A 112441-nucleotide genomic window follows, 5' to 3' on the forward strand; every position below is an offset into this window, starting at 1 on the left:
GCATCGGGATTGCTTCGCACGACCCCGGATCGGGCGCGCCGCGCCGGCTCCGGCCCATCACAAGAAAGGACAGGAGACAACATGGCAACATCGACGCAGTCGCTGCCGGGCGCGTCCGGCGCATTCGAGGAAGCAACCTACCGCAAGGTGTCGTGGCGGCTCACGCCGCTCCTGCTGCTGTGCTACGTGGTCGCCTATCTCGACCGCGTGAACGTCGGCTTCGCGAAGCTGCAGATGGTGAGCGACCTGAACCTCAGCGATGCCGTCTACGGGCTCGGCGCCGGGATCTTCTTCTTCGGCTATTTTCTGTTCGAAGTCCCGAGCAACATCATCCTGCACAAGGTCGGCGCGCGCGTATGGATCGCGCGCATCATGGCGACCTGGGGCGTGATCTCGATCCTGACGATGTTCGTCACGACGCCCGCGATGTTCTACGTGATGCGCTTCCTGCTCGGTGTTGCCGAAGCCGGCTTCTTCCCCGGCGTGATCCTGTACCTCACCTACTGGTATCCCGCGCACCGGCGCGGCCGGATGACGACGTTCTTCATGACCGCCGTCGCGCTGTCCGGCGTGATCGGCGGGCCGATCTCGGGCTTCATCCTGAAGGCGTTCAACGGCGTGAGCGGCTGGCACGGCTGGCAATGGCTGTTCCTGCTCGAAGGGATCCCGTCCGTGCTGGCCGGCGTGCTCGTGTTCTTCGCGCTCGACGACCGGATCTCGAAGGCGAAATGGCTGACCGACGACGAAAAGGCACTGCTCGCGCGCAACGTCGACGCGGAGGAAGCAACCAAGGAGGACCTGCCGCTCGGCGCGGTGCTGGCGAGCCCGCGCGTGTGGCTGATGGCGCTGATCTACTTCTCGTTCGTGATGGGGCTGTACGGTGTCGGCTTCTGGCTCCCGACGATCATCAAGGCGACCGGCGTGGTCGACACCTTCATGATCGGCCTGCTGTCGGCGATTCCGTATGCGGCGGCCGTGGTCGCGATGATCCTGATCGCGCGCAGCGCGGACAAGCGCCGCGAACGGCGCTGGCACCTCGCGATTCCGGCCGCGTTCGGCGCGCTCGGGCTCGTGCTGTCGGTGATCTGGGCGCACCAGACGGGGCTCGCGATGCTCGGCCTCACGCTCGCGACGATGGGCATCCTGACGACGCTGCCGCTGTTCTGGAGCCTGCCGACCGCGTTCCTCGGCGGCGCGGCGGCCGCGGCCGGCATCGCGATGATCAACTCGATCGGCAACCTCGCGGGCTTCCTGAGCCCGTACATGATGGGCTGGCTCAAGCAGGCGACGGGCACCAACGACGCGGGCATGGTCGTGCTCGCCGCGTTCCTCGTGCTCGGCGCGCTGCTCGCGCTGTCGGTGCCGAAGCGGCTCGTCGACAAGTAATGCGCAACGCGTGACCGCGGGCCGGCCGCCTGGCGGTCCGGCAACGAGCAAAAAAATGCCCCGAAGGCCATGCGGCGTTCGGGGCATTTTCACGCGCGGCGGGCAGCCGCCGCGTCAGACCACGGTGATCGCGAGTGCGCTTTCGCGGTAGTGCTTCGCCGCCTTGTCGGTTTCGCCGAGATGCTCGAACAGGCGCGCAAGCGCACGGTGCGCGCGCACCTTCAGCGCCTCGTTGTCGGCCTGCTTCAGCGCGGCCTCGAGGAACGACTGCGCCTTGCCCCACAGCTGCTGCTGCTGGCACAGACGACCGAGCGCGAACAGCAGGTCCGCATCGTCCGGATGATCCGTCTTCCACCCTTCGGCCTTCTGGATCAGCGGCAACGCATCGCCGCCGGCCGTATCCGGATAGCGGCGCAGCAGGCGTGCATCCCAGTTGTGCGCGAGCGCGTCCTCGACGATGCGGCGCGCTTCGGTGCGGCGCTCGAGCGGCACCAGCAGGTCGGCCGCGAGATCGGCGAGGCGCGGCGACTGGCGCTCGAGCGGCGACAGCGACTGCCACACTTCGAGCAGCGCGTCCGGATCGTGCCGGCGTTCGCGCAGCAGATTCTCCGCCGCCTGCTGGCGCAGCCGCACGGCCGCGGCCGGATGCAGCGCCTCGCGCTTCTCGAGCGCCTTCGCGAGCTTCAGCACCTCGGCCCAGTTCTTCAACTGCTGCTGCGCGCGCAACGCGACCTGCTGCGCATGGATGCGCTTGCCGCCCGCCTGCAGGTCGGCCAGCGCGGCGAGCGCGCCGTCGGCATCGCGTGCATCGGCGCGCATGTCGGCCGCGGCGAGCAGCCGCGCGTCCTGCCATTCGGGCGCGTCGACCTTCGACAGCCAGTCGTCGCGGCGCGTGTACTCGTGCATCCGGTGCGCGGCCGTGGCCGCGACGAGACTCGCGGCGCCCTGGTTCGCATCGACCGCGAGCGCATCGCGCGCGGCCTTCTCGGCGCGCGAGAAGCGGCCCGCGTACAGGTTCGCGATCGCATCGCGCAGCGACGACGCCGCCTTCTCGTTGCGCGAACGCGCACGATACGCGGCGACCCGCTGCGGCATGCGCCAGATGTTGCGCACGATGCGCAGCAGCGCGTACACGACGATGAACAGCACGACGATGGCGATCACGAACAGGTTCAGCGACACGTCGATCCGGTACGGCGGATAGACGAGCAGCACCTGCCCCGCGTCGAAACGGCCGACGGTGGCGAGTGCCGCGGCGATCGCGAACAGGACCGCGAGCCAGACGATTCCTCGAAGCGTCATGGTTACCCCCGGCTCTTGAACTGCTGAACGGCGTTCAGGCTCGTGTTCAGGTTCGGCACCGCGACCGTCAGCGATGCGCTGTCGACCTGCTTGAGCAGATCCTCGACGGATTGCGTGTCCTTCGATGCCGGGTCGAAATACTTGCCGAGCGACGCCTGCGCGGCGTGCAGGTCGGCCTTCATCGCGCCGTCGTTGCGCGCGAGCAGCGACAGCCGCGCGGTGAGCAGGCGCAGCTTCACGTTCTCGCGCACGAAGTAGCCCTGGTCGGGCGACGCGAGCATCGCGTCGGCATTGTCGATCCGGCGCACCTGCACGAGGCCCTTCAACTGCTGGCCGAGGCCGGCCGAGAAGTCATGCCACCACACCTTCCAGCGCGGCTCGCCGGCCGTGGCTGCAACCGCCGACGCGGCGTCGGCCGGCTCGGCCTTCGGCGCCGCATGCGGGACGATCGCCTCGCCCGCCAGCGGCAGCGCGTCGATCTTCGCGATCGCGTCGTCGAGCTTGATCGCGAGGCCGGTGAGATCGGCCGACGGGGCGGCCTTCAGCTTCTCGATGTCCTGCGCGAGCGCCTTGCGCACCGTGACGGCCTGCGCGCTCTGCGACGTCGCGAGGCGCGCGTCGGCGTTCTGCAGCGCGATCAGCGCGAGCTGCGTGTTGCCGGTGAGCTGCAGTTGCTGGCTCGCGCTCGACAGCATCTGGTCGACTTCCTCGAGCATCCACGCGTCGCGGTTGCGCGACAGGTCCTGGTACTGCTGCTGCAGCGCCTGCTGCGCGCTCTGCGCGTCGGCGAGCTTGCCGTCGAGCTGCGCGAGCTGCGTGTCGACCTGGTGCGTGCCCGCGAGCGCCTGCTCGGTCTTCATGCGGGTCTCGGCCGCCTGCGCATCGAGCGCCTTCTGGCGCGCGACGAACGAGTCGTCAAGCCGGTCGACCTTGCGGTTCAGCGCATAGCCGCCGACGCCCGCCGCGCAGCCGAGCACGACGACGACGAACCACAGCGCCGCGCTGCTGCCGCGGCGCGCAGGCGGTTCGGACGCGGGATAAGGGGGCCTGGACGGCGGTGCGGATGCAGCGGCCGGCTGGGAAGCGACACTTTTGGAATCGTTGGTATCTGTCATGCGTTTAGTCACCGGTGCGGCTGTCGCCGGTTGGACGGCCTCGTCGGCCATCGTTCGAAACGCGCGGACGATGCGCTCATCGCCCGCGCCGGTCAGCGTAATCCTATCAAAACCCAGTGCGCGCGCGGTCTGCTCGATGCGCGGATGCGGCGTCACGAGCGGCGCATGCTTCAGCGCGTCGATCTCGGCGTCGTTCAGGTGCGTGCGCGCGAGTTCGTGCAGGTTGCGCACGCCCTCCGAGCTCGTGACGAGCCACCCGTGCGGTGCACCGGCGAGCAGCGCATGCACGCGCTCCCATGCGCCGACGCGCGGCTCGGGCACGACGCGCCGGTACGCGGCGACGAGCGTGACGTCCGCGCCGGCTTCGCGCAGCCGCTCGGCAAGCCATTCGCGCCCGCCGTCGCCGCGCACGATCAGCACGCGCTTGCCCGCCAGCGCCTGCGCGCCGCCGAACGCGGTCTCGATGCTCGCGAACAGGCTTTCGGAATCGTAATGCGGGACGCCGCCGTCGGCGGGCGCCTGCGGCGCGATCACGCGATGCGCGGGCGCCGCGATGCCGTGGCGCTCGAGCGCCGCGACGCTGCCGGGCCCGACCACGCCGACCGGCAGCGCATTCGGCCAGATCGCACCGTACTGCGCGAGCGCGCGGTCGATCGCGTTCGGCGACACGAAGATCACGAGCGCGTAGTCGGCGAGCGCCGCGAACGCGGCATCGAGCGGCGCCGGATCGTCGACCGGCGCGATGTCGATCAGCGGGAATTCGAGCACGTCGCAGCCGGCGCCGGCCAGTTGGGCCGCCAGCGCGGCCGACTGGCCGTCCGGGCGGGTCAGGACGGCGGTGAACGCACGCGCGCCGCCCGCCATCAGGCGTCGCCCTTGCCGGCCCGCGAACCGGCGAGCAGCGCGTTGACGATGTCGAGCGCGCCCTGCGCCTCGAGCTCGTCGGACACCGCGCGGCCGAGCGCGAGCGCATCCGCGACGGTCATGACGGCGCCGCACTCCTCGGCGGTCAGCACGCGCTGGCCGTCGGTCGTCGACACGCGGCCAGTCAGGTACAGCTCGCCCGCGCGCCACACCGCGTGCGCGGCGAGCGGCACCTCGCAGCTGCCGCCGAGCGCGCGCGACACCATCCGCTCGGCCTCGACCGCGAGCGCGGTCTGCGGGTCGTGCAGCGGCGCGAGCCAGCCGGCGACATCGGTGCGGTGCGCGGCGATTTCGATGCCGAGCGCGCCCTGGCCGGCGGCCGGCGGGCTGTCCTCGACGTCGATCAGTGCGCGGATCCGCGCTTCGAGGCCGAGGCGCTTCAGGCCCGCGGCCGCGAGGATGATCGCCGCGTAGTCGCCGCGATCGAGCTTCGACAGGCGCGTGTCGAGGTTGCCGCGCAGCGGCAGCACGTTCAGGTGCGGATAACGCGCGCGCAGCATCGCCTCGCGGCGCAGGCTCGACGTGCCGACGACGGCACCCGCCGGCAGCGCGTCGAGCGACGCGTAGTCGTTCGACACGAACGCGTCGCGCGAATCTTCCCGCGCCATGATCGCGGTGAGTGCGAAGCCGTCGGGCAGCGCCATCGGCACGTCCTTCAGCGAATGCACGGCCAGATCGGCGCGGCCGTCGGCGAGCGCATTCTCCAGCTCCTTGACGAACAGGCCCTTGCCGCCGACCTTCGACAGCGTGCGATCGAGAATCTGGTCGCCACGGGTTGTCATCCCGAGGATTTTCACGTCACAAGCTGGATATAATTTGCGCAGCGCATCACGCACATGTTCGGCTTGCCACATCGCCAGGCGGCTCTCCCGCGAAGCAATCGTCAGCGTCGCGGGGGCTTGTGCCGGAAAGGTCTCGGAATTCATTGCTGGAACATCGAAGGACGGGATGGAAGATCGAACAATGGTAGCACGCACACCCCTGCCCGCCCGGGCCCGGAGCCTGCGCCCGCCGCGCTTTTGCGCCGGCGGCGATACCGATGCGCGGATGTGCCGCACGTAGCTGGATGCTTGACCGCTGTTCCCGTAGTTTCCGCAGTCCCCGCAGTCCCTTTTTGACTCGTGCTTTCCCAAGGAAACCCATCGTGAAGTCTTCCGGATCGGCGCGTACGACGCGCCGCAATGCTGCCTTGCCCTCCTCCGACGCCCAGACGGGCACCCGCGCCGCCGCCGCGAACGGCCGTGCGAAAACGGCAACGAAACCGAAAGACCCGATACGTCAGACAAAACGCGTGATCCAACCCGCCGGCCCTGCTGCCCGCACGGCCGGCGCCGCGAAGGCCGGCGGCCGCACCCGCGAGGACAAGGACGGTCCGCTGTTCGAGGACATCCGCTTCCTCGGCCGCCTGCTCGGCGACGTGGTCCGCGAACAGGAAGGCGACACCGTGTTCGACGTCGTCGAAACGATTCGCCAGACGGCCGTGAAGTTCCGCCGCGAGGACGACAGCGAGGCCGCGCAAACGCTGGAGAAGAAGCTGCGCAAGCTGACGCCGGAGCAGACGGTGAGCGTCGTGCGCGCGTTCAGCTATTTCTCGCACCTCGCGAACATCGCGGAAGACCGCCACCACAACCGCCGCCGCCGCATCCACGCGCTGGCCGGCTCCGCGCCGCAGCCCGGCACCGTCGCGTACGCGCTCGAACAGCTGAAGACGACCGGCAACGCGTCGAAGCGCCTGCTGCAGCGCTTCTTCGACGATGCGCTGATCATGCCGGTGCTGACCGCGCACCCGACCGAAGTGCAGCGCAAGAGCATCCTCGACGCGCAGCACGACATCGCGCGCCTGCTGGCCGAGCGCGACCAGCCGCTGACGACGCGCGAACGCGCGTACAACGAATCGATGCTGCGCGCGCGCGTGACCGCGCTGTGGCAGACCCGCATGCTGCGCGACGCGCGCCTGACGGTCGGCGACGAGATCGAGAACGCGCTGTCGTACTACCGCGCGACGTTCCTCGACGAGCTGCCCGCGCTGTACGGCGACATCGAGGCCGCGCTCGCCGAGCACGGGCTGTCCGCGCGCGTGCCGGCGTTCTTCCAGATGGGCAGCTGGATCGGCGGGGATCGCGACGGCAACCCGAACGTGACCGCCCCGACGCTCGACGAAGCGATCAACCGCCAGGCCGCGGTGATCCTCGAGCACTACCTGGAACAGGTGCACAAGCTCGGCGCCGAGCTGTCGGTGTCGAACCTGCTGGTCGGCGCGAACGACGCCGCGAAGGCACTCGCCGCCGCGTCGCCCGACCAGTCGCCGCACCGCGTCGACGAGCCGTACCGCCGTGCGCTGATCGGCATCTACACGCGGCTGGCCGCGAGCGCGCGCGTGCGTCTCGGCGAAGGCACGGTGCCGGTGCGCAGCGCGGGCCGCGGCGCGGCACCGGTGCGCGCGATTCCGTATGCGGACTCCGAAGCATTCGTCGCCGACCTGAAGGTGCTGACCACGTCGCTCGACGAGCATCACGGCACGTCGCTCGCCGCGCCGCGCCTCGCGCCGCTCGTGCGCGCGGCCGAAGTGTTCGGCTTCCATCTCGCGAGCATCGACTTGCGCCAGAGCTCCGACATCCACGAGGCCGTGGTCGCCGAGCTGTTCGCGCGCGCCGGCGTCGAGGCCGACTACGCGGCGCTCGCCGAGGCAGACAAGCTGCGCGTGCTGCTCGCCGCACTCGCCGATCCGCGCCCGCTGCGCTCGCCGTACCTCGAATACTCGGCGCTCGCGCAGACCGAGCTCGGCGTGTTCGAGAAGGCCCGCGAGGTGCGTGCGCAATTCGGCGCGCGTGCGGTGCGCAACTACATCATCTCGCATACGGAAACCGTCAGCGACCTCGTCGAGGTGCTGCTGCTGCAGAAGGAAACGGGCCTGCTCGAAGGCGCGCTCGGCAGCCATGCGAAGAGCGGCCTGATGGTGATCCCGCTGTTCGAGACGATCCCCGACCTGCGCGACGCCGCGCGCATCATGCGCGAATACTTCGCGCTGCCGGGCATCGACGCGGTGATCGCGCACCAGGGCGCCGAGCAGGAAGTGATGCTCGGCTACTCGGACAGCAACAAGGACGGCGGCTTCCTGACGTCGAACTGGGAGCTGTACCGCGCGGAACTCGCGCTCGTCGACCTGTTCCGCGAACGCAAGATCACGCTGCGGCTGTTCCACGGGCGCGGCGGCACGGTCGGCCGCGGGGGCGGCCCGACCTACCAGGCGATCCTGTCGCAGCCGCCGGGCACCGTGAACGGCCAGATCCGCCTGACCGAACAGGGCGAGGTGATCGCCAGCAAGTTCGCGAACCCCGAGATCGGCCGGCGCAACCTCGAGACGGTGGTCGCAGCGACACTCGAGGCGTCGCTGCTGCCGCAGTCGAACGCCCCCGCGCAGCTGCCTGCGTTCGAAGCCGCGATGCAGACGCTGTCCGATGCCGCGATGGCGTCGTATCGCGCGCTCGTCTATGAAACGCCCGGCTTCACCGACTACTTTTTCTCGTCGACGCCGATCACCGAGATCGCCGAACTGAACATCGGCAGCCGCCCGGCCTCGCGCAAGCTGCAGGATCCGAAGAACCGCAAGATCGAGGATCTCCGCGCGATTCCGTGGGGCTTCTCGTGGGGCCAGTGCCGGCTGCTGCTGACGGGCTGGTATGGCTTCGGCAGCGCGGTGAGCGCGTATCTCGACGGCGCGCAGGATGCCGCCGAACGCACCAAGCGCGTGACGCTGCTCAAGAAAATGAACAAGACCTGGCCGTTCTTCGCGAACCTGCTGTCAAACATGGACATGGTGCTCGCGAAGACGGATCTCGCGGTCGCGTCGCGCTACGCGCAACTGGTCGCCGACCGCAAGCTGCGCAAGCACGTGTTCGAGCGGATCGTCGCGGAATGGGAGCGCACGTCGCAGGCGCTCGCGGAAATCACCGGGCACGAAGGCCGCCTCGCGACCAACCCGCTGCTCGCGCGCTCGATCAAGAACCGCTTCCCGTATCTCGATCCGCTGAACCACCTGCAGGTCGAGCTGATCAAGCGTCACCGCGCGGGCGACACGAACGCGCGACTGCGCCGCGGGATTCACCTGACCATCAACGGGATCGCGGCCGGCCTGCGCAACACGGGCTGATCCGCGCGCGGCGCGGGCCTGCCCCGCGCCACGCTCACCTCGCGACACGAAAGCCGCGCTACGCCGCCCCGCGTAGCGCGGCTTTTTTCATGTCGTCATGGAACCGCGCGACGGCCCAGGCCGCTGTGCCCCGCTGCTCAATGCGCTCATTGCACTCATTGCGCATCGATCAGCAACGCGTCGTGCTCGAACGAGCCATCCGCCTGCACCGCGTAGTAGCTGCGCACCTCGTCGGGCGCGTGCGCCCACAGCGCATGGATGCCCGCGACGCTGTCGGCCGGCGTGCGGATCCGCTCGACCCATGTATCGAAATCGATCGGCAGGCGCCAGCGGCGCTGCACGTGCGCATCGAACCCGGCGCCGCGGAACATCGCGAGCCATTCGTCGGCGCGGTAGTCGCGCACGTGCGACGCATCGCGCAGCACTTCCGCGGCCTGGAGATACGTATCGAGCAGCGGATGGTCGTTGCCTGCGATGTCGATCATCAGCACGCGGCCGCCCGGCTTCAGCACGCGGCGCACCTCCGCAAGCGCCGCGCGCACGTCGTGCCAGTGGTGCGCGCTCATCCGGCTGACCACCCGGTCGAAGGTACCCGCCTCGAACGGCAGCTGCTCGGCCGGCCCCTGCTGCGTACGGATGTTCGCGAAGCCGCGCTCGCGGGCGGCGACGTCGACGGTCGCGAGCATCGGCGCGGCAAGATCGTAGGCGACCACGTCGCGCACGTGCGGCGCGACCGCGAAGCTCGCGTGGCCCGCGCCGCAGCCGAGATCGAGCACCGCGGCGTCGGGCGTCGCACGCATGGCGTCGGCCAGCGCCTGCAGATCGGCACCCGTCGCGTGGACGGCGCTCGTCAGGTAGGCGGCGGCTGTCGTGCCGAATGCGTCGGCGACCTGGTCGTGGTGTTTCATCGTTCGCTCCTTCGTTGGGTGGGGCGCCCGCTGCCTGCCAGCGCGCGAATCGCTACAATAGGGCCGCGCTTGTACCGGTACAAGTCAAGCAGTTATTCTGGTATTTGTTACACCTGCCTGAGCTTCGCCGCGCCGCCAGCGCGTTGTTTCTCCATTTCAGCCGCTTCCGGGCGGCTCCACCCGCCTCAGCCGTTTCCGCATGAACCACCCGTCCTCCGCCCCCAACCCGCCGCTCGACGCCACGCCCGCCCGCGCGCTCGGCGAATTCATCCGCGCGCACCGCGAACGGCTGTCGCCGCAGGCCGTTGGCCTGCCGCCCGGCCCGCGCCGCCGCACGCCGGGGCTGCGGCGCGAGGAAGTCGCGCAGCTGTGCGGCGTCAGTCCGACCTGGTACACGTGGATCGAGCAGGGCCGCCCGGTGTCGGCGTCGGCCGACGCGCTCGCGCGGATCGCCGTCGCGCTGCAGCTGTCGAAGGCCGAACGCGCGTACCTGTTCGAGCTGGCCGCGCAGCGCGACCCCGCCGAGCCCGATGTCGCGGCCGGTGACCTGCCGCCGACGCTCGCGGCGACCGTCGCCGCGATCGCCACGCCGGCTTACGTGCTCGACCGCCAATGGAACGCACTCGCGTGGAATGCGCCGGCGGCCGCGCTGTTTACGGGCTGGCTCGACGGCGAGCACGACCGCAACCTGCTGCGCTTCACGTTCATGGCGCCGGCCGCGCGCACGCTGATCGTCGACTGGGAAACCCGCGCGCGGCGGCTCGCGGCCGAATTCCGCGCCGACTCGATCCGCCACCTCGCCGATGCGCCGACCCGCGCGCTGATCGACGCGCTGATGGCCGGCAGCGACGCGTTCGCGCAGTACTGGGCCTCGCAGGACGTGTTCGAGCGCGAAGGCGGCCTGCGCGAATTCGACCATCCGGCCGACGGTCGCGTCGTGTACCAGCAGATCACGCTGAAGCCCGCGCACCGCGAGGACCTGAAGCTGGTCGTGCTGGTGCGCGACTGACCGGACGGCCCGAGCCGGCGAAGGCCGGCCGCCCGCCCCGCGAATGTTAGAATCGCGGGATTCCCTCGGCGGCGCACGCCGCCCAACTCCCCTTCGAAGAATCGCCATGACGTCCCAACTGCACAAAAAGGGCGAGGCCTGGTCGGCCCGCTTCTCGGAACCGATGTCGGAGCTGGTCAAGCGCTACACGTCGTCGGTGTTTTTCGACAAGCGCCTCGCGCTCGTCGACATCGCCGGCTCGCTCGCGCACGCCAGCATGCTCGCGGCGCAGAAGATCATCAGCGCCGACGACCTGGCCGCGATCGAACGCGGGATGACGCAGATCAAGGGCGAGATCGAACGCGGCGAATTCGAATGGCAGCTGGATCTCGAGGACGTCCACCTGAACATCGAGGCGCGCCTGACCGCGCTGATCGGCGACGCCGGCAAGCGCCTGCACACGGGCCGCTCGCGCAACGACCAGGTCGCCACCGACATCCGTCTGTGGCTGCGCGGCGAAATCGACCGCATCGGCGGCCTGCTGACCGACCTGCGCGGCGCGCTGATCGACCTCGCGGAGAAGAACGCGGACACGATCATGCCGGGCTTCACGCACCTGCAGGTCGCGCAGCCGGTCACGTTCGGCCATCACCTGCTCGCGTACGTCGAGATGTTCACGCGCGACGCGGAACGCATGCGCGACTGCCGCACCCGCGTGAACCGCCTGCCGCTCGGCGCGGCCGCCCTCGCCGGCACCAGCTACCCGATCGATCGTCATGCGGTCGCGAAGACGCTCGGCTTCGACGGCATCTGCGCGAACTCGCTCGACGCGGTGTCGGATCGCGACTTCGCGATCGAATTCACGGCGGCGTCGGCACTCGTGATGACGCACGTGTCGCGTTTCTCCGAAGAACTCGTGCTGTGGATGAGCCCGCGCGTCGGCTTCATCGACATCGCCGACCGCTTCTGCACCGGCAGCTCGATCATGCCGCAGAAGAAGAACCCGGACGTGCCCGAGCTCGCGCGCGGCAAGACCGGCCGCGTGAACGGCCACCTGATGGCGCTCCTCACGCTGATGAAGGGCCAGCCGCTCGCGTACAACAAGGACAACCAGGAAGACAAGGAACCGCTGTTCGACACGGTCGACACCGTCGCCGACACGCTGCGGATCTTCGCCGAGATGGTCGCGGGCATCACCGTGAAGCCGGACGCGATGCGCGCGGCCGCGCTGCAGGGCTTCTCGACCGCCACCGACCTCGCCGACTACCTGGTGAAGCGCGGGCTGCCGTTCCGCGACGCGCACGAAGCCGTCGCGCACGCGGTGAAGATCTGCGACGATCGCGGGATCGATCTCGCCGACCTGACGCTCGACGAAATGAAGCAGGAACTGCCGAACGTCGCGCACCTGATCGGCGACGACGTGTTCGGCTACCTGACGCTCGAAGGTTCGGTCGCGAGCCGCAACCATCCGGGCGGCACCGCCCCCGACCAGGTGCGCGCGGCGGTCAAGGCTGCCCGCGCCGCGCTCGGCAAGTAAGCACGCCGTCACGAGCGGACGCCTTCGGCGTCCGTTTTTCATTCGGGCGGCCGGCGCGCCGCCCGTCGCCTTTCCCGCTTATTCGTTTTCCCGTTTCCGGACACCGCCGATGACCTTCTCCGCCGCGCTCTTCGACATGGACGGCCTGCTCGTCGATTCCGAGCGGACCATCATGAACACGTGGATCGACGTGTCGAGCGCACACGGCGTCGTGCTGACCGAGATCGACTATCTGCAGATCGTCGGCCGCTCGTTCGCCGAGGGCCAGGTGATCCTCGCGCGCCTGATCGGCAACCCCGACACGTTCGACGCCGTGCGCATCCGCGTGCGCGAGCAACTTGCCGCGCCCGAGCCGCATCCGAAGTTTCCGCTGAAGTCCGGCGCGCTTGCGCTGCTCGACGCGCTCGCGCAGGCCGGCATTCCGTGCGCGGTCGCGTCGTCGTCCGCGCGCGACGTGATCCGTGCACGGCTCGACGCGGTCGGCGTGCTGCCGTACTTCCGCGCGCTTGCGGGCGGCGACGAAGTCGCGCGCGGCAAGCCCGACCCGGCCGTGTACCGGCTCGCGGCCGAACGCCTAGGCGTGCCGGCGCACGCGTGCGTCGCGTTCGAGGACAGCGACTTCGGCGCGCAGTCGGCCGCCGGCGCAGGTGCCGCGGTCGTCACCGTGCCCGACCTGAAGGCGCCGACGCCCGAGATCGTCGCGCTGAGCCTGCACGTGCTCGCATCGCTCGACGATGCGGTCGCGCTCGTGCCGTCGTGGTTCGGCCGTCTGGACACGCAGCAACCGGCGTAAGCGGCGCGCTGCGTGCGTCAAATGCAAACGGGCACCCGAGGGTGCCCGTTTTGCGTTGCCGCATCGGAAGATCGACGTCGTAACGATCGTTACTTGTTGCCGGCCGTCTCCGACAGCCGCTTCATCGTCGCGATGCGCGCGCCGATCAGGTCGACGCGTCCGTCCTCGCCGACGAGCGGCGCCGTCGTATCGCGGAACGCGACCCAGGCGCGCTGCGCGCGCACGAGCGTCGCGGCCGAATGCGCGGGCATCTTGCGGCGCAGCTTCTGGTAATAGCGATTCAGGTCGAACACCGCGTGTTCGCACGCGGCATCCTGCACGCACGGCCGCACCCGGCCGATCGCCGGATCGCGCGGCGCGGCGTTCGCCGGCTTGCCGGCGGCTACCGCGGCGGCGCCCGACGCCGCACTCGCGCCGCCCTGAACCGCGCCCTGCGTGCCGCTCGTGGCCGCGACCGGCACGGCGGCGGGCGGCGGCGCATAACGGTCGGCCGCCGCGCGCAGCGCGAGCGCACGATCGCGCACCGGCTGCAACTGCATGTCCGCGCTCGCCATCGTGTACGCGGTGCCGCGCGTCGTGTCGTACACAGCCTTCAGCAGAAGAATTTCATCCTTGCGCCACGTGACCCAGTGACGCTGGCTGTCCTGCCAGCCGCGCTTCGCGTCGGCCGGCGCATCGCTCGACAGGCGCTGGTACGCGCCGTCCATCACCGCCTGCCACTGCTGCTGCGCCTCGCCCATGCACTGGATCTGGCCGGCCGGCGACGACCGGTCGCGCCGCGCGAGACACTGCCGCATCGCGACGTCGATCGGGTCGGCCGCCGCGACTTCCGCATGCGCGACATTCACCCCTGCCGGCCCGGCCGACCACGCGGCCCAGGCGGCGAGCGCCGCCAGCGCCGCACGCATCGTCCGGATTCGTCCCTGCGCCGCCATCAGTCGCGCACGCAGTCGACGAAGTACTCGACGCGACCGTTCACTTCTTCCGCGACGAGGCCGTGGATGTCGGTATGGAAGCCCGGGAAGCGTTCGTTGAAGTCGCGCGCGAACCGCAGGTAGTTCATGATCGTCTTGTTGAAGCGCTCGCCCGGAATCAGGAGTGGAATGCCCGGCGGGTACGGCGTGAGCAGGATGCTCGTCACGCGGCCTTCGAGCTCGTCGAGCGGCACGCGGTCGATCTTGCGGTGCGCGAGCTTCGCGAACGCATCCGACGGCTTCATCGCCGGCTCCATGTCCGACAGGTACATCTCCGTCGTCAGGCGCGCGATGTCGTTCGCACGGTACACGTCGTGGATCTGCGTGCACAGGTCGCGCAGGCCGACGCGCTCGTAGCGCGGATGCTGCGCGACGAATTCCGGCAGCACGCGCCACAGCGGCTGATTGTTGTCGTAGTCGTCCTTGAACTGCTGCAGCTCGGTCACCATCGAGTTCCAGCGGCCCTTCGTGATGCCGATCGTGAACATGATGAAGAACGAGTACAGGCCGGTCTTCTCGACGATGATCCCGTGCTCGGCCAGGTACTTCGTGACGATCGCGGCCGGAATGCCGGTCTCGCCGAACTCGCCGTCGACGTCGAGCCCCGGCGTGATGATCGTCGCCTTGATCGGGTCGAGCATGTTGAAGCCTTCCGCCAGCGGGCCGAAGCCGTGCCAGTGGTCGTTCGGCTTCAGCATCCAGTCGTCGCGCGAACCGATGCCCTCTTCGGACAGCTCGTCCGGACCCCACACGCTGAAGAACCAGTCGTCGCCGTATTCGGCGTCGACCTTGCGCATCGCGCGGCGGAAGTCGATCGCCTCGGCGATCGATTCCTCGACGAGCGCGGTGCCGCCCGGCGGCTCCATCATCGCGGCCGCGACGTCGCACGACGCGATGATCGCGTACTGCGGGCTCGTCGACGTGTGCATCAGGTACGCCTCGTTGAAGCGGTGCTTGTCGAACGTGCGGTTCTCCGAATCCTGCACGACGATCTGCGACGCCTGCGAGATGCCCGCGAGCAGCTTGTGCGTCGAGTGCGTCGCGAACACGAGCGCGCCCGTGCGCGGACGGCCGTCGCCGATCGCGTGCATGTCGCGGTAGAAGTCGTGGAACGTCGCGTGCGGCAGCCACGCTTCGTCGAAGTGCAGCGTGTCGACCAGGTCGCCGAGAAGATCCTTGATCATCTCGACGTTGTAGACGACGCCGTCGTACGTGCTCTGCGTGATCGTCAGGATCCGCGGCTTCATGTCCGGATTTTCGCGCAGCGCCTCGCGCGCGAACGGGTTCGCCTCGATCTTCTTGCGGATGTTTTCCGGCTTGAATTCTTCGCGCGGGATCGGCCCGATGATGCCGAAATGGTTGCGCGTCGGCGTGAGGAACACCGGAATCGCGCCCGTCATCGTGATCGCGTGCAGGATCGACTTGTGGCAGTTGCGGTCGACCAGCACGATGTCGCCGGGTGCGACCGTCGCGTGCCAGACGATCTTGTTCGACGTCGACGTGCCGTTGGTCACGAAGAACAGGTGGTCCGCGCTGAAGATGCGCGCCGCGTTACGCTCGGACGCCGCGACCGGGCCCGTGTGATCGAGCAGCTGGCCGAGTTCGTCGACGGCGTTGCAGACGTCCGCGCGCAGCATGTTTTCGCCGAAGAACTGGTGGAACATCTGGCCGAGCGGATTCTTCAGGAACGCAACGCCGCCCGAGTGGCCCGGGCAGTGCCACGAGTACGAGCCTTCGTCGGCGTACTTCACCAGTTCCTTGAAGAACGGCGGCGCGAGCGAGTCGAGATAGACCTTCGCCTCGCGGATGATGTGGCGCGCGACGAACTCCGGCGTGTCCTCGAACATGTGGATGAAGCCGTGCAGTTCGCGCAGGATGTCGTTCGGCAGGTGCCGCGACGTGCGCGTCTCGCCGTACAGGAAGATCGGGATGTCCGCGTTGCGGCGGCGCACTTCGGTGACGAACGCGCGCAGCTCGATGATCGCGGTCGCCAGCTCGGGCAGCTCGCCGTCCGGGCCCGTTTCGCCGAGCATGAGTTCGTCGTCGTCGATCGACAGGATGAAGCACGACGCGCGGCTCGATTGCTGCGCGAACGACGTCAGATCGCCGTAGCTCGTGAGGCCGAGGACTTCGACGCCCTCCTTCTCGATCGCTTCGGCCAACGCCCGGATGCCGGAGCCCGAGATGTTCTCGGAGCGGAAATCTTCGTCGATGATGACGACGGGGAAACGAAACTTCATGGGCGATTCTCCAAAAAGAACGACCGCGGCGCGTCACGCGCAGCGGTCACCCGGAAACTGGTGAGACGTTATGCAACCAGATCAGGTTTTCGGCAGCGTGACACCGCGCTGACCCTGATACTTGCCGCCGCGATCGGCGTACGACACGTCGCACACCTCGTCGCTCTCGAAGAACAGCACCTGCGCGACACCTTCGTTCGCGTAGATCTTCGCGGGCAGCGGCGTGGTATTCGAAAATTCCAGCGTGACGTAGCCTTCCCACTCGGGTTCGAACGGCGTCACGTTGACGATGATCCCGCAGCGGGCGTACGTCGACTTGCCGAGGCAGACGGTCAGCACGGTGCGCGGGATGCGGAAATATTCGACGGTGCGGGCCAGCGCGAACGAGTTCGGCGGGATGATGCACACGTCGCCCTTGAAATCGACAAACGAACCCTCGTCGAAGTTCTTCGGATCGACGATCGTCGAGTTGATGTTCGTGAAGATCTTGAATTCGTCCGCGCAGCGGATGTCGTAGCCGTAGCTCGACGTGCCGTAGCTGACGATCCTGCGACCGTCCTCGGACGCGCGAACCTGATCGGGCACGAACGGCTCGATCATCTTGTGTTCTTCGGCCATGCGCCGAATCCACTTGTCGGACTTGATGCTCATGCCAGCCTCCGCCGGGCCGTCCCAAGGTGGCTGGCCGTCCCCTCGGGGGACAGCGAACAAAGTGAGCGTTGGGGTCGTTTCATATTGGGGCGCCAGGAAACGCTGCGTGACGGTAAACGACGGCCGCCGGTTCAAGGCGGCGGCCGGGGAAGGCGCACATTTTACGCGATCATCGGCTCGCGCACGCGGCGGCCGTCAACGGATCACGCCGCACGCGAGCGCGGGCCCCGCACCATGCTGCGGAAACGCCGGATCGCTCGACTCGCGGTGGACCAGCGCCGCGCGGTTCAGCGCGGAACGCACGCCATCGAGGGCCAGATCGGGAGCGACGATGAAACCGGCCGCGACGCCGTTCGCATCCGCGTGGATGTTGCCGAGATCGCCGGCGACTCGCGCGCCCGCGCGCAGCCGGTCGGCCGCCGGCGCGAACACCTGGCCGGCGCTCGAGCCGTCGCCCGCATTGCAGTCGCCGCGCTCGTGCACCTGCAGCGCGTGATCGCTGTTCGGCGGCAGGCCGACCAGGTTGTACGTGACCTGAACGCCGTCCGGGCGTTCGACGAACGACACCGCGCCGCGCGTCTGCGAGCCGACGGTCGGCTGCAACTGCGCGTCGGCGCGCTTTTCATGCGACGAGGAAAAAACAGTACAGCCGGCCAGCAGGCCCAGCGCGGCAGCGGCCAGCAGCGCGCGCCGCGCGCGGCCGGCGAGCACGCCGTGATGTCGTTGGTTCATTCGATCCTCATGCCGGCTGGCGGCCGTTTGATACGGCACTAGGCCGGGCGGGTAAAGGGACCCGGGAAAAGTCGCCATGATACCGTGCCTTGCGGCGCCGTAAACAGCGTGAGGCCCCGCCCCGCAAGGGTTTTACGTATTTTGAACAACGATCGACGGGAACTTCGACGTCATGTCGCGCGCGCGCTCGGCAATCGCCAGCGCAACGCCGCGCGCGATGTCGCGGTAGCGCCGCGCCAGCGCGCCGTCCGGGTCGGCCGCAACCGTCGGCGTGCCGCTGTCGGCGCGCTCGCGGATCGCGATGTCGAGCGGCAGGCTGCCGAGCACGTTCACGCCGTAATCCTGCGCCATCCGCGCGGCCCCGCCCGCGCCGAAGACATGCTCTTCGTGGCCGCAGTTCGAGCAGACGTGGATGCTCATGTTCTCGACGATCCCGAGGATCGGAATCCCGACCTTCTCGAACATCTTCAAGCCCTTCTTCGCGTCGAGCAGCGCGATGTCCTGCGGCGTCGTCACGATCACGGCGCCCGTCACCGGCACGCGCTGCGCGAGCGTGAGCTGGATGTCGCCCGTGCCCGGCGGCATGTCGACGATCAGGTAGTCGAGCTCGCGCCAGTTGGTCTGGCGCAGCAGCTGCTCGAGCGCCGACGTCGCCATCGGGCCGCGCCACACCATCGGATTGTCTTCCTCGATCAGGAAGCCGATCGAGTTCGCCTGCAGCCCGTGGCCGACCAGCGGATTCATCGACTGGTTGTCCGGCGACTCGGGGCGCTGGCCGTGAATGCCGAGCATCGTCGGCAGCGACGGGCCGTAGATGTCGGCGTCGAGAATGCCGACCGACGCGCCTTCCGCCGCGAGCGCGAGCGCGAGGTTGACGGCCGTCGTGCTCTTGCCGACACCGCCCTTGCCCGACGCGACCGCGACGATGTTCTTCACGTTCGGCAGCAGCTTCACGCCGCGCTGCACCGTGTGCGCGACGATGTCCTGCGACACGGCGACGCGTGCGTCGCGCACGCCCGGCACGGCCTTCAGCGCATCGGCGATGCGCGCGCGCACGTCGTCGTGCTGGCTGCGCGCCGGATAGCCGAGCACCACGTCGAGCGTCACGGCATCGCCGTCGATCGCGACGTTGCGCACGCCCTTGTTCGCCGCGTACGGACGGCCGGTATTGGGGTCGACGACAGCCGCCAGCGCGGCGTCGACTTGTGCCCGGTCAATGCTCATCGAAACTCCGTGAAAACGTTTTTCTCTCGCGCAAACGTCAAGAAATATCAAATAACGCTGCGAAACGCGGGAAAAGTGAAAGAATCTGTTGCACGCCATTGCGCGAACGCGCGCGCTGGCGCAATCTTCGCGTGCGGCATGCTATGGGGCCAAATCGGCCACGAACCGCCTATATTGTAGAGGCTGACGCGCCACCCTGTCCGAACAGCCACGCTGGCGAACAGGGCATGCGACCGCCTCGGCGGCTGCCGCGGGCGCGGGCCGGCCCTCCTTTTTCGGGCAGCCCGTGTACGGAGCCGTAACTGTTGTTTGTCATTGTTGTCGACTCGTTCAAACCAAGAGAGGAATCCAAGATGAACATGAAAATCGCGACTCGCCTGTCCGTCTTCGCACTCGCCGGCGCACTGCTGGCAGGCTGCGCCACGCAGCAAGGCAACAACGCGGCCGTCGGCACCGGCACGGGTGCGGCGCTGGGCGCGGGCATCGGCGCACTGGCTGGTGGCGGCAAGGGCGCGGCGATCGGCGCGGGCGTCGGCGCACTGGTCGGCGGCGTGACGGGTTACAACTGGCAAGCGATCAAGAACAAGCTCGCGCCGTCGGCAGCCAAGACGGGCACGCAAGTGACCGAGCAGCCGGACGGCTCGCTCAAGCTGAACGTGCCGAGCTCGGTGACGTTCGCGACCAACCAGTACGCGATCACGCCGGCCTTCACGCCGCTGCTGAACGACCTGGCGACGACGCTGAACCAGAACCCGCAAGTGACGGCATCGGTCGTCGGCTACACGGACAGCACGGGTTCGCAGCAGCTGAACCAGACGCTGTCGCAGAACCGCGCGCAGAGCGTCGTGAACGCGCTCGTGCAGCGCGGCGTCGCCGGCGGCCGCCTGGCGGCACAGGGCATGGGCCCGTCGAACCCGATCGCGGACAACGCGACCGAAGCCGGCCGCGCGCAAAACCGTCGCGTCGAGATCTACCTGCGCGCAGCGCAACAGTAAGCATCGCAACGAGAGGAAACCGGGGCGTGCGCGGCGCGCACGGCCCCGCCGCCGCGGGCGTGCAACGGGACCGGCAACAAATCGAAAAAATTTTCGAACTTCCGTCCCGGCCTGCGGTCTGTCTTTACGGTACGCGGCCGGCGCTGCCGGCGCGTCACCATTCTCCTCTTGTCGTTGTTGCTCCGGGGCCGTATCCGCCCCGGTTTTTTTTTGCCCGAAATTCGCGTGCTGCGTTGCAGCATGACACCGCCCGGCACGCTGCCCCGGCGGTCCCGCCCGTCTCGGCGCCCGGTCCACGGCACCGGCCCCGACTGACCTCCCTGCACCCCTGCTAGAATCGCAGTTTCCGTCGTTTTCCCGCCGTTCTTCTACAGACCCTATGTCCGCATCCGACCTCACTTCCGTGCAGGCCGCGGCGCCGCAAGGCAGCCGCCAGATCCTCGTTACGTCCGCTCTGCCCTATGCCAACGGCCAGATCCACATCGGCCACCTGGTCGAGTACATCCAGACCGACATCTGGGTTCGGACGCTGCGAATGCACGGCCATGAGGTCTACTACATCGGTGCCGACGACACGCACGGCACGCCGGTCATGCTGCGCGCGGAGAAGGAAGGCCTCACGCCGAAGCAGCTGATCGACCGCGTGTGGACCGAGCACAAGCGCGACTTCGACAGCTTCGGCGTGTCGTTCGACAACTTCTACTCGACCGACTCGGAAGAAAACCGCGTGCTGAGCGAGAAGATCTACCTCGCGCTGAAGGAAAACGGCCTGATCGCCGAGCGCGAGATCGAGCAGGCGTACGACCCCGTCAAGGAAATGTTCCTGCCGGACCGCTTCATCAAGGGCGAGTGCCCGAAGTGCCACGCGAAGGACCAGTACGGCGACAACTGCGAAGTGTGCGGCTCGACCTACCTGCCGACCGAACTGCTGAACCCGTACTCGGTCGTGTCGGGTGCGACGCCCGTGCGCAAGAAGTCGACGCACCACTTCTTCCGCCTGTCCGACCCGCGCTGCGAGTCGTTCCTGCGCGAATGGGTCAGCGGCCTCGCTCAGCCCGAAGCCACCAACAAGATGCGCGAGTGGCTCGGCGACGCCGGCGAAGCCAGGCTCGCCGACTGGGACATCTCGCGCGATGCGCCGTACTTCGGCTTCGAGATCCCGGGCGCGCCCGGCAAGTATTTCTACGTGTGGCTCGACGCGCCGGTCGGCTACTACGCGAGCTTCAAGAACCTGTGCGAGCGCAAGGACATCGACTTCGACGCGTGGATCCGCTCGGGCTCGACGGCCGAGCAGTACCACTTCATCGGCAAGGACATCCTGTATTTCCACACGCTGTTCTGGCCGGCGATGCTCGAGTTCTCGGGCCACCGCACGCCGACCAACGTGTTCGCGCACGGCTTCCTGACGGTCGACGGCGCGAAGATGTCGAAGTCGCGCGGCACCTTCATCACCGCGCAGAGCTACATCGACACGGGCCTGAACCCCGAATGGCTGCGCTACTACTTCGCCGCGAAGCTGAACGCGACGATGGAAGACATCGACCTGAACCTCGACGACTTCCAGGCGCGCGTGAACAGCGATCTCGTCGGCAAGTACGTAAACATCGCGAGCCGCGCGGCCGGTTTCCTGATCAAGCGTTTCGACGGCCGCGTGCAGGACAGCGCGATGAACCATCCGCTCGTCGCGAAGCTGCGCGACGCGATTCCCGCGATCGCCGCGAACTACGAAGCACGCGAGTACAGCCGCGCGCTGCGCCACACGATGGAGCTCGCGGATGAAGTGAACGCGTACGTCGACGGCGCGAAGCCGTGGGAACTCGCGAAGGATCCGGCCAATGCGGTCGCGTTGCACGAAAGCTGCAGCGTGAGCCTCGAGGCATTCCGGCTGCTGTCGCTCGCGCTGAAGCCGGTGATGCCGCGCGTCGCCGAATCGGTCGAAGCGTTCTTCGGGATCGCACCGCTGACGTGGGCCGACGCCGCTGCGCCGCTGTCGTCGGCGCAGCCGATCAAGGCGTACCAGCACCTGATGACGCGGGTCGATCCGAAGCAGATCGACGCGCTGCTCGCCGCGAACCGCGATTCGCTGCAGGCCGAAGCCGCCGGCGCCGCTGCCGCGGGCGCGACCGCCGCCAAAGCCGCGAAGGATTCGAAGGGCGCCAAGGCAAACGCGAAGCCGGCCGCCGCGAACGGTGCCGACGACGGTCCGATCTCGATCGACGATTTCGCGAAGGTCGACCTGCGCATCGCGAAGATCGTCGCGTGCCAGGCCGTCGAAGGCTCGGACAAGCTGCTGCAGCTCACGCTCGACATCGGCGAGGAAAAGACCCGCAACGTGTTCTCGGGCATCAAGTCCGCGTACCAGCCCGAGCAGCTCGTCGGCAAGCTGACGGTGATGGTCGCGAACCTCGCGCCGCGCAAGATGAAGTTCGGGCTGTCCGAAGGGATGGTGCTCGCCGCGTCGGCGACCGACGAGAAGGCCGAGCCGGGCCTCTACATCCTCGAGCCGCACAGCGGCGCGAAGCCCGGCATGCGCGTGAAGTAAGCCGCTCGAGCCGCTTGCGCAGAAAGGCCCCGCAAGATGCGTGCGGGGCCTTTTTTTGTTTACGTCGCGCGACTGCCGACCGAATGCGAGGGCCGCGGCAACGATCACGCTGCACGCGGCATGCATGATCGGCTAGCGCTGCCCGAACCACCGATCGAAGCGCCGCGTGTAGTTCAGGTCGACGCCCTGGAACGTGCCGCCATACGCGGACACCGACCAGAAGCGCGTCAGGTTGATCGTCGCCTTGAACGCGTTGCTCGCCGATTGCAGCCCTTGTTCGTAGCCGAGCACGAAGCGCTCGTTGATCGCCTTCGAGATCTGCACGACCTGCGCATCGGTCAGGCCGACGTCGCTGCGGCCGATCGAGAATTCGTCGAGGCCGATGCTCTGCGCGACACGCTTGCCGGTCGCGCTGCCGAGCAGCCCGAGCGCGGCGGTCATCGCGTTCTGCTGGCCGACGTTGTTGCCCTGGTCGGTGCCGTGACCGAACAGCAGCCACGACAGCTTCTCGTTGTCCGTGACGTTCGGCTCGGACACGAGCTTGACGGTCGGCGACTGGATCGTGCCGATGACCTGCACGCCGGCCTCGACCTCCTGGTTGCGCCGCATCGCGAGGATGTTGATGCCCGGATTCGACACCGGGCCGTTGAACGTGAAGAAACCGTTCTCGACCGCGAGCTTGCGGCCGAACGACGTGTACGTCGACCCTTCCGTCACGCGCACGTTGCCGACCGCGCGCAGCGGCACGCCCGGCGCGCTCATCACGGTGATCGTGCCGCGCAGCCCGAGGTCCGCGCCGTGGCCCCTGAAGCGGAAGTCGTTGCCGAGGCCGATGTCGATGTTCGCACGCGGCGCGAGCGACGGCGCCGGCTTGTCTTCGACCTTCTGCGGCTTCGCGGCCGCGGTACCCGTCTGCACGTCGCCGCGCACCGTGCCGTCCGGGCGCACGATCACGACGTCGTCCGACAGATGCGGCGCCGATTCCTCCGGCAGGTCGAACAGCGCGCGATCGACGACGAACTTGCCGTCGATCGACAGCGCGCCGCGCGGCCCGTCGTTCGCGACGGTCGCCTTGCCCGACAGCGACAGCTTGCGGTCCGGCGCCGCGAACAGTTCGAGCTTGTCCGCGACGATGCTCGCGGTCAGGTCGGGCGCCTCGCCGTCGAGACGCACGCGGCCGATCGCGCGCAGCGTGCCGTCGCCGCCATGGAACTCGACCTGCTGGAATTCGACGAGGTTCTCCGCGAGCTTCACGCGCACGATGCCGTCCTTCAGCTGCACGCCCTGGTCGACGAGCGTCGCCGACAGGTCGTCGCCCGTCAGCATCCCCGACACGTTCGGCTTCGCCGGCGTGCCGGCGATCGTCAGGTTCAGCGCCGCGCGGCCGCCGAGCAGGTAGCTCGGCCCGAACAGGACGCCGGTCGTCTTCAGCGACGGGATGTCGGCGTCGATGCGGCCCGACAGCGGGCCATCGTCGACGACGCCGAACACGCCGTCGCGCAGCGCGAACGGCACGGTGACATTCGCGTCGAGCTTGCCGATCCGGTTCGCCCTCGCGAGCGCCACGACGTTGAGCCGGTTGCCGGGCACGAAGCTCGCGCGCGCCGAAAGCTCGGTCAGCCCGAGCGACGAGATGCCGCGCCCGGTCTCGATCGTCACGTCGCCGCCACGCCGCTTCACCTGCACGTAGCCGGTCGCGTTCGCGCCGAGCGAGAAGTCCCAGTCGGCATCGAGCACGACGTCGGTGCGCACGGGCGGCCGCTGGCCCGTCAGCGCCTGGCGGACCTCGAGGAAACGTGCGACCGATGCGTCGCGCACGGAGCCTGCCGAGCGCATCTGGCCGCGATCGAACACGAACGACTTCAGGTCGATCGCCGCGCCTTCGAGCATCAGCCGCGTCGCGCCGAGCGTCACGCGGCCGGCGCCGGCCGACACGGTGAGCGGCGACTGCAGTGCCAGCGCCGGCGTGCCGCGGTTCGCGAGGCGCGTGACGGTGCCGTCCCAGCGCATCCCGTCGCCGTTCTCGACCACGCCGCCGCTCGCCGCGAGCGTCAGGTCGATCACGCGGCCGCCGGCCATCCCGAGCGCCGACGCGTCGAGCGTGTGCTTCGCGCGCGTGCCGTCCAGGTTGGCGCGCAGCGATTTCAGCTGCAGCGAGCCGAGCGCGATGTCGGACGCGTCGGCCGTGAACACGAGCGCGCCGTGCGCGCCGTCGCGGATGTCGGCGCGGCCCTGCGCGGCGCCGATCCGGTTCGAGCCAACCACGACGTGCTGCGCCTTGTAGGTGGCCGTCACGTTCGGATGGGCGAAGCTGCCGGTCAGGTCACCCTGTGCCTGCACGAGGCCCTGGATGCCGAAGCCGAGCCGGTCGAGTTCCGGTGCATCGACGACGAAGCGCAGCCGGTCGCCGGGCGCGCCGAAACTGCCGCGCAAGTCGACGTGGTTGCCCGCGATCGACAGGTTCGCGTTGCTCGGCAGGATCCGCGCGCCGGCGAGCTGGACGACGCCGGCGCCCGTCAGCGGCACGCCGTCGTACAGGCTGTCGCCGAGCTTGAAGGTTGCCTTCGTCGACACCTGCGGTGCGAACGCGCCGGAGGCCGTCAGCGTGCCCGACACGCGCGTCTCTCCGCGCGTGGCCGGCGCCCTGGCCGCCGGTTTCGCCGGTTTTCCCCTGACCGCGCTGCTCGCCCCACCCGCGCCCGGCGCGCTCATCGCCGCGAGCAACAGCGGATCGAACGCGGTCAGCGTCGCCTTCGCGTCGTAGCTCGAATGCGCGTCGTGACGGAACACGCCCGTCAGGTCGATGCGCCCCTTGCCCGCCGTCACGCGCGCATCGGTCAGCACCGTCTGCTGCCGCGTGAGCGCGACCTTCGCACGCGCGCCGAGCGCAAGCTTCGGATCGTTCAGGTTGAAGTCGACGATCGTCGCGTCGCCGGCCAGCGTCACGCCGAGCGGGCCGCCGAGGCGCATCGGTCGCAGCTCGGCGACGAACGCATTGAGGTCGAGATTCGCGACTTTCAGGTCGAAGCGGCCCTTGCCGCCCGTCAGCATGCCGCTGCCGGTGACGCTGCCGTCGCGAATCAGTTTCAGCGCGAGGCCGTCGATCCGTTGCGCGTGCGCGTCCAGGTTCACGGTCGCATGCGCGTCGACGACCGGCAGCAGATGCTCGCCGAGCGTGCCGGGCTTCGCGTTGACGATCGACACCGGGCCGGTCACCGCGAAACCCTTCGCCGCGGCGGTGCCGGCCGGCGCGGTCACGGGCGCCAGCTCCGCACGCACCGCGAGATCGGCGGCCGGCGCGCCGGGCGAAAGCGCCTGCGGGTTCACGTGATCGAACACGAGCGACGCGCGCGTGAGCGGCACCGCGCCGAACGGGGCGGCCTCGACGTGCGCGCGCCCGTTCAGCTTCATCCCGCTCGCGGCGACGTCGGCCACGAGCGCTTCGAGCGAGCCCGATACGTTCGCGCTCGCGTTGACCGGTTCGTCGGCGAGCTTGCCCACGTAAGTCGCGGTGCCCGTCAGCGCGAACGGCTTCACGCCGTCGAGCTTCGCGCGCGCGGTCAGCGCGCCGTACGGCGTGTCGACGCCGTCGAGCGCGAGCTCATGGTGACGCCCGTCGCTGCGGCCGTTCAGCGCGAGATGATCGAGCTGCGTCGTCGACGCGCCTTCGTGGATCGCCAGGTGATCGACGCGCAGGTCGTCGATCCGCAACTGCAGCGGCAAGCTCAGGTCCTGTGGCGTCGTGGCCGGTTTCGACGGCCCCGGCACGATCCGCACGTCGATCGTGCCCGCGCGCAGATACGCGACCGACAGCCGCCACGGTGCGCGGGTCAGCGCCCAGCGGCCGTCGAGCCGGTCGATCCGCACTTCGGTGCCGGCGCCGCCCGGGCTCGTCCACGCAAAGCCGTGCAACCGCACGCCCGTCGCGAGCGCGCCGCCTTCCAGCGTGCCCGCCAGCCGGCCGCCCAGCACGCGCACGGCCGTCTGCCACGCGAGCCGCGTGCCGCGCTCGGTCGTCGCCGCGGCCAGCACGAGCCCGACGGCCAGCACGACGAGCAACACGACCGTCGCAAGCGTCCACGCGACGACGCGCCCCGCACGCATGCGGCGCCGCGCGCGCGGCGGCGCGTCGGGCGCGCGCTCGGGCGAGTCCGGATCGTGAGGCGGCGGCGTGTCGTTCGGGTCCTTCGTCATGCGGGTCGTCGTGCGGGTCGTCGTGAACAGGGCAACAAGGTCAGAAAGCGATGCCGAGCGTCAGGTACGGGCGCACGCTGTGGTTGCGCAGCCCGTATGCGACGTCGACGTTGATCGGGCCGACGGGGCTGCGCCAGCGCGCACCGATGCCGACACCCGGATAGAACACCTTCTCGCCCCACGCATCGGTCGCGGTGCCGATGTCGAAGAACGTCGCGGCGCCCCAGTCGCGGTTGAACCAGTGCTGGTATTCGGCGGTGCCCGTCATCAGGTACTTGGTCGGCAGCACGGAGCCGTCGACGTTGTTGCCGATACTCTGGTAGCCGTAGCCGCGCACCGAGTTCGAGCCGCCCGCGCGGAACAGCAGCGACGCCGGCACGCCGTTGGAGCTGCCGCTCGTGAACACGCCGCCGAGCTCCGCGCGGAACACGAACAGGTCGCGCCGGCCGATCGGCACGTACTGCTGGCCGCGCGCGTAACCGCGGATGAAGGTCTGGTCGGTCAGCACGCCCTTGATCGCGAAGCCGGCCTCCGCGTGGATCAGGTTGCCCGAGCGCGGAAACAGCGGATCGTCGACGTTGCGGCGCGTCCACGCCCACTGCGGCACCAGCGCGCGGCTCGTGGTCGGGCCCGCGCCGTTCTGGTCGAGCCGGTCCTGGTAGTACATCAGCGAGTAGGCGTAATCGATGAACTGGCCGGTGCGCGTGCGCTGCGCGCCGATCCGCGCGCTGTAGATGCGCGTGTCCGACACGTTGGTGTTCGTGTACGACGCGAGCACGCTGTTGGTCCACCCCCTCTCGCCGGGCGGCATCGACAGCTGGACCTGGCCGTACTGCTGGATCTGGTCGAGCCGGCCCGACACGGTGAGCGGCCAGGCGGCGCCGAACGTGTCGAGGTATGTGTAGGAGCCCTGCACGTGCGGGCCCGTGTCGGTCGCATAGCCGACGCCGCCGCGAATGTTGTTGTACGGGAACTCGCTGACCTTCACGTGCACGGGCGTGCGCTCCGGCTTCGACGTATCGTCGCCGACGTCGATCGCGACGCTCGCGTAGTACGGCGTGTTCTGCAATTGCCGCTGCAGCTCGGTGATCCGCTGCACGTCGTAGATCTCGCCTTCCGACAGCGGATTGACGTTCGTGACGATCTTCTCCGGATAGCGGCGCACGCCGTCGACATCGACCTTGCCGATCGTAAATGTCGGCCCGCTGTCGAACGTGACGGCCAGCGTCGCGCGCTGCGTGCGCGGATCGATGCGCGCCTCCGACGACGTGATCTTCGCGCCGAGATAGCGGCGCGACTGCAATTGCTTGAGCGCCGCCCCCTTCGCGCCGTCCCAGCCGGACTGCGTGAACGGGTCGCCCGGCTTCAGCGAGAACGCGAAACGGGTCGCGGCCTCCTGCTTCGGATCCTCGGAATCGACCGGGCCCTTGAACGTCAGGTCGACCGTCGACACGACGGTCGGCGGCCCCGGATCGACGGCGACGCGCACGTCGCGCTTGCCGTCGCGCGTGCGCACGTCGGTACGCACGACCGGCGAGAAATAGCCGGCCGTCGCGGTCAGGTCGCGCACCTGCTGCGGCGTGGCGGTGACGAGGAAGTCGAACTGGTCGTCGTTGATGTCGTCGCGCTTCGCGAAGCGCGCGATGTCGAGGTGGGCCTTGAGCAGCTTGCGGATCGAGCGCGGCGCGTCGATGTCGACGTCGTACTTCGCGTAGGCCGGCAGCGCGACGCACGCGGCGAGACAGCCCGCGAGCGCGGCCCGGGCCGCGGCACCGGCGCCGCGCCGCGCGCGACGGCCGACAGGACGGGCCTCATGCGGGCTCGCCTCATGCGCCGTAAGTGCTTGCTGGTTCGCCTGACCCGCCAAATATGACCTCGCCCTCGGTTGTCATGGTTTCGTGGAAAACCCTGTATTTGACCACAGGGCGGGGGCCATGCCCGCACCGGCCCTGCTTTGACGCTTGCGCGCAACGATGCGCGCGCGGGCCCGGCCGGTCCCGCCGCCGGCACCGGCCAGCCGATTCGACGCGCGATTGGCGCCGGCTGTTCCCCGCGATGCGGTAAAATCCCGCCATCGCGAATCCGGCGCATCGTGCGCCGCCCGAAACGGAAAGCCAAGCCATGCCGTACCAGTCCGACGTCACGCAGTTCCTGAACCAGCTCAAGCAACAGAAGCCGACGCTCGAAGAAGAGCAGCGCAAGGGCCGTTCCCTGCTGTGGGACAAGCAGCCGATCGACCTCGACGAGCGCGCCGAGCAGCAGGAATCGCGCGTGAAGCAAACGTCCTACGTCTACTACCAGAACTTCTGACGACGTGAGCGCCGCCGACGAGGCCAGCGCCGCCCGGCAGGACGACGCGATCGCCGCGCCCGCGGGCGCCGATTCGACGCCCGACACGGTCGACGGTGTCGCGGCGTTCGCTCGCCTGTACGGCGAGCCGCTCTTCAAGCTGCCGCAGGATCTCTACATCCCGCCCGACGCGCTCGAGGTGTTCCTCGAGACCTTCGAAGGCCCGCTCGACCTGCTGCTGTACCTGATCCGCAAGCAGAACTTCAACGTGCTCGACATCCCGATGGCGCAGGTCACCGCGCAATATCTGGGTTATGTCGACCAGATCCGCACGTCGAACCTCGAGCTGGCGGCCGAGTACCTGCTGATGGCCGCGATGCTGATCGAGATCAAGTCGCGGATGCTGCTGCCGGTCAAGAAGGCCGATACCGGCGAGGAAGCCGAGGATCCACGCGCCGAACTCGTGCGCCGCCTGCTCGAATACGAGCAGATGAAGCTCGCCGCGCAGCGCCTCGACCAGTTGCCGCAGCTCGGCCGCGACTTCCTGCGCGCCGAGGTCTACATCGAGCAGAGCATCACGCCGCGCTTCCCCGACGTCGATTCGGACGACCTGCGCGCCGCGTGGGCCGACGTGCTCAAGCGCGCGAAGCTCGTCCAGCATCACAAGATCTCCCGCGAGGAGCTGTCGGTGCGCGAGCACATGAGCCTGATCCTGCGCAAGCTGCAGAACGCGCGCTTCATGGAGTTCGCCGACCTGTTCGACACGTCGCGCGGCGTGCCGGTCGTCGTCGTGAACTTCATCGCGATGCTCGAGCTCGCACGCGAATCGCTCGTCGAGATCACGCAGCCCGAACCGTTCGCACCGATCTACGTGCGCCTCGCGTACCTGCCCGCGTAACGCCTCCGCGCCCGCCGCCTCCCCGTCCACCGCGATACTGCGCATGACACCGGATCCCGCCGTCGGGTTTGCCCGCGCGGCCCGCCAGCGGCGCGCCCGATTAAAAAGTGAACGATCGTTCTTTTTTCGATGCGCCCGGCGGCCAAATCCTCTACAATCCGCCGACGTCCGATGCGCCGCCCGCGCACCGGCGTTCTCCGCTTCGACCCCGACGCCGCTGTTGCGGCGCCAACGCGCGCCTGCGCGAGGAACCCGCTACCCGATCATGAAAGTCATCAGCTCGATCCAGGAACTGCGCGACCAGATGCGCGGCCAGAACCGCACGGCGTTCGTGCCGACGATGGGCAACCTGCACGAAGGTCACCTGTCGCTGATGCGCCTCGCGCGCCAGCACGGCGACCCGGTCGTGGCGAGCATTTTCGTCAACCGGCTGCAGTTCGGCCCGAACGAGGATTTCGACAAATATCCGCGTACGCTGCAGGACGACATCGAGAAGCTGCAGAAGGAAAACGTCTACGTGCTGTTCGCGCCGACCGAGCGCGACATGTATCCGGAGCCGCAGGCGTACCGCGTGCTGCCGCCGGATGACCTCGGCGGGATTCTCGAGGGCGAGTTCCGCCCCGGCTTCTTCGCCGGCGTGTGCACCGTCGTCACGAAGCTGATGTCCTGCGTGCAGCCGCGCGTCGCCGTCTTCGGCAAGAAGGATTACCAGCAGCTGATGATCGTGCGCCGGATGTGCCAGCAGCTCGCGCTGCCGGTCGAGATCATCGCGGCCGAGACCGTGCGCGACGAGGACGGCCTCGCGCTGTCGTCGCGCAACCGCTACCTGACGCCCGACGAGCGCAAGGAAGCGCCCGAACTCGCGAAGACGCTGCAGCGCGTGCGCGACAGCGTGCTCGGCGGCGAACGCGACCTCGGCAAGCTCGAGCAGCAGGCGCGCACGCACCTGGCCGAGCGCGGCTGGGCGCCCGACTACATCGCGATCCGCCGCCGCGCGAACCTGATCGCGCCGAGCGCCGCCGAACTCGACGCCGGCGAACCGCTCGTCGTGCTCACGGCCGCGAAGCTCGGCGCGACGCGCCTGATCGACAACCTGGAAATCTGACGGGCCGTCCGCCCGCGCCTCTCACGCATCACGGAGATACCATGCAGCGCCATATGCTCAAATCGAAGATCCACCGCGCGGCCGTCACGCACTGCGAGCTGCATTACGAAGGCTCGTGCGCGATCGACGAAGACCTGCTCGAAGCGGCGGGCCTGATCGAAAACGAACGGATCGACATCTGGAACATCAACAACGGCGAGCGTTTCTCGACGTACGCGATCAAGGGCGAGCGCGGCAGCGGGATGATTTCGCTGAACGGTTCGGCCGCGCGCCGCGCGCAACTCGGCGACCTCGTGATCATCGCGGCGTTCGCGATGGTCGACGAAGCCGAGCTGCAAGCCGGCTGGAAGCCGAAGCTCGTGTTCATCGACGAAGGCAACAAGATCAAGGGCCACCGCGATCACGTGCCGACGCAGAACTGGACCTGATCCGCGCGGCCGCCGGCGTGTCGTGACATGCGGGATCGCTGCCGCGGCGCCCCGCCCGACGGGGCGGTCAGCCGCGCAGCCGTCACAGGTACGAAGGGCCCGATCCGGCGCGATGCCGGATCGGGCCCTTTCTCATTCGACCGGATTCGACCGCATTCGGCCGGATTCACCGTCCGGATCCGGCCAGCGCGCGGTCAGGACGCCTTGGCGACCTTCTCCGCCTTCGGCGCGCGCCGCTCGGCCCATTCGACGATCGGCCGCCACTGCTCGAGATCCTTCTCGACGCGGCTCTTCGCGACATCCCACAGCGTCAGGCCGTGCGCGGCGATCTGCACATAGTTCTGCGTGTCGCGCACGTAGCCGAGCACCGGCAGCCCGAGCCCTTCGACGAAACGGTGCAGCTGGTCGGACGAGCGCGTGCGCGCGTCGACGCGCATCCCGACGATCCCCACCTCGACGCTGCCTTTGCGCACGGCCTTCTCGCCGGCGAGGCGCTCCAGAAACTGCTGGGTCGCGAGAATATCGAACATCGACGGCTGGAGCGGCACGATCACCTTGTCGGCGAGTTGCAGCGCGACGTTGAGCCGGTTGCCGTGCAGGCCGGCCGGCGTGTCGATCACCGCATATTCGAGGCCGCGCGGCGGCTTCGACGGCGCGTCCGGGTCGAGATCCCACGCCTCGATCGCGGGCAGGCCGGCCGGACGCAGGTCGAGCCACGCATGCGCGGACTGCTGCCGGTCCAGATCGGCGAGCGCGACCCACGCGCCCTGCGCCGCGAAATAGCCGGCAAGATTGGTGGACAGCGTGCTCTTCCCCACGCCGCCCTTCGGATTCGCCACCACGATGACCGTCATGAATTCCCCCGAAAAAGCCGTGCGGCGCCTGCCGCCTGGCAGACGCCGCTCGATTGCGGATACAGGGAGCGATGATATCGGCAAACGGGGTATCACCGGAACGGGTTGCGCCGCTGCCCGCCCGACTTATGCGGTTCGCGTCGCGGCGCGCGGTGCGCCGAGCGCGAACGCGCCGCCGCCCAGCAGCGCCTGCACGGCCAGCGTGACGGCCCAGAACGCCGGGTACTCCCAGCCGCCGTGCGGCGACGCGAAGCCCCAGCCATTCGGCAGATGTGCGGAAACGGCGCCGAGCATGAACGGCAGCAGCACGAGCGCGGCGATGCGCACGCGGAAGCCGGCGAGCAGCGCAAGGCCACCGGCCAGTTCGACGAAGGTCGTCAGGTACGCGAGCCAGCCGGGCAGGCCGATCGACGCGAAGAACTGCGCGGTGCCAGGCAGCGTGAAGACGAACACCTTCTGCGCAACGTGCGCGAGGTACAGCACGCCGAGCGCCACACGCAGCAGCGTCGCGCCGAGATCGTTCAGGCGATTGGGGTTCATGGCGAATTCCTTCGGGAGTGGATGGGAATGCATCGCACTCTATTCGAATCGATTCGGCCAATAAATACGCTATCCAGCTTTAATTGATTCCCACAAGGAACGAATTGGGCCGTAAAAAAGGGCATGACCGATCATGCCCCGGTATCCGCTCCGCGATACGCCCGTCAGCCGCCGCTCTTGCCTTGTGCGGCGTCGCCCGAGCCGGCCGGGCTGCCGCCCGGCGCGTACGAATCGCACGCGTGCGCCACCGCCGACGCGCCCAGCAGCGCCGCGAGCAGCACACTCAACCACCATCGAGCCTTCATCGTCGCGCTCCTTCGGGTGGACCTCCGCCCATCTGAGTTGTATGCGATCGGCCGGAAAATGCCAGGCCGGCCGCGCCGTCAGTCGGCAAAAATCAGCAAAACTCCGCGTACAGCGCACGCAGGTCGAGATGCTCGGCGAACGAATCGGCCAGCCGCTCCAGCGACGCCTCGCGCAGCGCCGGGTAGTCGATACGCTCCGCGCCGTCGAGCCCCGCCCACGCGAGCAGCGCCGCGCACGCGTCGGGTGCGTCGAACAGCCCGTGCACGTAGGTCGCGAGGATCTGCCCGTCGGCCGACACCGCGCCGTCGTTGCACACGCCGCCCGGCAGGTCGGCCGCCGCCAGTTCCAGCGCGGGCGCCGCGAGCGCGGGCCCGCGCGTGTCGCCCATGTGGATCTCGTAGCCGTGCACGGCGGCCGCACCCGGCAGGGCCAGATGCCCCGTCACGTTCTTCAGCGTCTTGTCCGGCTGCAGCGTCGTGTCGAAGTCGAGCAGCCCGAGCCCCGGCACGCTGCCGGGCGCGCCTTCGAGGCCGAGCGGATCGTCCAGCGTGCGGCCCAGCATCTGCATCCCGCCGCAGATGCCGATCACCTTGCCGCCGTAGCGCAGGTGGCGGCGGATCACCGCATCCCAGCCCGCGTCGCGCAGCCACGCGAGATCGCGCTGCACGCTTTTCGACCCGGGCAGGATCAGCAGGTCGGCGTCCGGCACCGGGCCGCTCTTCCAGTACGTGAATTCGACCTGCGGATGCGCGCGCAGCGGATCGAAATCGGTGTGGTTGCTGATGCGCGGCAGCGCAGGCACCACCACGCGCAGCACGCCGGCGTCGCCGCGCGCGGCCGCGCTGCGCGCCTGCGACGGCAGCATGTCCTCGGCATCGAGCAGCAGCCCGTGCAGGTACGGCAGCACGCCGAACACCGGCTTGCCCGTCTGCGCGCGCAGCCAGTCGAGGCCCGGTTCGAGCAGCCTGAGGTCGCCGCGAAAGCGGTTGATGACGAAGCCGCGCACGCGCGCGCGCTCGCTGTCCGACAGGCAGGCGAGCGTGCCGACCAGGTGCGCGAACACGCCGCCGCGATCGATGTCGGCCACCAGCACGACCGGGCAGTCGACGCGTTCGGCGAAGCCCATGTTCGCGATGTCGCCTTCGCGCAGGTTGATCTCGGCCGGGCTGCCCGCGCCTTCGACGAGCACCGTGTCGTAGCCCGCGCGCAACCGCGCGTACGACTCGAGCACCGCGTCGAATGCGACCGGCTTGTAGTCGTGATACGCACGCGCGTCGAGATTCATGCGCGCCTTGCCGTGAATGATCACCTGCGCGCCGCGATCGCTCGTCGGCTTCAGCAGCACCGGGTTGAAATCGGTATGCGGCGCGACGCCCGCGGCGAGCGCCTGCAGCGCCTGCGCGCGGCCGATCTCGCCGCCGTCGGCCGTCACCGCGCTGTTCAGCGCCATGTTCTGCGGCTTGAACGGTGCGACGCGCGCACCCGCGCGGCGCGCGAGGCGGCACAGGCCCGCGACGAGCGTGCTCTTGCCCGCATCGGACGTCGTGCCCTGGATCATCAACGTGCCGCGCGGCTGCGGTTCGGGTGCGTTCATCGTATGCAAAGTCGTGGCGAAGCAAAGGCCGCATTATCGCCCGCGCCGCCGCGCGCGCGCCGTTACAATCACGCGATGATTCCGCACGACCTCACCTTCGTCCTCGGCGGCGCGCGCTCGGGCAAGAGCGCGCATGCCGAGCGGCTCGCCGCCGGCAGCGGCCGCTCCGTCACCTATATCGCGACCGCGACGCCGACCGTCGCCGATGCCGAATTCCAGCAGCGCATCGCGCATCACCGCGCGCGCCGGCCGGCCGACTGGGGCTTCGCCGACGCGCCCGTCGACCTCCCCGGCACGCTCGCTCGGCTCGACGACCCGCACGCGTGCCTGCTCGTCGATTGCCTGACGCTGTGGCTCACGAACCTGCTGTGCCCGCTCGACGGCGAACCGCTCGACGACGCGCAGTACGCGGCGCTGGTCGAGCGGCTCGAGCATGCACTGCGCGGCGCGCGCGCGAAGGTGATCGTCGTCAGCAACGAAATCGGGCTCGGCGTCGTGCCGCTCGGATCGGTCACGCGCCGCTACGTCGACGAGCTCGGACGCCTGAACCAGCGTGTCGCCGCGCTCGCGAACCGCGTGACGCTGCTGGTGGCCGGCCTGCCGCTCGAGCTCAAGCCCGGAGCGCCGTCATGCTGATGCTGTCGCTGCCGGTCGTCGCGATGCTCGCGGTCGCGGCCGCGCTCGTCGATCGCGTGCTCGGCGAACCGGCCGGCTGGCACCCGCTCGTCGCGTTCGGCCGGCTCGCCGCGCGCATCGAAGGCGCGCTGAACACGGGCCGGCGCGGGCGCGTCATCGGTGTGATCGCATGGGCCGCGGCGGTGGTGCCGCCGGTGGCCGTCGCGGCGTGGCTCACCGCCGTGCTGCCGTGGCCGCTCGCGGCGGCCCTGCACGTCGCGCTGCTGTGGTTCGCGCTCGGCGCGAAAAGCCTCGCCGACCACGTCGCCCCGATCGCCGCCGCGCTGCTGCGGCACGATCTCGACGCCGCGCGCGCGCTGACCGCGTGCATCGTGTCGCGCGACACGAGCGAAGCCGACGAAGGCGCGCTGTCGCGCGCGGCCGTCGAATCGGCGCTCGAGAACGGCAACGACGCGATCTTCGGCGCGCTCTTCTGGTTCGTCGTCGCCGGCGGCCCCGGTGCGCTGCTGTTCCGGCTCGCGAACACGCTCGATGCGATGTGGGGCTACCGCACGCCGCGCTTCCTGACCTTCGGCTGGGCCGCCGCGCGCATCGACGATGCACTCAACTGGATTCCCGCACGCGGCACCGCCGCGAGCTACGCGCTGCTCGGCGATACGGCCGCCGCGTGGCGCTGCTGGCGCACGCAGGCGCGCCACTGGGACAGCCCGAACGCCGGCCCCGTAATGGCCGCGGGCGCCGGCAGCCTGAACGTGCAGCTCGGCGGCCCGGCCGTCTATCACGGCGAAATCGAGGACCGTCCCGCGCTCGGCACCGGCGCGCCCGCGACGGCCGTGCACGTCGTCGCCGCGCTGTCGCTCGTCACGCGCACGCTCGCGTTGTGGCTCGCGCTGCTCGTCGCGAGCGGCGCCCTCACCCTCGCTACCCATCATGTCTGACGCCCCCATCCCGCACGGCGGCAACCTGCACGAAGCCGCCCGCCGCCACGGCATTCCGTACGACGCGTGGCTCGACCTGTCGACCGGCATCAATCCGGTCGGCTATCCGGTGCCGCCGGTGCCCGCCGACGCGTGGCGCAGGCTGCCCGACGACGGCGACGCGCTTGCCGCGTGCGCGGCCGGCTACTACCACGCGCCCGATGCCGCGCACGTGCTGCCGGTTGCCGGCAGCCAGGCCGCGATCCGCGCACTGCCCGCGCTGCTGCCGCCCGGCGACGCCGGCGTCGCGACGCTCGCGTATGGCGAGTACGCACCTGCATTCGCGCGTAACGGTCATCACGTCGTGCCGCTCGACATCGTCACGGACGTGCTGCCCGCGACGCTGCGTCACGTCATCGTCGGGAATCCGAATAATCCGACCGCCGAGTTCGTGCCGACCGAGCGGCTGCTCGGCTGGCATGCGCAGCTGTCCGCACGCGGCGGCACGCTGATCGTCGACGAGGCCTTCGCGGATACGGGCGCCACGCCATCGCTCGCGCGGCACACCGATCGTCCTGGCCTCGTCGTGCTGCGCTCGGTCGGCAAGTTCTTCGGGCTTGCCGGGATTCGCGCGGGCTTCGTGCTCGCTCACCCCGAACGGATCGCCGCGTTGCGCGACCGGCTCGGCGCGTGGACCGTCAGTGGTCCCGCGCGTCACGCGACCATCGCCGCGTTCGCCGATCGCGCCTGGCAGGCCGCTGCACGCGAGCGGCTCGCGGCCGACGGCGAACGTCTCGCGGCACTGCTGCGCATGCACGGCTTCGCGGTGCGCGCGACCCCGCTCTTCAGCTGGACCGGCGACCCGCGCGCCGCCGCGCTGCATGCGGCACTCGCCGCGCACGGAATCTGGACGCGGCACTTCGCGCAACCGTCGAGCGTGCGTATCGGCCTGCCCGGCAACCCAGCCGAGTGGCAGCGCGTCGCCGACGCACTCGCGCAGTGCGTGCCGACGCTGCAACGGGCATCCGCATGACCGCTCGCCTGCCTTGCCGGCTTCGCCGGCTGCCCCCGCTCGCGACGCTGGTCGCGCTCGCGCACGCGCCGTTCGCCCACGCGGACGTCACGACCCGCGACGATGCCGGCAATACCGTCACGCTGCCCGCACCGGCGCAACGCGTGATCAGTCTCGCGCCACACGCAACCGAGCTGATCTACGCGGCCGGCGGCGGCGCGAAGCTGGTCGGCACCGTCACGTACAGCGACTACCCGCCCGCCGCGCAGGCCGTGCCGCGCGTCGGCGACAACAAGGCGCTCGATCTCGAGCGGATCGCCGCGCTGAAGCCCGACCTGATCGTCGTGTGGCGGCACGGCAATGCCGAGCGGCAAACCGATGCGCTGCGTGCGCTGCACATTCCGCTGTTCTTCAGCGAACCGAAGCATCTCGACGACGTGGCGACGTCGCTGCGCCGGCTCGGCACGCTACTCGGCACGGAACCGGCCGCCGACGCGGCCGCGGCATCGTACACGCGCGACATCGCCGCGCTGCGCGCGCGTTACGCGACACGTGCGCCCGTCACGATGTTCTTCCAGGTCTGGGACCGGCCGCTGACGACGCTCAACGGCGCGCATCTGCTCAACGACGTCATTACGCTGTGCGGCGGCCGCAACGTGTTCGCGGCGCTGAAACCGCTCGCGCCGACCGTCACCGACGAGGCCGTGCTCGCGGCGAACCCGGAAGCGATCGTAACGACGAGCGCCGGTGCCACACGCTCGGACGCGCCGCTGCCGAGCCTCGCGCGCTGGCGTGCATGGCCCGCGCTGACGGCGGTGGCGCGCAACAACCTGTTCGCGATCGACGGCGATCTGCTGACCCGGCCGTCACCGCGGATCGCGCAGGGCGCGGCTGCGCTATGCGAGGATCTCGACGCCGCGCGGTCGCGACGGCCGGCGCGCTGAGTCCGGGTTGCGGTACGTTTTCCGTGCGGCGGCTGTGCTGCATGCACGATCGCGAGCCGATCGCACGCCGGAGCACATCCGCCTAGGCGTCCCAGTGGACGACGTCCCACGTGCGTGTGTCGGGCGCCGTACGCAACCAGACGACACCCCCCGTCGGCACCGGTCGCGCCAGCAGCGTATCGAGCGGCACGCGCAAGGCATGCGATGCGAACGCGCGAATCACGCCGGCATGGGTGAGCGCCCATTGCGGCGCGTCGACCTGCCCGACGGCATCGACCACGCGCGCCACACGCTCGGCGAACCGCGCGACGCTCTCGCCGCCATGCGCACATGCATGCAGCAGATCGGCCGCCCACGCATCGAGTGCGGCGCGGTCGATATCGTCCCAGCGCTGCAGCTCCCACGCGCCGAAGTCCATTTCCTGCCAGAGCGCGTCGCGCCGCAGCGGCACGTCGAACGCCAGCGCGAGCCGTTCTGCGACCGACGCGCAGCGCGTGAGCGGGCTGGTCCAGAGCTGTTCGGGCAACGGCGCCCCGAGCGCGGCCAGATGCGCACGCACGGCCTGCGCGCCGTGGTCGGCCGACGCGGCGAGCGGCACGTCGCTGCGCCCGTAGCAGACACCCGGCTCGACCTCGACGGCCGGATGGCGAATCAGGACGACGTCCATCCAAGCACCACCAGATAGATCGCGAGTTCGCTCAACTGCTGCGCGAAGCCGAGACAGTCTCCCGTATAACCGCCGATCCGCTTCACGAAATAGCGGGCCGCCCATGCACGCACGAGCACGAGCGCGACCAGGGCCGCGAGGCCCGCGCGCCAGTCCGGCCAGAACAGCCACGGCAGCCCGGACCCGGCCGCGACCCAGGCCGCGCGTGCGCCCATGCGCTGCGCGACCGGTTTCGCCTTGCCTTCCGGCCGAACGTAGTCGAGCGACATCAGCAGGCTCACGGCCGCCGCGCGGCTCGCCGCATGCGCGGCGATCATCGTCCACGCGGCGCGCAGCGGCGGCATGGCCGCGAGCGCCTGCCATTTGAGGCCGAGCGTCACCACGAGCGCGACCGCGCCGAACGTGCCGATGCGCGAGTCGTGCATGATGCGCAGCACGTCATCGCGCGTGTAGCCGCCGCCGAACGCATCGCAGCTGTCGGCCAGGCCATCCTCGTGGAACGCGCCGGTCGCGAGCAGCGTCGCGGCCATCGACAGTCCGACCGCGATCGACGCCGGCAGCACGCGCAACGCCGCCAGGTAGACGAGCGCGCCCCACGCGCCGACGCATGCGCCGACCAGCGGGAAGTAGCGCGCGGCCTGGTCGAGATCGCCGGCCGCGTAGCCGATCGCGCGCGGCACCGGCACGCGCGTGAAATAGCCGAGCGCGACGAAGAAGTAGCGCAGTTCGGCGCGCACGCCGCGCGCGCGCTCAGGCGTCACGATTGTCGACGCCCGCGGATTCGAAGCTCGCCATCTCGGCGAGGAACGCGGCCGCCGCGCGCACCAGCGGCAGCGCGAGCGCGGCGCCCGTGCCTTCGCCGAGCCGCAGGTCGAGCGCGAGCAGCGGCTTCGCGCCGAAGTGCTCGAGCATGCGCCGGTGCCCGGCCTCGTGCGACGCGTGCGAGAACACGCAGTAGTCGCGCACGCCGGGTGCGATGCGCTCGGCGACGAGCAGCGCGGCCGTCGCGATGAAGCCGTCGACGAGGATCGTCATCCGCTCGCTCGCGGCCGCGAGATACGCGCCCGTCATCATCGCGATCTCGAAGCCGCCGAACGTCGCCAGCACGTCGAGCGGCGCGATCGCGTGCGAATGCCGGACGAGCGCACGGCCGAGCACCGCGCGCTTGTGCGCGAGCCCCTGGTCGTCGAGGCCCGTGCCGCGCCCGACACACGCGTCGATCGGCACGTCGAGCAGCCGGCTCATCAGGCACGCGGCCGACGACGTGTTCGCGATCCCCATTTCACCAAAGCCGATCACGTTCGTGCCGAGCGATGCGTGCAGGCGCACGCGCGCCGCGCCGGCGGCGAGCGCCGTCAGCGCGTCGTCGCGCGTCATCGCGGGTTCGGCCGCGAAGTTGCGCGTGCCGCGCGCGACCGGCAGCGACACGAGCCGGTCGGACACCGGCAGCGGCGACGCGACGCCCGCATCGACGATCTCGAGCGCGCTCTGCGCGACACTCGAGAACGCATTGATCGCCGCGCCGCCGGCCAGGAAGTTCGCGACCATCTGCGCGGTGACCGACTGCGGATACGGGCTCACGCCCTCGGCCGCGATCCCGTGGTCGCCGGCGAACACGATCGTCACGGGGCGCTGCACCTGCGGCCGCTCGGTGCGCTGGATCAGGCCGATCTGCAGCGCGATCGCCTCGAGCTGGCCGAGACTGCCGGGCGGCTTGGTCTTGTGATCGATCACATGCTGCAGGCGCTTGCGCAGCACGTCGTCGAGCGGCGCGATCGCGGGCGGGAAATCGGTGTGGGCGGTCTCGGCGGTCTGGGCGGTCGAATTCGTCATCGGAAGGTTGCCTCGTTGGCGCGGCCGGTGCCGCGCGTCGAAAGAAGGAAGATCATCGCCGCTCGGGCCACGCGGGCAACAGCGCGTCGCGGCCGTTCTCGCGGATCAGCACGAGCGGATAGCCGAACGCGTCGCTCGCGCGCGCCGGCGTCAGCACGTCGTGCACGGGGCCGGCCCACGCGTGACCGCGGCCGTCGAGCAACAGCGCGTGCGTCGCGAAACGCCGCGCGAGATTCAGGTCGTGGCACGAGAACAGCACCGTGCGCGGGCCCGCGTCGAGCCACGCATTCAACGCGGTCAGGCCGTCGATCTGGTGATGCAGGTCGAGATGCGCGAGCGGTTCGTCGAGCAACATCAGCGGCGCGTCCTGGCACAGCGTCGCGGCCAGCGCGACGCGCTGCCGCTCGCCGCCCGACAGCGACAGCACGTCGCGCGACGCGAGCGCGGTCAGCCCGAACGTCGCGAGCGCGTCGTGCGCGGCCGCGCGGTCGCCGTCGCGCTCCCAGCCCCAGCCGCCGAGATACGGAAAGCGGTTGAGCAGCACCGTGTCGAATACCGTCGCACTGAAGGCGTCGTGCAGTTGCTGCGGCATCAGCGCGCGGCGCCGCGCGAGCTGTTCGGGCGGCCACGCAGCGAGCGGCCGGCCGTCGATCGCGACCTGGCCGCCGGCCGGCTGCTGCAGGCCTGCGAGCGTCGCGAGCAGCGTCGTCTTGCCGGCGCCGTTCGGCCCCGCGACGCACCAGATCTCGCCGGGCCGGAACGCCTGCGTGAAGCCGGCGAGCAACGTCCGCTCGCCGGCCTTCAGTGTCAGGTCGACTGCCGCATAGGCGATGTCGCCGGCGGTGTGCGGTGCGGTGTGCGTCATCGCATCGGTCTCCTCAGCAACATCCACAGGAACACCGGCACGCCGGCCAACGCGGTCATCACGCCGACCGGCAATTGCGCGGGCGCGATCGCGGTGCGCGCGAGCAGGTCCGCCGCCATCACGCCGCCGCCGCCCGCGAGCATTGCCGCCGGCAGCAGCATGCGCTGGTCGTTGCCGAAGGCGAGCCGCAGCGCGTGCGGCACGACGAGGCCGACGAAGCCGATCGTGCCGGCCGTCGTCACTGCCGCCGCGGCGGCCAGCGACGCGACGAGATAGATCCGCACGCGCAGTCGCGCGACCGGCACGCCGAGCGCGAGCGCGGTCGCGTCGCCGCGCAGCAGCACGTTCAGTTGCGGCGCGGCCGGCAGCGCGACACAGGCGGCCAGCAGCAGCGCGCCCCATGCGAACCACGGCGCCGTCACGCCGTTCAGGTCGCCCGTCAGCCAGAAGATGATGCCGCGCAGCCGCGCATCGGGCGCGAGCGACAACAGCAGCGTGACGAGCGCGCCCCACCCGGCCGCGATCACGACGCCCGTGAGCAGCAGTCGCGGCGACGCATCGCGCGAGTCGCCGCGCCACAGCTCGCGGCGCGCGAGCCCCAGCACCAGCGCGACCGACACGAGCGCGCCGGCGAACGCGGACGCATCGACGAGCCACCACGCGGCGCCCGCGATCATCGCGACGAGCGCGAAACCCGCCGCGCCACCGGACACGCCGAGCACGTACGGCTCCGCGAGCGGATTGCGCAGCAGCACCTGCAGCAGCGCGCCGGCCAGCGCGAGCAGCGCGCCGCACGCGAAGCCTGCTAGCGCGCGCGGCAATCGCAGCGTGCGCACAATGTCGGCGAACAGCGCGTCGCCGCCATGCGGCACGAGCGACCCAAGCGCCTGCCACGGCGACATCGGCACGCTGCCGATCGACAGCGACGCGACGAACAGCACCGCGACCACGGCCGCCAGCACGGCCCAGATCGCGGCGGCACGCGCGGCGCTCATGCGACGCGCGGCGCCGTGCATGACACGCGACACGTCGGCTGACCGCGGTGGCCGGCCGCGCGCGATACGGGCGCGCTGCGGCGTATTGCAGGCATAGACAAGCTCGTCATCCTTGTTGAACGGGTGGTTGCGGCGGTAGCGCCGCACGTCGGTCATGCCGGCATGCGACGGCCGCGCGCCGTCGGGCCGCACCTTCGCGCGGCCGGCGTTCTGCGCAATATAGTGGAAGGTGCGGCATCGGGTCGATTCGCGTGACGACGACGTGCGTCGCCATCGATCCGGACGAATCGGCATGCACCGCAGTCCGCGCGACCGCGGCAAACGGCAAGCCACGGCATGCGCCGGATGCCACGTGGACGATTGGGGTCAGCATCGAAGACAAGTCCCGTGAAGCACTGCGCGCCCCGCTTCCCCGCAGGCCGCGCGTCACGAAGCCCGTGCGGGCTCCTCGCCTCGGCCGGTATCCGGGCTGGCGGCATACCGGCTCGCCTTCCCGCGCGTGTCGCGCGCAGTGGCCCGCGCCCACGTGCGAACCTGCACGCGAAACGCGCCCGAGCCGGCCTGCGTCATGCGACGCGGCCGCTTACCGTTGCGGGGGCAGCGCAGGTTGGCGATCTCCGGGCGGAGTACGCGCCCTGCTTCCCGTTTAACCGCGCGACGCACGCGCGAGCACCGAGGCGGCGCCAGTTTAGGAGCGGGCCGCGCGAGCGTCAAGAAAGCGTCGAAAACGCGTGCGAAAGGCGTGCCGGACCCGCGTATTCGCGGCATGAAGCCGGGGTGTTACGACTGGAAACGTTACAGATGTCGGAATGCGCGTTATTCCGCGCTAAAATGCTGGGTCTTTAGAGGACGCAGCAGATGCTCAACGAACTCGAAACCTTATCTCAAAATATTGGCCGTCTGATTTCGCTGAACAAGCGCTATCACTCGGAACGGCTCGCGCTCGAGGAGCAGGTCGCGCAAATGCGCGCGGAAGCGGACACCGTCCGCGCGGAACTCGCGCAACTGCGCGACGAACGCAATGCGCTCGCGGCCGAGCGCGACACGCTGTCGGCAAAGATCGACGACGCCCAGGTCAAACTGAACGCGATTCTCGAAAAGCTGCCGCGCACGAAGAACGCCGAGCAAGCCGACAATCAGCTCGATCTGCTGGATGCGCAGGCGCGCACGGGCAGCGATGACGCGGCCAGCCACGGAGAACATGCATGAGCACCAAGCAGATCGAAGTCTCGATTCTCGGTCAGCCGTATCGGCTCGCCTGCTCGGCCGAAACCGAAGCGGCGCTGCTCGAGGCCGTCGCACGCGTCGACGCCGAAATGTCGAAGATCCGCGCGAACAGCTCGGTGCGCGGCACCGATCGCATCGCGGTGATGGCCGCGCTGTCGCTCGCCTCGGAATTGCTGCGGCTGCAAACGAGCGTGCGGCACGGTGAAGCATTTCCGGCGGAAGAAATCCGTCGTACAATGCACCAGATGAACGAACAGCTCGGCGCGGTGCTCGCACAGCACGAGACGCAGTAACGTTTGATCGATGCGTCGATTCCCCTTGATCTCGGCGATCAACGGTGGTCAAATTGGCGCAACGAAACACAGTTCAATCAGCTTCCCTGCCTGGTTCGCCAAGGTCATATATTCCTTGAACCAATGCCATGTGCACGGTTGCGGAAATTTGTAGCACGGGCGCGCGCGTCACTCTGTCTGATGTACCCGATGTGCTGCTAACTGCGACCAATTCTGAACCCCAGGTTCAGGATGCCGGCCTAGCGGCCAAGGCGGGGGCCTATCCAACGGCATCGGGCGAGTCCCGATGCCGTTTCCTTTTGTAGCAGCCTCTTTCTGCGTCGATCACGATCCATGCAATACTGGCTGATGAAGTCCGAACCGGACGAAGCAAGCATCGACGATCTCTCGCACGCGCCGCAGCACTCGCTGCCCTGGACCGGCGTGCGCAACTATCAGGCGCGCAATTTCATGCGCGACACGATGAAGATCGGCGACGGCGTGCTGTTCTATCACTCGAGCTGCCCTGAACCGGGCATCGCGGGCCTCGCCGAAGTCTCGTCCACGCCCTACCCCGATCCGACCCAGTTCGATCCGGACAGCCCGTATTACGATCCGAAGTCGACGCAGGAAGCACCGCGCTGGCTGCTCGTCGACGTGCGCTTCGTGAAAAAGTCGCCGCTCGTGCCGCTCGCCGCGCTGCGCGAACACGACGAACTCGCCGACATGCGCGTGCTCGCGCGCGGCAACCGGCTGTCGATCACGCCGGTCACGCGCGCCGAATGGCGCTTCATCACCGAAAAGCTGATGAAGTAGGCATGCGCGGCGACGCACGCCAAAGGTCAAATCCGGTCAACCCGCGCCACCGTCACGGAACTCGCGGCGCGTTCGCGCGGCCTAAGCAACCGCTGTCGCCCGATCGGGCCGGCGGCCGTTTTTTCGTCGCGCGGTTCGCCCGCGTCGCGCACGCGTGATCCGCCTGCGCGCCCTCGCACAAGGAGTCCAACAATGACCAGGAAAACCGCACTCGCGCTGTCGCTCGCCCTCGCCGCCGCCGTCCCCGTCGCGCTGACGCTCGCGTCGCCGGCCGTACACGCGCAGACCGCGAACCCGCACTTTCCGGAGCCGGCGGGTGTGCTGTCGTTGTCGTCGCAGGCCAGCGCCGACGTGCCGCAAGACATCATCCACATCACGTTGTTCTACGAACAGCAGGCGAAGGATCCGGGCAGCCTGACGTCCGCGCTGAACCAGCGCGCCGACGCGGCACTCGCGCAGGCGAAGGGCGTGTCGGGCGTCACCGCGCGCACCGGTGCGTTCTCCGTGTACCCGAGCACCGATCGCGACGGCAGGATCTCCGCATGGCGCGGCCGTACCGAAGTCGTGCTCGAATCGCGCGATTTCGCGGCGGCGTCAAAGCTCGCCGGCCAGTTGTCGAACCAGATGCAGGTCGCGAACGTCGAGTTCTCGCTGTCGCCCGAAGCGCAGCGCGCGGCCGAGCAGAAGCTCACGACCGAAGCGATCAAGTCGTTCCGCGCACGCGCGGACGAAGCCGCGAAGGCCTTCGGCTACGGCAGCTACTCGATTCGCGACGTGAACGTCGGCGGCGGCCGCAACGTGCAGCCGTACCCGCGCATGATGGCGATGGCCGCGGCGCCGATGGACAGCGCAAAGATGAGCGCGCCGATCTCGGTCGAGGGCGGCAAGACGACCGTGTCGGTCACCGTCAACGGTTCGGTGCAGATGAAGTAACGCGCATCGCGCTACGCTCGCCCGATGCGAAAACGCCGGCCTTCGGGCCGGCGTTTTTCATTTGCGATTCAGCGATGCTGTGATCGACACGCACGCCGATCGTGCGCATCGGCATCGCATCGCGCATCACGTACACGCATCACACCACGCATTGCGCGTCACGCATTACGCAACCGCATTTGCCGCACGGCGGCGGTACGCCCACACCATCAGTGCGATGCCCGCGAGGATCATCGGCAGCGACAGCCATTGCCCCATCGACAAGCCGAGTGCGAGCAGGCCGAGGAAGTCGTCCGGTTCGCGTGCGAATTCGACCGTGAAGCGCGCGAGCCCGTAGCCGATCAGGAACAGCGCGGACACGGCGCCCATCGGCCGCGGCTTGCGCGCGAACAGGAACAACACGAAGAACAGCGCAATGCCTTCGAGTGCGATTTCGTAGAGCTGCGAAGGATGGCGCGGCAGCATCTGATACTGCATGAACACGTCGGCCAGATGCCACTTCTCGACGAGCGCCGGATGCTGCGGCAGCCATGCCGCGTCGTCGCGCATCGCGCCCGGGAACAGCATCGCCCACGGCGAATGCGGATCGGTCACGCGACCCCACAGCTCGCCGTTGATGAAGTTGCCGAGCCGCCCGGCCGCGAGCCCCGTCGGCACCATCGGCGCGACGAAATCGGTGACCTGCAGCCAGTGACGCTTGCGCTGCCACGCGAACAGCACCATCGCGAGCGTCACGCCGAGGAAGCCGCCGTGGAACGACATCCCGCCTTCCCATACCTTGAAGACGTCGAGCGGGTGCGAGAAATAGAAGTCGGCCTTGTAGAACAGCACGTAGCCGAGCCGGCCGCCGAGCACGGTGCCGAGCACGCCGTAGAACATCATGTCGTCGATGTCCTTCGCGGTCCAGCCTTGCGCCGCGACATGCGGCAGCTTCAGGCGGGTCCGGCCGACGACGATCGCCGCGATGAAGCCGACGAGATACATGAGGCCGTACCAGCGCACGGCCAGCGGCCCGAGATGGATCGCTACGGGGTCGAAATTCGGGTGAATGATCATGGGTTAGCGATGAAGGTTTCGAATGCGGTACGGCGCTCGCACGGCGCCGCACCGCGCATTGGACGGCGCCGGCGCGCCATCGTTCGCATCACGCGGCCAAACCGTGCGTGCGCACGACGTCGATGAAGCCGGCGAGCACGGGGCTGACGTCGCCCGTGCGCCACACGAGGCCCGTCTCGACCACCGGCGCGTCGCCGGCGAGCGGCCGGTAGACCACGCCGGTGCGCCGCAGGTTACGCAGCGACTGCGGCACCAGTGCGACACCCATGCCGGCCGACACGAGGCTGACGATCGTCTGCATCTGGATCGCCTCCTGGCCGATGCGCGGGGTTTCCCCCGCCGCGCCGTAGCAGCCCGTAATGATGTCATAAAAGCCGGGCGCCAAACGACGCGGAAAGATCACAAGCGGCAGCGCGGCCAGGTCGGCCAGATGGACGGGTTCGTCTTCCGGGGCGTCCGGTGCCGCGGCCGCCGGCATCGCGACCACCAGCGGCTCGCGCACGACCGGCAGGTACGACAGCCCGGCCGCGTGGCGCGGCGGCACCGGCGGAATCACGAGCCCCGCGTCGATGCGGCCCGCGACCAGCTCGTCGATCTGCACGTCGCTCGTCGCTTCCGCGAGTTGCAGACGCACCTGGGGATAGCGCGCGCCGAACGCGCGCAGCAGCGACGGCAGCAGTCCGTAATCGGCCGTCGACACGAATGCGAGCGACAGCGAGCCGGCCTCGCCACGCGCGAGACGCCGCGCGAGCGGCGGCAGCGCATCGGCCGACGCGAGCAGCCGGCGCACGTCGGGCAGCAGCGCCGCGCCGACCGCCGTCAGCGCGACCGAGCGCTTGGTGCGCATGAACAGCGCGACACCGAGCGTGTCCTCCAGCGCGCGGATCGCCTGCGATAGCGGCGGCTGCGTCATCGACAGCCGTTCGGCCGCGCGGCCGAAATGGCGCTCGTCGGCAACGGTCACGAAATAGCGCCACTGGCGCAGGTCGGGTGTCGGCTCAGCCATGCGTTACTCATTCGCAAAACGACTTAATAAGCGATGAATAATATATTGGACATCCCAAACCGGACACTCCATTCTTGATTGATCCGAACCGGCACGCCGTTCGCGGACGTCGCCAACACAACGATGGAGTCCCCCATGTCGTACAACCGTCGCTCGAAGCACATCACGCAAGGCGTGGCCCGTTCGCCGAACCGCTCGATGTATTACGCCCTCGGCTACCAGAAGGACGATTTCGACAAGCCGATGATCGGCATCGCGAACGGCCACTCGACGATCACGCCGTGCAATTCGGGGCTGCAGCGCCTGTCCGACGCAGCGGTCGCGGCCGTGAAGGCGGCCGACGCGAACCCGCAGATCTTCGGCACGCCGACGATCTCCGACGGCATGTCGATGGGCACCGAGGGGATGAAGTACTCGCTCGTGTCGCGCGAGGTGATCGCCGACTGCATCGAGACCTGCGTCCAGGGTCAGTGGATGGACGGCGTGGTGGTGGTCGGCGGCTGCGACAAGAACATGCCCGGCGGGATGATCGCGCTCGCGCGCCTGAACGTGCCGGGCATCTACGTCTATGGCGGCACGATCCGCCCCGGTCACTGGAAGGGCCGCGACCTGACGATCGTGTCGGCGTTCGAGGCGGTCGGCGAGTTCACCGCGGGCCGCATGTCGCAGGAGGACTTCGAAGGAGTCGAGCAGAACGCGTGCCCGACGTCGGGCTCGTGCGGCGGGATGTACACCGCGAACACGATGAGTTCGTCGTTCGAGGCGCTCGGCATGTCGCTGATGTATTCGTCGACGATGGCGAACCCCGATCAGGAAAAGGTCGATTCGGCCGCTGAATCGGCGCGCGTGCTGGTCGAGGCCGTGAAGCGCGACCTGAAGCCGCGCGACATCATCACGAAGGAATCGATCGAGAACGCGGTATCGCTGATCATGGCGACCGGCGGTTCGACCAACGCGGTGCTGCACTATCTGGCGATCGCGCACGCGGCCGAGATCGACTGGACGATCGACGACTTCGAGCGCATCCGCAAGCGCGTGCCGGTGATCTGCGACCTGAAGCCGTCGGGCCGGTACGTCGCGACCGACCTGCACCAGGCTGGCGGTATTCCGCAGGTGCTGCGGATCCTGCTCGATGCGGGGCTGCTGCACGGCAACTGCATGACGATCACCGGCCGCACCATCGCCGACGAACTGAAGGACGTGCCGGGCGTGCCGCGCGCGGACCAGAAGGTGATCTTCCCGATCGATCGCGCGCTGTACAAGGAAGGCCATCTCGCGATCCTGAAGGGCAACCTTGCGGAAGACGGCGCGGTCGCGAAGATCACCGGCCTGAAAAACCCGGTGATCACCGGCCCGGCGCGCGTGTTCGACGACGAGCAAAGCGCGATGGACGCGATCCTCGGCGACCGGATCCGTGCGGGCGACGTGCTGGTGCTGCGCTATCTCGGGCCGCAGGGCGGCCCCGGCATGCCGGAAATGCTCGCACCGACGTCGGCGATCATCGGCAAGGGGCTCGGCGAGTCGGTCGGCTTCATCACGGACGGCCGCTTCTCGGGCGGCACCTGGGGCATGGTGGTCGGCCACGTCGCGCCCGAAGCGTTCGTCGGCGGCACGATCGCGCTGGTGCAGGAAGGCGACTCGATCACGATCGATGCGCACCGGCTGGTGCTGCAGTTGAACGTCGACGACGCGGAGCTCGCGCGCCGGCGCGCCGGGTGGAAGCAGCCCGCGCCACGTTACACGCGCGGCGTGCTCGCCAAATACGCGGCCCTCGCCCGCCCGGCGAACCAGGGCGCCGTCACCGGCTGATGCGGCGCGCATGACATGCGACCCCACTTAAAACGACCGCCGGGGAAACGCGCAAAACGTGCCTTCCCTTTGCTTTTATAATGCGCGGACCGTGATGCCGGCCGTCCCCGCCGGCGGAGAACCGCATGAAACAGACGATATTGCACGCGCTGCTCGTCGCGCTGCTGGCCGGCAGCGCGGCGGCGGCGCACGCCGACCAGGCCGGCGACGGGCTCGCGCTCGCGCAACGCAAGAACTGCATGGCCTGCCATGCGGTGAGCAAGCCGCTGATGGGCCCGTCGCTCCACGACATCGCCGGCAAGTACGCGGCACGCGCCGACGCCGTCGATTACCTTGCGCAATCGATCGTGAAGGGCAGTGTCGGGGTGTGGGGCGGCGTGCCGATGCCCGCCAATACGCAGCTGACGAGCGCCGAAGCGCACACGCTCGCGCAGTGGGTGCTGTCGCTACGTTGAAAAACCGGGCGAGCCGGNGCGCCGTGTGCCCACTCCCGATCGACCGCCATCGCGTGCGACGCGCGGCGCAGGGCCTCGAGCGGGCGTCAGTCGGCACTCAAGCGAACCGCAACCGCCCCTCGGATCTGATCTAGCGCGACCGGAGCCCGCCGCGGCGCCCATGCCGCGACGACCGTGCATTCAGCCGGAATGACCGGTCCGGCGACGGGCGATCTCTTCGTCGACCGCCTCGCGAACCCACTCCATCACTTCCGTTTCGAGCGCCAGCGCGACTTCGCGCGTGATCTGGCCGACCAGCCAGGCCGAGTGCTCGTGCAGCGCGTCGCGGCAGCGGGCCTCGATGGCGTCGCGTCCGTCCCCGGTCAGATAATTCGTGAGCCGATGACGCAGACGCTCGGCGATATGCTGTGCGTCCTCCGGCGTCAGCGCGGCGCCCGCAGGCGCGGCCGGCTGCACTGCGCCGGCAAGGTGAGCGGTCACCAGCCCGTCCGCGACGGACGCGACCGCCAGCGCCGACGCTTCATCCACGTATCCGGCCGGATCGTGCGGCGCCCCGGCATGGCCGTGCTGCTGCGCGTCGTCGGCGGCCAGCGCTGACGCCAGCGGCGCCCGTGCCGCCGCCGATTCCTCGGCGACGACGTGCCCGGCCGCACCGGGTTCCGCCGGCGCGTCGCTGTCGCCCGGCAGCGACACGGCCGGGACGTCCGGTGTCGGCACCGGCTCGATCACGACGGATTCGGGGTCGGTTCCCGCGTAGGCCGAGGCGGCGGACGCCGTGGCAGGATGACCCGGCGCGACCACGTCCGTCAGCACCGGAACGGCGCTGTCGTCGCGCGGCGGCACATCGGCCACGGCCGCATGCGCCGGCACCGGCTTGCCTGGCACCAACACGTCGGTCAGCGTCGGGATCGAAGGGGATTCGGGTTGTGTCACGGGAACGCTCCGTCGACGGTTTCGGCTAGCTGCCCTGCTTGTAATTGTTCAGCGCGTATCCGCGATCGCGGTAGAAGCGATAGCGGTCGCGGCCCGCGGCCAGTTCGTCCGGCGCGTTGCCGACCACTTCGAGCAGGCGCTCGAAACGGGCGAACTGCGCGGGCACGGCCGCGCCGAGGTTCAGCAGCACATGGTGATGCGGCGCCTGGTCGACATCGGCGGTCAGCACGATCGGCGTGCCGGCCGCGTGCGCGCTGTCGACGCCGCAGTGCGGAATGAAATCGAGCGGCGAAAACGTCCAGAGCCGCTCGTCGAGCGCGCGCAGGCGCTCGGGCTCCGCGAGCACGACGACCGGCTGCCCGGCCTGGTAGGCCTTGCGCAGCAGCCGGCATGCATACGCGAGCGAATCGCCGACGTTCGAATGGAAATCGATTCGCGTCATTGCCCGCGTACCTGCATCGTCGTGAAACTCGCCATCACTGGCCGGCGCGGTCGATCAGGAACTGCGCGAGCAGCGGCACCGGACGACCGGTCGCGCCCTTCGCGGCACCGCCCTTCCAGGCCGTACCGGCGATGTCCAGGTGCGCCCACGGATAGCTTTCCGTAAAGCGCGACAGGAAGCACGCTGCCGTCACGGCACCGGCCGGGCGCCCGCCGATGTTCGCGATGTCGGCGAAGTTCGACTTCAGCTGATCCTGGTACTCATCGTCGAGCGGCATGCGCCACGCCGGATCGTTCGCTTCGCGCGATGCGTCGAGCAGTTCGCCCGCGAGCGCATCGTCCTTCGAGAACAGGCCGCTGTTGTGGCCGCCGAGCGCGATCACGCACGCGCCCGTCAGCGTCGCCACGTCGATCACCGCGGCCGGCTTGAAGCGCTCCGCGTAGGTCAGCGCGTCGCACAGGATCAGGCGGCCCTCGGCGTCGGTGTTCAGCACTTCGATCGTCAGCCCCTTCATGCTGGTGACGATGTCGCCCGGCTTCGTCGCGTTGCCGCCCGGCATGTTCTCGCAGGTCGGCACGATCGCGACGACGTTGATCTTCAGGCCCATTTCGGCGACTGCACGCATCGTGCCGAGCACGGAACCGGCGCCGCACATGTCGTACTTCATCTCGTCCATGGCCTCGCCCGGCTTCAGCGAGATGCCGCCCGTATCGAACGTGATGCCCTTGCCGACCAGCACGACCGGCGCGGCCTTCGCGGCGCCGCCCTGGTAGTGCAGCACGATGAATTGCGGCGGCTCGACCGACGCGCGCGCGACCGACAGGAACGAGCCCATCTTGAGCGCCTGGATCTGCTTCAGGCCGAGCACCTCGGCCTTCAGACCCCAATCCTTCGCGATCTTCTTCGCGGTGTTGCCGAGGTAGGTCGGCGTGCACACGTTGCCCGGCAGGTTGCCCAGGTCGCGCGTGAGATCCATCCCGTTCGCCAGCGCGACGGCCTGCTTGATCGCCAGCTTCGCGGCCTTCTCGTCCGACGGATCGACGCTGAACACGACGCGCTTGAGCGTGTGCGACGCCGGTTCCGGCTTGCTCTTCATCTGCGTGAAGCGGTAGGTCTCGTTGCGCAGCGCGAGGATCGCCGCACGCACGCCCCAGTCGGAGCCACGCTCGTCGACCGGCAGTTGCGCGAGCGCGAACGTGACCTGCACGACCTTGGTCGCCAGCAGTGCGCGCCACGCGGCCGTCACTGCGTCGTTATAGGCTTTCTGGTTGAAAGCATCCTGCTTGCCGAGGCCGACGAGCAGCACGCGCGATGCGCCGATGCCCGACACTTCGTGCAGGAACAGCGTCTTGCCGCGCTTGCCATCCATGTCGCCCGCCTTCACCACGCGCGCGATCAGCCCCTTGGTAGCCGTGTCGATGTCGAGCGCCGCGCCTGACAGGGTTTGCGCCTCGAAGATGCCGAGCACGATGCAATCGGACTTCCCGGTCAGGAACCCCTTGGTCTCGCCTTTGCTCCAATCACAGCCTTTTATGCTAAAGTCCATCGCGCTTGTCCTCGGATAAAATCTTGGCTAAGGATGAAAGCCGCAATTATCCGCTATTTTTCCCGTGGCGGCGCGAGCGCTCCACCACGCGTGCGCGGCCTCCCGCCCTCTTCTCATCAAGAATGATCTTCGAACGCTCCCTCCAGCGCGAGCTTGCGTATACGGCTGGCGCCGTGTTCATGGTGCTGCTCACGATCATGCTGACGACGATGATGATCCGCATCGTCGGCTATGCCGCGTCCGGCGAAATCGATCCGCGGGACGTGCTCGTGCTGATCGGCCTGACCGTGATCGGCTATCTCGCCGTGATGCTCGTCGTTACGCTGTTCGTGTCCATCCTGTTCGTGCTGACCCGGTGGTACCGGGACTCCGAAATGGTGGTCTGGCTCGCGTCCGGCGTGAGCCTCACGCGCCTGATCAAGCCGATCGGCGTGTTCGCCACGCCGATCGTCCTGCTGATCGCGTTCTTCGCGTTCGTCGGCTGGCCGTGGTCGAACCAGCAGAGCAAGATGATCAAGGCGCGCTTCCAGCAGCGCGACGAGATCTCGCTGCTCGCGCCGGGCCAGTTCCGCGAATCGGCGACGAACCATCGCGTGTTCTTCATCGAGAAGATGTCGCCGGACCAGAGCAAGGTGCAGAACGTCTTCGTCACGTCGACGGAGAACGGCAAGGTCAACGTCGTCGTATCGCACACGGGCCATACGGAAACGAAGGACGGCGACCGCTTCGTCGTGCTGGAAGACGGCCGCCGCTACGACGGCACGCCCGGCCAGCCGAACTTCAAGATCATGGAGTTCCAGCGCTACGGCGTGAAGATCACGAGCACGCCGGTCGCCAACGTGCCGACCACCAACAGCACGCCGACGCTGGATCTGCTGCGCAACCCGACGCGCGACAACCTCGCGGAATTCGCGTGGCGCGCGGGGCTACCGCTGATCGCGATCAACCTGCTGGTGCTCGGCATCCCGCTGTCGTACCAGAACCCGCGCCGCAGCCGCACGATCAACCTCGTGATGGCCGTGCTGATCTACCTCACGTACTCGAACCTGCTGAACGTCGTGCAGGCGCAGATCGAGCAGGGCAAGATGTCGTTCGGCGTCGGTCTCGTCGGCCTGCACCTGGTGGTCGCGGTGATCGTCGCGTTCATCTTCTGGTTGCGCGTGCGCAATCGTCCGTTGTTGACACGCGCGCTGTTCGGCCGCTCGGGAGCATGATCGATGCGGCTCTATGAAAAATACTTCGCGCGGCAGATCTACGTCACGTTCGTCTTCATCCTGTTCGCGTTCTCGGGCCTGTTCTTCTTCTTCGACCTGATCAGCGAACTGAACTCGGTCGGGCACGGCAACTACAAGTTCGGCTACGCGGTGCTGCGCGTCGCGCTGCAAACGCCGTCGCGCTTCTACGAGATCATCCCGGTCGCCGCGCTGATCAGCGCGATCTACGTGTTCGCGCAGATGGCCGCGAACTCGGAATTCACGATCTTCCGCGTATCAGGCCTCGCGACCAACCAGGCGCTGCGCTCGCTGCTGAAGATCGGCATTCCGCTCGTGATCATCACCTACCTGATCGGCGAATTCGTCGGCCCGTACGCCGACCAGCTGTCCGAACGCGTGCGGCTGCAGGCGCTCGGCGCATCGGTGTCGTCGAACTTCCAGTCCGGCGTGTGGGTGAAGGACACGCTCGCGGCCCGCGAGAACGGCGAGCAGGTCACGCGCTTCGTCAACGTCGGCAGCCTGTCGCCCGATTCGACGATCAGCAACGTGCGCATCTACGAGTTCGACTCGAAATTCCAGCTGCAGAACGTGCGGATCGCGCAGACGGGCCGCTACGAGCCGCCCGGCCACTGGCTGCTCACGGGCGTCACCGAAACCGAGCTGACGCCGATCAAGCCGATCAGCGGCGAGCCGGCCGACGCGCTGAACCCCGTGTACCGGTCGCAGCAGGTGACGCTGCCCGAATACCGGCTGCGCTCGGACCTGACGCCGCAGATCCTGTCGGTGCTGCTCGTGTCGCCGGAACGCATGTCGATCATCAACCTGTTCCGCTACATCCAGCACTTGCGCGAGAACCAGCAGGACACGCAGCGCTACGACATCGCGCTGTGGCGCAAGCTGCTCTACCCGTTCGCGGTGTTCGTGATGCTCGTGCTGTCGCTGCCGTTCGCGTATCTGCACACGCGCGCCGGCGTGGTTGGCGTGAAGGTGTTCGGCGGCATCATGCTCGGCATGAGCTTCCAGCTGCTCAACACGCTGTTCTCGCATATCGGCACGCTGAACACGTGGCCCGCGCCGCTGACCGCGGCAACGCCGGGCCTCATCTATCTCGCGCTCGGCCTGTTCGCGCTCAAGTGGGTCGACCGGCACTGAGCGCCGTCACGACGGAGGTTTCGGCATGGGTTCGCACGGTATCGTCCTGTTCGGCCACGGCGCACGCGATCCGCGCTGGGCCGAGCCGTTCGAACGGCTGGCCGCGCGGCTGCGCGGTGTCGGCGCGGCCGCGCCGCACGTGTCGCTCGCGTTCCTCGAACTGATGACGCCATCGCTCGATACGGCCATCGCCGCACAGGCCGCGGCCGGCTGCACGCGCATCACCGTGGTGCCCGTGTTCTTCGGCCAGGGCGGCCATGTCCGTCGCGACCTGCCGCAGCTCGTCGACGCGTGTCGCGCCGCGCATCCGGGGGTCGAGATCCGTTGCGCGACGGCCGTCGGGGAAGACGACGGCGTGCTCGACGCGATCGCACGCTATTGCATCGAGCAGATCGGTCGCGACGCGTAAGCGAAACGGCGCCCCCAAACAAAAAGCGCTGGCTTCCGAAGCCAGCGCTTTTTTTCGCCCACGAACCGGCGGCCATCGCTACATCGCTTGCCGCGCGTTCGACTCAAGCGGCATTGCGTAACGCATCGCCCGCTTTCACGAGCCGCGCGCGTTCGGCAAACGCATCGCCGATCATCAGCAGGCTCGGTTCCGCCGGGTCGAGCCACGCCTGCGCGTCGCCTGCCGCCATCTGCGCGAGCGTCAGCGTCAGCGTGCGTTCGCGTGCGGTGCTGCACGCCTCGACGATCGCGACCGGCGTCGCGGGTGCACGGCCCGCGTCGATCAGTTCCCGCGCGATGCCCGGCGCGCTGTCGCGGCCCATGTAGTAGACGATCGAATCGGCACGCGCGGCTTCGCGAATCTCGTCGCTGCCGGGCGCGCGGCTGTGCGTCGCAAAGGCCACGCTGCGCGACACGCCGCGCAGCGTCAGCGAGCGCTTCAGCGTCGCCGCGCCGGCCAGCGCCGCGGTGATGCCCGGCACGACCTCGTAGTCCAGGCCGGCCGCTTCCAGCGCGCGCATTTCCTCTTCGGCGCGACCGAACAGCATCGGGTCGCCGCCCTTCAGCCGCACGACGCACGCATGCTCGCGCGCCGCGTCGACGATCTGCTTGTTGATGAAGTGCTGCGCGGTCGAACGCTGCCCGCAGCGCTTGCCGACCGCGATCTTCCGCGCGTTGGGCGCGTAGTCGAGCATCGCCGGCTCGACGAGCGCGTCGTGCAGCACGACGTCGGCTTGCTCGAGCAGCCGCATGCCGCGCACCGTGATGAGGTCGGCCGCGCCCGGCCCTGCTCCGATCAGATACACCTTGCCCATGTTTGTCGCTTCGCTAGTCCTGCCACGGCTGCGGCTGTCCCGCGCCGCCAGGAGGCGGCGCGCAATGCCGATGTTACGCCGAGAACGCCCGGATCATGCCGGCGGCGACCGTGTGGTGCGTCGCCTCGTCGATCAGCACGAACGCGCCCGTGCCCGGATGCGCATCGTAGGTGTCGCAGACGATCGGCTTCTGCAGCGTCAGCGCGACGCGGCCGATGTCGTTCATCTTCAGTTCCTGACGGTCGGTCGCGTGCGACAGCGTATGCACGTCGAGCACTTCCTTCACCGCGCCGATCTTCGCGAACACCGTGCTCGTGGTCTGCTTGAGCAGGTACTTGCGCTGCGGCGACAACGGCGTCTCGTCGAACCAGCACAGGTCGGCCTCGAGCTTCTTCGCCGGCTCGACCGGCTCGGCGGTCGTGACGAACATGTCGCCGCGCGACACGTCGACGTCTTCCGCGAGGCGAAGCGTCACCGTCTGGCCCGCGAACGCGTGCGCGACGGACGCGGTGCCGCCCGGCACCGGCGCGACGATCTCGGCGACCGTCGCGGTGCGGTTCGACGGCAGCACGACGATTTCGTCGCCGACCTTCACCTCGCCCGACTCGATCCGGCCCATGTAGCCGCGGAAGTCGTCGGCCGAGCTGCCGTCCTGGCGTGCGACCCACTGCACCGGGAAACGCAGCGCGTCATGCGCCTGCGTCTCGACCGGCAGCGATTCGAGCACGTCGAGCAGCGGCTCGCCCGCGTACCACGGCATGCGCTCGCTCGCGCCGACGATGTTGTCGCCCTTCAGCGCCGACACCGGCACGAAGCGCACGTCGGTCAGGCCGAGCTGCTTCGCGAGTGCGACGTACGCGTCGCGGATCTCGTTGAAGCGCGCTTCGCTGTAGTCGACGAGGTCCATCTTGTTGATCGCGACGATCACGTGTTGCAGCGCGAGCAGCTTCACGATCGCGCTATGGCGCTTCGTTTGCGGCAGCAGTTCCGCGACGCCGTTCTCGATCGTCACGCGCGTCGCGTCGACCAGGATGATCGCCGCATGCGCGGTCGAGGCGCCCGTCACCATGTTGCGCGTGTACTGCTCGTGGCCCGGCGTGTCGGCGATGATGAACTTGCGCTTCGCGGTCGCGAAGTAGCGATACGCGACGTCGATCGTGATGCCCTGCTCGCGCTCGGCCTCGAGGCCGTCCGTCAGCAGCGCGAGATCGATCTCGTCGCCGACGGTGCGCTTGTTCTTCGCGCGCGACAGCGCGGACAGCTGGTCGGACAGCACGGCCTTGCTGTCGTACAGCAGGCGGCCGATCAGCGTGCTCTTGCCGTCGTCGACGCTGCCCGCGGTGATGAAACGCAGCACGCCGAGGTCTTCGGTGTTCTCGATGATGCTCATGATGTGAATGTCCTCGTGTGCTTCAGAAATAACCTTGCTTCTTGCGCTGTTCCATCGCCGCTTCCGACGCCTGGTCGTCCATCCGGGTCGCGCCGCGTTCGGTGATCTCGGTCACCGCCGTCTCGGCGATGATCTTCTCGACGTCGTCCGCGTCGCTCGCCACCGGGCACGTGCAGCTGATGTCGCCAACCGTGCGGAAGCGCACCTGGGCGAGCTCGCTCGTCTCGCCGTCACGCATCGGCGTGAGCGGCGTGACCGGCACGAGCAGCCCGTTGCGGCGCACGATCTCGCGCTGGTGCGCGTAGTAGATCGACGGCAGTTCGAGGTTTTCGCGGGCGATGTATTGCCACACGTCGAGTTCCGTCCAGTTCGAGATCGGGAACACGCGCAGGTGCTCGCCCTTGTGCAGGCGGGCGTTGTACAGGCTCCACAGCTCCGGGCGCTGCGCCTTCGGATCCCACTGGCCGAATTCGTCGCGGAACGAGAAGATCCGCTCCTTCGCACGCGCCTTCTCTTCGTCGCGGCGCGCGCCGCCGATCAGCGCCGTGTAGCCGTGCTGTTCGATCGTCTCGAGCAGCGTGACGGCCTGCGCGGCATTGCGCGAATCGGTTTCGCGGCGCAGCACGACCGTGCCGCGCTTGATCGAATCCTCGACGTGGCCGACCACCAGCTCGGCGCCGAGCTCTTGCGCACGGCGGTCGCGGAAGTCGATCACTTCTTCGTAGTTGTGGCCCGTGTCGATGTGCACGAGCGGAAACGGCAGCGTCGTCTTGCGGTTCGCGCCGAGGCCGAATGCCTTCAGCGCGAGGTGCAGCACGACGACCGAATCCTTGCCGCCCGAGAACAACAACGCCGGCTTGCTGCACTCGGCGACGAGCTCGCGCAGGATGTGGATCGACTCGGCTTCGAGCCAGTCGAGGTGGCCCATGCGGTTGTCGGCACCGGTGGGCGGGGCAAAGGCGGATTGCTCGAGCGTCGTGCTCATGATTTCAGTCCTTCTCTTCTGGGTTCGTGCCGCCCGCTGTCGCAGGCGGCGCAATATTCGGTTTCTGGTCGGCTTTCAGTGCGCGGCGCCGGCTTCGGCATCCGCGGGAATCGGCGTGATCGTCGTGATGTGCAGCCCGCATTCCTTCGTGTCGCGCGACTCCCACCACCAGCGGCCCGCGCGGCTGTCCTCGCCGGGGCGGATCGCGCGCGTACAGGGCTCGCAGCCGATGCTCGGGTAGCCGCGCGCATGCAGCGGGTTGACCGGCACGTCAAACGCCTCAAGGTACGCCCACACATCGCTTTCCGTCCAGTCGGCGAGCGGGTTGTACTTCGCGATCCCGCGCGCTTCGTCCCGTTCTTCCTCGTGCAGCTCCGCGCGTGTGACCGACTGCTCGCGGCGCTGGCCGGTGACCCACGCGCCGACGTCGGCCAGCGCGCGATTCAGCGGCTCGACCTTGCGGATGTGGCAGCACGACTTGCGCAGCTCGACGCTTTCGTAGAACGCGTTCAAGCCTTGCTCGGCGACATACTGGTCGACCGCGTCCTGCCGCGGATGAAACTGCTCGATCTCGTAGCCGTAGCGCTCGCGCACCTGGTCGATCATGCCCAGCGTTTCCGCGTGCAGACGGCCGGTGTTCAGCGAGAAGATGCCGATCGACACGCCCTTCGACAGGATCGCGTGCGTGAGCAGCATGTCTTCCGCGGCGAGGCTGCTCGCGAACTTCACCTTCTCGTGGCGCTCGCCGATCTGCGCGAGCAGCGCGTCGAGGCGCTCGACCTTCGCGGCAAGCTCCGGCGTCAGGGTGGTGGCGGTCGCGGTGCTCATGCGCTCACCTTGGCATCGGCAGCGGCGGCACGGCGGCGGAACAGCGGCGCCGGCTCGTCGAACGCGCCCTGGTAACGCTGCGTGAATTCGCCAAACGCATTCAGCGCGTCCTGGATGTCCTTGTCGGCACGCACCGCGAACGCGTCGAAGCCGCAACGCGACATGTACAGCAGCTGGTCGCGCAGCACGTCGCCGATCGCGCGCAGCTCGCCCGTCCAGCCGTGGCGTTCGCGCAGCAGGCGGCCGATGCTGTAGCCGCGGCCGTCCGCGAAGCGCGGGAATTCCACGGCGATCAGCGAGATCACGCCGAAGTCGGCCGCGAGATCGGCCGGCTCGCTGTCCGGCGCCAGCCACACGCCGAGTTCGTCTTTCGTCTTCGCGGCGACGAGCGCCGCGCGCTCGGCCTGCCACAACGCGAACGGCACCAGCACCTTGCCGGCCGGCAATGCGTCGACCGCGGGCAGCGCACCGTCTTCCGCCGCGCGCACGACCTGCCATGCGTCGTCGATCACTGCGCGGTTCTTGATAATCGAAGCCATCTGCAAATTCCTTCTACCCGGTTGGTTACGCGTTCACTGCCTGGCGCGCCGCATACACGCGCTCCTTGAACGGGGCGATGCCGATGCGGTCGTACGTGTCGATGAAGCGCTCGCCGTCGATGCGCGCCTCGACGAACGTGTCGATCAGCTTCGCGATCACGTCCGGCACTTCTTCCGCCGAGAACGACGGCCCGATCACTCGGCCGAGGCGCGCGCCGTTCTGGCCCGTGCCCTGCTCGCCGCCGAGCGACACCTGGTACCACTCGGAGCCGTCCTTGTCGACGCCGAGGATGCCGATGTTACCCACGTGATGGTGGCCGCACGAGTTCATGCAACCGGAGATATTCAGCGACAGGTCGCCGAGGTCGTACACGTAGTCCAGATCGTCGAAGCGCTGCTGGATCCCGAGTGCGATCGGGATCGACTTCGCGTTCGCGAGCGAGCAGAAGTCGCCGCCCGGGCACGCGATGATGTCGGTCAGCAGGCCGATGTTCGGCGTCGCGAAGCCGGCCGCCTTCGCCTTTTCCCACACCGCGAACAGGTCGTGCTTCTTCACGTTCGCGAGGATCAGGTTCTGCTCGTGCGACACGCGCAGTTCGCCGAACGAGTACGCGTCGGCCCAGTCGGCCACCAGCTCCATCTGCGCATCCGTCGCGTCGCCCGGGGCCACGCGGTGATCCTTCAGCGACAGCGTGACGGCGGCATAGCCCGGCACCTTGTGCGGCGCGACGTTACGCTCGACCCAGCGCGCGAACGCCTTGTTCTCGAGCAGGTGCTGCTCGAACGACGCATCGGTATCGGCAAGCTTCTCGTAGACGGGCGGCTTGAAATACTGCGACACGCGGTCGACTTCCGCCTGCGTGAGCGTCGACGGCCCGTCCTTCAGGTGCTGCCACTCTTCCTCGACCTGCTGCGCGAACTTCGCCGGCGACAGCGCCTTCACGAGGATCTTGATCCGCGCCTTGTACAGGTTGTCGCGGCGGCCGTAGCGGTTGTACACGCGCAGCACGGCTTCGCAATACGTGATCAGGTGCTGCCACGGCAGGTCTTCCTTGATCACCGCGCCGACGATCGGGGTGCGGCCGAGGCCGCCGCCCGCGAGGATGCTCGCGACCACTTCGCCCTGCGCGTTCTTCTTCAGGTACACGCCGAGGTCGTGGATCTGCACGGCCGCGCGGTCGTCCTTCGAGCCGGACACCGCGATCTTGAACTTGCGCGGCAGCCACGCGAATTCGGGATGGAACGTCGACCACTGGCGCAGGATTTCTGCCCACGGACGCGGATCGATCTCTTCGTCCTGCGCGACGCCGGCGAACTGGTCGGCCGTGATGTTGCGGATGCAGTTGCCCGACGTCTGGATCGCGTGCATCTGCACCGACGCGAGCTTCGCGAGGATCTCGGGCGTGTCTTCCAGCTCGACCCAGTTGAACTGGATGTTCGAGCGGGTCGAGAAGTGGCCGTAGCCGCGGTCGTGCTCGCGGGCGATGCGCGCCAGCATGCGGAGCTGCTCGCTGCGGAGGTTGCCGTACGGAATCGCGATGCGGTGCATGTACGCGTGGCGCTGCATGTACAGGCCGTTCTGCAGGCGCAGCGGACGGAACTCGTCTTCGCTCAACTCGCCCGACAGGCGGCGGCGTACCTGATCGCGGTACTGCGCGACACGCTCGTCGACGATCGTCTGGTCGTATTGGTCGTACTGATACATTCGGGGACCCCAGGGTTTTCGTGGTGACCGCGCGACGTCCTAGCCACGTCGCGCCCGAATCTCCGTTCCGCCGCCATCGCCGGCCTTCCGCTGCCCGGTTGGATTGCTAATGACGAAAACAGATATCCATATTTGAAAAACTCCGGTGAATCGTAATAAACTCGCCTTATATTTCAAACGACTAAAAAATTCTGTTGATATGCGGAAGGGTTATAAATGAACCTGCACCAATTTCGCTTCGTGCGCGAGGCCGTCCGGCAGAATTTCAACCTCACCGAGGCCGCGAAGGCGCTGTATACGTCGCAACCCGGGGTATCGAAGGCGATCATCGAGCTCGAGGACGAGCTCGGCGTGGAGATCTTCACGCGGCACGGCAAGCGCGTGCGCTCGCTCACCGAGCCGGGCCGGATCATCCTCGCGTCGGTCGAGCGGATCCTGCAGGAAGTCGAGAGTCTTAAAAGGGTCGGAAAAGATTATGCGGCACAGGACCAGGGCAACCTGACGATCGCCGCCACGCACACGCAGGCCCGCTACTCGCTGCCGGCCGCGATCGCCGAGTTCAAGAAGCGCTTCCCGAAGGTGCACCTGTCGATCCTGCAGGGCAGCCCGACGCAGGTCGCCGAGATGGTGATCCACGACCAGGCCGATCTCGCGATCGCGACCGAGGCGATCGCCGACTACAAGGAACTCGTGTCGCTGCCCTGCTTCCAGTGGCATCACGCGGCCGTCGTGCCGGCCGACCACCCGCTGCTCGAGCGCAAGCCGGTCACGCTGGACGATCTCGCGCAGTACCCGCTGATCACCTACGACGACGCGTTCGCCGGCCGCAAGAAGATCAATCATGCGTTCGCGCTGCGCGGGCTGTCGCCGGACATCGTGCTCGAGGCGATCGACGCCGACGTGATCAAGACCTACGTCGAGCTCGGCCTCGGCGTCGGGATCATGGCCGACATCGCGTTCAACCCGGAGCGCGACCGCAATCTGCGGCTGATTCCGGTCGGCCATCTGTTCGGCAGCAACGTGACGCGCGTCGCCCTCAAGCAGGGCGCCTACCTGCGCAGCTATGTGTATACGCTGGTCGAGCTGCTGTCGCCGACGCTGAACCGCAAGCTGATCGAGCAGGCGCTCAAGGGCGAATCCGAATCGTACGAGCTTTGATCCGGATGTATAAACGAAGGGGCGCATATCGCGCCCCTTTTTCCTGCCCGACGGAGATTCCCGCATGACGCTTCCCGCCCTGATGCGCCGCGCCGCCGGCGCCGCCCTCGTGCTCGCCTGCACGGCCGCGCATGCCGACCTGAAGGTCGGCGTCGACCTGTCGTCGACCGGCCCGGCCGCCGTGATCGGCATCACCAGCAAGAACGCGATCCTGATGTGGCCGAAGACGATCGCCGGGCAGCCGGTGCAGGTGACGGTGCTCGACGACGCATCCGACCCGGGAACCGCCGTGCGCAACATCCGCAAGCTCGTCGACGAGGATCACGTCGACGTCGTGGTCGGGCCGAACATCACCCCGGCCGCGCTCGCGGCGCTCGACGCGGTAGCGGCCGCCCAAACGCCGATGATCACGCTGGTCGGCTCCGGCGCGATCGTCGAGCCGCAGGAAGGCGCGCGGACCTGGGCGTTCAAGATGGCACAGAGCGACAGCGCGATGGCCGACGTGATGACGCGCTACATGGCCAACCACGGCGTGAAGACGGTCGGCTTCATCGGCTTCGCGGACAGCTACGGCGACAGTTGGCTGAACGAGTTCACGCGTTTCGCGGAAGTGCGCAAGATCCGCGTGATCGCGACCGAGCGCTTCAACCGCACCGACGCGAGCGTGACCGGCCAGGCGCTGAAGCTGATCGCGGCGAAGCCCGACGCGATCCTGATCGCCGGCTCGGGCACGCCTGCCGTGCTGCCGCAGCGCACGCTGATCGAGCGCGGCTACAAGGGCGCGATCTACCAGACGCACGGGATCGCGACGCCGGAATTCATCAAGCTCGGCGGCAAGGACGTCGACGGGACGCTGTTCCCGACCCAGCCGGTCGTCGTCGCGCGCACGCTGCCCGCCGACCATCCGGCCCGCAAGGCCGCGCTCGCGTTCGTCGATGCGTACGAAGCGAAATACGGCGCCGGCACCGTCACGCAGTTCGCGGGCGACGCAGCGGGCGTGTACCCGCGCCTCGCGGACGCGGCCGGCCGCGCGCTGAAAGCCGCGCAGCCCGGCACGCCGGCCTTCCGCGCGGCGCTGCGCCGCGAACTCGAACGCGCGCACGAGCTCGTCGTGCCGAACGGCGTCGTCAATACCAGCGACAAGGACCACGTGGGGCTCGATCAGCGCGCGAGCGTGATGGGGATCGTGAAGCACGGCCAGTTCGTCTATCTGAGCCAGTAACACGCGGCCGGTCGCCGGGTGGCTTGCCCGGTGCCCCGTTTTCCGCCATAATCCGCGTTTCGCCGCGCACCATCGCATGCGCGGCCAGGATCAAGGCCCAGGTGGTGAAATTGGTAGACGCAGGGGACTCAAAATCCCCCGCCGCAAGGCGTGCCGGTTCGATTCCGGCCCTGGGCACCAGTATTTCGCAGCGTCGCATGCGCTGCACTGTCGAAACCCGCGCAAGCTCGCCGCTTCGCGGGTTTTTTGTTGTTGCGTCGTGCTTTTTGCCGCCGGCAAGGCGGCACCGCAACGCGCGCCCTGTCCCGGCGGTCCAAGCAACAGGAAACGCCAGCGCGGAGGCCGCCCATGCCCCTCATTTCAAGCCCGATCTGCCGCGGCGTGCTCGCCGTCCTGCTGTCGATCATGCTGGGCGGATGCGATCTGCTGCGCGAGCCGCCCGTGCCCGACAGGCCGGGGCCGCATGCACCCTACCCGTTCCCGGACGACGTTCCGCACCGCACCGAATGACCGGTTCGACCGACCTCGCGCCAGGATGCGCGCCGCGCCTTCAACCTGGCTCGCAGAACCGCATGATCGCGTCCGCACCCGGCGCCCGGCGCCTCGCGCTGCGGAAAGTGTCCGACGCCGTGCAGCACGGCGCCGCTGTCAGTCGCCGCGCCCGCTCGTGCCCGTATCGTTCAGCGCGGCCGCCATCAACTCCCCGAACCACTCGACGAACGCGTTGAGCCGTCTCGACCGGTGCCGGCGATGCGGATACACGGCCGACACGTCCATCGGCGCGGCCCGATGGCCGGGCATCACCTCGACCAGCGCACCGCTGTCGAGCAGATGCACGACGTCGAAGCGCGGAATCTGGATCAGCCCCATCCCGGCAACGCAGCTCGCAATATAGGTTTCTGCGTTGTTGACGATCACACGGCTCGGCAGCGCGAGCGTGTGCTGCCCGCCGTCCGCACCATATTCCCAGCCGAGCTCGCGCCCGGTCGTCGGCGACGCATAGCCGATCGCCCAGTGCCCGTGCGCGAGTGCGTCCGGATGCTCGGGCACGCCGCATTCGCGCAGGTAGTCGGGGCTCGCGCAGTTGATCAGCGCGAACTGCCCGAGCGGCCGCACGACGAGGCTGCTGTCCGCGAGGCGCCCGACGCGGATCGCGCAGTCGACGCCTTCCTGCACGAGGTCGATCGAGCGGTCGGTCGAGCCGAGCGACAGCTGCAGCTTCGGGTAGCGGCGAAACAGCGACGGCAGCGCGGGCGCGATCATGCGGCGCGCGATCCGGCTCGGCGCGTCGACGTTCAGCCGCCCGATCACGTCGCGATCGCGACGCCGGAACAGCCGGTCGAGCTCGTCGGCTTCCGCGAGCAGGCGCCGGCCGCGCTCGAGCAGCAGCGCGCCGTCGGCGGTCAGCTGGACCTGCCGCGTCGTGCGGTGCAACAGGCGCGTGCCGAGCGCCGTCTCGAGCTGCTGGACGGCAGCCGACACGGTCGCGCGCGGCACGTCGAGCGCATGCGCGGCCTTGATGAAGCTGCCCATCTCGGCAACCTGAAGGAAGATTCTGACCTGGTCCAGCTTGTCCATCGGCAGGCGTAAAACGGGGGTTCGGGCGACCGTCGCCGGCACGCGCCGCGCGTCGCGGCCGATTGCACCACGTCGCGCCGGCACGGAAGAAACGCTCGCGCGGCCGGGTGCCCGCGCGAGCGTCCATTGTCCACGCAAACAGTCCATTGCGGTGCGCCGCGCGCACGCGACGACCGCCCCGGCACGGCGCGTGACCGGGTCGCGCGTTACTTGGTGGTATAGCCGCCGTTGATCAGGATCGTCTGGCCGGTGATCCACCAGCCGTCGGTCACCAGATGGCGGATGAACGGCACGACGTCCTCGATGTCGGTCAGGCCCGTCTTGCTGAACGGCGACAGTGCCGCGGCCGTCTTGTGATAGGCGACCGCATCGGCGCCTTCGGCCGGGTAGAAGAACGGCGTATCCATCGGACCGGGCCCGACTGCCGTCACCGAGATGCCGCGCGCGCCGTATTCCTTCGATGCGGCACGCGTGAAGTGCTCGACCGGTGCCTTCGACCCTTCGTACGCCGCATAGAACGGCGTGAACGCGCCGAGCAGCGACGTCACGAGCGTGACGAGCTTGCCGTGATCCTCGAGGTGCCGCCCCGCTTCCTTGATGAAGAAGAACGCCGACTTGCTGTTGACCGCGAACATCTCGTCGTACTCGGCCTCGGAGATGTCGGTGAACGGCTTCTTCAGCACCTTGCCGACCGTGTTGATCGCGATGTCGATCTTGCCGAAGTGCTGCTTCGCGTCGTCGAACAGCTTCTCGACCGCGGCAGCCGTCGTCAGGTCGGCCTGGAACGTCGCGGCTTGCGCGCCGGCCGCGCGCACGGCGGCGGCCGTCTCTTCGGCCTGCGCTTGCGACGCCGCGCTGTTGTAGTGAATCGCCACCGCCTTCGCGCCGTGGCTGGCCAGGTCCCGGGCGATCAGGCCGCCGAGATTCTTGGCGCCGCCTGCGATCAGGACGACCTTGTCTGCGAGCGTGTGAGTGGCCACGGTTGACTCCTTTTTGCGGTGAATGAAGCTAGGAGTGTAGGCACGCACGGCGCGCAGGTCAGCCGGGTGCGGCTGGATGGATTATCCAGAAATGCGATCCAATCAGATGGCCTGAACGGTGGGCGCCCCCACCGACAACGACGTCGAAATCCGCTCGCGGGCGACACACCACGCGGCACGGCCGCAGGACCGCGCGCAATCAGCGTGCGTACAGCACCGCGTCGATCTTGCCGAGCAGCCACTGCATGCCGGCCAGATGCTGCTGGTCGTGGCTGCACAGGTAATGAACGAGGCCGCGCACGGTCAGCGCGCCGTAGCCGTCGAACTCGCCGGTGCGCGCGAGCTGCTCTGGCGTGAGGCTTGCCACGAGGTCGAGCGTCACGCGCCGTGCGTCGCGAATCGCCGCGAGCGCGTCGGACGCGTAAGCCGCGTCGTAGCGGCGCTCGAGCGCGAGCGCGTCGCCGTCGACCGACACGAGCAGCGGGTGATCTTCGTCGAGCATCCGCCGCAGCCGCACATGGTAACCGTCGATCTCGATGTCGCGCACGTGGCAGAGCTGCCCGAGCGGCGAGAAATGCTCGCTCGGCATCCCGCTCCAGTCGTCGGGCTTCCAGCGTGCATAGCCGTCCGGCACGGCGGCGAAATGGGCTTCGAGCTGGCGGGGAAAATCGGCGAGTGCGTCGAGCGTCGTCGGATTCATGCGGCAAACTCCGTGTCGGATCAAGGTGCCGGCAGCCCCGGCACGAGCCTGCCGCCGCCGTTACCTGCTGTGTTTTACTTCACGCTGAAGCCGTACGCCCCTTGCGTGCGATGTCCGTCGGTCGCGACGGCCACCCATTTCACCGTATAGTAGGCGCCCGCGCCGAGCGCGGTCAGCGGCACCGTCATGCGCTTGCGGTTCGCGGCGTCGATCTTCGCATGGCCGTCGGACACCGTCTTGCCGGCGCCGTCGACGACGACGAGCGAGCTGAACGCGGCCTCCAGCGGCTCGGTGAAATCGATCGTGACAGCGGCCGGCGCGGCGGCCAGCGCCGCGTTCGCGGCCGGATCGCTGTTCGCGACGTGCGCATGCGCGAACGCGGCCGACGAAACCGTGGCGGCCAGCACGATGGCGGCGGCCTTGCGGCCGAACAGGAGCGGATCGAATGGCATGGACGTTCCGTGACGATTGAACGAGCGCCGCGTCGCGCGCGGTGCTGCGGCTTCGGCAGCTTACCAGCGCGGGCGGGTTCGTGCCGGTACCGGCCCGCCGCTTGATAGAATGCGCGCGCTATGGATCTCGAAAGCATTCTCTACACGCAGGGCTTCGGCTCGCGCCGCCAGTGCCGCGGCCTGATCGAAACGGGCCGCGTCACCGTCGCGGGCGCGAGCACGACCGACCCCGACGCGTCGTTCGATACCGGCGGCCTCGTGTTCACGGTCGACGACACCGCGTGGCCGTTCCACGCCCGCGCGTATCTCGCGCTCAACAAGCCGGCCGGCTACGAGTGTTCGCGCGAGCCGCAACACCACGCGAGCGTGTTCAGCCTGCTGCCCGCGCCGCTCGTCGCGCGCGGCGTGCAGTGCGTCGGCCGCCTGGACCAGGACACGACGGGCCTCCTGCTGCTGTCCGACGACGGCCAGTTCGTGCACGCGTACACGTCGCCGAAGCGCAAGGTACCGAAGACCTACGTCGCGACCGTGCGCCACCCGCTCGACGACACCCAGCTGGATACGCTACGCGCCGGCGTGCAGCTTCACGGCGAGCCGAAGCCGATCGCGGCGGTCGCCGCCGATGCGCGCGGCACGCACGCGCTCGCGCTGACCGTCCTCGAAGGCAAATATCATCAGGTGAAACGCATGGTCGCGGCCGCCAGCAACCGCGTCGAGGCGCTGCACCGCGAAAGCATCGGCGGCTTCACGCTGCCGGACGACCTGGCGCCGGGCGAGTGGAGATGGCTCGGGGAAGGCGACCTTGCAACCCTGCGCCATCCCGTCAAAACCCTGTAAGGGAAAATCCGCACGACCGTTCGGTGCCGGGCCGCATCGCGGCCCCATGTTCCCCCGCTATACTGAAATCACAAGCTGCACGAGCAGCGATGCAGGGGGGACATCATGAACATCGACCATTCGTTCGAACTGTCGTACGTGACGATCGCGTTCGCGGTCGTGGGCGTCATCGTGATCGGCGCGCTGCTGGCCACGATGCACATGAAGCACAAATATCATCCGAATCTGATCGGCGCGCTGATCGGCGCACTGCTGTGCTTCCTGCTGATCGAGGCGTTACCCGCGTTGACCTGACGCGCCGCCCGGCGCGAGCGTTTGAAGGAATTCGTCTACGGTCGGATAGCGCAACGTCACGCACAATTCGGCCTTGAGCCGTGCATTGGACAGGCGCCGCGACTCGCGCATGAACGACAGGAGCGTCGGCTCGAGCCGATGCTCGGCGTCTGCCCGGCTGATGCGCGGCGGCGGCGGCAGGCCGAACACCTGCGCGACCCGGTCGAAATACTCTCCCATCCGCAGTTCGCTGTCGTCCGACGCGTGCACGGCGCGCGCCGGCTTGCCGCGCATCGCTGCGCGCCGCAGGATCGCCGCGAGGTCGTCCGCATGGATGTGGTTCGTGTAGACGTCGTCGGCCGCGTCGAGCGCCGGCGTGCCGCGCTCGAGCCGCGCGAGCGGCAGCCGGTTCGCCGCATAGATGCCAGGAATGCGCACGATGCGCGCGGACAGCACGCCGCGCACCGTCGCCGCCCGCAACTGACGCTCGGCCGACACGCGCCGGAACGCACGCGGATTCGCGGGTCGCAGCGGCTGCGTTTCGTCGATTCGCGCCCCGCCGCAATCGCCGTATACGCCCGTCGTACTGGCGTAGACGAGCGTCGGCGCGCGAAGGGCGTCGGGTACAATACGCGCTGCCCGAGCCGGCGCGCCGGCCTGTCGGGTCGCGGCGCGCAGCGAGCGCAGCCGGCCGACCGACGCCACCGGCGGTGCGGCCGGTCGCCTTGCAGGCACGGACAATGCGGCGATCAGCGCACGCGTGCGGCGATCGTCGCGGCCGTCGGATTGCGGCGGCGCGAGATGCAGGATCGTACGCGCGAGCCCCGCGATTCGTCCGAGCGTCGCCCGGCGATCGAGGTTGCCGACGATCGGCGTCGCGCCTGCCGCGCGCAGTTCGTCGCAGCGGCCCGGATGGCTCGTCAGCGCGACGATGCGCAGGTTGCGGCGCGCGGCGCGCCATTGCGCAACGCAGCGCAGGCCGACGTCGCCGCAGCCGACGATCAGGGCGCGCGGCCGGCGCAGGATTCGAGTCGCGATCATGTTGGTTGCGAAGTCAGTAGCCACCGTTGCGCGGCGCGCAACGGGTTTGCATTGTAGCTGCCGTGCGTGAGATGCACGGTCCCCACATTTTGTTCTATTTGGTTCTATGGCATTCAACGTTACTCTCAAGCAAAGCGGCCGGCAGTTCCAGGTCGAATCGGACGAAACCGTGCTGGCAGCCGCGCTGCGCCAGAACGTCCATCTGCCGTACGGATGCAAGAACGGCGCGTGCGGCTCCTGCAAGGGCCAGATCGTGTCGGGCCAGATCGAACAGGGCCCGCATGCCGCGTCGGCACTGTCCAACGATGAACGCACGCGCGGCCTCGCGCTGCTGTGCTGCTCGAAGGCGCAATGCGACCTCGAGATCGACGTGCGCGAAATCGCCGGCGTCGACGGCGTGCAAGTGAAGAAGCTGCCGTGCCGGATCGCGACACTCGAACGCAAGGCCGACGACGTGATGGTCGTGAAGCTGCAGTTGCCCGCCAACGAACGCCTGCAATACCTCGCCGGCCAGTACGTCGAGTTCATCCTGAAGGACGGCTCGCGCCGCAGCTACTCGATGGCGAATGCGCCGCACGAGGAAGGCCCGATCGAGCTGCACATTCGCCACATGCCGGGCGGCAAGTTCACCGACCATGTGTTCGGTGCGATGAAGGAGCGCGACATCCTGCGTTTCGAAGGCCCGCTCGGCACGTTCTTCCTGCGCGAGGATTCCGACAAGCCGATCGTGCTGCTCGCATCGGGCACGGGCTTCGCGCCGATCAAGGCGATCATCGAGCACGTGAAGCATTCGGGCATCACGCGTCCGATGACGCTCTACTGGGGCGCGCGCCGCAAGAAGGACATCTACCTCGGCGAGCTCGCCGAGCAGTGGGCGCGCGAGATCCCGAACTTCAAGTACGTGCCGGTGCTGTCCGAGCCGGACGGCGCCGATCAGTGGACCGGCCGCACCGGCTTCGTCCACCGCGCGGTGATCGAGGATCTGCCCGATCTGTCGGGCCACCAGGTGTACGCATGCGGCGCGCCGGTGATGGTCGAATCCGCGCAGCGCGACTTCACGCAGCACCACGCGCTGCCGGCCGACGAGTTCTACGCGGACTCGTTCACGAGCGCCGCCGATCTCGCGCATCCGGTCTGAGCACCGGGCGCGCCCGCGTCCCCCGCTGCGCGCCGCCGTGTCACATCCGTGGCATCGCGGCGGTTTACAGTGGGGCGCGGGATGCCTTATGCTTGCGCACATGAACCGCTTCCTGTCCGCTCTCCGACGTCGCCGCTCGCCGCTCCGCCCGGATGCCGCCGGCTCGTCACGGACTCGCGCGTAACCCTCCTCCGCTTCACCGGTTACGCACAAGCTGTTCGACCCACCAGCCACGGCCTTCCGTGGCTTTTTTATTGCCCGTTTCCCTTTCAACGCCCGCTGGAGTCTGCTGCCATGCCCCTGAACGATTACCCGATCGACTCGCTGATGTACATCACGAACCGCCCCGACATCGTGTTTACGCACGGCAAGGGTTCGTGGCTCTACGATCACACGGGCAAGCGCTATCTGGACTTCATCCAGGGCTGGGCCGTCAACAGCCTTGGCCACTGCAACGACGGCATCGTCGAAGCGCTGAAGACGCAGGCCGAGAAGCTGCTGAACCCGTCGCCCGCGTTCTACAACGAACCGATGGCAAAGCTCGCGGGCCTGCTCACGCAGCACAGCGTGTTCGACAAGGTGTTCTTCACGAACAGCGGCGCCGAAGCGAACGAAGGCGCGATCAAGCTCGCGCGCAAGTGGGGCCGCAAGTTCAAGAACGGCGCATACGAGATCATCACGTTCGACCACAGCTTCCACGGCCGCACGCTCGCCACGATGTCGGCCAGCGGCAAGCCGGGCTGGGACACGATCTACGCGCCGCAGGTGCCGGGCTTCCCGAAGGCCGAGCTGAACGACATCAACTCGGTCGAGAAGCTGATCACCGACAAGACCGTCGCGGTGATGCTCGAGCCGATCCAGGGCGAAGGCGGCGTGATTCCGGCAACGCGTGAATTCATGCAGGCGCTGCGCGCGCTGACGAAGCAGCACAATCTGCTGCTGATCGTCGACGAAGTGCAAAGCGGTTGCGGCCGCGCGGGCACGCTGTTCGCGTACGAGCTGTCCGGCATCGAGCCGGACGTCATGACGCTCGCGAAAGGCATCGGCGGCGGCGCACCGCTCGGCGCGCTGCTGTCGAAGGCCGACGTCGCGGTGTTCGAGGCCGGCGACCAGGGCGGCACGTACAACGGCAACCCGCTGATGACGGCGGCCGGCTATTCGGTGATCTCGCAACTCGTCGCACCCGGCTTCCTCGAAGGCGTGCGTGCGCGCAGCGAGTATCTGAAGCGCAAGCTGCTCGAACTGTCGGAGGAGCGCGGCTTCGAGGGCGAACGCGGCGAAGGCCTGCTGCGCGCGCTGCTGCTCGGCAAGGACATCGGCCCGCAGATCGTCGAGAAGGCGCGCGACATGCAGCCCGACGGCCTGCTGCTGAATGCGGCGCGCCCGAACCTGCTGCGCTTCATGCCCGCGCTGAACGTGACGACCGAGGAAATCGACCAGATGATGGCGATGCTGCGGTCGATTCTCGACACGCTGTAAGGAGACCGCCGCGATGGATGCCACCGCCGATGCTGTCGCGATCCGCCCGTTCGAACGCGCCGACACCGATGCCGTGCTGGCCGTCTGGCGCGACGCGTTCCCGCAGTACGACGAAGCCGGCGCGCCGCCGCACCGCGATCCGCTGCGATCGATCGAGCTGAAGCTCGCGACGCAGCCGGAGCTGTTCTTCGTCGCGACCTGCGACGCGCGGGTGGTCGGCACGCTGATGGCGGGTTTCGACGGACATCGCGGCTGGCTCTACTCGTTCGGCGTGTCGAACGATGCGCGGCGGCTCGGCATCGGCCGCGCGCTGATCGCGCATGCGGAACGCGCGCTCGCCGCGCGCGGCTGCCTGAAGATCAATCTGCAGGTACTGCCTGGCAACGACGATGCGTGCCGCTTCTACTCGGCGCTCGGCTATCGCGTCGAGGAACGCATCTCGTTCGGCAAGACCCTGCCGGCCACCTGACGCCGCCGGCAGCCGCCGCCCTCAGCGCGTGATCGGCCCCGCACCCGGCAGCGGATTGCCGAGCGCGTCGGTCGGCACGGCCTGCTGCTCGAACGCGGCGAAATACGCGGCCCATTGCGTGTCGTTCACGCGCACGATCAGCGCACCGTCCTGCCACACGTCGTTGTGATCGTTGTGGTCGTCGCCCACGCGATGCAGGTAGTTCGAGCCCGTCGAACCCTGGTTCATGTGGGTGTCGTGAATGCCGTTGCCTTGCCGATACGTGCGGCCGAACACGACGACGTCGAGCCCCTGCGACTGCGCGGCATTGACGAGCCGCAGCAGCGACGGGATCGGCTCCGCGTTCTCGGTGCCGTCCATGACCGCGCTCGCGCGCCACGCACCCGTCTCGTTCAGGATGTCGCTGCGCAGATAGTCGAGTGCCGGCAGTGCCGTTTGCCCGGTCAGATCCGTATAGCCTTCGGCCGCGGCCGCGAGCGCCGCCGTGACCGGATGATGGAAATCGTAGACGAGCTTGTAGTTCAGCAGGTCGTCCGCGTCGTTGGTGCCGACGTTGATCGCGACGTCCCAGTCGCCGGTCGGCAACGCGAGCGTCAGGTGGATGTGATACTGGATTTCGCGGCCGTGCGGCGAGCCCTTCAGCTGCGCCACCGACGTCACCTTCGCCTTCACGAAACCGTAGTCCAGACTCATGCGTGCTCTCCGTGTCCCGATGGATCGACCATGCTACGCAGCCCGCGTGTCGGTTTGCGGTCGGCCGGTTGCGGTCGGCCGGATGCGGACGGCCGGTTGCGGACGCCTTCACGCTACGGCATCTCGCACCGCATGATCGGCGTCACGGTCGAATGAATGGAGTCGGATCCGCACGCACAGTTCGCTGCCGCGCGCGCCGCACGAAAAAAAAAGCTGCCACGGCATCCCGTGACAGCCTTTCGAAAGCCCTTGCGCGGCACGCCGGCATCCGCCGTCGCGCCGCACCGGGCCCGCTCATTCACTCGCCCAGATACGCGGCACGCACCTTCGGATCGTCGAGCATCTGCTTCGCGTCGCCTTCCATCGTGACCGTGCCGGAATCCATCACGTAACCGCGGTCGGCGGCCTGCAGCGCGAGACGCGCGTTCTGCTCGACCAGCAGCACCGTGATGCCCTCCTTCGAGATCTCGCGCACCACTTCGAAGATCTTCTCGACCATGATCGGCGACAGCCCCATCGACGGCTCGTCGAGCAGCAGCAGCTTCGGCTTGGAGAGAATCGCGCGCGACATCGCCAGCATCTGCTGCTCCCCGCCCGACAGCGTGCCCGCGAGCTGCGTCGCACGCTCCTTCAGGCGCGGGAAGAAGCCGAACATCCGGTCGACGTCCTTCTTGATCTGCTCGTTGTCGTTGCGCAGGTACGCGCCCATCTGCATGTTCTCGATGATCGACATCCGCGCGAAGATCCCGCGGCCTTCCGGCACCATCGCGAGGCCGCGCTTGAGCAGCTCGTGCGACGGCACGCCCTTGATCGACTTGCCGTCGTACTCGATGTCGCCCGCCGAGTACGCCTTCAGACCCGTGATCGCCTTCATCGTCGTGGTCTTGCCGGCACCGTTCGCGCCGATCAGCGTGACGAGCTCGCCCTGGCGGACTTCCATGTCAACGCCCTTGACGGCCTGGATGCCGCCGTAGTTGACCTGCAAGCCCTTGATTTTCAACATTGCCGCTGCCATCAGTGCACCCCTGCGCCGAGATATGCCTCAATCACCTTCGGATTCTTCTGCACGTCCTGCGGCAGACCCTCGGCGATCACCTTGCCGTAATCGAGCACCGTCATCCGGTTGCACAGACCCATCACGAGCTTCACGTCGTGCTCGATCAGCAGGATCGTGCGGCCGTCCGAGCGGATCTTGTCGAGCAGGCGCGTGAGTTCGACCTTCTCGGTCGCGTTCATCCCGGCCGCCGGCTCGTCGAGCGCGAGCAGCTTCGGGTCGGTTGCCAGTGCGCGCGCGATTTCCAGGCGGCGCTGGTGGCCGTACGACAGGTTGCGCGACGTGTAGTCCGCATACTGCAGCACGCCGACGTAGTCGAGCAGCTCGATCGCGCGTTCCTTGATCTCGCGCTCTTCCTGGCGTTCGGCCGGCGTCTGGAACACCGCGCCGAGCAAGCCGTGCTTGGTGCGCACGTGGCGGCCCACCATCACGTTTTCCAGCGCGGTCATCCCGCCGAACAGGCGGATGTTCTGGAACGTGCGCGCGATGCCGGCCTTCGCAACCTGGTGCACGGCCGTCGGCGTGTAGTTCGTGCCGTCCAGCTTGAAGTCGCCGGAGTCCGGCGTGTAGAGGCCCGTGATCACGTTGAAGAACGTGGTCTTGCCGGCGCCGTTCGGGCCGATCAGGCCGTAGATCTCGCCTTCGCGGATCTGCAGGCCGACGTCAGACAGTGCCTGCAGGCCGCCGAAGCGTTTGTTCACGCCCTGCACGGACAGTCGGATTTGCTTGTCGCTCATATGTGTATCCCCTGTGTCCGTAGGTTAGGCGCGCACCGGCTTCTTGCTGGCGCGCTTCGCCAGTTTCGCGATCTTGTCCTCATGCTTCGCCGCCGGCCACAAGCCTTCCGAGCGGTACAGCATGATGACCACCATCGCGAGGCCGTACAGCGCCTGACGGATCACTTCCGTATCGACGATGTCATGACCGAACAGCGCATGCTGCAGCGGGCTCATCGTCGAGCGCAGGAATTCCGGGAAGATCGCGAGCAGCACCGCACCCAGGATCACGCCCGGGATGTGGCCCATGCCGCCGAGCACCACGCAGGCCAGCACGACGATCGATTCCCAGAACGTGAACGATTCCGGCGACACGAAGCCCTGGAACGATCCGAACATCGCGCCCGACAGGCCGCCGAACGACGCGCCCATCGCGAATGCGAGCAGCTTCACGTTGCGGGTGTTGATGCCCATCGCCTTCGCCGCGATCTCGTCTTCGCGGATCGCCGCCCATGCACGGCCGATACGCGAGTGCTGCAGGCGCGTACACACCCAGATCACCAGCAGCGAGCACAGCACGAACAGGTAGTAGTACATGTAGACCGACGGCAGCTGGATCCCGAACAGCGAGTGCGTCTGCGCGAGGCTGAAGTCGCCGATGTGCACCGGATCGATGCCCGTGATCCCCTTCGGGCCGTTGGTGATGTTCACCGGACGGTCGAGGTTGTTCATGAAGATCCGGACGATTTCACCGAAGCCGAGCGTCACGATCGCCAGGTAGTCGCCGCGCAGGCGTAGCGTCGGCGCGCCGAGCAGGATCCCGAAGGTCGCCGCCAGCGCCATCGCGATCGGCACGATGACGAAGAACGGGAAGTGCAATCCGTTCGGCGCGAGCGCCGCGATCCACTCGAATTGCGAGCTCAGGTGCGGCGAGCTCAGCAAAGCCGCCGTGTATGCGCCCACCGCGTAGAACGCGATATAGCCGAGGTCGAGCAGGCCGGCGAAGCCGACCACGACGTTCAGGCCGAGTGCGAGCATCACGTACAGCATCGCGAAGTCGAGCACGCGGACCCAGTAGTTGCCGCCGGCCGAGCCGATGATGATCGGCGCCGCGATCACGAAGGCCGCGGTCAGGATGCCGATGATGACGGTCTTGGTCGTGTTGCGCTCTTCGACGAGCGACGTCGAGGATTCGATCGGTTGAATGGATGTCATGTTGTTTGCTCCCTTCCGTTACGCGCGGTCCGCGACACGTTCGCCCAGCAGGCCCGACGGACGGAACACCAGCACGATGATCAGCACGATGAAGGCGAACACGTCCTGGTAGTTACTGCCGAATACGCCACCCGTGAGGTTGCCGATGTAACCCGCGCCGAGTTGCTCGATCAGGCCGAGCAGCACGCCGCCGACCATCGCGCCGCCGAGGTTGCCGATCCCGCCGAGCACCGCCGCCGTGAATGCCTTCATGCCGGGGATGAAGCCCATGTAGAAGTGCACGTTGCCGTACTCGGACGCGATCATCACGCCGGCCAGCGCGGCCAGCGCGGAACCGATCATGAACGTCGCCGAGATCACGAAGTTCGGGTTCACGCCCATCAGGCTCGCGGTGTTCGGGCTTTCGGCGATCGCACGCATCGCGCGGCCGAGCTTCGTCTTGTGGACGAGCAGCAAGAGGCCGGCCATCACGAGGAACGCCACCGCGATGATCACGATTTCAGTGACCGAGATCACGGCGCCGGGCGTCGTGTCGGTCGCCTTGATCACGTTGATCGGATCGGTCGGCAGCAATTGCGGGAACGGCAGCGGGTTGCGCGACCAGATGATCATCGCGGCCGTCTGCAGCAGGATCGACACGCCGATCGCGGTGATCAGCGGGGCGAGGCGCGGCGCGCGGCGCAGCGGCCGGTACGCGACGCGCTCGATCGCGAAGCCGACGAACGCACAGACGACCGCCGCAATGCCAAGGCCGATCGTCAGCGTCGCGACGTTGCCGAGTCCGGGGAAGTGATTCTGCAGCACGGTGATCGCCGACAGGGCGACCATCGCACCGATCATCAGCACGTCGCCGTGCGCGAAGTTGATGATGCCGAGAATGCCGTACACCATCGTGTAGCCCAACGCGATGATGGCGTACACACTGCCGAGCACCAGCCCGTTGAGGATCTGCTGGACGAAAATATCCATTTAAAGCTCCTTGGCCCATGCTGCCGGAGGACGTTGCGCCCCGCGGGTAAGCGAGGAATCGCGCCTTCTCGGCGACACTGCGGGTACTAGTCGATACCGGTAAGGGTGGATCGTCCCGGCGCGCGCCGCCCGGCCTGTACGGCCGGACCTGCCGCCGGAGCGGATACAAAAACGGCACCGCACTGTTCCGGTGCCATCATGAGTCCCGTCGCTAAATCGTCACGACATCGAGGACGGTGGTCTTGGCCTCCTTGAAGTCGTAGGGCAGCGTGCCGAAACGGCCGGCTTCCGGGGTTCCGGAATCCATGCCTTTTTCCGTCCGGGCCGGGGCGAACCCCGCGTCCGGACAGATCAGGTTCCGCACCGCGTCGCCCGCGGGCTCGACCACCTTGGCGGCGCACATGCCATTGTCGCCAAGGGTTTGCGCTCCGATGCCGGACGCCGTCGCCTGCGTGGCAAGCGGGACGTCCGCCGCCGCCCGCGCGACGCCGGAGCCGGCATCGCGAAGGTGGCACCCGACTTTCGTCAGGACTGCGTCGGAATTCGTGAATCGAAGCACACCGCCCACCGCGACGCGATGGGTCGCGGCGACACGCTGCTTCGTCGAATCGAAATGAAAGGGGATCAGTGACATCTGCACGTTGCCTGCGTTGCCCCGAAACCCGGGCGTCCGTGGTTCCACGCGCCCTGCTGCTGCCGCATCGCGATCGGCGGCTCGTTGCAGGGCAACCTGCGTGCCCGTCGCCCGGTCGATCGCCACGCCGCCGGCGAGCGCTGCCCGCCGTGCCGCCTGCATGCCGATCGTCGAGCGCTGCGCGTTGAATTCCTCGATCGCCAAACGTGCCCCGTTATCCTTGTCTCTGTCCGATTGCGCAATGCGGCACACCGACGGCGCCGCACGACCGGTTCCGGCGGCGCGCACGTCGCTGGCCGCCGGTACTGCGCGTGGCGCAGCCTCCCTGCCCGCCCCGTCGTCGCTCTTTTTGCTGCATCCGGCAACCATTGCAACCGGTGCGGCGACGGACTTGGCGTAAGCCAACTTCACATGCATCGAATAGGTCTCCCGCGCCTTGCCAAAACCCGGTTTCAAAGCCATTCCGCCTTGAAAACGGGCGCATTGTAACTCCATTTATAGGACGCCAATAATCCTGATTCGATGGGGTTTTCCTGCATTGCAACCAATTTTGAGAGACGGTTAAGCGCGGACATAGCAACCTGGTTGCACCATTAATGTGATTAATGGTTGCGATCGCATTTTCGCAGCGCAAAAAAAACGCGCCGGGAGGCGCGCTTCGGGGTACCGCAGGTGCAATGCGGCAATCAGGCGGCGGGCGGCAGATTCAGCCCGCGCGGCAGCGGAAACGACACGTTTTCCTCGATGCCGTCGAGTGCACGCACATTGCGCACGCCGAGCTCGCGCAACCGCGCGATCACGGCCTGGGCGAGCACCTCCGGTGCCGATGCGCCGGCCGTCACGCCGATGCGGCGCTTGCCCGCGACCCATGCCGGATCGATCTGGTCGGGTGCGTCGACCATGTACGCGGCCACGCCGCGCTTCTCGGCCACTTCGCGCAGGCGACTCGAATTCGAGCTGTTCGGGCTGCCGACGACGATCACGACGTCGCACTGCGGCGCCATGAACTTCACCGCATCCTGGCGGTTCTGCGTCGCGTAGCAGATGTCCTGCTTCTTCGGCTCGCGAATCTTCGGATACTTCGCCTTCAGCGCGCCGATGATCTCGGCCGCGTCGTCGACGGACAGCGTCGTCTGCGTGACGAGCGCGATGCGCTCGGGATCGGCAAGCTCGAGCTTCTGCACGTCCTCGACGCTTTCGACGAGATGCATGCCGCGCTCGACCTGCCCCATCGTGCCTTCGACTTCCGGATGGCCCTTGTGGCCGATCATCACGATGTCGACGCCGTCCTGGCGCATCTTCGCGACTTCGACGTGCACCTTGGTGACGAGCGGACAGGTTGCGTCGTAAATACGCAACCCGCGTACGTCCGCCTCGTCGCGCACGGCCTTCGACACGCCATGCGCGCTGAAGATCACGGTGTTGCCGGCCGGCACTTCCTCGAGTTCCTCGACGAAAATCGCGCCTTTCTTCTTCAGATCCTCGACCACGTACTTGTTGTGGACGATCTCGTGACGGACGTAGATCGGCGCACCGTGCATCGCGATCGCGCGCTCGACGATCTCGATCGCACGGTCGACCCCCGCGCAGAAGCCGCGCGGTTGGGCCAGCAGGATTTCGGCATCGGCGGCGACAGTCTGCCCGGACAAGGTATCGGTGGTGCTCATGATTACAGGATTCCGATGATTTTCACTTCGAACGTGAGCGCTTGGCCCGCGAGCGGATGATTGAAGTCGAACAGCGCCGAGGTTTCGCTGACTTCCTTCAGCACCCCTGCGTAGCGGCCGCCGTCCGGCGCGTTGAACTCGATCAGTTCGCCCGGCGTGAAATCGTCGCCGACCATCCCGTTCTCGCGCAGCGTCGACAGCGTCACGCGCTGGAGCATGTCGGGATTGCGGGGACCGAACCCTTGCTCGGGCGTTAGCTGAAAAGTCGAATGGTCGCCGATCCGAAGCCCGAGCAGAATCTGTTCCAGCGAGGGTGCCAGTTGCCCCGCGCCGAGCAGCAGCGTGGCGGGCTTGTCGGAGAAGGTGTTGACGATGTCGGCGCCGTCGGCCAGTGCAAGCCGGTAATGCAGCGTGACATGGGAACCGGGCTTCACTTCGGATAGATCGATGAGGCTCATGGATAACTCGTGTTCGTCGGCGCCCGAACTGGCCGAAAGGCCCGGCGCAAAGCCAATATTGTAAGTCACCTGAGCGCGCAAGGCTGAAAGTGCGGCGACGCCGCGCGCATACGCGCCGCCAATGGAGTTTCAATCATGCCGTCATCCTGCCTCGCCGCCCCGGCGACCGAATGTCGCGACACCGCGGACACCCCGGCCGCCCAGGCCCGCCTGCGAGCCGCCAGCCGGCCGCACAAGCAGCGCCCGAGAAACTGGAAACCGCATCTGCCGCGCGAGCGGTTGCTGGAACGCGGGCCGGCCGCACTGACCGACGCGGAACTGATCGCGCTGCTGCTCGGCACCGGCGGCGGCGGCCTCGACGTGTTCGACAGCGCCCGCGCGCTGCTCGCACGGTTCGGCCACTCGCTGCGCGACATGCTCGACGCGGAGCCCGGCGTATTTGCCACGCATCCCGGCATCGGCGCCGCGCGCTCGGCGGTGCTGATCGCCGTGACCGAGATTGCGCGGCGCGCGCTGATCGAGAAAGCACGCGAACGGATGCCGATCGACTCGCCGGGCGCGGTGGAGGACTATCTGCGGCTCAGGATCGGCATGCGTCCGTACGAGGTGTTCGTCACGCTGTACCTGGACGCCCGCCACGGCCTCATCGACGTGGAGGAAAGCGCACGCGGCTCGCTCACCCGGATGGCGGTCTACCCGCGCGAGATCGTGCGGCGCGCGCTCACGCTGAATGCCGCGTCGGTGATCGTCGCGCACAATCACCCGTCGGGCGCGGTGCAGCCGAGCGCGGAAGACCGCCGGCTCACGCGGGTGCTGCGCGAAGCGCTCGCGCTCGTCGATGCAAAGCTGCTCGACCACGTCGTCGTCGGCACCGCCGATACATTTTCGTTCGCGCGCGCCGGATGGCTGTAGACTGTGGCCCGGCGACCTCGCCCCGAGGGCGCCGCAACGACGAAGCGAAATTAGGTTTGATTTTTCTGAACTTTTTCTGCTAGAATCGTCGTCTGTCTTTTTTCCAACCAGTTCTAGCCATCGAAGGGCCTTGTCTGTATGGGCTTCGGCGTTCTGAGTGCAGCCATGGATCACGTGGCGGTGCGATGGAACCTTCATCGGCGATCGAACCCCGAATTTAGCGTATTAGGAGTGCTCTCATGGCACGCGTATGCCAAGTAACTGGGAAAGCGCCGATGAGCGGCAACAACGTTTCCCACGCAAACAACAAGACGAAGCGCCGCTTCCTCCCGAACCTGCAAAACCGCCGGTTCTGGGTTGAGAGCGAAAACCGCTGGGTGCGCCTGCGCGTCTCGAACGCCGGCCTGCGCCTGATCGACAAGAACGGCATCGATTCCGTGCTCGCTGACCTGCGCGCACGCGGCGAAGCCTAAGCCCAAGGAGCACAATCATGGCAAAAGGCGCACGCGACAAGATCAAGCTCGAGTCGACCGCTGGTACGGGTCACTTCTACACGACCACGAAGAACAAGCGCAACATGCCGGAAAAGATGGCGATCAAGAAGTTCGATCCCGTCGTCCGCAAGCACGTTGAGTACAAAGAAACCAAGATCAAGTAATCTCCGGTTTCTGCCAGCCTGACGGCGACCGAAAAGCCCCGCACATGCGGGGCTTTTTGTTTTGCGCGCACGTGTGAGCCCGACGCGGTATGCTCTCCCCTTTCCGCGGCCACGGCCGACGGAACGCAAGATCAAAAGCGTAACGATGGAGATGCAGCATGAAATTCGACGTGGCGATCGTCGGCAGCGGCCTGGCAGGGCTGTCGGTCGCACTGAACCTGGCCAGCACGCGACGTGTCGCGCTGATCGCGAAACGTTCGATGATGGAGGGGGCGAGCGATAACGCGCAAGGCGGCATCGCGGCCGTCCTCGACTCGGCGGACAGCATCGAGAACCACGTCGACGACACGCTGGTCGCCGGCGGCGGGCTGTGCGACGAAGGCGCGACGCGCTACATCGTCGAACACGGCCGCGAAGCGATCGAATGGCTGATCTCGCAGGGCGTGCCGTTCACGAAGGACGATGCAGCCGAACTCGGTTTCCACCTGACGCGCGAAGGCGGCCACAGTCACCGCCGCATCATCCACGCGGCCGACGCGACCGGCCATGCGGTGCTCGCGACCTTGTCCGACCGTGCACGCCAGCATCCGAACATCACGTTCTTCGAAAACCACCATGCGATCGACCTGATCACGTCGGACCGGCTCGGCCTGCCCGGCCGCCGCTGTCACGGCCTGTATGCGCTCGACGTCGACAGCGACCGCACGATCACGATCGAGGCACCGCATACGGTGCTCGCCACCGGCGGCGCCGGCAAGGTCTACCTGTACACGACGAACCCCGACACCGCGACCGGCGACGGCATCGCGATGGCGTGGCGCGCGGGCTGCCGCGTGTCGAACATGGAATTCATCCAGTTCCACCCGACCTGCCTGTTCCATCCGTATGCGAAATCGTTCCTGATTTCGGAAGCCGTGCGCGGCGAAGGCGGCCTGCTGAAGCTGCCGGACGGCACGCGCTTCATGCCCGCGCACGATCCGCGCGCGGAACTGGCGCCGCGCGACATCGTCGCCCGCGCAATCGATTTCGAGATCAAAAAGCGCGGGATCGACTGCGTGTATCTCGACATCAGCCATCAGCCGGAAGCGTTCCTGCGCGAACACTTCCCGACGATCCACGCGCGCTGCCTCGAATTCGGCATCGACATCGCGAAGCAGCCGATTCCCGTGGTGCCGGCCGCGCACTATACGTGCGGCGGCGTCGTGACCGACCTCGCGGGGCGCACCGATCTCGCGGGCCTGTATGCGGTCGGCGAAACGTCGTACACGGGGCTGCACGGCGCGAACCGGCTGGCGAGCAACTCGCTGCTCGAATGTCTCGTGATCGGCCGCGCGGCCGCCGAGGCAATCGAAGCGGCCGGCTTCGACGCCGAAATGCCGGCGACGCTGCCCGCATGGGACGAAAGCCGCGTATCGGACGCGGACGAGGAAGTGGTCGTCGCGCACAACTGGGACGAGCTGCGCCGGCTGATGTGGAACTACGTCGGCATCGTGCGCACCGACAAGCGTCTCGAGCGCGCGAAGCACCGGTTGTCGCTGCTGCGCGACGAGATCCACGAGTACTACGCGAACTTCCGCGTGACGCGCGACCTGCTCGAACTGCGCAATCTCGTCGACGTCGCAACGCTGATCGTGAAAAGCGCGTACTCGCGCCGCGAAAGCCGCGGGCTGCACTACAGCCGCGACTGGCCGCACACGCTGCCGAAGGCGCTGCCGAGCGTGCTCACGCCCCGCTCGCGCCGCTGACCGGCCCGCCCTTCCCGGCGGCGGCTGTCGCCGCATGAAAAAAGCCGCTGGCGTTGGCGCGCCAGCGGCTTTTTCGTCAGACGGCAGGTCGTGCGGTCAGTCGACGATTCGCATCGAATAGTCGGTCGCGCGCACGTCCTTCGTCAGCGCGCCGATCGAGATCCGGTCGACGCCCGTCTCCGCGAACGTGCGCACCGTATCGAAATTGACGCCGCCCGACACTTCGAGCACGGCCTTGCCGGACGCGACGCGCACCGCTTCGCGCATCATGTCGAGGGTGAAGTTGTCGAGCAGCACCGACTGCGCGCCATGCGCGAGCGCCGTGTCGAGCTGCGCGAGCGTCTCGACTTCGACCTGCACCGGCACGCCCGACTCGAGCGCGACCGCCGCATCGAGCGCCTCGCCGACACCGCCGGCGGCCGCGATGTGGTTTTCCTTGATCAGGATGCCGTCGTACAGCGCGAGACGCTGGTTCTCGCCGCCGCCGACGCGCACCGCGTACTTCTGCGCGAGCCGCAGGCCCGGCAACGTCTTGCGTGTATCGAGGATCTTCGCGCGCGTGCCTTCGACGCGATCGACGTAACGGCGCGTCGCGCTCGCGACGCCCGACAGCAGCTGCAGGAAGTTCAGCCCGTTGCGCTCGGCCGTCAGCAGCGCGCGCGCCGGCCCTTCGAGTTCGCAGACGGTCGAATCCGGCGTCATCCGGTCGCCTTCGCGATAGCGCCACTGCACGACGATCGACGGATCGATCCGCGCGATCACGGCCTCGAACCACGGCACGCCGCACAGCACCGCCTCTTCGCGGACGATGATGCGCGCACGGCGCCGCTCGCCAGCCGGCACGAGGCGCCCGGTCTGGTCGCCGGTGCCGACGTCTTCAGCGATCGCGTCGGCGACGTTGCGCGCGATCGCTTCGTCGAATGCCGCGCCGTATTGTGCGCGGACGGCTTCGAACAGCGGAGACACTGCAGTCGTCATGCAGCCCCCACGTTCGCGAACAGTTGCTGGTCGCGCTGCAGGTCGCCGCTCGCCTGCACGCGCTTCTTGTGCGCCGCTGCGAAATCGAGCATCCGGTCGATCGGCAGACGCGCACGCACGCCGATCGCGGGATCGACGAAGATCTCGTTGTGACCGCGCTCGAGCACGTCGGCGAGGTTCGCGAGGCCGTTCATCGCCATCCACGGGCAGTGCGCGCAGCTCTTGCAGGTCGCGCTGTTGCCGGCCGTCGGCGCGGCGATGAAGGTCTTGCCGGGCGCCGCGAGCTGCATCTTGTGCAGGATGCCGAGATCGGTCGCGACGATGAAATGCGTCGCATCGAGCTTCACGGCGGCGTCGATCAGCTGCGTCGTCGAGCCGACGACGTCCGCCTGCGCGACGACGTTTTCCGGCGACTCGGGGTGTACGAGCACCTTCGCATCCGGATATTCGGCGCGCAGCAGGTCGAGCTCGATGCCCTTGAATTCGTCGTGGACGAGGCACGAGCCCTGCCACAGCAGCATGTCCGCGCCGGTTTTCTTCTGGATGTAGCTGCCGAGATGGCGATCGGGTGCCCAGATGATCTTTTCGCCGCGCGCGTGCAGGTCGGCGACGATCTCGAGACCGATCGACGACGTGACCATCCAGTCCGCGCGCGCTTTCACGGCGGCGCTGGTGTTCGCGTAGACGACGACGGTGCGGTCGGGATGCGCATCGCAGAACGCGGAGAATTCATCGACCGGGCAGCCGAGATCGAGCGAGCAGGTCGCATCGAGATCGGGCATCAGCACACGCTTGGTCGGGCTCAGGATCTTCGCGGTTTCGCCCATGAAGCGCACGCCGGCGACGACGAGCGTCTGCGCGTCGTGGTCACGGCCGAAGCGGGCCATTTCGAGCGAATCGGCAACGCAGCCGCCGGTTTCGTCGGCCAGTTCCTGCAGTTCGGCATCCACATAGTAGTGAGCGACGAGCACGGCCTTTTCACGTGCGAGCAGCGCCTTGATGCGCGCCTTCAGTGCGGCGCGTTCTTCGGCGGAAGGTGCATCGGGCACCTTGGCCCATGCTTGCCCGACGCCACAGACGGTCCCTGCCGAGACCGGCCGGTCGTACTCGACGGATTTGATCGTCGATTGCATCCCCATATCTCCTGTCGACCGGAGTTAGTGCTTTAGCACTTACTCCGGTCCCATGCTTCGCGGTCGACCGGAGTTAGCGCTTTGGCACTTACTCCGGTCCCATGCTTCGCGGTCGACCGGAGTTAGCGCTTTGGCTTTTACTCCGATCCCATCCTCTACGCTCGCCCCGGGGCGCCACGTCAGCGCCGCTGCCCCAAGCCTCATACGAATTCCTGCACTTCCGGTCGTCCTTCGAAAACCGGTCGTCCAAATAAAAAAACCCCGCCAACGCGGGGTTTGTGACGTCCTGAGATTCTAATCGATTTCGAATCAGGCGTAGCGACGCAGGCGTGTCGCGAATTCCTGCAGCGCCTTGATCCCGCTTTGTTCCGCACGATGGCACCAATCCTGCAATTGCGCGAGCAGCTGTTCGCGCGACGCGGTCGAGCGATCCCAGATCGCGGCCAGATCCTGGCGCAGCTGGAAGTACGTCTGCAGCTTCTGGCTGTTCGCGAAGATTTCCGGCAGCATCTTCTTCTGCGGCTCGTCGAGGCCGTCGGCGTCCTTGTGGAACCACTTGCGCGCACCGCGCATCAGCTGGTACTTCTCGCTCGAACCGAGTTCCTTCAGGTGCGCGAGCTCCTGGCGGTACGCACGCTTCACGGCCTTGCCGTAACGCGCCATCACTTCGTAGCGGTTCGACAGCACGGCCTGCAGCGTTTCCTGGTCGAGCACCGTCTTCGGCTTGTTCAGGCGCGGCGTCGGCGCAACCTTCTTCACCTTCGCGAGACCGAATGCCGACATGATGCGGATATACATCCAGCCGATGTCGAACTCGTACCACTTGTTCGACAGCTTCGCCGACGTCGCGAACGTATGGTGGTTGTTGTGCAGCTCTTCACCGCCGATCACGATGCCCCACGGGAACAGGTTCGTGCTCGCATCGGCCGAGTTGAAGTTGCGGTAGCCCCAGAAGTGGCCGAAACCGTTCACGACACCGGCGGCCCAGAACGGAATCCAGACCATCTGCACGGCCCACACGGTCAGGCCGATCACGCCGAACAGCGCGACGTCGATCACCATCATCATGCTGATGCCGAGAATCGGATACTTCGAGTACAGATTGCGTTCGAGCCAGTCGTTCGGCGTGCCGTGGCCAAACTTGCGCATCGTCTCTTCGTTCTTCGCTTCCGCGCGATACAGCTCGGCGCCTTCGAGGAACACCTTCCAGATGCCGCGCGTCTGCGGGCTGTGCGGATCTTCCTCGGTCTCGCACTTCGCATGGTGCTTGCGATGGATCGCCGCCCACTGACCCGTCAGCATGCCGGTCGTCATCCACAGCCACAGGCGGAAGAAGTGGCTCGCGATCGGATGCAGCTCCAGCGCGCGGTGCGCCTGGCAGCGATGCAGGTAGACCGTCACGCCGATGATCGTCACGTGCGTGACGGCCAGCGCGAACAGCGCGACCTGCCACCACGAAAAATGCAGGAGCCCGTGGGAAAGAAAATCGAGCAGGGAATTCAACAAGGCAGTTACCTGTGATGAGAGAGCGACGCCGGCTCGCGCAGGCGTCAGAAAAATGAAAGCATACCGCGAATAGACTTGAATTTTACTTCAACCGTTCCAAGTCTTTGTAAAAAATGAATATTTTCTTGTCATGACGCAACGGGGGCAGTCCACCGGCGGACCGGAAAAGCCCGTCGATCCGGTTCTGGCCGGCAGCCTTGCCCGATTCGCGCCACCGCGCCGCGCCTAGGCCGCCGATGCGTTCCCCGCGACCGGCCCGTTGCCGGCCACGGGCACGCCCTCGGCCACCTTGCCGGTCGCGGCAAACCCCTCCGGCAGGCCCACCACGCGCACTTCGCGCTGCGGGAACGGAATCGGGATCCCGTGCTCGTTGAACAGCCGCCAGATGTTGCGGTTCACGGCCGAACGCACGCCCGACGTGCCCTTCGCCGCATCCTCGATCCAGAAGCCGAGCTCGAGATCGATCCCGTCCGCGCCGAAGTTGACCAGGTACGGCGCAGGCGCAGGCTCGGCCAGCACGCGCGGCACGCCCTTCGCGGCGTCCGCCAGCACCGCGAGCGCCTGCTCGACGTCGCTCGTATAGGCGATCTGCACGGCGACCTTCGCGTAGCCGCGCGTCAGGTAAGACGACTGGTTCTGCACGACGTCGGTGATCAGCTTTTCGTTCGGGATCAGCGTCTCGTTGCCGTCGAGGCCGCGCACGACCGTATAGCGTGTGCGGATCTGCGTGACGACGCCCTGCAGCCCGCCGACGCTGATCGCGTCGCCGAGCCGCAGCGAGCGATCGAGCAGGATGATGAAGCCCGACACGTAGTTGCTGGCGATCTTCTGCAGCCCGAAACCGAGGCCGACACCCACCGCGCCGCCGAACACGCCGAGCACCGTCACGTCGATGCCGACGAGCGACAGCCCGATCAGGATCGCCGCGAACACCAGCAGCGCGCGGCCGACGCGCGACAGCACGACCTTCAGGTTCGCATCGAGCGTGGCGGCACGCGTCAGGCGCTCCTCGAGCACCGAACCGAGCCACATCGCGACCATCAGCGTCACGCATACCCACAGCGCGCCGGAAATCACCGACAGCAGCGTCAGGTGCGCATTCGCGACGCGAAACTGCACGCTGTCGAGCCAGCCGAGCACGTCGCGCTGGATCCCGAGCACGGTCAGCACCATCGCGACCCACACGACGGTCGACACGATCTTCTCGACGATCGACAGCCACGCGTGCGTGTGCCCGTCGCGCGCGAATACGCGCCGCGCAAAGAAGAACAGCACGTAGATCAGCCCGATGCCGAACAGCGGCACGAGCGCGAGCGACAGCAGCGACGTCGACATGAACGGATCGAACGCGAGCTGCGAGATCCCCACGAAGACGCCGCCGAACAGCGGAAACAACGCGCGTTTCAGGCTTTGCGCACCCGCACCGGGCGCGCGCCCGGCCGCCCGGCGACGCGCATCGATGCGGCCATGAACGAAGCGCGCGGCAACCCACGCGAAGCACAGCGCGCCGACGAGGATCGCCGCCTGCCAGATCATGACCGGCTGGTGGAAATCCCGGATCACCGATGCCAGCCGGTGCGACAGCAGGCGGCTCTGCAGATTCTCCATCGTCCGTGCGCCCTGCCGTTACTGCGCGGCGCGCCGTTCGAGCACCGCGGCGAAGAAGCCGTCGGTGGCATGGCGGTGCGGCCACAGCGACAGGTAGTCGCCGGTCTCGAGTTCGATGCGCTGGTCAGCCAGCACCTTCTGCGCGGGGACCAGCACGAAGTCCGGATGGTCGGCCAGGAACTGCTCGACGATCGCCTCGTTCTCCGCGTGGAGCACGCTGCAGGTCGCGTACACGAGCCGGCCGCCCTTCTTCACGAGACGCGCGGCGCTCGCGAGGATCGACGCCTGCTTCGGCGTGAGCTCCTCGATCGACGTGCGCGTCTGACGCCACTTCAGGTCGGGATTGCGGCGCAGCGTGCCGAGGCCGCTGCACGGCGCGTCGACCAGCACGCGGTCGATCTTGCCGGCGAGCCGCTTGATCTTCGCGTCGTGCTCGCTGTCGATCAGCACCGGGTTCACGTTCGACAGCCCGCTGCGCGCGAGGCGCGGCTTCAGCTTCGTGAGGCGCTTTTCCGACACGTCGAACGCATAGAGGCGCCCGGTCGAGCGCATCATCGCGCCGAGCGCGAGCGTCTTGCCGCCGGCGCCCGCGCAGAAATCGACGACCATCTCGCCGCGGCGCGGCGCGACCAGCGAACACAGCAGCTGGCTGCCTTCGTCCTGCACCTCGATCTGGCCTTCCTCGAACAGCTTCAGGCGCGTCAGCGCCGGCTTGCCGACGACGCGCACGCCCTGCGGCGCGAACGGCGTTGCGCCCGCGTCGATGCCGTTCGCGCGCAGCGCGTCGATCACCTGGTCGCGCGTCGCCTTCTGCGCATTGGCGCGCAGGTCGAGCGGCGCCGGGTAGTTCAGCGCGGCGGCGAGCTGCCCGAGCTCGTCGGCGTCGAACCGGGCCGACAGCGCCTGGTAGATCCAGTCCGGCAGGTTCGTGCGCACGCGCACCGGCAGGCTCGCCGGGTCAATCTTCGACACGTGCTCGAGCCACGCGGCCTCGGTGGCGGAAACGAACGGCTTCAGCGCGTTGCGGCCGAGCGTCTGCATCAGGCCCAGCAGCGTGAGGCGCCGCGCGGGGCTGCCCGTGCCGCTCTCGGCCAGGTGCGCAAATTCCATCTTCCGGCGCAGCACCGCGAACACCGCCTCGGCGATCACGCCGCGCTCGGCATGCCCGAGCTTCGGGTGCGCGCGGAAGAACCGGCTCGTCGTCGCGTCGGCGGGGCCGGCGAACTTCAGCACCTCGGCCAGCAAGGTCTCGGTCTGGCCAATCAGGAATCCGTGCAGCTTCATACGCCCTCGCTCGTTTCGGTATGCGGTTGATCCGCGAAAATCCAGCGCGCCGCTTCCGGCGCCACCACTGCCCGCCCGTTCTCGAGGCGCAGGCGCCCCTCGACGAACCAGCGCACCGCACGCGGATACAGCACATGCTCGACCGTCAGCACGCGTTGCGCGAGCGCGGCCGCATCGTCGCCCGCGCGCACCGGCACCGCGCCCTGCGCGACGATCGCGCCGCTGTCGAGCTCGGGAATCACGAAATGCACGCTCGCGCCATGCAGCGCAACGCCGGCATCCAGCGCCTGCTGGTGCGTATGAATGCCCTTGAAGCTCGGCAACAGCGACGGATGGATGTTCAGCAGCCGGCCCTCATATCGTCTGACGAAATCGGGCGTCAGGATGCGCATGAAGCCGGCGAGCACGACGAGATCGGGTGCGAAACGGTCGATTTCGGCGGCGAGCGCCGCATCGAAGCTGTCGCGGCCGTCGAACGAACGATGGTCGACCACCGCCGTCGCCACACCGTGCGACGCGGCAAAAGCCAGGCCGGCCGCATCGGGCCGGTTGGCGATCACGGCAGCGACCTCGGCCGGCCAGCGCTCCTGCGCGCACGCGCGGACGATGGCCTCCATGTTGCTGCCGCGACCGGAAATCAGGATCACGAGTTTTTTCATCCGCGAATTTTACCATTCGCCCCCGCGTTTCCCTCCTTCTCGGCCGCCCGGCCGCCCGAACGTTTATAATCTTCTGCTTTGCGGCATCCCACCGCCCATTCCCCGACGCTGCATCCGCTATCGTGAAAGTCTTCCGCGGCCTGCCCAACGCCGAGAGCCGCGCGCCGTGCGCGCTGACGATCGGCAACTTCGACGGTGTCCATCGCGGCCACCAGGCCCTGCTCGCGCGCGTGCGCGCGGCAGCGGACGCGCGCGGCCTGCCCGTGTGCGTGATGACCTTCGAGCCGCACCCGCGCGAATTCTTCAACCCGGCCGGCGCGCCGCCGCGCATCGCGATGCTGCGCGACAAGCTGGAAGCGCTGCGCGACCACGGGGTCGACCGCGTCGTCGTCGAGCACTTCAACCACACGTTCGCGAGCCAGTCGCCGCAGGCGTTCGTCGAACGCACGCTGGTCGGCGGGCTGCACACGCGCTGGATGATGGTCGGCGACGATTTCTGCTACGGCGCGAAGCGCGCGGGCACCTTCGACACGCTGAAGGCGGCCGGCGAGCAATACGGTTTCGAGGTCGAGCAAATGGGCACGGTCGCCGGCAGCGACGGCACGCGCATCTCCAGCTCGGGCGTGCGCGCCGCGCTCGCCGCCGGCAATCTCGACGCGGCCGCGCAAGCGCTCGGCCACGGCTACGCGATCAGCGGCCACGTCGCGCACGGGCTGAAGCTCGGCCGCGACCTCGGCTTCCCGACCCTGAACCTGCCGATCGCGCACAAGCGGCCGGCGCTCGCGGGCATCTTCGTCGTGCAGGTGCACGGCCTCGGCCCCGCCCCGCTGCCGGGTGTCGCGAGCCTCGGGCTGCGCCCGACCGTCGACGATTCCGGCCGCGTGCTGCTCGAAGTCCACCTGCTCGACTGGCACGGCGATGCGTACGGCAAGCTGATCCGCGTCGAATTCCTGAAGAAGCTGCGCGACGAAGCGAAGTTCGACGATCTCGAGGCGCTGTCGCGCGCGATCGCGCTGGACGTCGCGAATGCGCGCGCGTACTTCGTCGAGCGCGATCGTGCGCCGGGCAGCAGCGCGACCGGCTTCTCGACGTCGGCGACCGACCGAATTAGCTGATCCGGCCGGCGGCGCCGCGCGCCGCGCCCTTGCGCCGCCGACACGCGCGCATCCCCGATTCACGACGCACGAGCGTCCCCCGATTTAGATAGCGATCCCATCATGAGCAACAAGAAAGCCGATTCGAAACCGCAGGCCAAGTATCCGGTCAACCTGCTCGACACGCCGTTCCCGATGCGCGGCGACCTGCCCAAGCGCGAGCCGCAGTGGGTCAAGGAGTGGGAAGAGCGCGGCATCTACGAGAAGATCCGCGCGGCCAGCAAGGGCCGGCCGAAGTTCATCCTGCACGACGGCCCCCCGTACGCGAACGGCGACATCCACCTCGGTCACGCGGTCAACAAGATCCTGAAGGACATCGTCGTCAAGTCGCGCAACATGGCCGGCTTCGACGCGCCGTACGTACCGGGCTGGGATTGCCACGGGATGCCGATCGAGATCCAGATCGAGAAGCAGTTCGGCAAGTCGCTGCCGGCGGCCGACGTGATGAGCAAGGCGCGCGCGTACGCGACCGAGCAGATCGAAAAGCAGAAGGTCGGCTTCAAGCGTCTCGGCGTGCTCGGCGACTGGGCGAACCCGTACAAGACGATGAACTTCGTCAACGAGGCGGAAGAACTCCGCGCGCTCGGCAAGATCATCGAGAAGGGCTACGTGTATCGCGGGCTGAAGCCGGTGAACTGGTGCTTCGACTGCGGCTCGGCGCTCGCCGAGGCGGAAGTCGAGTACAAGGACCGCACCGACCCGACGATCGACGTGATGTTCGCGTTCGCGGAACCGGAAAAGACCGCGCAGGCATTCGGCCTGCCGGCGCTGCCGCGCGCCGAGGGCGGCATCGTGATCTGGACCACCACGCCGTGGACGATCCCCGCCAACCAGGCGCTGAACCTCCATCCGGAAATCGTCTACGCGCTGGTCGACACCGAGCGCGGGCTGCTGATCATCGCGGAAGAACGCGTCGAAGCCTGCATGACCGACTTCAAGCTGACCGGCCGCGTCGTCGCGACCGCGCCGGGCGTGAAGCTCGCGAACCTGCGCTTCCACCATCCGCTCGCGTCGGCCCACCCCGGCTACAAGCGCACCGCGCCCGTCTACCTCGGCGACTACGTGACGACCGACACCGGTACCGGCGTCGTGCACTCGTCGCCCGCGTACGGTATCGAAGACTTCATGTCGTGCAAGGCGCACGGGATGACCGATTCGGACTTCATCAACCCGGTGATGGGCGACGGCCGCTACATCGAATCGCTGCCGCTGTTCGGCGGCCTGTCGATCTGGGACGCGAACCCGAAGATCGTCGACGCACTGAACGCGGCCGGCTCGCTGCTGCGCAGCGAGAAGTACACGCACAGCTACATGCACTGCTGGCGCCACAAGACGCCGATCATCTACCGTGCAACGTCGCAGTGGTTCGCCGGCATGGACGTGACGCCGCGCGACGGCAGCAAGACGCTGCGCGAAACGGCGCTCGAAGGCGTCGACGCGACCGCGTTCTACCCGTCCTGGGGCAAGCAGCGCCTGTTCAGCATGATCGCGAACCGCCCCGACTGGACGCTGTCGCGCCAGCGCCAGTGGGGCGTGCCGATGGCGTTCTTCGTGCACAAGGAAACCGGCGAGCTGCACCCGCGCACGCTCGAGCTGCTCGAGGAAGTCGCGAAGCGCGTCGAGCAGTCGGGCATCGAGGCGTGGCAGTCGCTCGATCCGCGCGAACTGCTCGGCGACGATGCAAACATGTACGAGAAGAACCGCGACACGCTCGACGTGTGGTTCGACTCGGGCACGACGCACTGGCACGTGCTGCGCGGTTCGCACAAGGATCAGCTGCAGTTCCCGGCCGACCTGTACCTCGAAGGCTCGGACCAGCACCGCGGCTGGTTCCACTCGTCGCTGTTGACCGCATCGATGATCGACGGCCGCGCGCCGTACAAGGGCCTGCTCACGCACGGCTTCACGGTCGACGGCGAAGGCCGCAAGATGAGCAAGTCGCTCGGCAACGGCGTCGATCCGCATGAAGTCGCGAACCGCCTCGGCGCGGAAATCATCCGCCTGTGGATCGCGTCGACCGACTATTCGGGCGAGCTCGCGATCTCCGAGGAAATCCTGAAGCGCGTGACGGAAGGCTATCGCCGCATCCGCAACACGCTGCGCTTCCTGCTCGCGAACCTGTCGGACTTCGACTTCGCACAGCACGCGGTGCCGGTGGAAGAATGGCTCGAGATCGACCGTTACGCGGTCGCGTTCTCCGCGCAACTGCAGACGGAACTGCTCGGCTATTACGAGAAGTACGAATTCCACCCGGTCGTCGCGAAGCTGCAGACGTACTGCTCGGAAGACCTCGGCGGCTTCTACCTCGACGTGCTGAAGGACCGCCTGTACACGAGCGCGGCCGATTCGCGCGCGCGCCGCTCCGCGCAAACCGCGCTGTACCACCTGACGCACGGCCTGCTGCGCGTGCTCGCGCCGTTCCTGTCGTTCACCGCGGAAGAAGCGTGGAAGGTGTTCCAGCCGGCCAGCGACACCGTGTTCACGGAAACGTACTATGCGTATCCGGAAGTCGCCGGCTCGGCCGCGCTGATCGAGAAGTGGGCACTGCTGCGCGACGTGCGCGGCAACGTGACGAAGGCGCTCGAGGAAGCGCGCACCGCGAACCGCATCGGTTCGTCGCTGCAGGCCGAAGTGGCCGTGCATGCGAGCGGCGCCCGCTACGACGCGCTCACGAGCCTCGGCGAAGACCTGAAGTTCGTGCTGATCACGTCGGCGGCGACGGTCGTGAAGGTCGACGACGAAGCCCAGGAAAGCGTCGACGTGGCCGCGTCGAAGTACCAGAAGTGCGAACGCTGCTGGCACTACCGCGAGGACGTCGGCGCGCACGCCGATCATCCGACGCTGTGCGGCCGCTGCTTCTCGAACCTGTTTGAAAACGGCGAAATCCGGAGCGCTGCCTGACCATGGCGAAAACCCTGTCGAAACCGGCCAGCGGCGCGCTCGGGCCCTGGCTCGGCATTTCGCTGATCGTGATCCTGTTCGATCAGCTGTCGAAGATCGCGATCCAGAAAACGTTCGCGTACGGCGCGCAGCATGCGCTGACGTCGTTCTTCAACCTCGTGCTGGTGTACAACCGCGGCGCCGCGTTCGGCTTCCTGTCGGCCGCGAGCGGCTGGCAGCGCTGGGCGTTCACCGCGCTCGGCATCGGCGCGACGCTCGTGATCTGCTTCCTGCTGCGCCGCCACGGCCAGCAGCGGCTGTTCAGCCTGTCGCTCTCGCTGATCCTCGGCGGCGCACTCGGCAACGTGATCGATCGGCTGCTCTACGGCCACGTGATCGACTTTCTCGATTTCCACCTCGGCGCCTGGCACTTCCCGGCGTTCAACCTCGCCGATTCCGCGATCACGGTCGGTGCGGTGCTGCTGATCTACGACGAACTGCGTCGCGTGCGCGGCTCGCGCTGAGCGCGCATACTCGGCGTCGACGGCCGGCTTCGCGCCGGCCGTTCCGTTTGACCCTTGGAGGCCTGAGTTGGCACACGCAGAACTCGCAGGAAAACACCTCGTTCTCGGCCTGACCGGCGGCATCGCCTGCTACAAGATCGCCGAGCTCACGCGGCTGCTCACGAAGGCCGGCGCGACCGTGCAGATCGTGATGACCGACGCCGCCACGCAGTTCATCACGCCCGTCACGATGCAGGCGCTGTCCGGCCGGCCCGTCTACACGAGCCAGTGGGACGCACGCATCGACAACAACATGGCGCACATCGACCTGTCGCGCGAAGCCGACGCGATCGTGATCGCGCCCGCGTCGACGGATTTCCTCGCGAAGCTCGCGCACGGGTTCGCGGACGACCTGCTGTCGACGTTGTGCGTCGCGCGCGACTGCCCGCTGCTCGTCGTGCCCGCGATGAACCGCCAGATGTGGCAGAACCCGGCCACGCAACGCAATGCCGCGCAACTGCGCGCTGACGGCGTGTCGGTGCTCGGCCCCGATTCGGGCGCGCAAGCCTGCGGCGAAGTCGGCGACGGCCGCATGCTCGAACCCGAGGCGATCCATGAAGCGATCGTCGCGCACTTCGCGCCGAAGGTGCTCGCGCATCGTCGCGTGCTGATCACGGCCGGCCCGACGTTCGAGCCGCTCGATCCGGTGCGCGGCCTCACGAACCGCTCGAGCGGCAAGATGGGCTTCGCGCTCGCGCGCGCCGCGCAGCACGCCGGCGCCGACGTGCATCTCGTCGCCGGGCCGGTCGCGCTCGACACGCCGTGGGGCGTGTACCGTCAGGATGTGCAGACCGCGCAGCAGATGTACGACGCGGTGATGCACGCGGTGTCCGACGCCGACATCTTCATCGCGGTGGCCGCGGTCGCCGACTGGCGCGTCGAGCAGCCGGCCGAGCACAAGATGAAGAAGACGGCCGATCGCAAGATGCCGGCGCTCGCGTTCGTCGAGAACCCCGACATCCTCGCGTCGGTCGCGGCATTGCCCGATCCGCCGTTCTGCGTCGGTTTCGCCGCCGAGAGCGGCGACCTCGACGTGCATGGCGACGAGAAGCGCAAGCGCAAGAACGTGCCACTGCTGGTCGGCAACCTCGGCCCGCAGACGTTCGGCCGCGACGACAACGAAGTCGTGCTGTTCGAGGCGGCCGGCCTCACGCGCCTGCCGCGCGCACCGAAGGACGAACTCGCGCACGCGCTCGTCGCCGAAATCGCGAAGCGCCTGCCCGACAACCGCCTGATCTGATCCCTTGCGCGGCGGCACGCGCCGCCGCGCCCTTCCCGACCGATTCGACGACCGCATGAAACTCGACCTGAAGATTCTCGACGCGCGCATGCGCGACTACCTGCCTGCCTACGCGACCACCGGCAGCGCGGGCCTCGACCTGCGCGCGTGCCTCGACGCGCCCGTCACGCTGCAGCCGGGCGAAACGACGCTGGTGCCGACGGGCCTCGCGATCCACCTCGCCGACCCCGGCTACGCGGCGCTGATCCTGCCGCGCTCGGGCCTCGGCCACAAGCACGGGATCGTGCTCGGCAACCTGGTCGGCCTGATCGATTCCGACTACCAGGGCCAGCTGATGGTATCGACGTGGAACCGTGGCCAGACCGAGTTCGTGCTGAACCCGTTCGAGCGGCTCGCGCAGCTCGTGATCGTGCCGGTCGTGCAGGCGCAGTTCAACATCGTCGGCGACTTCGCGCAAAGCGATCGCGGCGATGGCGGCTTCGGCAGCACCGGGCGTCACTGAACGGCGCAATGAAGAAAAGGGGCCACGCGGCCCCTTTTTTCGTTTCCGTCCGATTTCGCTCACTGATCGGCCGTCTGCGCGATCCGCGCGGGTGCCAGCTCGCGTCGCCGCGCGTGCGCGATGCTCGCGTAGATCACCATCGCGACCAGCACCCCGAGCAGCACGGCCGACGAGCCGACCGTGCCGAGCGCAAGTCCGCCCTTCGCGACCGGTTTCGTCAGCAGGTCGCCGACCGTCGCCCCGAACGGACGCGTGAGCACGAACGCCGCCCAGAACAGCAGCACGCCGGACAGGCGCGTGAAGTAGTGCGCGAGCACGATCGCCGCGAGCAGCCCGCCGATCAGCAGCGCGCCGCCGCCAAAGCCGAGGCCCGAGCTGTCCGCGAGGAAATCGCCGAGCGCGGTGCCGAGCGTGTTCGAGAACAGGATCGCGATCCAGTACAGCAGCTCGACCTTGCGCGTGCGGATCAGGTCGACCGACAGCGATTCGCCGCTCAGGCGCCACACCGCGAAGATCGCCAGCAGGATCGCGACGAGGATCGACGAGCCGGCCGCGTAGCCGAGGCCGAGCGTGCGATCCATGAAATCGGACATCGTCGTGCCCGCGGTGCTGGTCGCGACGATCACGGCCCAGTAGATCGCCGGGCGATAGCCGGTCGTCCGGAGCTGTGCACCGAGCGTGACAAGAAAGAAACCGAACAGCAGGATCGAGCTCGCCGCGTAGCCGACGTTCAGCGTCATCGACAGCAGGTCGCCGCCGGTCTCGCCGAGCGTCGTCGCGCAGATCTTCATGATCCAGAACGCGAGCGTGATTTCGGGAAGTTTGTTCATTCGAACCCCTTGTGCAGATAGCGTCGGGCTGGCGTGCGCCAGCCCGGATCGCGGACAGGTTCGAATATAGCCGCCGCCGGCTTAACGGAACCTTAGCGCCGTCACGGCACGCGTCAACGCGCGTGCTGGTGCCGATAGTGCAGCGCGTACGCGAGCGTCAGCAACACGACGAACACGACACCGACCACCATCGTCATCCGGAACTCGCGCGTGAACGCGGTCGTCAGCAGGATCGCGCCGACGAGCCCGGCACCCAGCAGGCTACCGAACGGGTGTCCCCACATCCGGAACGCGAGCGCCGGGCCGCTGTACCGCGCGCGAAAGCGCAGATGCGTGACGAAGATCATCATCCACGTGAACAGCGCGCCGAACATCGCGATCGCCATCATCACGGTGAACGCGGTGTCGGGCGACAGCGCGACCAGCACGGCCGCGACCGCGACACCGCTGGTCGAGATCCACAGCGCCGCCCGCGGCACGCCGTTGGCGCCGAGCCGACCGAACACGGCGGGCGCGAGCCGCGCGCGCGACAGGCTGAACATCATGCGCGTCGTCACGTACAGCTGGCTGTTCATCGCGGAGAGCGCCGCGATCAGCAGCACGAAGTTGATCACGCCGGCCGCATACGGCACGTGGGTCGCGGCCATCACCTTCACGAACGGGCTTTCGTCGGTGCCGGCCTGCGTCCAGGGCACGATTGCAAGCATCAGCGACAGCGTCAGCAGGTAGAACAGCACGAGCCGGAACACCGTCGAGCGGAATGCGCGCGTGACCGCGTGCTGCGGATCGCGCGCCTCGCCAGCCGCGATCGCGACCGCCTCGATGCTCATGTAGCTGAAGATCGCGACGATCACCGCGACCCAGGTGCCCCACGGCCCTTTCGGCATGAAGCCGCCGTGCGCGGTGTAGTTCGCGAAGCCGATGCCCGACGCCGCCGGGGCCGACCACACGAGATAGGCGCCGAGCACGATGAACACGACGATCGCCGCGATCTTCAGCAGCGAGAACGCGTATTCGACCGTCCCGTACAGCGTGACGCTCGCGAGGTTCACCGCGATCAGCAGCGCGGAGAACCCGATCACCCAGTACCAGCCGGGCACGGCCGGAAACCAGTACTTCATGAAGACGGCGATCGCGCTGATCTCGGTGCCGATCGCGAACACGACCGCGAACCAGTATGCATAGCGCACGAGAAAACCCGCGAGCGGGCCGACGTAGTGCTCGGCATACGCGCCGAACGACCCGGCCGTCGGATGCGCGACCGTCATTTCCGCGAGCGCGCCCATCAGCAGCAGCGCGATCAGCGCGCCGATCGCATACGAAACGAGCACGCTCGGGCCCGCGAGCCCGATCGCGAAGCCGCTGCCCAGGAACAGCCCCGTGCCGATCGCGCCGCCGATCGCGATCATTGCCATCTGCCCCGACGTCAGCGCATGGCGCAACCCTTGTTCGCGCGCGACGATGGTGTCGAACGACCGTTGTTGTTGTGTCACTGCGTTACCACTCCCCTGCCCCACCATCGCGCCGCCGGCGCCGGATAAAACGAAACGGCGCGGAGGACTTCCCGCGCCGTTCGCATGAACAACGAATTATCGCTTAGTCGACTTCGACCGTCTCTTCATTCGGCTTGTGCGGCGGATTCGCCAGCTTGTCGAACGACAACTGCACCTTGTCGCTTTCGTCGACGTCGACCGTCACATGACCGCCGTTCACGAGCTTGCCGAACAGCAGCTCGTCGGCCAGCGCGCGACGGATCGTGTCCTGGATCAGCCGCTGCATCGGCCGCGCGCCCATCAGCGGGTCGAAGCCGTGCTTCGCGAGATGCTTGCGCAGCGCGTCGGTAAAGAGCGCGTCGACCTTCTTCTCGTGCAGCTGCTCCTCGAGCTGGATCAGGAACTTGTCGACCACGCGCATGATGATTTCCTCATCGAGCGAGCGGAAGCTGATGATCGAATCCAGGCGGTTACGGAACTCCGGCGTGAACAGGCGCTTGATGTCGGTCATCTCGTCGCCGGTCTCGCGGCGCGTCGTGAAGCCGATCGTCGCCTTCTGCATCGACTCGGCGCCCGCGTTCGTCGTCATGATGATGATGACGTTGCGGAAATCCGCCTTGCGGCCGTTGTTGTCCGTCAGCGTGCCGTGGTCCATCACCTGCAGCAGCACGTTGAAGATGTCCGGATGCGCCTTCTCGATTTCGTCGAGCAGCAGCACGCAATGCGGCTTCTTCGTGACGGCTTCGGTCAGCAACCCTCCCTGGTCGAACCCGACGTAGCCCGGCGGCGCGCCGATCAGGCGGCTCACCGCGTGACGCTCCATGTATTCCGACATGTCGAAGCGGATCAGCTCGATGCCGAGCGTGAACGCGAGCTGGCGCGCCACTTCGGTCTTGCCGACGCCCGTCGGGCCGGAGAACAGGAACGCGCCGATCGGCTTGTCCATCTTGCCGAGGCCCGCGCGCGCCATCTTGATCGATGCGGCGAGCGCGTCGATCGCGGGATCCTGGCCGAACACAACGCTCTTCAGGTCGCGATCGAGCGTCTGCAGCTTGCTGCGATCGTCCTGCGACACGCTCTGCGCCGGCACGCGCGCGATCTTCGAGATGATTTCCTCGATCTCGCTCTTGCCGATCGTCTTCTTCTGCTTCGACTTCGGCAGGATGCGCTGCGCGGCGCCCGCTTCGTCGATCACGTCGATCGCCTTGTCCGGCAGGTGACGGTCGGTGATGAAGCGCGCCGACAGTTCGGCCGCGGCCGACAGGGCACCCGACGAATACTTGACGCCGTGATGTTCCTCGAAGCGCGACTTCAGCCCGCGCAGGATCGCGATCGTCTGCTCGACGGTCGGCTCCGTCACGTCGACCTTCTGGAAGCGCCGCGACAGCGCCGCATCCTTCTCGAAGATGCCGCGATATTCGGTGAACGTGGTCGCGCCGATGCACTTGAGCGTGCCCGACGACAGCGCCGGCTTCAGCAGGTTCGATGCGTCGAGCGTGCCGCCCGATGCGGCGCCCGCGCCGATCAGCGTGTGAATCTCGTCGATGAACAGGATCGCGTGCGGACGCTCCTTCAGCTCCTTCAGCACCGTCTTCAGACGCTGCTCGAAGTCGCCGCGATACTTGGTGCCCGCGAGCAGCGCGCCCATGTCGAGCGAATACACCTGCGCGTTCGCGAGGATGTCCGGCACTTCGCCGCGCGTGATGCGATACGCGAGCCCTTCCGCGATCGCGGTCTTGCCGACCCCGGCTTCACCGACGAGCAGCGGATTGTTCTTGCGGCGGCGGCACAGCACCTGCACGACGCGTTCGACCTCCGGCTCGCGCCCGATCAGCGGATCGATGCGGCCGTCCTTCGCCATCTGGTTCAGGTTCTGCGTGAACTGCGCGAGCGGGGTTTCCTTCTGCGCATTCGCGTCTTCGCTTTCCGCGCTCGCGTCGGTCGACTTCGCGGCTTCGCCGCCGTTCGTCTTCGCGATGCCGTGCGAAATGAAGTTCACGACGTCCAGGCGGGTGACGCCCTGCTGCTGCAGGTAATAGACGGCGTGCGAATCCTTTTCGCCGAAGATCGCGACCAGCACGTTCGCGCCGGTGACTTCCTTCTTGCCGTTCGACGTCGACTGGACGTGCATGATCGCGCGCTGGATCACGCGCTGGAAACCGAGCGTCGGCTGGGTATCGACATCGTCGGTGCCCGGGACGGTAGGGGTGTTGTCGTGGATGAAATTGCGCAGGTTCTGACGCAAGTCCTCGATGTTGGCCGCACATGCGCGCAACACCTCGGCTGCCGTCGGATTATCCAGCAGGGCCAGCAGCAGATGCTCGACCGTAATGAACTCATGGCGCGCCTGGCGTGCTTCCATGAACGCCATGTGCAGGCTGACTTCCAATTCCTGGGCAATCATGCTTCCTCCATCACGCACTGCAGCGGATGCCCGGCCTGCCGCGCATGGGTAACGACTTGCTCAACCTTGGTCGACGCGATGTCCCGCGTATAGACCCCACAAACCCCTCGCCCTTCGCGATGGACCTTCAGCATGATCTGCGTGGCCGTCTCGCGATCCTTCTTGAAATACTCCTGTACGACCATCACGACGAACTCCATCGGCGTGAAGTCGTCGTTCAGCAGCACCACCTTGTACATCGAAGGCGGCTTGAGCTTCTGCTGCTTGCGTTCCAGGACGGTGCTGTCCTGCTTGTCCGGGATAATCGCCATACACCCATTCTAAACAACTCGGACAGGCCCGCAATCCTGCCATTACCCGACCGACCGGCCGGCGCCCTCCCTGGTTCCCGACGACACGCGATCGTCTTCGCGCCATACGAAAGCCGGCTGCGGTGCCGGCTTTCACGCGTGGCGCGGAACACGAACCGTCAGGGGGTCACTGGCCCGGACCGTCGCATCCGCATCCAGTATCCCACAAGCCGGGACGACTCGATCGCGTGTCACTCGAGCCTGGTATATGCGCCGATTATGCGACTTTTCAAGTCCGCGCGCTTGGCGGCATGCTGCACAGCAAAGCCGGAAAAACCCTGAAAATGGGTTCTTTACAACGTCGCTCCAACCCTCTAAAAATTCCTCTTGACACCCAAATAAAGAGCGCCAACAATCAAGCTGGCACTTTTTTCAATTCGCCAGCCGGTGAAATGAAAGAGGCCGAAGGTGAGCTTGTGAGGGGGGGACGGCTGCATTTTCAGGTCGTTTAGCTTTTCGAGCGTGCTCGTGGTAAGTAGCAGCGACTGTGTGACAGGGGAAGTAGGAAATGGCAACTGGTATCGTTAAGTGGTTCAACGACGCGAAGGGCTTCGGTTTCATCACTCCCGACGAGGGCGGTGAGGATCTGTTTGCGCACTTCTCGGCTATCACCATGAATGGCTTCAAGACGCTGAAGGAAGGCCAGAAGGTGAGCTTTGACGTCGTTCAAGGCCCGAAGGGCAAGCAAGCGTCGAACATCCAGGCCGCATAAAGGCACCGGATATCAGACGAAGAAACCCGGCATTACGCCGGGTTTCTTTTTTTTGAGGCCGGCCAGTCGTTAATTCGATTGGCCGGCCTTTTCGTTCAATCCCGATAATTGAACACGCATTGTCTTGTTGCCCGCGCAGATCGAATACCGTTCATACGCGTGAAACATTATTCGATGCCCGTTACACGACCTTCAGCGTGCCCATCATGCCGAGATCCTCGTGTTCGAGAATATGGCAGTGAAACATGCGCTCGCCGGGCATGTCTTGCATCACCGCGATCGTCACGGTCTCGCCGCTCCGCACGTTCACGGTATCGCGCCACGCGCGGAACGGCTCGTTCGTGCGCGTGCCGCCCGATGCGCGCTCGATCACCTGGAATTGCGTGCCGTGCAAATGGAACGGGTGATCCATGTCGGTCGTGTTGCGGATCGCCCAGCGCTCGACGTCGCCGCGGCGGCTCGTCAGCGTCGCGCGGTGCGGCGCGTAGGTCGCGCCGTTGATCGTGAAGCGCATCCCGGCCGGGCGGCCATGCGCCGGGCCTTTCATCATCGCGTCCATGTCCATCTCCTCGCCGAACGCGACCTCCTTGTGCGCGACCGGCTCGCCGAGCGCGGGCACCGTGCGCAGCGTCGCCGGCAACGCACGGGCGGCGGCGGGCGCGAAAGTGACGTCGGCCAGCGGCAGCGCCGCGTCCGGCGGCAGGCTGCCGTGGCCGCCGTCGTGCGACATCGCCATCTTGCGGCGGTCGTATTCGGCCGCCTGCAGCACCGCACGTGACGCGCGGTCGCCCGCGCGCACCAGCAGCTCCGCGCGCTCGCCCGGCGCGAGCAGCAGCGACGTCACGCGGCGCGGCGCGTCGAACAGCCCGCCGTCGGTGCCGGCGTGCTCGAACGCGCGGCCGTCGTCGAACGCCACGCGCAGGTAGCGCGCGCTGCACGCATTCCACACGCGCCAGCGCTCGTCGCCCGCGACGTCGATCCGCGGCCGGCGCGCACCGTTGACCAACACGAACTGCCCTTCACGGCCGTTCATCCAGTCCATCATGTCGTTCGGCGGGATCGTGCCGTCGCGCGCAAGCTTCAGGTCCGACACGAACAGGTTGCGCTCCGGCCAGCCCGAGAGCGGATCGTCGGCGGCGCGCACGACGAACGGGCCAGCCAGCCCGCGAAACACCTGCTCGGCCGTCATCATGTGCGGATGCGGGTGATACCAGTAGGTGCCGGCGCTCCCCTTCGGCAGCGTGAAGCGGTACACGCGCGACGCGCCCGGCGCAACGGGATCGGACGGATTGCCATCCTGGTCGGGTGGCACCGGCAGGCCGTGCCAGTGGATCGTCGACGGTTGCGGCAATTTGTTGACGAAGCGGATTTCGACCGTGTCGCCTTCGCGCACGTCGATCAGCGGACCGACGACCGGCCCCTGCGTGCCCGTGCCGAACTGCCAGAACGTCGTCGGACGCGCACCCTGCAGCAGCGGACGCGCGATCGGTTGCGCGACCAGCGTCGCGCGGAACGTGCCGGCCTCGCGGCTTTCGTTCGCGAGCGTGCGCAGCGACGCGAGCGGCGCGCCGGCCGGCAGCGCATCCGCGGCCGCGAGCACGGCTGGCGCCGGCTTCGCGTGCTGTGCGTGGCCCGCCATCCCGGACATGCCCGACATCCCCGGCATGTCGTCCATCTGATCCATGCCGGCCATGCCCGCGTGACCGGCATGCTGCGCCCAGGCGGTGCGCGCAAACAGCGATGCGGCCGCGACACCGATGGCGCGCGACAGGAAGGTTCTCCGTATCATCAATCGATCCTCGTTATTTGTGCTGCGTCGCGCGGCCGTCGCGACATCCGCGCCAGCCGGCACGGGAAGCGCCCGTGCGCGACGCGAAACCTGATGCCCGCGTCATCATAACCGCAGCCCCCGGGCAAAACGCCGCGGCGCCGCGCAAGCGTCGATACGCCGCAGTGTGCCGGCGGATCCGGCGGTTCACGTGGTGCGTGCCGCGTTTTCGACCATCGCGCGACGCCTCGGCGCCCCGCTCCCTTGTGCCATCCGGGCCGGTCGACGCCGGGCGTCACCCTCTTTCGCCACGCCCGATCGACGCCATTTCCACTCGCCGCTCACCCCGCGATGGGCATGTCGCGCGTCGGCCGAACCTGAATCCGCCGATTTTTCACGATGTGGAAAGAGTCTCTGCGTTATAAAAATTCGTGGTGCAAAGCACCAATTCCCTGTTTCGCGATGCCAAAAATCGTTCCGCAATACAAAACGATGCAAATATCACCTTGTTTTTAAAGGATAAAATTTCTACCGAGAAACCGTTCTACGCGCACCATCGGGCGCGGCCGCGGACGTAGACTTTGTCCCATGCACTGACGCTTCGCCACGACGTTCGATTCGGAACCCGGCGCAAGCAACCCGTCGGGCCACAGCCGGATACGCCGGCGGGCGGCACACCAGAATCGCTTGTGATCAGAAAGGGAGAACGGAAATGAAGGGATTTCGCTTTGGTTCAGCGCTCGGGTCGTTCTACATCCTGCCGGCAAACGGCGGCTGGGAAGCGACGTTCGGCAACGCCCTGCTCGGCGCGTTCTCGTGCCCGGAAGTCGCGGCCGACCACATCTCCCGCGGCGACTGCGAACAGCCGTCCGAACTGGACACGGCCACGCTCGAAGTGCCGGACGAAATCGCCGAATGGGAAATCGTTCACGTCTGAATGGCACGCCTGCAACGAAAAACGCCCCGGGCGACCGGGGCGTTTTCATGTTCGGCGCAACGGCGAGCCGCGAGGCCCGCCGCGTCGGCTGTCGCCGTGGCCGTGGCTGCGGCGCGCGCGTTAGCGCGGCCGGCGGCGTCAGGCGACTGCGTCGATGATGCCGTTCAGCGTTGCGCTCGGGCGCATCGCCTTGCCGGTCAGCTCGACGTTCGGACGGTAGTAGCCGCCGATCGCCTGCGCGTTGCCCTGCGCGGCCGACAGTTCTTCCAGGATGCGCGCTTCGCTGTCGGACAGCGACTTCGCGACGCCTTCGAACTGCGCCTTCAGCGCGGCGTCCTCGGTCTGCTCGGCCAGCGCCTGCGCCCAGTACAGGCAAAGGTAGAAGTGGCTGCCGCGGTTGTCGAGGCCGCCGACCTTGCGGGCGGGAGACTTGTTCTCGTCCAGGAACTTGCCGGTCGCCTGGTCGAGCGTCTTCGCGAGCACGAGCGCCTTGGGGTTCTGGTAGGCGTTGCCGAGGTGTTCGAGCGACGCGGCCAGCGCGAGGAACTCACCCAGCGAATCCCAGCGCAGAAAGCCTTCCTCGACGAACTGCTGCACGTGCTTCGGTGCCGAACCGCCCGCTCCCGTTTCGAACATCCCGCCGCCGGCCATCAGCGGCACGATCGACAGCATCTTCGCGCTGGTGCCGAGTTCCATGATCGGGAACAGGTCGGTCAGGTAGTCGCGCAGCACGTTGCCCGTGACCGAGATCGTGTCCTTGCCCGCGCGGATGCGCTCGAGCGAGAAACGGGTCGCGTCGACCGGCGTCATGACGCGGATGTCGAGGCCGTTCGTGTCGTGGTCCTTCAGGTAGCGTTCGACCTTCGCGATGATCTGCGCGTCGTGCGCACGTGCCGGGTCGAGCCAGAACACGGCGGGGGCGCCGGTGGCGCGCGCGCGATTCACCGCGAGCTTGACCCAGTCCTGCACCGGTGCGTCCTTGGTCTGGCACATGCGCCAGATGTCGCCCGACTCGACCGCGTGCTCGAGCAGCACGTTGCCGGCTTCGTCGGTGACGCGCACGACGCCGTCGGCCGGGATCAGGAACGTCTTGTCGTGCGAACCGTATTCTTCAGCCGCCTGCGCCATCAGGCCGACGTTCGGCACGCTGCCCATCGTGACCGGGTCGAATGCGCCGTGCTGCTTGCAGTCCTCGATCACGGCCTGGTACACGCCCGCGTAGCAGCGATCCGGAATCACGGCCTTCGCGTCGTACAGAGCGCCGTCCGGGCCCCACATGCCGCCCGAATCGCGGATCATCGCCGGCATCGATGCGTCGACGATCACGTCGCTCGGCACGTGCAGGTTCGTGATGCCCTTGTCCGAGTTGACCATCGCGAGGCGCGGGCGCACCGCGTACTCGGCCTTGATGTCGGCTTCGATCGCTTCGCGCGTGTCGGCCGGCAGGTCCTTCAGGCGCGCGTACAGGTCGCCGATCCCGTTGTTCGGGTTGAAGCCGGCCTGCGCCAGCACGTCCGCATGCTTCGCGAGGGCGTCGCTGTAGAACACCGACACGAAATGACCGAACAGGATCGGGTCGGAGACCTTCATCATGGTCGCCTTCAGGTGCACCGAGAACAGCACGTCCTGCGCCTTCGCGTCGGCGATCTGCGCTTCGATGAAACTGCGCAGCGCCTTGCGGCTCATCACCGATGCGTCGATCACTTCACCGGCCTTCACGGCCGTCTTTTCCTTCAGCACCTTCTTCACGCCGTCGGCCGTCGTGAGTTCGATCTTCACGCTGCCGGCATCGGCGATCAGCGCCGACTTCTCGCTGCCGTAGAAGTCGCCTTCGCTCATGTGCGCGACGTGCGCCTTCGACGTGGCCTTCCAGGCGCCCATCTTGTGCGGATGCTTGCGGGCGTAGTTCTTGACCGACAGCGGCGCGCGACGGTCGGAGTTGCCTTCGCGCAGCACCGGGTTCACCGCGCTGCCCTTGATCTTGTCGTAGCGGGCCTTGACGGCCTTTTCCTCGTCGGTCGACGGATCTTCCGGATACGCCGGCAGCGTGTAGCCCTGCGCCTGCAGTTCGGCGATCGCGGCCTTCAGCTGCGGCACCGAGGCGCTGATGTTCGGCAGCTTGATGATGTTCGCTTCCGGCTTCAGCGTGAGCTGGCCCAGCTCGGCCAGATCGTCGGCACCCTTCTGTTCGGACGGCAGGACGTCGGCGAATGCCGCGATGATGCGGCCGGCGAGCGAGATGTCGCGCGTTTCGACGGCAACGCCGGACGAGCGCGTGAAGGCCTTGACGATCGGCAGCAGCGAGTAGGTCGCGAGCGCGGGCGCTTCGTCGGTGAGGGTATAGATGATCTTGGGCGAAGTGGACATGGTCGATGCGTTGCTACGTGAAAAATTCGGGCTGAAGAACGCCGGCGGGTAACCGGCGGGGAGCGACCGGGTCGGTCGCGAAAGGGGCGCGCCGGCTCAGCCGGGCGGTGGTGTTGCGAGGGCCGTCATGTTCTACCTTGCAGGGCATCCGGGCCGCATCGCGGCGCCGCGGCCCGCATGCCGGACCGCCCTGCCAACAAACCTGCCATTCACGAAACGCCCCGGCGCCGGCAGCAGGCGCCGGAGCGGCCGGCGCGCGGCCGGCCTACCCCGGAAGGGGACTTACATGTTCTCGATCAGCACTTCGCCGAAGCCGGAGCACGACACCTGCGTCGCCCCTTCCATCAGGCGCGCGAAATCGTACGTGACGCGCTTCTGCAGGATCGACTTTTCCATCGCGGCGATGATCGTGTCGGCCGCTTCCGTCCAGCCGAGGTGGCGCAGCATCATTTCCGCCGACAGGATCTCGGAACCCGGGTTCACGTAGTCCTTGCCCGCGTACTTCGGCGCCGTGCCGTGGGTCGCCTCGAACATCGCGACCGAATCCGACAGGTTCGCGCCCGGCGCGATCCCGATGCCGCCGACCTGCGCGGCCAGTGCGTCGGAGATATAGTCGCCGTTCAGGTTCAGCGTCGCGATCACGTCGTATTCGGCCGGACGCAGCAGGATCTGCTGCAGGAACGCGTCGGCGATCGAATCCTTGATGACGATCTCGTTGCCCGTCTTCGGGTTCTTCACGCGCATCCACGGGCCGCCGTCGATCAGCTCGCCGCCGAATTCCTTCTGCGCAAGTGCGTAGCCGGCGTCACGGAACAGACCTTCCGTGAACTTCATGATGTTGCCCTTGTGCACCAGCGTGACCGACTTGCGATCGTTGTCGATCGCGTACTGGATCGCCTTGCGCACGAGCCGCTCGGTGCCTTCGGTCGACACGGGCTTCACGCCGATCCCCGAAGTTTCCGGAAAGCGGATCTTCTTCACGCCCATCTCGTCCTGCAGGAACTTGATGACCTTCTTCGCCTGCTCGGAGCCCGCGGCCCATTCGATGCCCGCGTAGATGTCTTCCGAGTTCTCGCGGAAGATCACCATGTCGATCTTTTGCGGCTCGCGCACCGGCGACGGCACGCCCTTGAAATACTGGACCGGGCGCAGGCACACGTACAGGTCGAGTTCCTGGCGCAGCGCGACGTTCAGCGAACGGATGCCGCCGCCGACCGGGGTCGTGAGCGGCCCCTTGATCGACACCACGTATTCCTTCAGCACCTGCAGCGTTTCGTCCGGCAGCCACACGTCCGGACCATACACCTTCGTCGCCTTCTCGCCCGCGAAGATCTCCATCCAGTGGATCTTGCGCTTGCCCTTGTACGCCTGCGCGACCGCCGCGTCGACGACCTTGATCATGACCGGCGTGATATCGAAGCCCGTACCGTCGCCTTCGATATAGGGAATGATCGGCTGATCGGAAACGTTGAGCGAGAAGTCCTTGTTGACGGTGATCTTTTCACCGCCTTCCGGAACCTTGATGTGCTGATACGGCATGATCGACTCCAGTGACGTGGCTGAGCAGGTGATGCTGGTCGAAACTGCGCGCGCGGCGGGGCGGCCTTGCCACCCTCGTGACGGCAGCAGCGAGCCGCTATTCTAGCGCCCCAACCGGGGCCGGCGGCACGAAGCGCGACGCTGCGTATCAAGTCTTCCCTTATGTCTTATATAAGACAGAGGACTTGCCGTTCCGTATTATGCATTAAGATTCCGCCATTTGCCATAGACCGCCCGCCCCGCTTCCCCGCGGCATGCCGGCGGGCGCCTCGCCATGACCCTGATCGCCCTCAACAAGCCGTTCGGCACGATTTGCCAGTTTTCCGCGCACGAGACGCGGCCGTCGCTCGGCGACTGGGTAACGACGCCCGGCGTCTACCCGGCCGGCCGGCTCGACGCGGACAGCGAGGGCCTGCTGCTGCTCACCGACGACGGCGCGCTGCAGGCGCGCATCGCCGAGCCGCGCCACAAGCTCGTCAAGCGCTATTGGGCGCAAGTCGACGGCGCGCCCGGCCCGGCCGACCTGAAGGCGCTGGCGCGCGGCGTCGATCTCGGCGACTACGTGACACGCCCGTGCCGCGCCGAATTGATCGACCCGCCCGACACGCTGTGGCCGCGCAACCCGCCGATCCGCTACCGCGCCGCGATTCCGACCACCTGGATCGAGCTCGCGATCACCGAAGGCAAGAATCGGCAGGTGCGCCGCATGACGGCCGCGATCGGCTTCCCGACGTTGCGCCTCGTGCGCGTCGGCATCGGCGCACTGGACATATTTGCGCTCGGCATTGCACCGGGCGAAACAATCGCACTGCCGCCGCGCGCGCCGTGGGACGGTTTCGCCCGCGCCGAATGACCGCCCCGGCGGCATTCGATTTTTTTCGTCATCTTTTTCGTCAACCGCCGGCGAAGATCGCGCGTTAAACCACGCAGATGCCACCCTTAGCTATCCGGCATTGGCAGCCGAACCGGGATTTACGTGTTTGCGTCACGAAAGCGACGCTTTCTTCGAATACGATTCGGCGCCCGCAGCGCAAAGAGAAATTTCTCGAAGCGTCTGTCAACCGAAAGGTGGATGGCACCGTTAGACGACATGACTCCATATTGCCGGGTCATTTGGTTAATTAACTAAAGCTGAGGAACACAACATGAACAAACTGATCGCTGCTCTGGTCGCTGGTCTCTTCGCAACGGCTGCTTTCGCACAAGCTTCGGCTCCGGAAGCTGCTTCGGCTGCTGCTCCGGCAGCTGCTTCGGCACCGGCAAAGCACGCTGCCAAGAAGCACCACGCAAAGAAGAAGCACCACGCAGCCAAGAAGGCAGCTAGCGAAGCCGAAGCACCGGCAGCTGCTTCGAACTAAGCAAGCTGGTTGTAATAACGCAGTCAAGAACACGCAGTCTTGCCGTTCTTACGGCGTTGAAAGGCAGATCACCGCGAGGCGATCTGCCTTTTTCTTTTTGTGCCCGCCGGCGCGCTTCGCGTACCATGCGGGTCTCGTTTTCCCGATAGGAGCCCTGCTGTGCGATTCTCCCTGCGCTCGTCGCTCGGCCGCCTTGCGCGCGCCGCCGTGTTTCCCGCCGCGCTCGCCGTCCTCGCACTCGGCGTGCAGACCGCCCACGCGCAGATGCCGCCCGGCGCCAAGCAGCCGAGCGAGTTCCCGCGCGTGAAGTTGCGCGCCGGCATGTACGTGATCGACGCGGCCGTCGCCGCAAACGACGCCGACCGCGAACAGGGGCTGATGTACCGGTCGCAGCTCGCGCCGAACGAAGGCATGCTGTTCGTGTTCAACGAGAACGCCGTGCACTGCTTCTGGATGAAGAACACGCTGATCCCGCTGTCGATCGCGTTCGTCCGCGCCGACGGCACGATCACCGACATCGACGAAATGCAGGCCGAGACGACCGACAACCACTGCCCGCGCAACAACGGCGTCTATGCGCTCGAAATGAGCAAGGGCTGGTTCGCGGCGAAGGGCATCAAGCCGGGCATGAAGCTCGACGGCCTGCCCAAAGCCCAGTAACGGCGAATGCCGCGGCGCCGCCGCGTATCGACCGAAGCCGGCCGCCCGTTGCGCGCCGGCTTTTTTTTCGCCCGCCGCGGCGGCGGCGCCGGCCTTGATTCGGCCAACGCCGGCCGCATCTGCAAAAGCCACGCACAAGCGCTATCCTTTAAATCTCGCTTGTTCCAGCCCGTGCCGGCGCAGCCGGCCCGCTTACGATCCGAACCACCAGGAGGTTCACGTGCCCCGCAAAACCCCCATCGAGCGCTATCGCAATATCGGGATCAGCGCTCACATCGATGCCGGCAAGACCACCACGACCGAGCGCATCCTGTTTTACACCGGCGTGAGCCACAAGATCGGTGAAGTGCACGACGGCGC

At 67.6% G+C, this 112441-nt stretch carries 105 protein-coding genes, 1 tRNA gene, 1 other RNA gene and 1 riboswitch (1 of these 108 cut by a window edge); of the genes, 50 read left to right on the forward strand and 57 right to left on the reverse strand.

Going from position 1 to position 112441, the window contains the following annotated elements:
- The first annotated feature begins 81 nt into the window (after positions 1–81).
- The gene (locus tag ACTJKF_RS04920; protein WP_440622455.1) at positions 82–1386 is read left to right on the forward strand and encodes an MFS transporter; all 1305 of its coding nucleotides are present in this window, start codon (positions 82–84) and stop codon (positions 1384–1386) included.
- 114 nt (positions 1387–1500) lie between these two features.
- Here the strand turns inward: ACTJKF_RS04920 and ACTJKF_RS04925 are convergent, their stop codons facing one another.
- The 3 genes from ACTJKF_RS04925 to hemC are packed head-to-tail and all read right to left on the reverse strand — an operon-like array spanning position 1501 to position 5653.
- Entirely contained in the window at positions 1501–2688 is a 1188-nt protein-coding gene (locus ACTJKF_RS04925) for a heme biosynthesis protein HemY (protein ID WP_440622456.1), read from the reverse strand.
- 2 nt (positions 2689–2690) lie between these two features.
- Positions 2691–4667 (reverse strand): fused uroporphyrinogen-III synthase HemD/membrane protein HemX, encoded by a 1977-nt coding sequence (gene hemDX, locus ACTJKF_RS04930; protein WP_440622457.1) that lies wholly within the window; start codon positions 4665–4667, stop codon positions 2691–2693.
- The gene (hemC, locus tag ACTJKF_RS04935; protein WP_440622458.1) at positions 4667–5653 is read right to left on the reverse strand and encodes a hydroxymethylbilane synthase; all 987 of its coding nucleotides are present in this window, start codon (positions 5651–5653) and stop codon (positions 4667–4669) included. Before hemC ends, hemDX begins: the two co-directional genes overlap by 1 nt.
- 218 nt (positions 5654–5871) lie before the next feature.
- Here hemC and ppc point away from each other — a divergent pair, with 218 nt between their 5' ends.
- The gene (gene ppc, locus ACTJKF_RS04940; RefSeq protein ID WP_440622459.1) at positions 5872–8877 is read left to right on the forward strand and encodes a phosphoenolpyruvate carboxylase; all 3006 of its coding nucleotides are present in this window, start codon (positions 5872–5874) and stop codon (positions 8875–8877) included.
- A gap of 155 nt (positions 8878–9032) precedes the next feature.
- Here the strand turns inward: ppc and ACTJKF_RS04945 are convergent, their stop codons facing one another.
- A complete protein-coding gene (locus ACTJKF_RS04945; protein WP_440622460.1) occupies positions 9033–9785 on the reverse strand; it encodes a class I SAM-dependent methyltransferase in 753 nt (250 codons plus the stop codon).
- A 199-nt stretch (positions 9786–9984) separates the two neighbouring features.
- Between ACTJKF_RS04945 and ACTJKF_RS04950 the strand changes: the two genes are divergently transcribed.
- From ACTJKF_RS04950 to ACTJKF_RS04960, 3 genes are all read left to right on the forward strand, one after another.
- Positions 9985–10794, forward strand: a complete 810-nt coding sequence (locus ACTJKF_RS04950; RefSeq protein WP_440622461.1) for a helix-turn-helix transcriptional regulator — start codon at positions 9985–9987, stop codon at positions 10792–10794.
- A 106-nt stretch (positions 10795–10900) separates the two neighbouring features.
- Positions 10901–12310, forward strand: a complete 1410-nt coding sequence (gene argH / locus ACTJKF_RS04955; RefSeq protein ID WP_440622462.1) for an argininosuccinate lyase — start codon at positions 10901–10903, stop codon at positions 12308–12310.
- Between the two features lie 109 nt (positions 12311–12419).
- Positions 12420–13103, forward strand: coding sequence for an HAD family hydrolase (locus ACTJKF_RS04960; RefSeq protein ID WP_440622463.1), 684 nt, complete (start codon positions 12420–12422; stop codon positions 13101–13103).
- Positions 13104–13192: 89 nt separating this feature from the next.
- On the opposite strand, the gene ACTJKF_RS04965 is transcribed toward ACTJKF_RS04960, so the two are convergent.
- From ACTJKF_RS04965 to apbC, 5 genes are all read right to left on the reverse strand, one after another.
- Positions 13193–14038: a lysozyme inhibitor LprI family protein gene (locus tag ACTJKF_RS04965; RefSeq protein ID WP_440622464.1), complete on the reverse strand. Its 846-nt coding sequence runs from the start codon at positions 14036–14038 to the stop codon at positions 13193–13195.
- The gene (locus ACTJKF_RS04970; RefSeq protein ID WP_440622465.1) at positions 14038–16317 is read right to left on the reverse strand and encodes an Orn/Lys/Arg decarboxylase N-terminal domain-containing protein; all 2280 of its coding nucleotides are present in this window, start codon (positions 16315–16317) and stop codon (positions 14038–14040) included. Before ACTJKF_RS04970 ends, ACTJKF_RS04965 begins: the two co-directional genes overlap by 1 nt.
- 81 nt (positions 16318–16398) lie before the next feature.
- Positions 16399–16968: a dCTP deaminase gene (dcd, locus tag ACTJKF_RS04975; RefSeq protein ID WP_006398615.1), complete on the reverse strand. Its 570-nt coding sequence runs from the start codon at positions 16966–16968 to the stop codon at positions 16399–16401.
- Between the two features lie 195 nt (positions 16969–17163).
- Positions 17164–17700, reverse strand: coding sequence for a superoxide dismutase [Cu-Zn] (gene sodC, locus ACTJKF_RS04980; protein ID WP_440622466.1), 537 nt, complete (start codon positions 17698–17700; stop codon positions 17164–17166).
- A gap of 132 nt (positions 17701–17832) precedes the next feature.
- Positions 17833–18924 (reverse strand): iron-sulfur cluster carrier protein ApbC, encoded by a 1092-nt coding sequence (apbC, locus tag ACTJKF_RS04985; protein ID WP_440622467.1) that lies wholly within the window; start codon positions 18922–18924, stop codon positions 17833–17835.
- Between the two features lie 353 nt (positions 18925–19277).
- Here apbC and ACTJKF_RS04990 point away from each other — a divergent pair, with 353 nt between their 5' ends.
- A complete protein-coding gene (locus ACTJKF_RS04990) occupies positions 19278–19919 on the forward strand; it encodes an OmpA family protein (RefSeq protein ID WP_014896346.1) in 642 nt (213 codons plus the stop codon).
- Between the two features lie 379 nt (positions 19920–20298).
- Complete coding sequence (gene metG / locus ACTJKF_RS04995) at positions 20299–22461, forward strand: methionine--tRNA ligase (protein WP_440622468.1); 2163 nt, start codon at positions 20299–20301, stop codon at positions 22459–22461.
- Positions 22462–22593: 132 nt separating this feature from the next.
- Here metG and ACTJKF_RS05000 read toward each other — a convergent pair whose 3' ends face one another.
- Together ACTJKF_RS05000 and ACTJKF_RS05005 are read right to left on the reverse strand one after the other, a co-directional pair.
- Positions 22594–26655: a translocation/assembly module TamB domain-containing protein gene (locus ACTJKF_RS05000; protein WP_440622469.1), complete on the reverse strand. Its 4062-nt coding sequence runs from the start codon at positions 26653–26655 to the stop codon at positions 22594–22596.
- Positions 26656–26695: 40 nt separating this feature from the next.
- Positions 26696–28522 carry an autotransporter assembly complex protein TamA gene (locus ACTJKF_RS05005; protein ID WP_440622470.1) on the reverse strand — a complete coding sequence of 609 codons (1827 nt, stop codon included), beginning with the start codon at positions 28520–28522 and terminating at the stop codon, positions 26696–26698.
- Between the two features lie 254 nt (positions 28523–28776).
- Here ACTJKF_RS05005 and ACTJKF_RS05010 point away from each other — a divergent pair, with 254 nt between their 5' ends.
- From ACTJKF_RS05010 to panD, 4 genes are all read left to right on the forward strand, one after another.
- Complete coding sequence (locus ACTJKF_RS05010; protein WP_044849219.1) at positions 28777–28965, forward strand: DUF3460 family protein; 189 nt, start codon at positions 28777–28779, stop codon at positions 28963–28965.
- A 4-nt stretch (positions 28966–28969) separates the two neighbouring features.
- Entirely contained in the window at positions 28970–29842 is an 873-nt protein-coding gene (locus ACTJKF_RS05015) for a segregation and condensation protein A (protein ID WP_096502211.1), read from the forward strand.
- A 265-nt stretch (positions 29843–30107) separates the two neighbouring features.
- Positions 30108–30947, forward strand: coding sequence for a pantoate--beta-alanine ligase (panC, locus tag ACTJKF_RS05020; RefSeq protein ID WP_440622471.1), 840 nt, complete (start codon positions 30108–30110; stop codon positions 30945–30947).
- 41 nt (positions 30948–30988) lie between these two features.
- Entirely contained in the window at positions 30989–31375 is a 387-nt protein-coding gene (gene panD, locus ACTJKF_RS05025; RefSeq protein WP_006484038.1) for an aspartate 1-decarboxylase, read from the forward strand.
- Positions 31376–31569: 194 nt separating this feature from the next.
- Here the strand turns inward: panD and ACTJKF_RS05030 are convergent, their stop codons facing one another.
- From ACTJKF_RS05030 to ACTJKF_RS05045, 4 genes are all read right to left on the reverse strand, one after another.
- Positions 31570–32229, reverse strand: coding sequence for a ParA family protein (locus ACTJKF_RS05030; protein ID WP_059527575.1), 660 nt, complete (start codon positions 32227–32229; stop codon positions 31570–31572).
- A gap of 126 nt (positions 32230–32355) precedes the next feature.
- Positions 32356–32769, reverse strand: coding sequence for a DoxX family protein (locus tag ACTJKF_RS05035; protein WP_440622472.1), 414 nt, complete (start codon positions 32767–32769; stop codon positions 32356–32358).
- A gap of 164 nt (positions 32770–32933) precedes the next feature.
- The gene (locus ACTJKF_RS05040) at positions 32934–33074 is read right to left on the reverse strand and encodes a hypothetical protein (RefSeq protein WP_162999288.1); all 141 of its coding nucleotides are present in this window, start codon (positions 33072–33074) and stop codon (positions 32934–32936) included.
- A gap of 92 nt (positions 33075–33166) precedes the next feature.
- Positions 33167–34669 carry a cobyric acid synthase gene (locus tag ACTJKF_RS05045; RefSeq protein ID WP_440622473.1) on the reverse strand — a complete coding sequence of 501 codons (1503 nt, stop codon included), beginning with the start codon at positions 34667–34669 and terminating at the stop codon, positions 33167–33169.
- A 75-nt stretch (positions 34670–34744) separates the two neighbouring features.
- Between ACTJKF_RS05045 and cobU the strand changes: the two genes are divergently transcribed.
- Genes cobU through ACTJKF_RS05065 form a run of 4 tightly spaced genes read left to right on the forward strand, consistent with a single transcriptional unit; the run spans position 34745 to position 38178 of the window.
- A complete protein-coding gene (gene cobU / locus ACTJKF_RS05050) occupies positions 34745–35305 on the forward strand; it encodes a bifunctional adenosylcobinamide kinase/adenosylcobinamide-phosphate guanylyltransferase (RefSeq protein WP_440622474.1) in 561 nt (186 codons plus the stop codon).
- Positions 35299–36243, forward strand: coding sequence for an adenosylcobinamide-phosphate synthase CbiB (gene cbiB / locus ACTJKF_RS05055; protein WP_440622475.1), 945 nt, complete (start codon positions 35299–35301; stop codon positions 36241–36243). Before cobU ends, cbiB begins: the two co-directional genes overlap by 7 nt.
- On the forward strand, positions 36236–37255 hold the full coding sequence (cobD, locus tag ACTJKF_RS05060; RefSeq protein ID WP_440622476.1) for a threonine-phosphate decarboxylase CobD: 1020 nt from the start codon (positions 36236–36238) through the stop codon (positions 37253–37255). The genes cbiB and cobD overlap by 8 nt, the downstream gene beginning before the upstream one ends.
- A complete protein-coding gene (locus tag ACTJKF_RS05065; protein WP_440622477.1) occupies positions 37252–38178 on the forward strand; it encodes a cobalamin-binding protein in 927 nt (308 codons plus the stop codon). The genes cobD and ACTJKF_RS05065 overlap by 4 nt, the downstream gene beginning before the upstream one ends.
- Positions 38179–38260: 82 nt before the next feature.
- On the opposite strand, the gene cobC is transcribed toward ACTJKF_RS05065, so the two are convergent.
- From cobC to ACTJKF_RS05090, 5 genes are read right to left on the reverse strand one after another with little or no spacing between them, the layout of a single operon-like run.
- A complete protein-coding gene (gene cobC / locus ACTJKF_RS05070; RefSeq protein ID WP_440622478.1) occupies positions 38261–38845 on the reverse strand; it encodes an alpha-ribazole phosphatase in 585 nt (194 codons plus the stop codon).
- Complete coding sequence (locus tag ACTJKF_RS05075) at positions 38830–39606, reverse strand: adenosylcobinamide-GDP ribazoletransferase (protein WP_440622479.1); 777 nt, start codon at positions 39604–39606, stop codon at positions 38830–38832. Before ACTJKF_RS05075 ends, cobC begins: the two co-directional genes overlap by 16 nt.
- Positions 39596–40678: a nicotinate-nucleotide--dimethylbenzimidazole phosphoribosyltransferase gene (cobT, locus tag ACTJKF_RS05080; RefSeq protein WP_440622481.1), complete on the reverse strand. Its 1083-nt coding sequence runs from the start codon at positions 40676–40678 to the stop codon at positions 39596–39598. Before cobT ends, ACTJKF_RS05075 begins: the two co-directional genes overlap by 11 nt.
- Before the next feature lie 52 nt (positions 40679–40730).
- Positions 40731–41543, reverse strand: a complete 813-nt coding sequence (locus tag ACTJKF_RS05085) for an ABC transporter ATP-binding protein (protein WP_440622482.1) — start codon at positions 41541–41543, stop codon at positions 40731–40733.
- Positions 41540–42538 (reverse strand): FecCD family ABC transporter permease, encoded by a 999-nt coding sequence (locus tag ACTJKF_RS05090; RefSeq protein WP_440622637.1) that lies wholly within the window; start codon positions 42536–42538, stop codon positions 41540–41542. Before ACTJKF_RS05090 ends, ACTJKF_RS05085 begins: the two co-directional genes overlap by 4 nt.
- A gap of 438 nt (positions 42539–42976) precedes the next feature.
- Positions 42977–43230, reverse strand: a riboswitch (cobalamin riboswitch).
- A 166-nt stretch (positions 43231–43396) separates the two neighbouring features.
- On the opposite strand from ACTJKF_RS05090, the gene ACTJKF_RS05095 reads away from it, so the two are divergent.
- From ACTJKF_RS05095 to ACTJKF_RS05115, 5 genes are all read left to right on the forward strand, one after another.
- Positions 43397–43747 carry an ATPase gene (locus ACTJKF_RS05095; RefSeq protein ID WP_440622483.1) on the forward strand — a complete coding sequence of 117 codons (351 nt, stop codon included), beginning with the start codon at positions 43397–43399 and terminating at the stop codon, positions 43745–43747.
- Positions 43744–44058, forward strand: coding sequence for a cell division protein ZapA (locus tag ACTJKF_RS05100; protein WP_011885730.1), 315 nt, complete (start codon positions 43744–43746; stop codon positions 44056–44058). Before ACTJKF_RS05095 ends, ACTJKF_RS05100 begins: the two co-directional genes overlap by 4 nt.
- Positions 44059–44138: 80 nt before the next feature.
- A non-coding RNA gene (gene ssrS, locus ACTJKF_RS05105) (6S RNA) lies at positions 44139–44320 on the forward strand.
- 71 nt (positions 44321–44391) lie between these two features.
- Entirely contained in the window at positions 44392–44853 is a 462-nt protein-coding gene (locus ACTJKF_RS05110) for an EVE domain-containing protein (RefSeq protein ID WP_440622484.1), read from the forward strand.
- A gap of 192 nt (positions 44854–45045) precedes the next feature.
- Positions 45046–45786 (forward strand): SIMPL domain-containing protein, encoded by a 741-nt coding sequence (locus ACTJKF_RS05115; RefSeq protein ID WP_440622485.1) that lies wholly within the window; start codon positions 45046–45048, stop codon positions 45784–45786.
- A gap of 165 nt (positions 45787–45951) precedes the next feature.
- Here ACTJKF_RS05115 and lgt read toward each other — a convergent pair whose 3' ends face one another.
- Together lgt and ACTJKF_RS05125 are read right to left on the reverse strand one after the other, a co-directional pair.
- Entirely contained in the window at positions 45952–46842 is an 891-nt protein-coding gene (lgt, locus tag ACTJKF_RS05120; RefSeq protein WP_440622486.1) for a prolipoprotein diacylglyceryl transferase, read from the reverse strand.
- 88 nt (positions 46843–46930) lie between these two features.
- Complete coding sequence (locus ACTJKF_RS05125; protein WP_440622487.1) at positions 46931–47848, reverse strand: LysR substrate-binding domain-containing protein; 918 nt, start codon at positions 47846–47848, stop codon at positions 46931–46933.
- Between the two features lie 135 nt (positions 47849–47983).
- On the opposite strand from ACTJKF_RS05125, the gene ilvD reads away from it, so the two are divergent.
- Both ilvD and ACTJKF_RS05135 read left to right on the forward strand, forming a co-directional pair.
- Positions 47984–49657, forward strand: coding sequence for a dihydroxy-acid dehydratase (gene ilvD, locus ACTJKF_RS05130; protein WP_440622488.1), 1674 nt, complete (start codon positions 47984–47986; stop codon positions 49655–49657).
- A gap of 125 nt (positions 49658–49782) precedes the next feature.
- The gene (locus ACTJKF_RS05135; RefSeq protein ID WP_440622489.1) at positions 49783–50112 is read left to right on the forward strand and encodes a c-type cytochrome; all 330 of its coding nucleotides are present in this window, start codon (positions 49783–49785) and stop codon (positions 50110–50112) included.
- Between the two features lie 180 nt (positions 50113–50292).
- Here the strand turns inward: ACTJKF_RS05135 and ACTJKF_RS05140 are convergent, their stop codons facing one another.
- Genes ACTJKF_RS05140 through ACTJKF_RS05150 form a run of 3 tightly spaced genes read right to left on the reverse strand, consistent with a single transcriptional unit; the run spans position 50293 to position 53033 of the window.
- Positions 50293–51045, reverse strand: a complete 753-nt coding sequence (locus ACTJKF_RS05140) for a DUF2486 family protein (protein WP_440622490.1) — start codon at positions 51043–51045, stop codon at positions 50293–50295.
- 25 nt (positions 51046–51070) lie between these two features.
- On the reverse strand, positions 51071–51487 hold the full coding sequence (locus ACTJKF_RS05145) for a DNA polymerase III subunit chi (protein WP_440622491.1): 417 nt from the start codon (positions 51485–51487) through the stop codon (positions 51071–51073).
- Positions 51488–51521: 34 nt separating this feature from the next.
- Positions 51522–53033: a leucyl aminopeptidase gene (locus tag ACTJKF_RS05150; RefSeq protein ID WP_440622492.1), complete on the reverse strand. Its 1512-nt coding sequence runs from the start codon at positions 53031–53033 to the stop codon at positions 51522–51524.
- A 122-nt stretch (positions 53034–53155) separates the two neighbouring features.
- Here ACTJKF_RS05150 and lptF point away from each other — a divergent pair, with 122 nt between their 5' ends.
- The 3 genes from lptF to ACTJKF_RS05165 are packed head-to-tail and all read left to right on the forward strand — an operon-like array spanning position 53156 to position 55808.
- Positions 53156–54247, forward strand: coding sequence for an LPS export ABC transporter permease LptF (gene lptF, locus ACTJKF_RS05155; RefSeq protein WP_440622493.1), 1092 nt, complete (start codon positions 53156–53158; stop codon positions 54245–54247).
- Positions 54248–54250: 3 nt separating this feature from the next.
- Complete coding sequence (gene lptG / locus ACTJKF_RS05160; protein WP_440622494.1) at positions 54251–55399, forward strand: LPS export ABC transporter permease LptG; 1149 nt, start codon at positions 54251–54253, stop codon at positions 55397–55399.
- 25 nt (positions 55400–55424) lie between these two features.
- Positions 55425–55808 carry a sirohydrochlorin chelatase gene (locus ACTJKF_RS05165; protein ID WP_440622495.1) on the forward strand — a complete coding sequence of 128 codons (384 nt, stop codon included), beginning with the start codon at positions 55425–55427 and terminating at the stop codon, positions 55806–55808.
- A gap of 103 nt (positions 55809–55911) precedes the next feature.
- Here the strand turns inward: ACTJKF_RS05165 and cobA are convergent, their stop codons facing one another.
- From cobA to ACTJKF_RS05195, 6 genes are all read right to left on the reverse strand, one after another.
- Complete coding sequence (gene cobA / locus ACTJKF_RS05170) at positions 55912–56661, reverse strand: uroporphyrinogen-III C-methyltransferase (protein ID WP_440622496.1); 750 nt, start codon at positions 56659–56661, stop codon at positions 55912–55914.
- 73 nt (positions 56662–56734) lie between these two features.
- Positions 56735–58051, reverse strand: a complete 1317-nt coding sequence (locus ACTJKF_RS05175) for a sulfate adenylyltransferase subunit 1 (protein WP_440622497.1) — start codon at positions 58049–58051, stop codon at positions 56735–56737.
- A 22-nt stretch (positions 58052–58073) separates the two neighbouring features.
- Entirely contained in the window at positions 58074–59036 is a 963-nt protein-coding gene (gene cysD, locus ACTJKF_RS05180) for a sulfate adenylyltransferase subunit CysD (protein WP_440622498.1), read from the reverse strand.
- A 75-nt stretch (positions 59037–59111) separates the two neighbouring features.
- Complete coding sequence (locus tag ACTJKF_RS05185) at positions 59112–59864, reverse strand: phosphoadenylyl-sulfate reductase (protein ID WP_440622499.1); 753 nt, start codon at positions 59862–59864, stop codon at positions 59112–59114.
- On the reverse strand, positions 59861–60403 hold the full coding sequence (locus tag ACTJKF_RS05190) for a DUF934 domain-containing protein (RefSeq protein ID WP_440622500.1): 543 nt from the start codon (positions 60401–60403) through the stop codon (positions 59861–59863). The genes ACTJKF_RS05185 and ACTJKF_RS05190 overlap by 4 nt, the downstream gene beginning before the upstream one ends.
- A 25-nt stretch (positions 60404–60428) precedes the next feature.
- A complete protein-coding gene (locus tag ACTJKF_RS05195; RefSeq protein ID WP_440622501.1) occupies positions 60429–62108 on the reverse strand; it encodes a nitrite/sulfite reductase in 1680 nt (559 codons plus the stop codon).
- A 216-nt stretch (positions 62109–62324) separates the two neighbouring features.
- Between ACTJKF_RS05195 and ACTJKF_RS05200 the strand changes: the two genes are divergently transcribed.
- The 4 genes from ACTJKF_RS05200 (at position 62325) to ACTJKF_RS05215 (ending at position 64998) form a co-directional block, all read left to right on the forward strand.
- Positions 62325–63266: a CysB family HTH-type transcriptional regulator gene (locus tag ACTJKF_RS05200; RefSeq protein ID WP_009689198.1), complete on the forward strand. Its 942-nt coding sequence runs from the start codon at positions 62325–62327 to the stop codon at positions 63264–63266.
- A gap of 64 nt (positions 63267–63330) precedes the next feature.
- Complete coding sequence (locus ACTJKF_RS05205; protein WP_440622502.1) at positions 63331–64488, forward strand: ABC transporter substrate-binding protein; 1158 nt, start codon at positions 63331–63333, stop codon at positions 64486–64488.
- 95 nt (positions 64489–64583) lie between these two features.
- Positions 64584–64668: transfer RNA gene (locus ACTJKF_RS05210), tRNA-Leu, on the forward strand.
- A 168-nt stretch (positions 64669–64836) separates the two neighbouring features.
- Positions 64837–64998: a hypothetical protein gene (locus ACTJKF_RS05215; RefSeq protein ID WP_440622503.1), complete on the forward strand. Its 162-nt coding sequence runs from the start codon at positions 64837–64839 to the stop codon at positions 64996–64998.
- Positions 64999–65136: 138 nt separating this feature from the next.
- On the opposite strand, the gene ACTJKF_RS05220 is transcribed toward ACTJKF_RS05215, so the two are convergent.
- The 4 genes from ACTJKF_RS05220 to ACTJKF_RS05235 all read right to left on the reverse strand — a co-directional run bounded on the left by ACTJKF_RS05220 (position 65137) and on the right by ACTJKF_RS05235 (position 68198).
- Entirely contained in the window at positions 65137–66066 is a 930-nt protein-coding gene (locus ACTJKF_RS05220; protein ID WP_440622504.1) for a LysR family transcriptional regulator, read from the reverse strand.
- Between the two features lie 206 nt (positions 66067–66272).
- Positions 66273–67046, reverse strand: a complete 774-nt coding sequence (locus ACTJKF_RS05225) for an SDR family oxidoreductase (protein WP_440622506.1) — start codon at positions 67044–67046, stop codon at positions 66273–66275.
- Positions 67047–67245: 199 nt separating this feature from the next.
- Entirely contained in the window at positions 67246–67746 is a 501-nt protein-coding gene (locus ACTJKF_RS05230) for a DinB family protein (RefSeq protein ID WP_440622507.1), read from the reverse strand.
- A gap of 74 nt (positions 67747–67820) precedes the next feature.
- Positions 67821–68198, reverse strand: coding sequence for a copper resistance CopC family protein (locus ACTJKF_RS05235; protein WP_440622508.1), 378 nt, complete (start codon positions 68196–68198; stop codon positions 67821–67823).
- A gap of 120 nt (positions 68199–68318) precedes the next feature.
- On the opposite strand from ACTJKF_RS05235, the gene ACTJKF_RS05240 reads away from it, so the two are divergent.
- Both ACTJKF_RS05240 and ACTJKF_RS05245 read left to right on the forward strand, forming a co-directional pair.
- The gene (locus ACTJKF_RS05240) at positions 68319–69035 is read left to right on the forward strand and encodes a pseudouridine synthase (protein ID WP_440622509.1); all 717 of its coding nucleotides are present in this window, start codon (positions 68319–68321) and stop codon (positions 69033–69035) included.
- Between the two features lie 105 nt (positions 69036–69140).
- A complete protein-coding gene (locus ACTJKF_RS05245; protein WP_440622510.1) occupies positions 69141–69329 on the forward strand; it encodes a hypothetical protein in 189 nt (62 codons plus the stop codon).
- Here ACTJKF_RS05245 and ACTJKF_RS05250 read toward each other — a convergent pair.
- Positions 69312–70349 (reverse strand): NAD-dependent epimerase/dehydratase family protein, encoded by a 1038-nt coding sequence (locus ACTJKF_RS05250; RefSeq protein ID WP_440622511.1) that lies wholly within the window; start codon positions 70347–70349, stop codon positions 69312–69314. The genes ACTJKF_RS05245 and ACTJKF_RS05250 overlap by 18 nt on opposite strands.
- A 106-nt stretch (positions 70350–70455) precedes the next feature.
- Between ACTJKF_RS05250 and ACTJKF_RS05255 the strand changes: the two genes are divergently transcribed.
- From ACTJKF_RS05255 to ACTJKF_RS05265, 3 genes are all read left to right on the forward strand, one after another.
- Entirely contained in the window at positions 70456–71487 is a 1032-nt protein-coding gene (locus tag ACTJKF_RS05255) for a CDP-6-deoxy-delta-3,4-glucoseen reductase (RefSeq protein ID WP_440622512.1), read from the forward strand.
- A gap of 294 nt (positions 71488–71781) precedes the next feature.
- Positions 71782–72966, forward strand: coding sequence for an acetylornithine transaminase (locus tag ACTJKF_RS05260; protein WP_440622513.1), 1185 nt, complete (start codon positions 71782–71784; stop codon positions 72964–72966).
- Positions 72967–72979: 13 nt separating this feature from the next.
- Positions 72980–73435: a GNAT family acetyltransferase gene (locus ACTJKF_RS05265; RefSeq protein ID WP_440622514.1), complete on the forward strand. Its 456-nt coding sequence runs from the start codon at positions 72980–72982 to the stop codon at positions 73433–73435.
- 21 nt (positions 73436–73456) lie between these two features.
- Here ACTJKF_RS05265 and ACTJKF_RS05270 read toward each other — a convergent pair whose 3' ends face one another.
- The 8 genes from ACTJKF_RS05270 to ACTJKF_RS05305 all read right to left on the reverse strand — a co-directional run bounded on the left by ACTJKF_RS05270 (position 73457) and on the right by ACTJKF_RS05305 (position 80841).
- Positions 73457–74128, reverse strand: a complete 672-nt coding sequence (locus ACTJKF_RS05270; protein WP_440622515.1) for a DUF2278 family protein — start codon at positions 74126–74128, stop codon at positions 73457–73459.
- 298 nt (positions 74129–74426) lie between these two features.
- Complete coding sequence (locus ACTJKF_RS05275; protein ID WP_124827341.1) at positions 74427–75143, reverse strand: ABC transporter ATP-binding protein; 717 nt, start codon at positions 75141–75143, stop codon at positions 74427–74429.
- Complete coding sequence (locus ACTJKF_RS05280; RefSeq protein WP_440622516.1) at positions 75143–75919, reverse strand: ABC transporter ATP-binding protein; 777 nt, start codon at positions 75917–75919, stop codon at positions 75143–75145. The genes ACTJKF_RS05275 and ACTJKF_RS05280 overlap by 1 nt, the downstream gene beginning before the upstream one ends.
- Before the next feature lie 24 nt (positions 75920–75943).
- On the reverse strand, positions 75944–77113 hold the full coding sequence (locus tag ACTJKF_RS05285; RefSeq protein WP_440622517.1) for an ABC transporter permease subunit: 1170 nt from the start codon (positions 77111–77113) through the stop codon (positions 75944–75946).
- A gap of 18 nt (positions 77114–77131) precedes the next feature.
- Positions 77132–78082, reverse strand: a complete 951-nt coding sequence (locus tag ACTJKF_RS05290) for a branched-chain amino acid ABC transporter permease (RefSeq protein ID WP_440622518.1) — start codon at positions 78080–78082, stop codon at positions 77132–77134.
- Between the two features lie 211 nt (positions 78083–78293).
- Positions 78294–79133, reverse strand: a complete 840-nt coding sequence (locus ACTJKF_RS05295) for a branched-chain amino acid ABC transporter (RefSeq protein WP_440622639.1) — start codon at positions 79131–79133, stop codon at positions 78294–78296.
- A 269-nt stretch (positions 79134–79402) separates the two neighbouring features.
- Positions 79403–80383 (reverse strand): 4-hydroxy-3-methylbut-2-enyl diphosphate reductase, encoded by a 981-nt coding sequence (ispH, locus tag ACTJKF_RS05300; RefSeq protein ID WP_006488968.1) that lies wholly within the window; start codon positions 80381–80383, stop codon positions 79403–79405.
- Positions 80384–80385: 2 nt separating this feature from the next.
- The gene (locus ACTJKF_RS05305) at positions 80386–80841 is read right to left on the reverse strand and encodes an FKBP-type peptidyl-prolyl cis-trans isomerase (protein WP_440622640.1); all 456 of its coding nucleotides are present in this window, start codon (positions 80839–80841) and stop codon (positions 80386–80388) included.
- A gap of 135 nt (positions 80842–80976) precedes the next feature.
- Here ACTJKF_RS05305 and radC point away from each other — a divergent pair, with 135 nt between their 5' ends.
- From radC to nadB, 4 genes are all read left to right on the forward strand, one after another.
- Positions 80977–81753, forward strand: a complete 777-nt coding sequence (radC, locus tag ACTJKF_RS05310) for a RadC family protein (RefSeq protein WP_440622519.1) — start codon at positions 80977–80979, stop codon at positions 81751–81753.
- A gap of 239 nt (positions 81754–81992) precedes the next feature.
- Complete coding sequence (gene rpmB, locus ACTJKF_RS05315; RefSeq protein WP_004186391.1) at positions 81993–82226, forward strand: 50S ribosomal protein L28; 234 nt, start codon at positions 81993–81995, stop codon at positions 82224–82226.
- A 17-nt stretch (positions 82227–82243) separates the two neighbouring features.
- Positions 82244–82411: a 50S ribosomal protein L33 gene (rpmG, locus tag ACTJKF_RS05320; protein WP_006478046.1), complete on the forward strand. Its 168-nt coding sequence runs from the start codon at positions 82244–82246 to the stop codon at positions 82409–82411.
- Between the two features lie 158 nt (positions 82412–82569).
- Positions 82570–84156, forward strand: a complete 1587-nt coding sequence (gene nadB, locus ACTJKF_RS05325; RefSeq protein WP_440622520.1) for an L-aspartate oxidase — start codon at positions 82570–82572, stop codon at positions 84154–84156.
- Positions 84157–84252: 96 nt separating this feature from the next.
- Here the strand turns inward: nadB and nadC are convergent, their stop codons facing one another.
- From nadC to purN, 6 genes are all read right to left on the reverse strand, one after another.
- Positions 84253–85134: a carboxylating nicotinate-nucleotide diphosphorylase gene (gene nadC, locus ACTJKF_RS05330; RefSeq protein WP_440622521.1), complete on the reverse strand. Its 882-nt coding sequence runs from the start codon at positions 85132–85134 to the stop codon at positions 84253–84255.
- Positions 85131–86267, reverse strand: a complete 1137-nt coding sequence (nadA, locus tag ACTJKF_RS05335; protein WP_440622522.1) for a quinolinate synthase NadA — start codon at positions 86265–86267, stop codon at positions 85131–85133. Before nadA ends, nadC begins: the two co-directional genes overlap by 4 nt.
- A 309-nt stretch (positions 86268–86576) precedes the next feature.
- Entirely contained in the window at positions 86577–87773 is a 1197-nt protein-coding gene (locus ACTJKF_RS05340) for a DesA family fatty acid desaturase (protein ID WP_440622523.1), read from the reverse strand.
- A 225-nt stretch (positions 87774–87998) separates the two neighbouring features.
- Positions 87999–89381, reverse strand: a complete 1383-nt coding sequence (locus ACTJKF_RS05345) for a mechanosensitive ion channel family protein (RefSeq protein ID WP_440622524.1) — start codon at positions 89379–89381, stop codon at positions 87999–88001.
- Positions 89382–89399: 18 nt separating this feature from the next.
- Positions 89400–90665: an RsmB/NOP family class I SAM-dependent RNA methyltransferase gene (locus ACTJKF_RS05350; RefSeq protein WP_440622525.1), complete on the reverse strand. Its 1266-nt coding sequence runs from the start codon at positions 90663–90665 to the stop codon at positions 89400–89402.
- Positions 90662–91324 (reverse strand): phosphoribosylglycinamide formyltransferase, encoded by a 663-nt coding sequence (gene purN, locus ACTJKF_RS05355; protein ID WP_440622526.1) that lies wholly within the window; start codon positions 91322–91324, stop codon positions 90662–90664. The genes ACTJKF_RS05350 and purN overlap by 4 nt, the downstream gene beginning before the upstream one ends.
- 122 nt (positions 91325–91446) lie before the next feature.
- Between purN and ACTJKF_RS05360 the strand changes: the two genes are divergently transcribed.
- From ACTJKF_RS05360 to dut, 5 genes are all read left to right on the forward strand, one after another.
- Positions 91447–92439, forward strand: coding sequence for a bifunctional riboflavin kinase/FAD synthetase (locus ACTJKF_RS05360; protein WP_440622527.1), 993 nt, complete (start codon positions 91447–91449; stop codon positions 92437–92439).
- A 102-nt stretch (positions 92440–92541) separates the two neighbouring features.
- Positions 92542–95379 (forward strand): isoleucine--tRNA ligase, encoded by a 2838-nt coding sequence (gene ileS, locus ACTJKF_RS05365; RefSeq protein WP_440622528.1) that lies wholly within the window; start codon positions 92542–92544, stop codon positions 95377–95379.
- A gap of 2 nt (positions 95380–95381) precedes the next feature.
- Complete coding sequence (gene lspA / locus ACTJKF_RS05370) at positions 95382–95882, forward strand: signal peptidase II (RefSeq protein ID WP_440622529.1); 501 nt, start codon at positions 95382–95384, stop codon at positions 95880–95882.
- 67 nt (positions 95883–95949) lie between these two features.
- Positions 95950–97161, forward strand: coding sequence for a bifunctional phosphopantothenoylcysteine decarboxylase/phosphopantothenate--cysteine ligase CoaBC (gene coaBC / locus ACTJKF_RS05375; RefSeq protein ID WP_440622530.1), 1212 nt, complete (start codon positions 95950–95952; stop codon positions 97159–97161).
- Between the two features lie 55 nt (positions 97162–97216).
- Positions 97217–97663, forward strand: a complete 447-nt coding sequence (dut, locus tag ACTJKF_RS05380; protein ID WP_440622531.1) for a dUTP diphosphatase — start codon at positions 97217–97219, stop codon at positions 97661–97663.
- A 59-nt stretch (positions 97664–97722) separates the two neighbouring features.
- Here the strand turns inward: dut and ACTJKF_RS05385 are convergent, their stop codons facing one another.
- The 4 genes from ACTJKF_RS05385 to clpS form a co-directional block, all read right to left on the reverse strand.
- Positions 97723–98493 carry a COG4705 family protein gene (locus ACTJKF_RS05385; protein WP_440622532.1) on the reverse strand — a complete coding sequence of 257 codons (771 nt, stop codon included), beginning with the start codon at positions 98491–98493 and terminating at the stop codon, positions 97723–97725.
- Positions 98494–98606: 113 nt separating this feature from the next.
- Positions 98607–99986, reverse strand: a complete 1380-nt coding sequence (locus ACTJKF_RS05390; protein ID WP_440622533.1) for an amino acid permease — start codon at positions 99984–99986, stop codon at positions 98607–98609.
- Positions 99987–100089: 103 nt separating this feature from the next.
- Complete coding sequence (gene clpA / locus ACTJKF_RS05395; protein ID WP_440622534.1) at positions 100090–102390, reverse strand: ATP-dependent Clp protease ATP-binding subunit ClpA; 2301 nt, start codon at positions 102388–102390, stop codon at positions 100090–100092.
- Positions 102387–102701, reverse strand: coding sequence for an ATP-dependent Clp protease adapter ClpS (clpS, locus tag ACTJKF_RS05400; RefSeq protein WP_006398529.1), 315 nt, complete (start codon positions 102699–102701; stop codon positions 102387–102389). Before clpS ends, clpA begins: the two co-directional genes overlap by 4 nt.
- 227 nt (positions 102702–102928) lie before the next feature.
- Here clpS and ACTJKF_RS05405 point away from each other — a divergent pair, with 227 nt between their 5' ends.
- Positions 102929–103192, forward strand: a complete 264-nt coding sequence (locus ACTJKF_RS05405; protein ID WP_440622535.1) for a hypothetical protein — start codon at positions 102929–102931, stop codon at positions 103190–103192.
- Between the two features lie 56 nt (positions 103193–103248).
- Positions 103249–103452, forward strand: coding sequence for a cold-shock protein (locus tag ACTJKF_RS05410; protein ID WP_006478030.1), 204 nt, complete (start codon positions 103249–103251; stop codon positions 103450–103452).
- Positions 103453–103633: 181 nt separating this feature from the next.
- Here ACTJKF_RS05410 and ACTJKF_RS05415 read toward each other — a convergent pair whose 3' ends face one another.
- Positions 103634–105241, reverse strand: coding sequence for a multicopper oxidase family protein (locus tag ACTJKF_RS05415; protein WP_440622536.1), 1608 nt, complete (start codon positions 105239–105241; stop codon positions 103634–103636).
- Between the two features lie 691 nt (positions 105242–105932).
- Between ACTJKF_RS05415 and ACTJKF_RS05420 the strand changes: the two genes are divergently transcribed.
- Positions 105933–106157: a hypothetical protein gene (locus ACTJKF_RS05420; protein WP_175872780.1), complete on the forward strand. Its 225-nt coding sequence runs from the start codon at positions 105933–105935 to the stop codon at positions 106155–106157.
- A gap of 138 nt (positions 106158–106295) precedes the next feature.
- Here ACTJKF_RS05420 and ACTJKF_RS05425 read toward each other — a convergent pair whose 3' ends face one another.
- The gene (locus tag ACTJKF_RS05425) at positions 106296–108524 is read right to left on the reverse strand and encodes an NADP-dependent isocitrate dehydrogenase (RefSeq protein WP_440622537.1); all 2229 of its coding nucleotides are present in this window, start codon (positions 108522–108524) and stop codon (positions 106296–106298) included.
- A 282-nt stretch (positions 108525–108806) separates the two neighbouring features.
- Positions 108807–110063 carry an NADP-dependent isocitrate dehydrogenase gene (gene icd / locus ACTJKF_RS05430; RefSeq protein WP_440622538.1) on the reverse strand — a complete coding sequence of 419 codons (1257 nt, stop codon included), beginning with the start codon at positions 110061–110063 and terminating at the stop codon, positions 108807–108809.
- 274 nt (positions 110064–110337) lie between these two features.
- Between icd and ACTJKF_RS05435 the strand changes: the two genes are divergently transcribed.
- The 4 genes from ACTJKF_RS05435 to fusA form a co-directional block, all read left to right on the forward strand.
- Positions 110338–110916, forward strand: a complete 579-nt coding sequence (locus tag ACTJKF_RS05435) for a pseudouridine synthase (protein WP_440622539.1) — start codon at positions 110338–110340, stop codon at positions 110914–110916.
- 292 nt (positions 110917–111208) lie between these two features.
- Entirely contained in the window at positions 111209–111421 is a 213-nt protein-coding gene (locus ACTJKF_RS05440; RefSeq protein ID WP_072465376.1) for a hypothetical protein, read from the forward strand.
- A 159-nt stretch (positions 111422–111580) separates the two neighbouring features.
- Entirely contained in the window at positions 111581–112081 is a 501-nt protein-coding gene (locus ACTJKF_RS05445; RefSeq protein WP_440622540.1) for a DUF192 domain-containing protein, read from the forward strand.
- Between the two features lie 220 nt (positions 112082–112301).
- A protein-coding gene (gene fusA, locus ACTJKF_RS05450; protein ID WP_440622541.1) for an elongation factor G crosses the window boundary here: on the forward strand, positions 112302–112441 show its 5' end (the start). The gene runs 1972 nt beyond the window's last position; only the first 140 of its 2112 coding nucleotides appear in the window; it begins with the start codon at positions 112302–112304; the stop codon falls past the right edge of the window.

The sequence above is a fragment of the Burkholderia sp. 22313 genome, assembly GCF_052045245.1.
Taxonomy (GTDB): Bacteria; Pseudomonadota; Gammaproteobacteria; order Burkholderiales; family Burkholderiaceae; genus Burkholderia.

Excerpts from the sequence above, each read along its gene's own strand:
- ileS (WP_440622528.1), top strand. The coding sequence starts at position 92,542 with ATGAGCAACAAGAAAGCCGATTCGAAACCGCAGGCCAAGTATCCGGTC.
- ACTJKF_RS05040 (WP_162999288.1), bottom strand. The coding sequence starts at position 33,074 with ATGAAGGCTCGATGGTGGTTGAGTGTGCTGCTCGCGGCGCTGCTGGGC.
- ACTJKF_RS04925 (WP_440622456.1), bottom strand. The coding sequence starts at position 2,688 with ATGACGCTTCGAGGAATCGTCTGGCTCGCGGTCCTGTTCGCGATCGCC.
- lgt (WP_440622486.1), bottom strand. The coding sequence starts at position 46,842 with ATGATCATTCACCCGAATTTCGACCCCGTAGCGATCCATCTCGGGCCG.
- ACTJKF_RS05085 (WP_440622482.1), bottom strand. The coding sequence starts at position 41,543 with ATGACGCACACCGCACCGCACACCGCCGGCGACATCGCCTATGCGGCA.
- rpmB (WP_004186391.1), top strand. The coding sequence starts at position 81,993 with ATGGCACGCGTATGCCAAGTAACTGGGAAAGCGCCGATGAGCGGCAAC.
- cobA (WP_440622496.1), bottom strand. The coding sequence starts at position 56,661 with ATGGGCAAGGTGTATCTGATCGGAGCAGGGCCGGGCGCGGCCGACCTC.
- rpmG (WP_006478046.1), top strand. The coding sequence starts at position 82,244 with ATGGCAAAAGGCGCACGCGACAAGATCAAGCTCGAGTCGACCGCTGGT.
- ACTJKF_RS05145 (WP_440622491.1), bottom strand. The coding sequence starts at position 51,487 with ATGACGCGAATCGATTTCCATTCGAACGTCGGCGATTCGCTCGCGTAT.
- lptG (WP_440622494.1), top strand. The coding sequence starts at position 54,251 with ATGCGGCTCTATGAAAAATACTTCGCGCGGCAGATCTACGTCACGTTC.
- ACTJKF_RS05235 (WP_440622508.1), bottom strand. The coding sequence starts at position 68,198 with ATGCCATTCGATCCGCTCCTGTTCGGCCGCAAGGCCGCCGCCATCGTG.
- ACTJKF_RS05435 (WP_440622539.1), top strand. The coding sequence starts at position 110,338 with ATGACCCTGATCGCCCTCAACAAGCCGTTCGGCACGATTTGCCAGTTT.
- nadC (WP_440622521.1), bottom strand. The coding sequence starts at position 85,134 with ATGACGACTGCAGTGTCTCCGCTGTTCGAAGCCGTCCGCGCACAATAC.
- ACTJKF_RS05440 (WP_072465376.1), top strand. The coding sequence starts at position 111,209 with ATGAACAAACTGATCGCTGCTCTGGTCGCTGGTCTCTTCGCAACGGCT.
- ACTJKF_RS05260 (WP_440622513.1), top strand. The coding sequence starts at position 71,782 with ATGCCCCTGAACGATTACCCGATCGACTCGCTGATGTACATCACGAAC.
- ACTJKF_RS05100 (WP_011885730.1), top strand. The coding sequence starts at position 43,744 with ATGAGCACCAAGCAGATCGAAGTCTCGATTCTCGGTCAGCCGTATCGG.
- ACTJKF_RS05065 (WP_440622477.1), top strand. The coding sequence starts at position 37,252 with ATGACCGCTCGCCTGCCTTGCCGGCTTCGCCGGCTGCCCCCGCTCGCG.
- nadB (WP_440622520.1), top strand. The coding sequence starts at position 82,570 with ATGAAATTCGACGTGGCGATCGTCGGCAGCGGCCTGGCAGGGCTGTCG.
- ACTJKF_RS05415 (WP_440622536.1), bottom strand. The coding sequence starts at position 105,241 with ATGATACGGAGAACCTTCCTGTCGCGCGCCATCGGTGTCGCGGCCGCA.
- ACTJKF_RS05195 (WP_440622501.1), bottom strand. The coding sequence starts at position 62,108 with ATGTATCAGTACGACCAATACGACCAGACGATCGTCGACGAGCGTGTC.
- ACTJKF_RS05030 (WP_059527575.1), bottom strand. The coding sequence starts at position 32,229 with ATGACGGTCATCGTGGTGGCGAATCCGAAGGGCGGCGTGGGGAAGAGC.
- cobD (WP_440622476.1), top strand. The coding sequence starts at position 36,236 with ATGTCTGACGCCCCCATCCCGCACGGCGGCAACCTGCACGAAGCCGCC.
- ACTJKF_RS05010 (WP_044849219.1), top strand. The coding sequence starts at position 28,777 with ATGCCGTACCAGTCCGACGTCACGCAGTTCCTGAACCAGCTCAAGCAA.
- icd (WP_440622538.1), bottom strand. The coding sequence starts at position 110,063 with ATGCCGTATCAGCACATCAAGGTTCCGGAAGGCGGTGAAAAGATCACC.
- ACTJKF_RS05090 (WP_440622637.1), bottom strand. The coding sequence starts at position 42,538 with ATGAGCGCCGCGCGTGCCGCCGCGATCTGGGCCGTGCTGGCGGCCGTG.
- ACTJKF_RS05190 (WP_440622500.1), bottom strand. The coding sequence starts at position 60,403 with ATGGCTTCGATTATCAAGAACCGCGCAGTGATCGACGACGCATGGCAG.
- ACTJKF_RS05185 (WP_440622499.1), bottom strand. The coding sequence starts at position 59,864 with ATGAGCACCGCGACCGCCACCACCCTGACGCCGGAGCTTGCCGCGAAG.
- hemDX (WP_440622457.1), bottom strand. The coding sequence starts at position 4,667 with ATGGCGGGCGGCGCGCGTGCGTTCACCGCCGTCCTGACCCGCCCGGAC.
- metG (WP_440622468.1), top strand. The coding sequence starts at position 20,299 with ATGTCCGCATCCGACCTCACTTCCGTGCAGGCCGCGGCGCCGCAAGGC.
- lptF (WP_440622493.1), top strand. The coding sequence starts at position 53,156 with ATGATCTTCGAACGCTCCCTCCAGCGCGAGCTTGCGTATACGGCTGGC.
- ACTJKF_RS04950 (WP_440622461.1), top strand. The coding sequence starts at position 9,985 with ATGAACCACCCGTCCTCCGCCCCCAACCCGCCGCTCGACGCCACGCCC.
- hemC (WP_440622458.1), bottom strand. The coding sequence starts at position 5,653 with ATGAATTCCGAGACCTTTCCGGCACAAGCCCCCGCGACGCTGACGATT.
- ACTJKF_RS05295 (WP_440622639.1), bottom strand. The coding sequence starts at position 79,133 with ATGCATGTGAAGTTGGCTTACGCCAAGTCCGTCGCCGCACCGGTTGCA.
- ACTJKF_RS05220 (WP_440622504.1), bottom strand. The coding sequence starts at position 66,066 with ATGGACAAGCTGGACCAGGTCAGAATCTTCCTTCAGGTTGCCGAGATG.
- ACTJKF_RS05045 (WP_440622473.1), bottom strand. The coding sequence starts at position 34,669 with ATGAACGCACCCGAACCGCAGCCGCGCGGCACGTTGATGATCCAGGGC.
- ACTJKF_RS05240 (WP_440622509.1), top strand. The coding sequence starts at position 68,319 with ATGGATCTCGAAAGCATTCTCTACACGCAGGGCTTCGGCTCGCGCCGC.
- ACTJKF_RS05000 (WP_440622469.1), bottom strand. The coding sequence starts at position 26,655 with ATGACGAAGGACCCGAACGACACGCCGCCGCCTCACGATCCGGACTCG.
- ACTJKF_RS05420 (WP_175872780.1), top strand. The coding sequence starts at position 105,933 with ATGAAGGGATTTCGCTTTGGTTCAGCGCTCGGGTCGTTCTACATCCTG.
- ACTJKF_RS05350 (WP_440622525.1), bottom strand. The coding sequence starts at position 90,665 with ATGAAGCTGCACGGATTCCTGATTGGCCAGACCGAGACCTTGCTGGCC.
- argH (WP_440622462.1), top strand. The coding sequence starts at position 10,901 with ATGACGTCCCAACTGCACAAAAAGGGCGAGGCCTGGTCGGCCCGCTTC.
- dcd (WP_006398615.1), bottom strand. The coding sequence starts at position 16,968 with ATGAGCATCAAGTCCGACAAGTGGATTCGGCGCATGGCCGAAGAACAC.
- ACTJKF_RS05125 (WP_440622487.1), bottom strand. The coding sequence starts at position 47,848 with ATGGCTGAGCCGACACCCGACCTGCGCCAGTGGCGCTATTTCGTGACC.
- ACTJKF_RS05200 (WP_009689198.1), top strand. The coding sequence starts at position 62,325 with ATGAACCTGCACCAATTTCGCTTCGTGCGCGAGGCCGTCCGGCAGAAT.
- ACTJKF_RS05275 (WP_124827341.1), bottom strand. The coding sequence starts at position 75,143 with ATGGCAGCGGCAATGTTGAAAATCAAGGGCTTGCAGGTCAACTACGGC.
- nadA (WP_440622522.1), bottom strand. The coding sequence starts at position 86,267 with ATGCAATCGACGATCAAATCCGTCGAGTACGACCGGCCGGTCTCGGCA.
- dut (WP_440622531.1), top strand. The coding sequence starts at position 97,217 with ATGAAACTCGACCTGAAGATTCTCGACGCGCGCATGCGCGACTACCTG.
- ACTJKF_RS05270 (WP_440622515.1), bottom strand. The coding sequence starts at position 74,128 with ATGAGTCTGGACTACGGTTTCGTGAAGGCGAAGGTGACGTCGGTGGCG.
- ACTJKF_RS05035 (WP_440622472.1), bottom strand. The coding sequence starts at position 32,769 with ATGAACCCCAATCGCCTGAACGATCTCGGCGCGACGCTGCTGCGTGTG.
- ACTJKF_RS05205 (WP_440622502.1), top strand. The coding sequence starts at position 63,331 with ATGACGCTTCCCGCCCTGATGCGCCGCGCCGCCGGCGCCGCCCTCGTG.
- ACTJKF_RS04965 (WP_440622464.1), bottom strand. The coding sequence starts at position 14,038 with ATGGCGGCGCAGGGACGAATCCGGACGATGCGTGCGGCGCTGGCGGCG.
- ACTJKF_RS05255 (WP_440622512.1), top strand. The coding sequence starts at position 70,456 with ATGGCATTCAACGTTACTCTCAAGCAAAGCGGCCGGCAGTTCCAGGTC.
- clpA (WP_440622534.1), bottom strand. The coding sequence starts at position 102,390 with ATGATTGCCCAGGAATTGGAAGTCAGCCTGCACATGGCGTTCATGGAA.
- ACTJKF_RS04990 (WP_014896346.1), top strand. The coding sequence starts at position 19,278 with ATGAACATGAAAATCGCGACTCGCCTGTCCGTCTTCGCACTCGCCGGC.
- cobT (WP_440622481.1), bottom strand. The coding sequence starts at position 40,678 with ATGACGAATTCGACCGCCCAGACCGCCGAGACCGCCCACACCGATTTC.
- ACTJKF_RS05305 (WP_440622640.1), bottom strand. The coding sequence starts at position 80,841 with ATGAGCCTCATCGATCTATCCGAAGTGAAGCCCGGTTCCCATGTCACG.
- ACTJKF_RS05215 (WP_440622503.1), top strand. The coding sequence starts at position 64,837 with ATGCCCCTCATTTCAAGCCCGATCTGCCGCGGCGTGCTCGCCGTCCTG.
- ACTJKF_RS05410 (WP_006478030.1), top strand. The coding sequence starts at position 103,249 with ATGGCAACTGGTATCGTTAAGTGGTTCAACGACGCGAAGGGCTTCGGT.
- ACTJKF_RS05115 (WP_440622485.1), top strand. The coding sequence starts at position 45,046 with ATGACCAGGAAAACCGCACTCGCGCTGTCGCTCGCCCTCGCCGCCGCC.
- cysD (WP_440622498.1), bottom strand. The coding sequence starts at position 59,036 with ATGAGCACGACGCTCGAGCAATCCGCCTTTGCCCCGCCCACCGGTGCC.
- ACTJKF_RS05280 (WP_440622516.1), bottom strand. The coding sequence starts at position 75,919 with ATGAGCGACAAGCAAATCCGACTGTCCGTGCAGGGCGTGAACAAACGC.
- purN (WP_440622526.1), bottom strand. The coding sequence starts at position 91,324 with ATGAAAAAACTCGTGATCCTGATTTCCGGTCGCGGCAGCAACATGGAG.
- ACTJKF_RS05345 (WP_440622524.1), bottom strand. The coding sequence starts at position 89,381 with ATGGAGAATCTGCAGAGCCGCCTGCTGTCGCACCGGCTGGCATCGGTG.
- ACTJKF_RS05425 (WP_440622537.1), bottom strand. The coding sequence starts at position 108,524 with ATGTCCACTTCGCCCAAGATCATCTATACCCTCACCGACGAAGCGCCC.
- ACTJKF_RS05165 (WP_440622495.1), top strand. The coding sequence starts at position 55,425 with ATGGGTTCGCACGGTATCGTCCTGTTCGGCCACGGCGCACGCGATCCG.
- ACTJKF_RS05150 (WP_440622492.1), bottom strand. The coding sequence starts at position 53,033 with ATGGACTTTAGCATAAAAGGCTGTGATTGGAGCAAAGGCGAGACCAAG.
- ilvD (WP_440622488.1), top strand. The coding sequence starts at position 47,984 with ATGTCGTACAACCGTCGCTCGAAGCACATCACGCAAGGCGTGGCCCGT.
- ACTJKF_RS04920 (WP_440622455.1), top strand. The coding sequence starts at position 82 with ATGGCAACATCGACGCAGTCGCTGCCGGGCGCGTCCGGCGCATTCGAG.
- ACTJKF_RS04970 (WP_440622465.1), bottom strand. The coding sequence starts at position 16,317 with ATGAAGTTTCGTTTCCCCGTCGTCATCATCGACGAAGATTTCCGCTCC.
- sodC (WP_440622466.1), bottom strand. The coding sequence starts at position 17,700 with ATGAACCAACGACATCACGGCGTGCTCGCCGGCCGCGCGCGGCGCGCG.
- ACTJKF_RS05135 (WP_440622489.1), top strand. The coding sequence starts at position 49,783 with ATGAAACAGACGATATTGCACGCGCTGCTCGTCGCGCTGCTGGCCGGC.
- lspA (WP_440622529.1), top strand. The coding sequence starts at position 95,382 with ATGGCGAAAACCCTGTCGAAACCGGCCAGCGGCGCGCTCGGGCCCTGG.
- ACTJKF_RS05290 (WP_440622518.1), bottom strand. The coding sequence starts at position 78,082 with ATGGATATTTTCGTCCAGCAGATCCTCAACGGGCTGGTGCTCGGCAGT.
- ACTJKF_RS05095 (WP_440622483.1), top strand. The coding sequence starts at position 43,397 with ATGCTCAACGAACTCGAAACCTTATCTCAAAATATTGGCCGTCTGATT.
- cbiB (WP_440622475.1), top strand. The coding sequence starts at position 35,299 with ATGCTGATGCTGTCGCTGCCGGTCGTCGCGATGCTCGCGGTCGCGGCC.
- ACTJKF_RS04960 (WP_440622463.1), top strand. The coding sequence starts at position 12,420 with ATGACCTTCTCCGCCGCGCTCTTCGACATGGACGGCCTGCTCGTCGAT.
- ACTJKF_RS05285 (WP_440622517.1), bottom strand. The coding sequence starts at position 77,113 with ATGACATCCATTCAACCGATCGAATCCTCGACGTCGCTCGTCGAAGAG.
- ACTJKF_RS05385 (WP_440622532.1), bottom strand. The coding sequence starts at position 98,493 with ATGAACAAACTTCCCGAAATCACGCTCGCGTTCTGGATCATGAAGATC.
- panC (WP_440622471.1), top strand. The coding sequence starts at position 30,108 with ATGAAAGTCATCAGCTCGATCCAGGAACTGCGCGACCAGATGCGCGGC.
- ACTJKF_RS05110 (WP_440622484.1), top strand. The coding sequence starts at position 44,392 with ATGCAATACTGGCTGATGAAGTCCGAACCGGACGAAGCAAGCATCGAC.
- ACTJKF_RS05245 (WP_440622510.1), top strand. The coding sequence starts at position 69,141 with ATGAACATCGACCATTCGTTCGAACTGTCGTACGTGACGATCGCGTTC.
- panD (WP_006484038.1), top strand. The coding sequence starts at position 30,989 with ATGCAGCGCCATATGCTCAAATCGAAGATCCACCGCGCGGCCGTCACG.
- cobU (WP_440622474.1), top strand. The coding sequence starts at position 34,745 with ATGATTCCGCACGACCTCACCTTCGTCCTCGGCGGCGCGCGCTCGGGC.
- ispH (WP_006488968.1), bottom strand. The coding sequence starts at position 80,383 with ATGAGCACCACCGATACCTTGTCCGGGCAGACTGTCGCCGCCGATGCC.
- ACTJKF_RS05230 (WP_440622507.1), bottom strand. The coding sequence starts at position 67,746 with ATGAATCCGACGACGCTCGACGCACTCGCCGATTTTCCCCGCCAGCTC.
- ACTJKF_RS05265 (WP_440622514.1), top strand. The coding sequence starts at position 72,980 with ATGGATGCCACCGCCGATGCTGTCGCGATCCGCCCGTTCGAACGCGCC.
- radC (WP_440622519.1), top strand. The coding sequence starts at position 80,977 with ATGCCGTCATCCTGCCTCGCCGCCCCGGCGACCGAATGTCGCGACACC.
- apbC (WP_440622467.1), bottom strand. The coding sequence starts at position 18,924 with ATGAGCATTGACCGGGCACAAGTCGACGCCGCGCTGGCGGCTGTCGTC.
- clpS (WP_006398529.1), bottom strand. The coding sequence starts at position 102,701 with ATGGCGATTATCCCGGACAAGCAGGACAGCACCGTCCTGGAACGCAAG.
- cobC (WP_440622478.1), bottom strand. The coding sequence starts at position 38,845 with ATGGACGTCGTCCTGATTCGCCATCCGGCCGTCGAGGTCGAGCCGGGT.
- ACTJKF_RS05175 (WP_440622497.1), bottom strand. The coding sequence starts at position 58,051 with ATGAGCATCATCGAGAACACCGAAGACCTCGGCGTGCTGCGTTTCATC.
- ACTJKF_RS04945 (WP_440622460.1), bottom strand. The coding sequence starts at position 9,785 with ATGAAACACCACGACCAGGTCGCCGACGCATTCGGCACGACAGCCGCC.
- ACTJKF_RS05250 (WP_440622511.1), bottom strand. The coding sequence starts at position 70,349 with ATGATCGCGACTCGAATCCTGCGCCGGCCGCGCGCCCTGATCGTCGGC.